Origin of the sequence: Enterobacter cloacae complex sp. 309I3 (genome assembly GCF_050031595.1) — a bacterium.
Lineage (GTDB): Bacteria > Pseudomonadota > Gammaproteobacteria > Enterobacterales > Enterobacteriaceae > Enterobacter > Enterobacter cloacae.
Window position 1 is genome coordinate 2,632,878 of the sequence record NZ_JBLGWI010000001.1, and the last position, 115,343, is coordinate 2,748,220.

Consider the following 115,343-nt stretch of genomic DNA (forward strand, 5'->3'; position numbering starts at 1 on the left):
TCTCACCGTACTGCATCACCTGCTCACGACGTGGATACTCTCGGGTGAGCGAAAACAGGAAATCCTGGCCGCGCATGCCGTGGCGCTCGCGCAGGATTTTCTCCGCAATCTGCGGGACGGACATGTCCTGGTAAATGGCGTTCTGGTGAGAGCGGTCAAGCAGTGCCAGACGCGGCTCAAGCGTTACCGCGTAGCGGGTTTCATCTTTTGAGGTGCCAAGACGCTCAAGCCCGCTCACCATCCCCTGTATCACCCGCACCGGCTGCTGCACCTTAATGCCGTAACCCTGGTCAACCGGAGCCTGCAGCGTCAGGGAAGCGGCCTTCATCAGCATCATCTCTTTGCTGATGGCATGGTCCGCACTGGTGAACTCAATACGGTAGCGGAAGGGTTTACTCAGGGCTTCATCGCCCTCAAACGCCAGCACATCAAGCCCTGCGTCACATCCCTTCACCGAAAGCAGGTGATGGTTGTGGCTGAATCTCAGCGGGGGATTACTGCTCATGCGTGCACTCCTTCTGTGCAGTCAAACTCCAGCACAATCCCTTCTTCATCATTCCATCCCAGCGTCAGAGACTGCGGCTTTTGCTTCGCCGCCATGTGGGTCAGCAGCTGCTGGCTCAGCACCGGTAAAATCTGCTGGTTCAGCAGGCTGTCAACGTTGCGCGCCCCGGTGTCCGGCAGCAGGCAGGCGACGGTCAGGGCGTCATACAGGCTCTCGTCAATTTTGGTGGTCAAACCGTAGTGTCGGCTCAGCCGCCTGCTCACCTGGGCGAGCTTCATTTCCACAATGGTGCGCATGGCGGCCTCCGCCAGAGGACGATAAATCACCGTCTGGAAACGCGCCAGCAGCGCAGGCTGGAAGTGGTCACGCAGGATCGGACGCAGCAGTTCATGCAGGTCACCTTCTGTGGCCTCCGGCTGTTCATCCAGCAGCTGCATGATGTGGTCGCTGCCGAGGTTCGAGGTCATCAGAATGACGGTGTTACGGAAGTCGATTTCACGCCCCTCGCCGTCGCGCATAAAGCCGCGGTCGAAGACCTGGTAGAACAGGTTCATCACGTCACGGTGCGCTTTCTCCACCTCGTCCAGCAGCACCACGCTGTACGGGCGCTTGCGCACTGCCTCGGTGAGAATACCGCCCTGACCGTAACCGACATACCCCGGCGGTGAGCCTTTCAGCTGGGAGACGGTGTGCGGCTCCTGGTATTCAGAGAGGTTGATGGTAATCAGCGACTTTTCGCCGCCATAAAGCGCATCGGCGAGTGTGAGCGCAGTTTCGGTTTTCCCTGTACCGCTCGGGCCGGTCAGCAGGAACACGCCCTGTGGGCCGTTTTCTGGCGTCAGCCCGGCTCTGGACGCGCGCAGACGCTGCGCGATGGCGTTCAGCGCCGCGTCCTGGCCCACCACGCGTTTACCGAGGTGCTCTTCGAGGCGTAACAGTTCCGTCTGCTCATCCTTCATTAATGAGGAGAGCGGCACACCGGTCCAGTCGGCAATCACGGTGGCGACGGTACGCGCATCCACATCCAGTCCCAGCAGCGGGTTACCCTGCTGAACGTCACTCAGTTGCTGTTGCAGGCCGGCAATCTCCGCCTGACGGGAAAGGTCCGCACGGCAGGCGAGCAGTTCTTCCGTGAGTTTCAGCTCCTGGCCGTACTGCGCTTCCCGTTCGTCGAGCTCCAGAATAATGCGGACTTCATCCTGTTCGATGGCCGCCAGACGTTCACCGTGGGTGATGTTACCCACCGCGATATCTTCCAGTAACGCCTGCTTTTCCATCGCCAGGGCCGTGAGCTGCGCCTTCATCCGGGTCAGCGGCTCCGGCACGGTGTCGAGGCTCATCCGCACGCGGGCCGAGGCGGTGTCCAGCAGGTCAACCGCCTTGTCCGGCAGCTGACGGCCGGTCAGGTAACGACGGGAAAGGGTCACCGCCGCCCTGACCGCCTCATCGGTAATGTGCACCCCGTGGTGCTGCGCGTAGCGGGATTTCAGCCCCCGCAGCATCAGGCAGGCGGTGTCGTCGTCCGGCTCATCCACCTTCACCATCTGGAAACGCCGCTCCAGTGCCGCGTCGCGCTCAAAATACTGCTTGTATTCGCTCCAGGTGGTGGCCGCGATGGTCCGCAGTTCGCCGCGGGCGAGCGCCGGTTTCAGCAGGTTGGCCGCATCCGCGCCCCCGGCCTGATTACCCGCACCGATAATGGTGTGCGCTTCGTCGATAAACAGCAGCACCGGGGACGGAGACTGCTGCACCGCATCAATGACGTTTTTCAGGCGCTGTTCAAACTCCCCCTTCACGCCTGCCCCCGCCTGTAACAGACCGAGGTCCAGCGTGCGCAGGCTCACCGTTTTCAGGGGTTCCGGTACATTCCCTTCGGCGATGCGCAGCGCCAGCCCTTCCACCAGGGCGGTTTTCCCCACGCCCGGCTCCCCGACCAGAATCGGGTTGTTCTTGCGACGCCGCGAGAGAATATCCACCATCTGGCGGATTTCATTGTCGCGGCCGAATACCGGGTCGATTTTTCCCTCACGCGCGTTAGCGGTGACGTCAAGGGTGAACTTGTCCAGCGCGTTCTGCAGGGCCGGATTCAGTTCGCCCTCTTTCACCTCACTGCCGGACAGCGGCACGCTGCAGCCCTGCGTCAGCTCCTCTTCCTGCTGTACCTCTTCGCGCTCGTCTGACTGCGCATCCAGCAGCGGTCGCAGACGCTCAAGCTGGCTCAGCCCCAGCGTCAGCAGCGGCCACAGACCGTCGCAGCGCACCAGGCTCTGCCGGTCCACCAGCGCCATCAGCAGGTGCTGGCTGCGGATCTGCGCTTCGCCTGCCAGCGAGGCGCGCAGCCACGCGTCCTGCATCAGGGTCTGAGTGCTGTCCGAAAGCTGCGGACGGCCGCGCACTGAACGGGGCAGCTTCTCCAGAAAATTCAGCAAATCCTGCCAGATGGCGTCCATATCCCACTCGTAGCGGCGTGCCAGCACCGTCAGATCACCTTCCCCCTGTTCGAGCAGCTTCAGCAGCCAGTGCTCGGGCAGGATTTCCGCATGGGCGCGGGTCTGGCACAGGGAGGCCGCGCCTTCCATCGCACGGGCGCAGTAGGGGTTCAGACGACGTAACAGGCTGGCTGGATTTTCCATGAGACTCTCTCTTTATCAGTTCCGGGCACGCTACCGCCCGTCGCTTTTCCTGTCATTCAGGAACCCAAAGCGCATAAGGTCGGGCAGGCAGATTGTGTTTTTCTTTGCTGAACGTCCGCGGTTACAGGCGTTCAGCAAAAACGGCGGACGGGAGAACCCGTCCGCACAAGACTCAGGCGGTGGCGCGTTCGTTCCAGGAATCGGAATGAATGATGTTGCCGTCCTTGTAGGTCCAGGTGATTTTTTCGTAGCGCAGCTCAATCTGCTCCAGATGGTTGTGCTTCTCGAAAGACGGATCCTTGATGTCATGCATCACCGGATTCACCTTCACCACCTTCACGTTTTCCAGTCTGGTGTTGAAGTACTCCACTTCCTGGCCGGCATCGTTGATTTTGTACCACTTGAATTCCGCAGACTTCAGGGTCTGACCGGTGGTCACCGCCTTGTACAGATACGGGCTGGAGGAGTCGATCTCCTTGGTGAACAGGAACGGCGTGTGGATACGGGTGCCGGTCAGCTTGCCGGTGTTGTTGTCGGTCGGGATGTACAGGTTGTGTTCCTGAGCAACAACTTCGATGCTGCCTTCACGATCCTGAACGTCCACGGAACCTTTGATGTCCGCGCCGCCATCGTCCTTCAGCCACAGATAAACAGGAATTGCCATGTTAATTACTCCATTTCATTTTTTGAGACGCCATCATCCTGCGATGGCGCGGGGGTATTGCCCGGCAGCTGACAGGCATTCGCCTGCGGCACCAGACTGATTTCGACACGGCGGTTCAGCGCCCGGCCTTCCGCCGTGTCGTTGGTGGCAACAGGACGGCTTTCGCCGTAGCCCTGCACCGCAAAGCAGCTCTCCGGCACGTCGCCGGTATCGCGCATCCAGTCGCGCACAGACTCCGCACGCTTAAGCGACAGCACCTGGTTGGACTGGTCATCGCCCGTGCTGTCGGTATGACCCGCTATCACAATCAGCCAGCCGGGCTTCGCCTTAATGCCCACCAGCGAATTCACCAGCAGCTTCGTGGTGCCGGGTTTCAGCGCCCATTTGCCGGTGTCGAACAGCGACATGCTGTCGAGGCGGATGATTTTCGGCGCGACCTTTTCTACAGGCTTCGGTGGAGGAGGTGGTGGTACATACGAACGGATCGCTTCCAGCACCGGTATTCGCAGACGTACTCCCCGATAAAGCCCCAGGCCCAGCCGGGCCGGTACACCATTGCGTGCATGCTCATCCAGCAGCGCCGCATCCTCGCGCAGCACCTGTACGGCGCTGGCTTTCGGACCGTAATCATCCATGGCGATGCTGTTGTAACGGACAATATCGAAGCTCACGCGTTGCAGCAGCTGGCGGTTGTTCCAGCCACTGCTGAGCAGTGCAGCAATGGCCGCCAGCGTGAAAATCCCGAGCGCACAACGCCAGGTTCGCTCACGCGGTGTCAGGCCCCGCCCTTCCGGCAGTAATGGCAGAATAAAATCCGGGAACAGGGAGATGACCGTACTGTCCGTTCCCACCGGCTGCCAGCCAGACACTTGCTGCATCGCGGTGTGACGGGAAAGCCACGTCGTCCAGGCCGATGTGGCCAGGCTTCCGGCCAGGATCGGCCCCATTCCCCACAGCACCGCAACAGGTGCAATGACCGGCACATCGGGGTTCTCATCCATAAAGACGGCCTGGACATGCTGACGGAACCAGTTCATCAGACTATTCATCAGCACCTGTTGCTGCACCGCAGGCGTTCCGCCGGAGGTAACCCATTCAGCAACAGACCCCGGGGCTGAAGATTCACGCCAGACCCTCACGCCTTCTCCCGGGAAAACCGCCTGCCAGAACATGTCATTCGTCATCGCGCTGCCGACCTGACCATTCAGCACCAGCGGCACAGAGTGACCGGTTGCTTTACGCAGCTGGCTGATATGCCAGCGCAGGGTCAGCAGTCGACTGGTCAGGGCTTCGCTGTCATGGTGCTGCTGCGGACAGACGCTGACCATCACCGAAAGCTGACGTCCCCAGTCAGGACGTAACCACAGTATCTGACGGGCGACCTGCGCCAGATCATGATGATCCTCCACGCGGATCCAGCATCCCTGCGTGACAGTGAGTACCGGTGACGAATGCGGCCAGGCCAGAGGCAGATCGCCACAAACCAGCACTACAGGCTGACGGTAAGTTGCGTCAGGCAGGTCCTCCAGGCGCAGGGTGACATCATGCTGTTCACGGCGACTGGCGACAGTCCAGAACGCCACGATAAGCCCCAGAACCACCAACAGAATGAGCACAGAAACCCACCTGGATACAGGCAGAAAACTCAGGCAGACCACGGCACTTAGCAGGACGGCCCACAACGCCAGCCCGCGCCGTTGTACAGGGCTCATTTCACGGCCCCCGGCAACAGGGTTAGCAGCAACTGATCCAGCCAGCGATCCAGTCCCCACCAGAGTGCAGCGACCACTATCACGCTCAGACCAATACGTACGGGCCATGACGCCAGCCAGCCGCCCATGATTCCCCGCCCGGTATGACTTTCCGCCAGTACGGGGTAGGACTGTGGATAGCTGAACGGCGTGACATATTCACTGAGTGCGTTGACAAGTTTCTGGCGCTCCGGGTCATTCAGTGAGCGGTAACTGCCGAGAAAACCCAGCATCATGACCCGCTGGAAGCAGGTCACGACAGCGTGGTCAGGCGCCGGTTCACGCAGCACATCGCGCATCCGATCGCACAGCGTGTCGCCGGCGTCCATAGTGCCGAGGAAGTGCCCCTGCAGGGGAATGTCATACCACTGCACACAGGCGTCATCTTCCACACCACGACCTTTCACCGCCTCATCGAGCAGGGCGCACTGTGCGGTAAGAATATGCTGACAGCTGGCTTCATCGAGTTCACTCGCTTTCAGCTCACGCTGCACACGTTCGACATCAGCAATACAGCGCTCCCACAGCGTGCGCCCTTCGCCCTCCTGAAACGTCGGACCGTGACGCAGGCTGATCACCTGAAGCCAGGTGTCCTGCAGCAGGGCATCAATATCAATGGCCGCGGCAGTGCCGCGTTTACGCTCACTCATGTTCTCAGCACCGCAAAGAGTTCAAGTTCAGGCTCGCCGAGCATGCCCGGAACGTAAAACATGCAGGTCCCACCCTGAAGCATTTCAGTGGCCTGAGGATGAGAGACATCAAGACTGAAATACTGATTTTCCAGACGTAACGGAATGGCTGCCGGTACATGGCGCAGCGGCGTCAGAGGCACGCCGACCCGCGATGAATTGACGATACTTCTGACATGATCGGGGCTGCCGACCTTGCACTGGCGCGGGAACTGCTCCTGCAGTTGTGCCACCGGTGCCGTTGAACGCACCGAGAGGTAGTAATCAGCCCCTTCACGCAGACGTGGGTCATGCAGACGGGCCTGCCAGAAGTGCAGCCGGGCATCGTGCTCAAGCTCAATCGCCACCACCCGCGACGGCAGGCTGGCTTCCAGCAGGTCGCCCAGTAAATCAAACAGCGGCGGGAAGACGTTATTCTGTTGCTCGTGCTGCCAGACCGGGATCGCACTCACCTGATGCTCCAGCGAGAAAGTCAGCAGACTGCCCGCCAGGCGTGCCAGTTCCGGATATAGACGCTCCGGCGGGCTTTGCGGGTGGCGCTGAAACTGTCCGAGCACGGGTTCTGCGCTGTTCAGGGCATTGAGCAGCCAGAACAGGGACACATCCGCCACGGCAAAATCGGCCATCCGCTCATTACTTTCCCGGCGCATGGCCATAAGCCGACTCAGGCGTACACGTAGCTGGCTCATCAGTTGTTCCAGCTGGGTCATCAGCCAGCGACTGCCCTGCAGAGCCAGCAGTGGCGGAAGAAACGTCTCATCCAGTAACCATGCCCCCTGCGAATCCTGCTGCAGGCGGGCAACCGGGCAGGTCAGATAATCGCTGTTGTCCTGACAGGCAAACCGTAGCGTCAACTCAGGTTTCATCACCGCAATCTGGCGGGTATCGTCCCCATAAGCGTTGCGGATATCCCGCCAGCGCTGGCGATAGCGAACAGGGCGTTCGGCCACCGCATCGGGTGTAAGACAGTTGCCGCCATTCGCCCGCAGCAGCGGGAGGGCCAGCACCACCACCGCATCCTGTGATCCACTCTCAAGCGCCAGCACCGGTGGCAGATCGTCAGCATTATCAGTGTCGATAAGCGTCCCGTCAGGGAAACGAATGTGCAGATGACGAGCCTGCAGGCGGCCCAGTTTCAGTGCATCCGGTTCGAAAGTGGCATCAATCACTCCCCAGGGATGGGAGAGACCTAACCGGGCGATGCATTCCGCAGACCAGGCCGCATACGCGGCCTGTTGCTGGAAGTGCTGGGGAGAGACCATCTGGCCCCTGCCCCATAACGGTTGTTCCGTTTTCATTGGCTTCCTGCCTTAACTTACGCTTTCGCCTTCGGCATCTGGCTCACCAGCGACAGGTTCACGTCCATGCCTTCCACCTGGAAGTGCGGCACCGCGAACAGCTTCACGCGGAAGAAGCCTGGGTTGTCCTCAATGTCTTCCACCACCACCTTCGCGTCGCGCAGCGGGTGTGAGGCCTGTAGTTCGTCGCCCGGATCGGTCATTTCGGTCACCAGACTGCGTACCCATGTATTGAGTTCCAGCTCCAGCAGACGGCGATCTTTCGTCGTACCGATATTTTCGCGCTGAATAAGTTTCAGGTAATGCGCAATGCGCGACAGCAGGAAGATATACGGCAGACGGGCATTGATGCGGCTGTTGGCAGTGGCGTCGGCGGTGTCGTACAGCGCCGGTTTCTGCGCCGAGTTCGCCGAGAAGAAGCAGGCGTAGTCGCGGTTCTTGTAGTACGACAGCGGAATAAAGCCCAGGTTAGCGAATTCAAACTCGCGGGTTTCCGGGATCATCACCTCTGACGGGATTTTCACCTGGTTGCCGGTACCCAGATCGTACAGGTGGATCGGCAGGTCTTTCACGGCCCCGCCTGCCTGTGGGCCACGAATTTGCACGCACCAGCCGTTGTTGATGAAGCTCTTCACCATGTTGGAGGCGAAGGAGAAAGATGCGCTCGTCCACAGGTATTTTTCGTGGTCCGGACCTTTCACCTGCTCAACGTAGTTGAAACTGCGAACCGGCACCGTGTCCGGACCGTAAGGCAGACGCCCCAGCACGCGCGGCATCACCAGGCCGATATAACGGGCATCGTCGGTGTCGCGGAAGGATTTCCATTTGATGTATTCGGCACGGTCGAAGTAGTTACCGATGTCCTTAATCGCGGCCACCTCTTCCATCGATTCCTTGAGGAAGAATTTCGGCCCGACGGCACCGATAAACGGCATATGCGCGGCGGCAGAGACTTTCGAGATATTGCGCAACAGCGCCACGTCCTGGGGACTTGCGTCAAATTCGTACGCTGAAATAACCGAGCCAATCGGCTCGCCGCCCGGGGTGTCGTATTCAGCGGTATAGGTGTGCCAGTACAGGCCGCTCTGGATAAGTTCCGGCGCGTCTTCAAAGTCCTGGCGCAGATCCTCTTTTGACACATCCAGAATTTCCGTTTTCACGTTCTGGCGGTAGTCGGTATTGTCCACCAGCTGCTTCAGACCGCGCCACAGGGATTCCACTTTCTGGAATTCTGCATGATGCATCACCGCATCCAGCTGGCGGCTGATTTGGAAATCCAGCTCCGCGATATGGTGGTCAATCAGGGTTTTATCGAGTTTTTCCACAGGCTGGCCGGATTTGCGGATGCAGTCCATAAATACCTGCATCGCGGCCGTCAGGCGCTCACCTGCCGGAGCATCAGACAGTGCGGCATCGTCCAGAAACGCATTGATATCGCCCAGGCTTGTGGCCGGGGTCAGGTTGATTTTGTCGAACAGGGAGGCGTAGACGCTCTCTTTTTCCAGCACAGTGGTCTGCCCCTGCGCGGAGCCATTTTCAGTATTAACAGACATCAGCATTCTCTCGTTTAATCCATTAAAAGACGCGCCCGTTTTTATTTCGGGGCCAGGGCATTCATTTCGTTACGTAATTCCTGAGACAGCGCCGGGTCCTTAAGAATTTTCTCGAGCTCTTTTCTGAAAGTGGCGTTATCCAGCAGATTGGACTTGAGGTCGCGTAATAAATTACGCATCGCCAGCATGGCACGAAGCTGGGGAATTTGTCGGGCCACCTGTTCGGGTTCAAAATCTTTCATATCTGAAAAGCGCAGCGTCACATTCTCTTCCGTACGCTCACCCGCCAGCGTATTCGGAACCGTCATGTTGACCTCCGGGTTAAATTCCGAAAGTACACTGTTGAGGTTATTTTTGTTGACGTTAATTTTCTTTCTTTCAGATAATGGCCGGCTCTCTTTGCCGTTACTGAAATCACCGACAGTGAGTAATTTAAGGGGTAACTCAACTTTCTTCTGCGCCCCTCCGGTATGCAATGCAAGTTTTAAATTAATGCGTGCCTTAGGCACTTCGTTCTGGAACGTATCAGCCATAGCAGTCCCTTTCCTTAAGGAATGTTTGTTGAAGTTAACGACGTTTCTGAATAAATCGATATTAGAACAAAACGCTACAATAGATCAACTACCTGGAATCAAAGGCCAAATTAAGACATTCCTTAAGAATTTTACTCTATATAAATAAAATATGGTTTTGCAGCATGCCTTTTCATAAAGAAATATCAACCACAACTCCGAAAATAGTCAGCATTAGTGGCTATTTCTGCGAAAAAATGAAGATCCATATCCAAACAAAGCAACGTTATTGATTTAAATCAATACAAGAGAAAATATCTACAGCGCTACCTAATAGTATGACCCGCATCAATGTTTACACGCTTCCGCAAGACGCGACACCCATTAAAAAGTCCAATAATGGACAGTTTTTTTAACGAAATGCAATATATTCAAAATATGAATATTTCGCTTAATTTAAAAAAACAGAGCAATACCCAGCGCTGTAAAACACAGTATCAATGCAGCGCCATCTTCACGATCTAGAATGAACAGAAAAGCGCTGGCACGTGATATCGGGCCAGCGCAGTATCAGGAGGGGAAATAAATTAGCAGACTCGCGTTTTTCAGTGCTTCACAATATACATCGTACGGCTGTACGCCACGTCTTCAGGATTATTGATCGGATATCCCTTCACCCAGGGTTTAATCAGACGTCCGTTGGTGTACTGGTAGATCGGCGCAATTGGCGCTTTTTCCGTGAGGATCTTCTCCGCACGATTGTAATCCGCATTACGGGCTTCCGCGGTGGTTTCAAGCGTCGCCTGATTGATGATCTTATCGTAAGCCGGGTCGTTAAAACGGGAGATATTGCCGCTGTGGGTTGAGGTCAGCAGCGACAGGAAGGTCGATGGCTCGTTGTAGTCCCCGACCCAGGACGCGCGGATCACATCAAAATTCCCGGTGTTTCGGCTATCGATATAGGTTTTCCACTCCTGGTTTTGCAGTTTGACGTCTACCCCCAGGTTCTTCTTCCACATCGAAGCCACCGCAATTGCGATTTTCTGATGATTCTCTGAAGTGTTATACAACAGGGTCAGCTTCAGTGGACGCTGAGGACCATACCCCGCCGCCTGCAGCAAGGTTTTGGCCTGCGCGTTTAGCTCCTGCTGCGACATCTGCTCAAACGGTGATGTCTCTGGCGTGAAACCTGCCGTCACATCAGGCGTGAAATGCCAGGCTGGTTTTTCTCCCGTACCTAACACTTTCTCCGCCATAATCCGGCGATCGATGGTCATACTCAGCGCCAGACGCACGCGGGAATCGGCGGTCGGCCCCTTTTGCGTGTTAAATGCATAGTAATACGTTCCCAGCTGCGGTGGCGTGTATACCTGTCCAGGAATATCCTTGAGCAATTTCTGATAAAGGTTTTTCGGGAACGACTCGGTGATATCAATATCACCTGCCAGGTAGCGTTTGGTGGCGGAAGACTCCTGGTTGATCGGAATAAACGTCACTTTTTGAAGAACAGTTTTCGCGTTATCCCAGTAGTGGGTATTCGGCACAACGACCAGCTTCTCATTCACCACACGATCTTTCAGCACATAGGCACCATTGCCCACCAGGGAGCCCGGACGCGTCCACTCTTTACCGCTTTCGACGTTCGCTTTCTGAACCGGATAGAACGCGAAGTTTGCCGTCAGGTTGCTGAACCACGGCAGCGGTTTATCGAGCTGAACGCGTAACGTTCTGGCATCCACCGCCGCTACCCCCAGCGTATCGGGCGCGGCTTTGCCATCAATAATCGCCTGAGCGTTGTTAATGCCTGCCAGAGCAGCAAACCAGGCAAACGGCGAGGTGGTTTTCGGGTCAACCAGACGCTGCCAGCTGTAAACAAAATCCTGCGCCGTGACCGGCGTGCCGTCAGACCATTTTGCATCATCACGCAGGGTAAATGTCCAGATGCGGTTATCGTTACTCTGCCAGCGCGTCGCCACGCCCGGCGTCAACTCCCCTTTCTCATTCTGATTAACCAGGCCTTCAAACAGATCGCGAATCACCTGAATCTCGGGTAGCCCCACGGCCTTGGCCGGGTCCAGTGACGCGGGTTCGTCTTTGATGTGTCTGACCAGCTCCTGTTTTTGCGCCAGCACCGTCCCCTTTGGCACATCAGCAGCGTAAGAAAATGACGATAGCCCGCAAAGGCACAGTGCAGAAAAAAGCAGCGAAACAGGATGCTTCATGAGATCCCCTTTAGAAATCGGTAATACGCGAATGCGTAATTATTTGTTTCGAAACGGCGAAATGCAAATACCTTAAGCCGGAAAGGTGATATCTGGCAATCTTCATCCTTCGATGAAACTATTTGATTAAACGTGGGTTTTGCACAACACTGCCAGTAAGCACTTCTTTATCAGGATTTCCTATGGCAGTTACCCGACCAAGAACGGAACGTGGCGCTTTCCCGCCAGGCACCGAACATTATGGCCAGTCTTTCTTAGGTGCACCGCTGATCTGGTTTCCCGCACCGGATGCCGATCGTCATAGCGGCCTGATTATTGCGGGAACGCACGGCGATGAGAACTCCTCGATCGTCACCCTCTCCTGCGCGTTACGCACCCTTGCACCGACACTACGCCGACATCATGTGATCCTGACCGTCAACCCGGATGGCTGTCAGCTTGGGCTGCGGGCGAATGCGAGAGGGATAGACTTAAACCGCAACTTCCCGGCGGCCAACTGGCGCGCCGGTGAAACGGTATACCGCTGGAACAGCTCGGCTGAAGAGCGTGACGTGGTGTTACTGACGGGAGAAAAACCCGGCTCAGAGCCAGAAACACAGGCACTCTGCCAGTTAATCCACAAGATCCACCCCGCGTGGGTTGTCTCATTTCACGATCCGCTGGCCTGTATTGAAGATCCCCGTCACTCCGCGCTGGGACAGTGGCTTGCCGATGCCTTTGCCCTGCCTCTGGTCAGCAGCGTCGGCTATGAAACACCGGGGTCATTTGGTAGCTGGTGCGCCGATCTGGATTTGCACTGCATCACCGCTGAATTCCCCCCCATTTCTTCCGACGAAGCCAGCGAAAAATACCTGAAAGCGATGGTAGATCTTCTGCGCTGGCAGCCTCAGAGATGAAGCACTCCGCTGGTGAAGGTGAGCGCAGGCGAAACGTCAACCGCCAGCCAGGTCGGGCCATCGAGATCGGCAAACCGGACCTGATTCACCAGCGGTAGCGCCGCATTAATCGCCCGGGAAGTACAGAGCATGCATCCCAGCATCAACGTAAACCCCTTCGCCTGTGCCTGCGACGCCAGCGCCAGCGCCTCGGTCAGCCCACCGGTTTTATCGAGTTTGATATTCACCATCTCATAGCAGCCCGCTAAACCGTCGAGACTGTCACGGGTATGGCAGCTTTCATCGGCGCAGATCGGCAATGGGTGGATAAAGTTCTTCAATGCCGCATCATCCTGTACCGGAAGCGGTTGCTCCAGCATAGCCACCCCCAGATCGGCCAGCAGCTGGCAGCGCGCGGCCAGCCCTTCCGGGTGCCATGATTCGTTGGCGTCGACAATCAACGTGGCGTCCGGCACCGCCGCGCGAATGGCGACCATGCGTTCACTGATCAAGCGATCGTCGAGTTTCACCTTAAGCAGCGTGGCGCCAGCCTCAAAGAGCGCGTTTGCGCTGGCAGCCATCTGCTCCGGCTCGCCAATCACCACGGTTTGCGCGGTCACCACTTTCTCCGGAAGCGTCACGCCGACCAGCGACGGTAAGGATATCTGCTGCTTCGCCGCCTCAAGACTCCACAGCGCACAGTCAATTGCATTACGGGCCGCCCCGGCAGGTAAACGCTGCTGTAACGCCTCACGCGTCAACCCGGTTTGCAGGTCAGGTACCAGGGTCATAATTTGCGCCATCACCGAGGCAAGGCTTTCTCCGTAGCGAGGATAAGGCGTGCATTCACCAACCCCTTTAACCCCTTCTTCTTCTATTTCGACCACCACCACGCAGGCTTCACTTCGGCTGCCACGGGAGATCACAAACGGGGTATGCAATGGCCAGGCTTCTTCATAGACCTTAACGCTTCTCATCACTGACTCCTTGCAGCCCGGTAAGGCGAAAAAATTGGTTTGCCGTGTTATCCGCTGATGGCATACACTAGCCTCGACGTTAACTATATGTAAACAGGAAGATATCTATGTCACAACTCGTTCATTTCCAGGGCAACCCGGTTGCTGTAGCAGGTTCCATTCCTCAGGCTGGCAGCAAAGCGCAGGCTTTTACTCTGGTGGCTAAAGATCTGTCTGACGTCACACTGAGCCAGTTTGCTGGCAAACGCAAAGTACTGAACATTTTCCCAAGCATTGATACCGGCGTCTGTGCCGCATCGGTGCGCAAATTCAACCAGCTGGCCACTGAAATGGACAACACCGTGGTGCTGTGCGTTTCAGCAGACCTGCCATTCGCGCAGTCCCGCTTTTGCGGTGCTGAAGGTCTGAGCAACGTCATCACCCTTTCAACTCTGCGCAGCCCGGATTTCCTGGAAAAATACGGCGTTGGCATTGCTGAAGGCCCACTGAAAGGCCTGGCGGCGCGTGCCGTGCTGGTAATCGATGAAAACGATAACGTCGTGTTCAGCGAACTGGTCAACGAGATCACCACCGAACCTGACTACACCGCTGCGCTGGAATCACTGAAAGCCTGATTATTTACAGGCATTTTATAAAGCTTAGCAATGTAATGAAATAAAAGGTTTATTTAAGAATAGACCTTGCGTTCCAAACCTCGCCGATGCGGGGTTTTTTATTGCCTCAATAGCTGAATCGTTAAAGCAAAAACGTTCTAAAATCACATATATCATGAAATAAAAACGTTCCATTCTCACCATAACGAGATCGCTAACACATGATAAAGGTTTAAAAACCGCAATTTCTCCGCCAGTGAAGCCCGTCACATTTCCCTTCTCCCCTAAACATTAGATTTGCTTACGTGATAAAAAATCGTTTCAGCAAAAGGGATTAAATATGAAGATTAAACTGGCTTTTACGGTCCTTGCGGTACTGATATCTGGACACGCCGCCGCTAAAACCTGGGTGCTGACAAGCGCTGAAAGCGGCGTGGAGAAAGGAAACTGGAAAATTTCCAGCGATGAGCTGAAGTTTAAGGGACAGCCTTTCAGCATCGAGCAAAAAGTCCTGCATGGTGGCAAGCAGGAAGGCAGCAAGGTAATCGTTATAAGCAGCAAAAATGGTCTGACAATTACCCTCAGCCCGACGCGTGGGATGAATCTGCTGCATGTCGAAGGCTTTGGTACTCGAATGGGGTGGGATTCGCCTGTCAAAGAGGTGGTGAATCCGGCCTATATCAATCTGGAAAGTCGAAACGGACTTGGCTGGCTGGAAGGTTTCAACGAAATGATGGTTCGTTGCGGCTATGAATGGACAGGCCACCCGGTCACGGCTGACGGTCAGATTTATACCCTGCACGGCAAGGCGGGAAATACGCCTGCGTCGCAGGTGGAAGTCGATGTTGCTGATGCCGCACCGCATGAAATTCGCATTCGCGGATTAATCAAAGAGAGCACGTTTAAAAAAGCAGATCTGCAGACGATGACCGAACTGCGTTACGTACCGGGCAGCAACCAGTTCAGCCTGCATGATGTTCTGACTAACCATGCTGATTATCCTCATGATTATCAGATTATCTATCACAGCAACTTTGGTACGCCAATCCTCGAAGAAGGTGCCCGCTTCCTTGCGCCGGCCGCCAGCATTGGTCCTTTCAATGACTATGCCAAAGCGGGTCTGGATAACTGGCAAACCTACGCTGGCCCCACTCAGGGCTTTGATGAAATGGTCTTCAATATCAAACCGCTCGCGGATAATAATCATGAAACCCTGGCGGCAGTGGTCAATAAAGCGGGAGACAAAGGTGCGTCAATTCAGTTCGACACGCGGCAGTTGCCTGTCCTGACCTTATGGAAAAATACCGATACGCTCAAACAGGGCTATGTCACGGGTATTGAGCCGGGAACCAGCTACGCCTATCCCGTCACCATTGAACGCGAGGAGAAACGCGTTAAGCAGCTACAACCTGGCGCCAGCACGCAGTTCGACCTGACCTATACCCTGCTTCACAGCAAGGAACAGGTGAAAGAGGTTGAACAGAAAATTGCGGGGATTCAGGGAGAGACAAAAGTCGAGGTAGATACCACGCCTCTGGCGAAAGAGTAAGTGTAAAAAAAGCCTCTTTACAGAGGCTTTTATCGTTATTCGTCACCCTTCTTGTGGTTGAGTCCATATTCACGAAGCTTATTCGCAATCGCGGTATGGGATACCCCCAGGCGTTTTGCAAGCTTACGCGTGCTTGGGTAGCTGCGATAAAGCTGTGTCAGCACGGAACGTTCGAAACGGCTGGTAATATCATCCAGCGAGCCTTCCATCGCCTCTTCGCCCACCGATACCGTTCCGGCATCGTAATCCGGCAACAGGATATCCTGAGGACGCAACTCGTACCCTTCCAGCTGCGTCAGCGCACGATAGACGGCGTTTTTCAGCTGACGAATATTTCCCGGCCAGCCGTAGCGCGTCAGCACCGTACCCAGATCGGCTGACAGTTTCGGACGCGGTACCCCCTGCTCGTCGGCGAAGCGTGCCACAAACAGCTCCGTCAGCGGAATGATATCTTGTGGACAATCGCGCAGCGGTGGAATGTTTAGCGTCAACACGTTCAGTCGATAGTAGAGATCTTCCCGGAACATCCCTTTCTGTACCAGCTCAACGAGGTTTTTCTGGGTGGCACAAATCACGCGCACATCCACGTGAACTTCGTGATCCTCCCCTACGCGACGGAAGGTCCCATCGTTCAGGAAGCGCAGCAGTTTGGCCTGCATGCGCGGCGACATTTCGCCAATTTCGTCCAGCAGCACGGAACCGCCATTCGCCTGCTCGAAGAAGCCTTTTTTGCCTTCCGGGGCGTGACCAAACAGCTCGCTTTCGACGGCATCCTCAGGAATAGAGGCACAGTTCAGCGCCAGATACGGTTTTGCCGCGCGTGGGCTGGCAAGATGCACGGCGTGGGCCAGCAGATCCTTCCCGGTCCCGGTATCGCCGGTAATCAGCAGCGGCGCGGTCAGGCTGGCGAGCTTACGGGCCTGATCGACCACATGACGCATTTTCGGGCTGACGGCAATGATCTGGCTGAACGCTCCCACATCCTGGCTGGAGAGATTTTGCAACTGACGGCCCATCCGCACGGTAGAGCGCAGCATGATAACGGCCCCGGTCAGAACGCGAGTGTCGTTCTCTCCTTTCAGGTACACCGGCGTAATCTCCATCAGGAAATTCTGCCCGTTGATCACCACATGCTCGCTATGCGTATTTTGCGGGTTGCTGTCCAGCCAGCGCTGGAAATTAAACCCCGGGATCAGCTGCGCGGCATGGTGATGAGTGAGCTTGTCCTGACTCTGGGCGAACAGCTGGCAACTCGCATGGTTTACCCGCTCAACTTTGCTTTTCAAATCCAGTGACAGGAAAGGCTCTGGCATGGCTTCAAGCAAGGCGCTCAGGGCGAGGTGCTCGCGCTCAGACGGCATCCAGGGAATGGTGCGTACATCCGTAACGCCAGCGATACGGCGGATTTCAGCCATCAGGCTGCTAAAAGTATTAAATTCAATTTCGGCAAAATTGAGGTAAATTCGCCCGACAGGATCAATCTCGATGCCACGTAAATCAATGCTACGTAAAACAAGGAGATCGAGTAACTCGCGGGTCAGACCGAGACGGTCTTCACAGAAGACTTCAAGACGCATGGGAAATTCACCGTTTTAAGCCAATAACCTTAAAATGATATGTCAGAACACGGTGATGCGGAAGATGGCTGTCAAGAAAGATTGACAGCCAGCACGATAAGTAAACAAACCGGTTACTGAACCGGTTTTTTATTGAGCGTCTCTTTGAGCTGCCCAATCAATTCACGACGAAAATCGCCCAGGCGCGGTTTATCTCCGTCGATCCACGGCAGTGGTCGGCAGACTTCCATCGCTTTAATGCCCAGACGTGCGGTTAACAACCCTGCCCCAATTCCCTGCGCGGCACGCGCTGAGAGACGGGCCGCCAGATCCTGCGACATCCAGTCCATGCCGACTTCGCGCACCAGCTCACTGGCACCTGCAAAGGCGATGTTCAGCAACACCAATTTAAAGAGCCGCAGCCGGCTGTAGTAGCCAAGCTCAATACCGTAAAGACTGGCGATACGGTTTATCAGGCGCAGGTTACGCCAGGCGATGAACGCCATATCCACCAGCGCCAGCGGACTGACCGCGATCATCAGCGTTGATTCCGCCGCAGAGCGGCTAATCTCGCGCCGCGCCTGAGCATCCAGCACAGGCTGCACCATATGCGAGTAGAGCGTCACCACCTCCCTGTCATTTTGCGTTTCGTGAATGGCGGCATACCAGCGCTGCAGTGCCGGGTGCGACTGGTCAATCCCCGCCTGCGCCGCCAGCTTTTCGCAGAATGCCCGACCCTTTCCGGTACCGTGGCTGTGCAGCAGATCGCGTGCTTCATCCCGTTCATGCGCACGCTGCCTCAGACGCCACAGTCGACGCCACTCGGTGACAACCGACCCTACGCCTGCCCCCACGATCAACGCCCCCGCAGCACAACCGCCCAGCGCCACCCAGTCCTGGGTTTGCCAGGCGTTGATACCCCATTGCACGCCTTGTCCCACCACGCTTACGCCGAAGAGCGCCAGCCCGGCCGTGACCATCTTACGCCACAGGCTACGTTTCGGACGTAAAGCAGCCTCAACGACCGCTTCCGCCTGGCCCTCCTCAACGGACGGCTCGTCAGTCAGGGCCGGCGCAAAATGTTCTGCCTGCTCGCCGCTGAACGTCTGCGCCGTTTTAAAGGCCTCCTGCTGCGCCTGCTCAAGCGTCCCGGTAAAGTCAATGCGGGGTTTTAACGGTTCCGTCATCGCAATTTATCTCCAATCAAAAACTCCAGCGCCGCATCCAGACGAATGTGCGGTAACGGCTGATCGACGGTCATGACCTGTGGGCGGAAGGCTTCAAACTGGAAGCCCTGGCTCTGCCAGAATGCCTGCCCCGGAAGGCGTGCAGGCACTTCGCCCGGATACACGGTCAGCGGTTCGCCGTCGCTGAGGCGATTCCCCCGCAGGGCCGGGATTTTCTCGCCGTTAAGATCAATCAGCCCACTTTGCGTCGCCTGTACGGAAGCCAGCCCAAGACAATCCATGCTGATCCCTTCGAACGCCGCATTTTGCCAGGCGTCCTGCACCAGTTGCTGTAACAGCGACACCATGTTGGCATGCTGATCAACCGTTACGTGATCGGCCTTGGTGGCCGCAAACAGCAGTTTGTCGATCACCGGGGAAAAGAGGCGGCGAAACAGCGTACGCTGTCCGTAGTGAAAACTTTGCATCAGTTGCGTCAGCGCCAGGCGCATATCGTTGAAAGCCTGCGGCCCGCTGTTGAGCGGTTGCAGGCAGTCCACCAGCACAATCTGACGATCGAAACGTAAAAAGTGGTTTTTATAAAAACCTTTCACCACTTTTTCACAGTAGTAGTTGTAGCGCTCGCGCAGCATCCCGGCGTTGGTGTGCTTGTCTGCCTGCGCCAGCTTTGCCTCTCCCACGCCATCCACGTCGGGCCACGGGAAGAACTGCAGCGCAGGCGCACCCGCCAGGTCGCCCGGCAAAACAAACCGTCCTGGCTGGATGAAGTGAAGCCCTTCCTGTTTGCACTGATGCAGATAATCCGTCCAGGCTTCGGCAATCGCCGCCAGGCGGTTCTCATCTGCGGGTGCCAGCGGATCTAATCCTGCGCATAACTGCCGCCATTTTGCCGACCACTCCGCGCGGTGACCCTGTAACAAACCGGTCATTTGTCGCGACCAGCTGAGATAATCCTGCGCCAGCATGGGTAAATCGAGCAGCCATTCGCCCGGGTAATCCACAATCTCCAGATAGAGCGTGGAGGTATCCTTGAAGTGGCGCATCAATGATTCATTGGAACGAAAACGCAGCGCGAGACGGATTTCACTCACCCCTCTCGTGGGTGTCGGCCACGCGGGTGGGTCACCGTAAAGCTGTGCCAGCCCTTCATCATAGGTAAAGCGAGGGATACCGAAATCGCGCTGGGGAACGCGCTTAACGCCCAGCAGACGCTCTTCCCGCACCGCACTGAGCAGCGGCAGGCGTGCCCCGGCGTGCAGGTTCAGCAGCTGGTTAACCATCGCCGTGATAAACGCCGTTTTGCCACTGCGGCTAAGCCCGGTGACCGCCAGACGCAAATGGCGATCGACGCCTCGGTTCACCAGAGAGTTGAGTTCGTTTTTAAGTCGCTTCATCGCCGTCCTTCGTCGCTGGAAGCCTGGAATGACTTGCTTCAGAATACAGTAAATGGGGGCAGATCGTTGATTATCAATTCATAATTATTGCTATTGCCGTTTTTTCTCCAGTAAGATGAACGACATTGCCGTCCCGGAGTGAGTAAGGTGTATGTCACCCACCATCTATGATATTGCGCGCGTTGCTGGTGTTTCTAAATCAACCGTGTCCAGAGTGTTGAATAAACAAACCAATATTTCTCCTGAAGCGCGAGAGAAAGTGCTGAAGGCGATTGAAGAGCTAAATTATCAACCAAATAAACTTGCCCGCGCTCTGACCTCATCTGGCTTTGACGCCATTATGGTGATTTCCACCCGCTCAACAAAAACCACTGCCGGTAATCCTTTTTTCTCCGACGTATTGCACGCCATAACCGCCAAGGCGGAACAGGAAGGGTTTGATGTTATTTTGCAAACGTCAAAGAGCAGTGAAGATGACCTGCTAAAATGCGAAAGCAAAATAAAGCAGAAAATGATCAAAGGGGTCATTATGCTGAGTTCGCCTGCCAATGAATCCTTTTTCTCACGGCTCGATATGTACGGTGTGCCGGTAGTCGTAATCGGTAAAGTTGAAGGCGACTTTCAGAATATTTACTCCGTCGATACCGACAATTTTCGTGACAGCGAGATGCTGACCGACACGTTTATTAAAAACGGGCGGAAAAAAATTGCCTGTCTGCATGCGCCACTCGATTATCACGTGTCTATTGATCGTCTGGCGGGTTATAAAGCCAGCCTGGAAAAGGCGAATATTGCTGTTAACCCGGACTGGATCATTGATGGCGGTTATACCCATGAGAGCGCACTTTCAGCGGCCATTACGTTGTTGTCTTCATCCACCCCACCGGATGCGGTATTCGCCACCGACAGCATGAAATTGCTGAGTCTTTATCGCGCTGCGGATGAGTTAAATTTGATGCTACCTGAGCAGGTTGCCGTGGCGGGTTACAGCGATCCGATGCTCTCCCTGATTCTGACGCCTGCGCCAGCTGGATTTGATATTCCTACGCGCAAGCTGGGCGAAGAGAGCTGCGACCTGCTTTTCAGGCGTATCTCCGGTAAACCCGCCCCGCATAAGGTGCTGATTGAGACCCACTTTTCGTTCGCTGATTCTCTTCGCTAAAACCAGGGGCTGATAGCCCCTGGTGAACAGCCGATCAGAAGGCGTAATTCACGCCCACGCCCGCATAGTGGAATCGATCGCTTTCGCCTTCATCGTGGTTTTCCCATTCATAGGCATACTCCAGCGTCATTGAAAGACCGTTATTGAAATCGTAGGCATAAAGCAGGCCCAGACGGTTGAAATCATGCCCTTCACGCTCAGGATCGTCTTGCCAGTCCCAGTTTGACCAGCGGTCGAGCCCCAGGCGGGTATACGGCGTCAGCGTGGTATTGCCTAATGAAATGGGTAAATAGGCGCGGATCTCCTGCGTTGAAAACTCACCGTTATTACGTGAACTGTCCATATTAAAACCGCGCTCTAAATAGTAATTCACTTTTGCAGCGAAGGTTTCATTAATGGTCCAGGTAAAGCCCGTTTCTGTTTCAACGCGACTGTCGGCATAACCCGTTTTTTCCAGGTCGTTGGCAAACTGATACATGGCAAACCAGCCGCCGAAACGCCAGTCATCGCTTAACTTAATATCCCAGTCTGGTTGTATTTTGTAGCGCTGCATATTCGCGCTACCGTCTTTCGCGCCGTGTTCATCTTTGAAATGATAACCGTAATTACGGAAGCCGCCGGTCAGGCCGAGGGTAAAATCATCGGTTCCAATAAAACGATAGCGCAGCTCGAATTCGGGACGATCAAAATAGGTCCCGCGGGTCATACTGCTGTAATCAACGGGGCCTTCCTGATACATGGCAAGGGAAATCGTCCACGCATCCCATGTGGCGTTAAACCACACGGAGGGTTCATATAATCCGTCTTTATCATCCCCCTGACCTTCGACGTTTTCAATTTCATACATGGCACCTATATTAAAATTCCAGTGTGGTGTCGGTTCTGAGGCGTGTGCGTAGCTAACCCCTGCGCATAGAATAAGCGCAGCACTTCTTAGTAGAGTACTCATTAAAATATTCCTTTATAATGGACAAACAAAAAAACCGGAAATTAATATTTCCGGCGAACATTTTTATTATCTGATTGCCGCTTCTGTTTCCGCGTCAAAAAAATGACACTTATTCATATCGAACTGAATGCCGATATTATCCCCTGCAGCATAATCAGTGGCAGCCCCTGCCCGGACGACCAGTTCGTGGCCCCCGACGGTGGCATACAGCATAAATTCAGCACCGGTCAGTTCGGCAACGCTGATTTTAACGGCAATCGCCTCACCGCTGGCTTGCGAGGTGAAAATATCCTCCGGTCTGATGCCAAAGACCACGGCTTTACGTTGATACCCCTGAGCGTTAAGTACCGAGAGCATATCTTCGGGGATCTCCAGGCGCAGCGTTTCCGTCACGAAGAAGCGTTCATTGATCGCCCCCCGAATAAAGTTCATTGCTGGCGAACCAATGAAACCTGCCACAAACATATTTGCCGGTTCGTTATAGACCTGCTTCGGCGCGCCCACCTGCTGAATGTATCCATCTTTCAGGATCACAATGCGGGTTGCCATCGTCATGGCTTCGGTCTGATCGTGCGTCACATAAATCATGGTGGTATTCAGCTTTTGATGCAGCTTGCTGATTTCGGCACGCATTTGAACACGCAGTTTAGCGTCAAGGTTTGAGAGCGGTTCATCCATCAGGAAGACGCCCGCTTCACGCACAATCGCCCTGCCTAATGCCACGCGCTGGCGTTGGCCACCCGACAACGCACCGGGCTTACGCTTGAGGTAATCGCGCAGCCCAAGAATCTGAGCGGCCCAGTTAACACGCTCTTCAATGACAGCGGGCGCGATCTTCTGCATCTTCAGCCCAAATGCCATGTTGTCGTACACCGTCATATGGGGATACAGCGCATAGTTCTGAAAGACCATCGCAATATCCCGGGACTTGGCCGGGACATCATTCATACGCACGCCGTCAATCACCAGTTCACCGGCGCTGATCTCCTCCAGCCCGGCAATCATGCGCAGCGTCGTCGATTTACCGCAGCCCGATGGCCCGACGAAAACGATGAATTCTTTATCCTCAATGTCGAGGTTGAAATCTTTGACCACATGGACCTGGTTGTCATAGATTTTCTGGATATGTTTTAGCGATAGTTGTGCCATTCTTAATTCCTTATCAGTACCGTCCGGGAAGCCCAGAAATCTGTCAGGCATTTCCAGGTCAGCTCCCGCGTTGAATGAAGTTGAAGTCCCGCATGGTTGAGGCCTGCCCCTATTCCCACCGACAACATCCCTGCGGCGTTGATCGCCTCAACGCCGGAGGCGGCATCCTCAATCCCGATGGCCTCCTCCGGGAGGACGTTAAGACCCGCGCAGGCAGCAAGGAAGATTTCCGGGTCCGGTTTGGAGCGGGCAATACGGGACGCATCGGCACAGAAATCAAACGCCCTGTGGATCCCCAGCGCCTGCAAAATGCCGGGAGCGTTGAGTGAAACAGACGCCAGCCCAATTTTGACGTTTGCCGCGCGTATGTCGGCCAGCACCTCACGAATGCCCGGGAGCAGTGACGCTTGCGTAAGCGATGCCAGCGACTGGACATAGAGCGCGTTTTTTTTACACGCAAGCGCCAGGCGCTGCTGTTCGTCGAACGCCTCTTCTTTGCCACCGTGACGCAGGATCCGCTGCAGGGAATCCATGCGGCTAATCCCTTTCAGCGTTTCATTAAAGGCTTCATCAATGGTGATCCCGACCTCCTTCGCGACAGCGCGCCAGGCCAGGAAGTGCAGATGAGCGGTGTCGGTGATCACCCCATCCAGATCGAATACAACGGCATTAAGGTTCATCTCTTCCCTCCGTGGTAGCGGTCCCAGTAACAGACGTAAGAAAATCCTTGCAGGACAAGACCTGCCGTCCCGAAAGCTGGAGGGTTTTACCCCAGAGCGTTAGCGTGACAGGAGCGGAGCTGGTCACCGTGAGTGTCTCTTTCGTCACGATGAAGTGCAGCTGCGCATTCTGCCAACGCAGCGGAAACGCCAGCCTTTGCCAGTGCGCAGGCATCCTGGGTGCCAGATGTAACTCCCCGTCCACGATCTGCAGCCCGGCAAATCCCTGAATAACACCTGACCAGATCGCACCTGTCGCGGCAGCATGAATACCGTCATCACTGCTGTGCGGATCGTCGCCCAGATCGATGGCAATGCCATCACGCCAGAAGGCGTAAGCCCCTTCTGTATCACCACAGCGCGCGTTCACAATCCCGTGGATGGCTTTGCTCAGAGACGAGTCATGAATTGTGCACGGCTCATAGAATGCCAGGTTGGCCGCGCACTGCTGCGGCGTAAAGCGTTCCGGCAACAGGTAATTAAGCATTACCACGTCGGCCTGTTTGAGGATCTGCATCTCGTTAACTTCAGCGCGCGAGTAATCCAGCAGAATGGTCTGCTTGCCCGCTTTGGCTTTATAGCGGCTCAGATCGATCGCTGGTTTGGACATGAAGGTGTCATCCTGCGGTATGACCCCGTCGGCGTTAGCCTCGGGCAGCCATAAGCGCGACAGGAACCGTTGCGCATTTTCCGTAAAACGCGCATCTTCACGCTCAAACATTGACATAAACCGGCAGGCACTGGCGACGTTGTGCCACGCCAGATAGTTGGTGTAGGCGTTGTTATTCACGTGCTCCGTGTATTCATCCGGCCCGATCACGTCATGGATCTCCAGACGGTCGCCAACTTCCGTCGCGCGTCCCATCCAGAACAAAGCGGTTTCCATGAGCAGCGTCAGGCCTTCATTGCGCATAAAGGCGTCATCGTGCGTTGCCTGCCAGTAGGCGACAACGGCCCACGCAATATCCGCCACGATATGATGTTCAGCCAGCGCGGAGGCCACTTTCTGACGTACGCCCGTGCGGATGTTGATCGCTGCGAATTCCGGCGTCTCTTCCTGACCGCTCGCGGCACTCTCCCAGGGGAACAAGGCGCCAGGCCAGCCGTTCCGGCGTGCTTTTTCCCGCGCCCCCGGCAGGTTAAGCCACCGGTAGCGCAGCAGACGACGGGCAACATCTGGTCGGGTAAAGAGATGGAAAGGCAGCAGGAAAATTTCGGTGTCCCAGAACACGTGGCCTTTATAGCCCTCCCCGGTCAGGCCCTTGGCCGCAATACTGCTCCGTTCATCATGGGCAGGCGTCATGGCCGTGAGGTGCCAGACCGCGTAATCCAGCGCCAGCTGATCCTGATGTTCGGTCGACGTGACGTCCACCCGGCAGTCATGCCAGACCTTTTTCCAGGCGCACGCCGCGCTTTCGAGTAACGCGGCATACCCTCTTGTCGCGCAGGTTTTGAGCTCAGCCAGAGCATTGCGGGCAAACGTGTCCTGTGAAAGCGCTTTATCGCTGCGATGCGTCACCCAGACCAGCTTCTCAAGCGTGACAGTGTCACCCTGAGCGACCTTTACGGCGTGATGAACCGTGATACGCCGGTTTTTCGCGGTAAAGCAGCTGTCGCTGGTGGTTGAGAGACGACAGCATGCCGATATCACCACATCCGCAGCGCGATCCTGCGTTTCATACACGCCCTGCATGTAGTATTGGTCAAAGACTCTGACCGAGATTTCATCCAGATGCTGACGGCCGCTGTTGGTTTGCGTCGCATCAATCCCGGTGCTCAGCATAACGTCTGATGAGGCATCCAGCGGAGTGATGGAGAGCTGCATTGCCACCAACGGCAGTTGATCCAGTGAGACAAAACGGCGGCTTTCCACACGGTAGCGCTTTCCGTCTGGCGAGCGCCACACCACGCGACGACGCAGTTCGCCATTGGCAAAATCCAGCTCCCGCTGCCAGTCAATAATCTCCCCTGACAGCAAGGTGAAATTGATGCCGTCCAGTTCGATATCCATGCCGATGATGTCAGGCACGTTGATCAGTTCGTTGGTCTCATTACGACCTGCACGATGATAAAGCCCGGCAAGATACATTCCCCGGGTCTGCTGCGTGTAGTTTTCCTCATGCGCCGCACGTATGCCCATATAGCCGTTGCCGCCGGCCATGATTGACGCGTATTTATTGAGGCTGTGAGGGCAAAAACCCGGATCGTTTAATACAGACAGGTTCAGCATAACGTTACGCTTTCCCCTTTTTCTGCCGCCTCGTACAGTGCGGCGACCAGTTGCTGGATCACCAGCCCTTGTTCGGCATCGGCAATCATAACCGGCTCTCCCATGACGTGACGGACAAACGCATCCATGCTGCGTAAATGCCGCTGATCGTCTGCCTCTTCGCGCAGGGACAGGGTCTGCAAAACTCCGCCTTCATCGGTGTAAATATGGGCCGGGAACAGCGTTGCCCCCGCTTTTTCACCGCAAAAGGCGACATTCATGATGGACTGCTCGCGGATATTGAGCGCAAAGGAGGTATCCAGACGCAGAATGCCGCCATTGCAAAATTCAATCGTCCCGAACAGGGCATCTTCAACGGTAAACTGTGCAGGATCCCATTCACCAAACTGGCCACTGTTTTTGCGGTTTCCCAGTTTTTGAAAGCTGTGGGCCGTCACGCGTTTTACCGCCGGGAAACCGAGTACATACATCGCGGCATCGAGCATATGGATGCCAATATCAATCAGCGGCCCGCCCCCCTGCAGTGCTTTATTGGTGAATACGCCCCAGCCGGGAACGCCGCAGCGGCGCAATGCCTGCGCCGTGGTGAAGTAGATTTCACCCAATGTCCCGTTCATTACCGCCTCACGCAGCAGTTGCGTATCACGTGCAAAGCGGTGGTGAAAATCATAGGCCAGCACTTTTCCCGCCGTTCGGGCCGCCACACGCATCCGGTCGGCTTCATGTGGCGTCATGGCCGGGGGTTTTTCGCACATTACATGGCACCCGGCTTCCAGGGCTGCCATCGCATGTTCAAAATGAAAACGGTTGGGCGAACAGACGCTCACCACATCCGGTTTGACCGCCTGCAGCATTTCATTCACGTCCTGCCATGCCGACGGAATGGCATGGCGTTCAGCAAACGCCTGAGCCTGTTCAGGATGGCTGTCCATGACAGCCACCATCTGAACATCACTGCGCGTGGAGTAATACGAGGCATGCACTTTGTCCGCGACCTGCCCGGCACCAATAATGGCGACACGCAGAGGCGAAGGTGTTAAAGCACTCATCACGCTGGTCATCCTTAGCATTCACGCAGATAAGTGAGAGAATCCTGATAGGCCTTCGCAGGATCGTCAGCGCGAACGCGGCACTCGTAAACAACGTAACCCTGATAACAATCGGCACGCAGCTGGTCGAACAGAGCGGCAAAATCAAGAGAGCCGCTTCCCGGCTGATAACGATGGTTATCGGCAATATGCACATGGCCCAGCAGGTCGCGGTTCTGGTGCAGCGCTTCCGTCAGCGAGTCTTCTTCAATATTCATATGATAGAAATCGCCGATAATCTGCACATGTTTCAACCCATTCTCTTCGATGTAGCGACGTGCATCCGCGAGGGTGTTGATCATGTGATCCTGATAGCGGTTCAGCGGCTCCAGGTAAACGGTGGTGCCGGTACGCGCCGCTACCTCATCCAGCCAGCGCAGCGAGGCGCTCACCGCCTTGCGGTCTCCTTCAAGGCTACGCGGCGACGTCATCGGCGGCAGGCGGAAGGTAAACATCCCCCAGGCGGCAGGAACAACGATTCCTTTTCCGCCCACCTCTGCTAACGCTTCAAGGATGCGTTCGATCTGCGTTAATCCGTTCAGGCGACGCTCTTCGATGAAGTCACCAATCCAGCCATCGTACCCGCCGCAGGCCGTGGTTACCGGCAGCCCTGTAGCCTTAATGGCCGCTTTAACCTCTTCAAGGTTCTCCACCAGCAGCTTGCCGTCTATCTCATACCCATCAAAGCCCATGGCTTTGATGTATTGAAATTTTTCCAGGATATTGGTCGGGAAAAAGGCCTGGTTTTGCGTTGCGATTTTCATTTTCATGCTCTCCTTAGCTCAGAACGTGACGCCCATTTTGATACTCAGTTCAGGATGCTGATCGACATACGTCATGTAGCTCTCAGCGCTGGTGGTAAACGTTACGACCGGGTCGATTAAATCTTCGCAATTGAGATAGCCGTTCATCAGCAATTCCCAGCAGGTCTCTTCAATACGCTTACGGTTCCAGCGTGGGTAATCAGGATTTGGCTCACTGCAGGCGCGGGAGAAGACAATTTTCGCATTATTGAAATGCGCTTCGCGGCCGAGGTTAAAGCCTTCCGCGAACGGTTTCGCAAAGGCCACGTATGAGATGGTGCCGCCGTAAGCGAGTCCGCGCAGCGCAGACTGCAGCGCATCAGCAAAGCCGCTGGTTTCGATAATCACATCCGCGCCCTGCTTGCCGGTCAGTTTTTTGATTTCCAGACCAACATCCGTGCCAATCGGATCCAGACAGTGATCCGCCCCATGGCGACGGGCGATGTCGCAGCGGTGCGCGATAGGATCGACACCGATAACGATTGACGCACCGGCTTTCTTTGCCAGCTGGATGGCAATCTGACCAATCGCGCCAAGCCCAACGACGACGACAAAATCCCCTACCCGCACATTGGCGTCACGTACGCCGCTCATTGCGAATTGTGCCGGGTCGTAGCAGACCGCATTTTTCCAGGAGGCGCCCTGAGGCATTTTGCGCAGTTTGTAGTTGTTGACGGCATTCACAATGACCGTTTCCTGTAGCGGTCCATAACAGCAAACGCGGTCTCCGACACGGTATTCCGTTACGTCAGCGCCACACTCAATGATGTCCCCGACAATCATGTTCCCGAGCTGGAATTTGCCAAACTCGATCCCGCGAGCCGCCCCCTCTTCACGCGGCGTAAAGAGCTGCCAGTCAGGGTTAAACTCTTCGTCGATAAACGGACTCGCCGCCCTGAAATCCACCACTTCGGTGCCGTGTTTCGGTGCGCCAAAGCGGGCGCGAATTTTCACTTCATGAACGGCAACAGGACGGTCTTCATATTCGACCAGCGCAGCCACACGCGGCGCTGTCGCAACTAACTTCTTCATTACTCACTCCTTGTTAAAATTGGCCGCCTCAGCCCTTAACGCCACCGGCGGTCAAACCACTTTTAATAAAACGTTCAGACAGCGCATACATGATGACCACCGGCAGTGCCGTCACCAGCGATGCCGCCATCATGCGGCCCCAGATGTAATCTGGCGTACTGAAAAGGGTGTTCAGCCCGACCGGCAAGGTGAAGTTGCTGGCGCTGGACAGGAAAATGGAGGCAAACAGATAGTCGTTCCACGCCACCATGAAGCAGTAGACAAAGACCGACACCAGACCCGAAATCGCCAACGGAACGGTAATGCGAAAGATGATTTGCAGGCGGTTAAGGCCATCCATCATCGCGGCTTCTTCTATTTCGTCCGGGATGGTGTCGAAATAGCTGCGCAGCATAAACACCGCCGTGGGTAACGTCTGAGTCACCATGGTGATAATCAGCGCCAGTTCGGTGTCATAGATGCCGAGCGCGGTGATGATTTTGAACAGCGGCACCACCAGCAGAATCCCTGAAAACATGTAGACGGTGTAGAAACTGGCGTTGATCGTCGTGCGCCCTTTAAAACGCAGTTTGGATAAGGCGTAAGCCCCCAGCGTGCCGAGAAACACGGCAACGATCGACGAAGTCAGTGACACCACCATGCTGTTACGGAAGTAATCCACAAACGGGAAAATCAGCGGGTTAAAGATGTCGATGTAATGCTGTAACGTCCACTCCTGCGGCAGAATAGTCGGATGCAGCGATATCGCCTCTCTGGCGCTTTTAAAGGATGTCATCAGCATCACGAAAAATGGGAACAGCGTGATAATCAGGAACGCCGAGAGCCCCAGATAAAAACCAATACGTCCCAGTACGCGTTTATTTGTTGCCATTGAGATTTACCCTTTTTCTGGTCAGCAGAATGACGGCGAAAATGATCACAAACAGCACCACTGAGATAGCCGCAGCTTTACCCAAATCGTTAAAGGCAAACGCCGTTTTGTAGAGATAGACGCCCAAAATATCGACTTTGGTAGTCAGCAGGTACACGTCCGCAAACATGTAAAACATCCAGATGGTTCGCAGCGTGATGACCGTGGCCAGCACCGGCATAATCGCGGGCAGCGTGACGATGCGAAAACGTTGCCAGCCATTCGCGCCATCCATTTCTGCGGCTTCGTATAACGATTTATCAATCGTTTGTAAGATCGCGAGAAACGAGATAAACGCATACGGGAAGTAGCGCCAGATGGCGAATAGCACCACCAGCACAAAGCTGCTGCCGGGGTTGTCGAACCACAGCGGTGCCTGGTCATACAGATGCAGCAGGTCTACCCCAAGGTAGTTCACGATGCCGTAGCCGTTGTTGAACATGTACTTCCAGGCAAACACCAGTGAAATAGACGGCGTGACGTAAGATAAAATCACCAGCGAACGCGCCGTTTTGCGTAGCCGAAACTCCCGGTTAAAGAAGATGGCGACAGCCAGCCCGAGCCCCGTGCTACCTATCACCACCAGGGCCGTATACCAGAAGGTCATCCACAGGGAGTGCCAGAACGCTGCATCACTCAAAATACGGATGTAGTTATCCAGCCCAACAAACACCGCGCTAATGCGCGGGTTTAGCGGCAAGCGTAAGAAACTGATTTCAATGTTGGAAATCATTGGCCAGGCCACAAGGCCCCCCAGCAAAATCAGGCTGGGGGCCAACAGCAGCATGGCGAAAGGCATATCTGAACGACCAGAAAACAACGTCTTCATAATTTCCTTCCGCAGAAGCGCTCCTATCGTTGTGAAACCAGGTCAGTCAGGCGTTTCTGGCTGTTGCTTAACGTGGTGTTGAGGTCTTGCTGACCTACCGTCACGTTATGCACCATCGAACTGATGATGCCGGAACCTGTCACGTCGCCCATGCGGGTAAAGTTTTTGTCGCCCACGGCCCCAAATACCTGCACATTCGGGAACTGTGCGATCAGCTCATACGGCAGTTGACCAAAGGCTTTGATGACCTCGTTGTTTTTCCAGCTCTCGGTATCCACCACCAGATTGTTCACCGGTAACGCCGCCCCCGGAGACATCATGACCCAGTCCGAGGCGTTCTGAGCCTGCTCCATCCATGTCACAAATTTCTCAGCGGCTTTGGTTTCTTCTTCAGTCTGGCCGGTCGTGATCGTCAGCGACGTCACCATGCCGTAAACCGCAGACGATTTTTCCGTTGGAACCACGAAGCCCAGGTTGGCAGGATCCCCTTCTTTAAACACGGCAGGCAGAATGTAGGTGGAGTAAACCGCCATTGGCGCGGAACCGTTCATGAACGCGTCTTTGATCTCCATGACGTCGTTCGAGCCTGGCATCGTGTTCTTCGCCAGTTCTTTATAAAACGCCAGCGCGTTTAACATTTCAGGCGTATCGATCTGGATGTTGCCCTGCGCGTCGAAGACGTTTGCCCCACCTGAAAGGGCAAACTGGGAGAAGGCCTGCTCGGTCATGACGCTTTCAGCGGTAGGAAGCGCGATACCGTAGTGTTTCTTAGCCGGGTCGTTGAGCATCTGACTGGCTTTCAGCAGCTGTTGCCAGTTATGCGGCTCTTTAATACCCGCCGCGGCGAGAACATCTTTGTGGTACCAGACGCCTGACAGCCAGGCGCTAATTGGCACCCCCGTCCACGCGGTGCCGTCTTCCGTGCGAACAACACGGAGAATGCCGTCATAAAATGTCTTCTCACCGACGGCTTTAATGGCTTCGCCAATTGCGTCACGGTCCAGCAACTGCTCTTTATCCATCACTTTTGCATAGTCATGGCTGACCTCAATCACCTCCGGCAGTGCGCCGGTCCGCGCGAGGGTAATGACCTTGGTGTTGTATGCATCCTCTTCCACCGGCACCTGTTTCACCGTAATGGAGGGATTCTCTTTCTCGAATTTCTCAATCAGTTTCGTGATGACGGCCTGACGTTCCTGTTCCACCGACGAATGCATAAACTCGATGGTCACAGAAGATTGTGTGTCGTCCTTGCAGCCTGCTAACAGGGCGCACGAAACCAGTGCTGAAATCAGCACAATTCTCGGCATTTTCATTGTTAAGGTCCTTTTTTAGTTTTCTTTAATCCACATAACCTGCCATGGATTTAGGGTCAACGTCGTATCGTTAATATTGTTCCCGGTTATTAAATCTTTTCCTGCCTGACTATTTGAAGTGAGGTGCTGAATATCATTACTGAAATTAAAGAGTGCTGTAATTCGCTCGCCGTTATCGGCAATGCGAACTATTTTCAAAACATGCTCCCCGGATGTTTCAAAGCGCGCCTGACTGTCCGGGTGGAACGCTTTTTCCTGACGGCGTAACGAAATTAACGCACTCAATCCCGAATAAACTTTATGACGAAGGCTATTAATATCGTCGAGTTTATGATCAATTTCACCGGCCTGATATTTCTTTCGGTTTATTGCTCTATTATACCCTAACCGCTCCACACCCTCATAATCATTACGGGAGCCAATAATACTCTGAATATAGATTGCAGGTACACCCGGGAAACTCAACAGAACGGCATGAGCCAGAATAAAACGGGCGATGCGCAGAGTATCTTCATCCTTCTTAGCACTTAATGCATCCAGATAGGTTACATTGATTTCATACGGGCTGCGCGTACCGTCAGGGTTATTTTTCCAGTTAACCATCGCACCTTCCTGCTGGAGTGTTTCTACCAGCGACAGAATTTCCGATTCCGGTAAAATTCCGCGTAACGGATTAAGTCCAATCCCGTCGTGCGAAGCCAAAAAGTTAAACCAGGTGGTTTGCTTTGACGGCAGTTCCAGCGATGAGGCCCACTGACAAAGTGCCCGTACATCCTGACGATGAACGGCATGCAGAACCAGTGGTGGCAAGGAGAACTGATACACCATCTGGGCTTCATTCTTGCCGTCACCAAAGTAAGAAACGTTGTCTTTATGCGGGACATTGGTCTCAGTGATGATCACCGTACCCGGTGCCACAGCGTCCGTAATGGCGCGGAAGAGCTGAATCAAACGGTGCGTTTGTTCAAGATGGATGCAGCTTGTTCCAGGGATCTTCCACATAAAACCGACCGCATCAAGGCGGATATAGCGCGCTCCTTCCATCAGGTAATGGAGAAGCACATCCACCATTGCAATCAACACCTCAGGAGAGGCGAAATTGAGGTCAATCTGATCATCGCTGAAGGTCGTCCACAGATGCCGAACGCTTCCGTCATCAAGTGTAAAAGGTGTCAGGAGAGGCAATGCGCGAGGCCGTGTCACAGCAGATAAATCAGTTTGCGGATCCACGGAAATAAAGAAATCTTCATAGCCCGGTTTTTGCGCAAGATAATGAGCGAACCATTGGCTTTTCGCTGACATATGGTTGCAAACAAAATCGAACATTAAACTGGCATATTGTTTTAATTCAGCAACGTCTTGCCATGTTCCCGTTTCAGGCGCAACGTCATGGTAATCGATAACGGAAAAACCATCATCAGAGGACCACGGGTAAAAAGGTAAAAGATGCACATGAGAAAATGAACGAGAAAGCCATTTGTTATAAAAGCGGGTAAAAACAGGCAGCGCTTTCTCCCCTTTATTGTAGAACTGTTCGGCATAGGTTATCAGGACGATATCTTTTTCATCCCAACCGGATTTACGCCTTTCGGTAATAACAGCAGCAGCTCTGGAGATTTTCCCTGACAGTGTTTCACGGTGCGCCTCTGAAAACGATTCACCGTAAACAAGATTGATTAAATTTTTAATTTTATCGTTCACTTTATTTTTCCATGGTAGCGGTCCCACGGAACGCAATCTACTCCCATGAAAAATATCTGTCAACGGACCTGAGCGGGTAAAAACGTCTTCTCAAGGCAACTCAGCGCAGTAATGTGAGCTGCCGCAAAGAAAGACAGAAAAGGGAAAAAACGAAGAGAAATGCCAGCAGCCCTCCTCTCATAAGAGAAAGACTGCGGTATACATGGGGATCAGGATAAGTATCGACGGGAAAAACGTTTGGCCAGTTTTTGCAGCAGCGGCTCCAGCGCCACGGCCAGCAACAGTCTTACCGGCTTACGGGCAACAGATTTTATTGCCCAGCCAGCCACGCCTGCCGGACCATAACGTAACGCCGTCAGCAGGACCAGTTTACCTGCGATTTTCAGGCCGGGTTTTACCTTCTGACCGGCCTGTTGCCAGTTTTTGTTCATCTATGTTCTCTCTTAAAGCTGACGAAAACGACTTCTCAGCGTAAAGGTATCAGACGTGACGTAACGTTCCATTTCGCGCAACCGCTTTTCACCTGCGGCCAGTTCAGCATCCACCTGGTTCAGAATGTCACTACTGCTCGGTGCGCCTTCTGCAGCCAGTTCACCTTCCGGCATGGGGTCGAGCACAAACGACAATACGATGTACGCCACCAGAGTGATAAACGCCAGACCGAAGAAAATCGATAACACCGTTACCACGCGCACCAGCTTAACCGGTACATCCAGATAGTGGGCAAGCCCCGCACAGACGCCGCGAACCATGCCCTGCTGTGGGATCCGCCACAGCTTTTTATTCAGATTCAGTCCTGACATTAACGCTCCCTCCAGTTCGGGTGTTCCGCATCCAGGATAGCTTCCAGCGCCTGAATACGTTCACGCATCTTACTCGCCTGATCGGACAGCTGTACCAGACGTTGTTGCTCGCTCTGGGAAAGGGCGTCCCGTGAAGAACGGTTGCTGTAGTGCAGCCATAACCAAATCGGCAGCACGAACAGCACGAAAATGGTCAGGGGAATAGCGAGAAAAAGCGCGCTCATGTGTACTCCTTGTCGTACGATGCGTGGCGGCACGCTCAGGTGCCGCATGAATTATTATTGATTGTCTTGCTTCATTTTGGCTTTCAGGGCCGCCAGCTGCTCGCTGATTTCATCGTCGGCTTTCAGATCGGCGAACTGCTGATCGAGCGATTTTTGCTTACCGATGCTGTGGCTTTCCGCTTCCGCTTCCATCTGATCGATACGACGTTCGAAGGACTCAAAACGCGCCATTGCTTCATCAAGCTTACCGCTGTCCAGCTGACGGCGTACATCGCGGGAAGAGTTTGCCGCCTGGTGACGCAGCGTAAGTGCCTGCTGACGCGCACGGGTTTCGCTCAGCTTGTTCTCAAGCTCGCCAATCTCTTTCTTCATACGGGTGAGCGTGTCGTCCACCAGCGTAACTTCATGTTCCAGCGCGGTAACCATATCCGCCAGTTTCTGTTTTTCAATCAATGCGGCACGGGCCAGATCTTCTTTATCTTTACGCAGCGCCAGTTCGGCTTTTTCCTGCCATTCATTAAGCTGGGCGGTAGCCTGCTCAATACGGCGGGTTAACTGCTTTTTCTCAGCCAGCGCACGGGCGGAGGTAGAACGCACTTCAACCAGTGTATCTTCCATTTCCTGAATCATCAGACGCACCAGCTTTTGCGGATCTTCCGCTTTCTCAAGCAGCGAGTTGATGTTGGCGTTCACGATGTCGGCAAAACGAGAAAAAATACCCATAATTCAATCCTCACATTTCTGTTATCGGGCGATGCCCTGCTGTACAGATAATACAATTCCCGTGCCAACTTTTTATCTTATTGATTTCACTGAATGTGATTGATTTTCGATCACGTTGGAACTAAGCTCACCTGGTGAATCTCGCTAAGGAGTGGTTAATTTCATCATGGCTGAATATAAAGACAATTTACTCGGTGAGGCTAACAGCTTTCTCGAAGTACTGGAGCAGGTTTCACGCCTCGCCCCTCTCAACAAACCGGTGCTGATTATCGGTGAGCGCGGCACGGGCAAGGAGCTGATCGCCAACCGACTCCACTATCTGTCCGGGCGCTGGGATGGTCCTTTTATTTCGCTTAACTGCGCCGCGCTGAATGAGAACCTGCTGGATACCGAGCTGTTCGGCCATGAAGCGGGAGCCTTTACCGGGGCGCAAAAGCGCCATCCTGGCCGTTTCGAGCGTGCCGACGGCGGCACCCTGTTCCTTGACGAGCTGGCCACCGCGCCAATGCTGGTACAGGAAAAATTGTTGCGCGTCATTGAATATGGCGAGCTGGAACGCGTCGGCGGCAGCCAGCCGCTACAGGTTAACGTGCGGCTGGTCTGTGCGACAAATGCCAACCTGCCGGAAATGGTGGCTGAGGATAAATTTCGCGCCGACCTGCTCGACCGCCTCGCTTTTGACGTCGTCCAGCTTCCACCGCTGCGTGAACGGCGCAGCGATATTATGCTGCTGGCGGAACAGTTTGCCATTCAGATGTGCCGTGAGCTGGGTCTGCCGCTCTTTCCGGGCTTTAGCGATAATGCCCGGGAGACGCTGCTTAACTACCCCTGGCCGGGGAATATTCGCGAGCTGAAGAACGTCGTCGAACGCTCTGTCTACCGTCACGGCAGCAGCGAAACGGAACTGGACAACATTATTCTCGATCCTTTTCAGCGTAACGCGCCATCTGTTACCGCCCCGGCGCGTTCGAACGATGGGCCCTCACTCCCGCTCGATCTGCGCCAGTTTCAGCATAAGCAGGAACAACAGCTACTGGAGCAGAGCCTGAGGATGGCGAAATATAACCAGAAAGGGGCGGCTGAACTGTTGGGGCTGACCTACCACCAGTTAAGAGCATTGCTCAAAAAGCACCAGATGCGCTGACGGGCAGAGCCATTATGACGGGATTTATCCCCGCGAGGATCCCGCGGGGATAAGAGTCATGCTACCGCAATATGCATCTGCGAAAGCATATCGGTATTCACACCGACCAGCGTGACGCTGCTGTCGCCGTAGGTGAGTAAGGCATTATCACCTTCAAACGACAGGTGGTTGAGATAGCTGTCATTATCGGCAATGTTCTGGTTAGCCATAAAGATCAGGCTGTCGCTGGCGGAGAGGTTATAGACCGTGTCATGACCAAAATCACCGTAGAAGAGAAGCGTGTTTTCGCTACCGTTAAGGTGGATGGCGTCATCGGCATACCCGGAAACCACATTGTTGTTGTTACCGTTTACGCTGATCTCACTGTCATTGGCTCCTGAATAGAACCAGCTGTCATTACTGGCGGTCGAGATAGTGAAGCTGTTCTCTGTATCGGCGTAATAGCTTTTCGCATACGCGATTGAGCCACTGTCACCTTCTAAGCCATAATCCGTGACCTGCCATGTCGCGTTCTGGTTGATGTTAATACCAAACAGGCTGAACAAGGTGTGGTCTGCGTTAACGTAATGGATATCTTCCGCCCGTGTAATATCGCCGGTGGAATATTTAAAGTACAGCGTCCCTTCTGCATCGTGGCTAAACGTAAAATCGGCAATATGACATTCCGTTACGTAGGTGTTAGTCCCTGTGCCACCATAAATAACGTTGTAGCCGCTGTGATCTTTAAAACTGTCATCTCCGCCACCACCGCAGAGATAATCGTTACCCTTCCCGCCTTGTAATAAATCATTTGTTTCGGTACCAATAATAAATGTCGACCCCACATGCGTTACGGATTTATTGAGATCCGAAACCCAGGTCGTGGAACGGTATGCTTCAGAAAGATTAGAAACAATGATATTGGAATTTTGATGGGTGAAATCATAGATTTCAGAATCCATAATTCGTAATGCACCGTCCGTATAGCCCTGACCGGAGTGCCCGGCCCAGGACGCCATATTCGCGATCGAAAAGATCTTACAATCGTTGGTCAGGCCGGCATAGTAATCATTAAAGGAGACGATGTTGTTGGTGCAGGTTTCAAGCGGCGTGTCGTGGTTAAATAAACTGTCCAGCGTCAAGCTATGACCCGTTAACACACGAAATACCGGATCGTTCTCATAACCAATATTAAGCACTTTGTCATCGGCCAGGTTTTGAGTCGGAGAGGCGAATGCGACGTAGCTTGCGTCTTCAAAGAAACCACCCCACTGGCCCTGTGCGGACAGGGTTGCCATGCTGTTAACAGCCAGTCCGCCAAGACTATGTCCGGTAATGATGATGTCATTACCGGTCAGGCCATTTGCCGTGGCAAACGCGGCCACCGAACTCATGAGGTTTTTATACGCGTTGAGAACATAGTTATCCGCATAGCCGTCGACCAGTGCAGATAATACGTCGCTGACGGTATCCATCGCGGTATTGATGGTATGCTGAAGTGAAGGCGCGCTGGCGTAAGTGCCCGTCCCCCAGAAGCTAATGCCTATATTGACCAGCTTGCCATTGGCGTCATATTTTCCCATAACGTTGCATTCGGCACTGGTTTCAAGAAGACTTTCGCCATAAAAAGCACCATAGGGATTAGTACAGCCGCTGTAGTTAAGCGTGGTCCCGTCTAATACTTTCCAGCCATTTTCTTCTGTATAGGTATAATCAGCATACGTGGCTGCACCAAAATTGATACTTTCAATGGTCAGTGCATCCTTAATAAGCTGCGTGTTTTTCTCGCCCTGATAATCGAATACAGGCATAGTCGTCCCTCTGTTTATTATCAACAATCATTGAGCAAAATACGAATCAAGTAACATAACGTTATCATTGTTTATTTCGCCCGTCTGCGCGAGCAAACTGACCCATGCCTTAATGACAGCATGTTTTTCTGCAGTAAGCTCAACTTTGGTTTTATAGAAAGATTGTTCTGCATTTAATAAATCGATATTCATGCGCTGACCAGCCTGAATGCTTTTTTTCGTCGCTTCAATCTGTCGCCTGGCGGCGTCCACCGCGGAAGCATAGGCAGCAAGGCGCTCTGACGCATGGAGGCATTTATTTAAGGATTTTTTAATTTCGCTGTAGGTCGCCAGCCGCTGTGCATCGTGAAGATATTTTGCCTGCTCATAGCGGGCCGCTGCCTGACGCAGGGACGCTGAAACGCCGCCCCCGGAAAAGAGATCCATGCTGACGCGCAGGCCTATGCTGTCGGTACGATATTTCTGATGAATGGTATTGTCGTTGCTTGAATCGTTCTCCGAATGCATCGCGTAAAGCTGTACCCGGGGAAGCGCGCCAGCGCGGCTGCGTTCAATTTCATAGCGTTTTTCTTCCACGTTATGTCCGGCAGAAAGGATATCGGGATTATGCGCGGCCGCCTTTTGTTCCCAGTATCGATAGTCTCCTGATGCCAGCGGCAGCTTAAGCGGCTTTTCACCGAGTATCGGCAGCGCTGCCGTCTGCGAGAGATCCACGCCCACGATCGCTGATAACGCAACGTTAGCCGTATCCAGCGTATCACGCGCCTCCACCTCATCCGCAATCGCCAGGCTGAGCGCAGAGGCGGTCTCGGTGACATCCGTTACTGCGCCCTCACCGGCCTCGAACTGTCGCTGAGCCTGCTTTTTCTGCTCTTCCAGCCCCTGACGATGCAGAGTCGCAAGCTGGAGCCGTTGATGCGCCTCGGTAAGATCCAGCCAGGCGGTAATGAAGCGGTTTTGCAGATCAATCAGACTGCTTCGGTAGCGTTCATCAGACTGCATTTTTTTGATAATGCCGATGCGATACCCCGCATAGGCATCGTAATCAAACAGCGGCTGAACAACGGTAACCGATCCCGAATAACTGTCATATTGTTGATGTTGCACCACCTCAGAACGCTCCCCCAACAAATTTGTCTGCTGGTACTGCTGCCGCTGCCAGTTACGCGGTGCGCGTTGATAGCTAACGCTGACTTTTGGCAGTAACCCGGCGCGACCGATGGGGATGTACTCTTCTCCGGCAAGCTGATCCTTCACGGCAGCGCGGTATTGCGGATCGTTGTCCAGCGCCATGAACCAGCCCTGAGTCAGTGTCAGCGCACCTGCTGAAAAGGACGTCATCAGCGCGAGCAGATACACAACAGGTATGAATTTTGCGGTAAGCATCTTTACTCCTCGATGAACGACCGCGATGCACGATCCACAATGGGTTTCAGCAGATAGCTCAACAGCGAGCGCTCTCCGGCTTTAATAAAGACCTCTACTGGCATACCCGGTTTAACCTCCTCGCTCTTCAGCTTTTTCATCCCCTCCGGCGTAACGGCGATCTGAATCTTGTAGTAGGGCTGCTGGGTGGTGGGATCGGTCTGGCGATCCGCTGACACCAGCAACACCTGGGCCGGGATTTTCGGCGTGCTTTGCTGGTTGAAGGCGGTAAACATCAGGGTAACGGGCATGCCCTTATGGACTTTATCGATCAGGGCGACGTCAATTTGTGAGTCGATAATCAGGGGGGAGGCCTGCGGGACAATTTCCAGTAGCTGCTCGCCCGCACTCACCACCGCGCTGTCGCTGGCAAGCGCGAGGTTCATTACCACGCCATCCTGCGGTGCGACGACGCGGGTCAGGGAGAGATCGACACCGGAGAGCGTCAGCTGTTTTTTGCTCTCGCTGACCTGCAGGCGAAGCTGGTCAATTTGCGTTTCAATATCTTTCCGGTTGTCAATCAACCGCTGCTGCATGCCGCGTTTGAGCTGGGCGATCTGATTCCCTAACTCTACGATTTTGCTGCGGGTTTCACCCACCTCGCCCGCCAGAGACGCCGATTGCACCTGGATATCGAGATAGCGGTTACGGGGGAAATAGCCCTCTTCCATTAGTGGTTTCAGGTCTTTGAGTTGACGATTTAACAGTGCGAGTCCTTGCGCTTTCGTCTCGCAGGTTCTGGCAAGCGAATCGCGCTGGCGAGCCAGCCCTGCAATGGCCTGAGCGTCATTTTCCTGAGCATTTTTCAGCGCCTCCTGCCGGGCATGCATAAGCTGGCGTTGCTGAGCCACTATGGGCTTGATCGCATCCCGCAGGGCTTCGTCTTCTGTCTCAGGGGGTAAGGTCAGCGTTTGCATGCCCGCCAGCTCAGACTGCAGGCGGCTTTCAGCAATGAGCGACGTCAGATAATGCTGGCGCGCAGCGGAGAGTTGGGCGAGCGACGATTGCTGGCTGAGCAGCACCAGCAGGTCGCCTTTATGTACCGTCTGCCCCTCTTTGACGGCGATGCTTGTCACCACACCGCCTGTGGGTGCCTGAACGGCCTTACGGTAGCCGTCCACCACCACGGTTCCGGTGGAAACAACACCTTTATCCAGCGGCGCCAGTGCCGCCCAGAGCAAGAAAGATCCCAGACCTGCCAGCAACACTACCCAGCCAAGGCGGACAAACGGAACGACGTCAACAAGGGGCGTCTTCTGCGCATCGCTATTATGCATGGACTCTTCCTTGTTCAGCAGGGACGCTGTTTGTCTTATTTACCGGGCGAGCTGATTGCTGTAAGAGTTGTGCCGTTGGGCCATAAAGCTTGGTTTTTCCGCCTTCGAGGACGAGCAGATGGCTGGTCAGCGGCAATATTCCCGGACGATGAGAAATGATGACGACGCTTTTTTTCTGCTGCCGGAGCTGCCGGATAACCTGCTGCAAAGCCTGCTCACCCGATTCATCGAGGTGAGCGTTGGGCTCATCAAGGATCACCAGTGCCGGATTACCGTACAGCGCCCGGGCCAGGCCAATGCGCTGTTTTTGCCCACCTGACAGGGCCATCCCCTGCTCGCCGGTCAGGGTGTTATACCCGTCAGGCATACGCAAAATCATGTCGTGGATCCCGGCCAGCTTTGCCGTGGCGATCAGTTGCGTTGAATCAATCTCCCCAAACTGGGCAATATTCTCAGCGAGGGTTCCCGTGAAAAGCGTAACGTCCTGCGGCAAGTAGCCGATTCCGGGACCAGGCTTCTGCTTCTGCCACTGGTAAATATCTGCCCCATCCAGCCTGACATCCCCCTCTCCGGCAGGCCAGACACCGCACAACACTCTGGCGAGACAGGATTTCCCCGATGCACTGGCTCCCACAATTCCCAGCACCTCACCCGGGTTTACCCGCAGAGTGATGTTTTGCAGTATGGGTTGCCGGGGGTTTCCCGGAGGAAAAACGGTGACATTCTCCACCGTGAGCACTCCCTGCGCAGCCGGCAGGCGTATGCTCTCCTGCGCCGGGGGAAAGTCTCCCGTCAGACGAACCACGCGTTCCCATGCCAGACGAGCTGACCGGTAGCCTTTCGCCACGCTGATGAGTTGTTCCACCGGTGACAGCGCTCTTCCGAGCAAAATTGAGCCCGCGATCATCATACCCGGCGAGATGTCTCCCAGAATCGCCAGCCAGCAGCCCAGCCCCAACATCAGGGACTGAAGCGCCATGCGTACGGTTTTGGTGACGGCAGACATCAATACAGCGCGTTCACTGGCCGCACTCTGGCAATAAAGGAACTGTTGATGTCCGCGCCACCAGCGCGCCTTCACGTTGTCAGTCATCCCCAGGGCATGCAGCGTCTCAGCAGATTGTAAGGAGCTGTTAGCCTGGTGATTTGAGATCAAGGCATACCCCCCCGCTTCATTCAAAAGCTGACGCGTCGTTTTTTCGTTAATAAACGCCAGGGCCAGCAGCAGACATGCGCCTGAAAGCGAGAACACCCCGAGCCAGGTGTTAAAAAGAAAAATAACGCCGAGGTAAACAGGAAACCAAATGGAATCAAAAACCGCAAATAACGCCGGGCCGGTAACAAACTGGCGTATAACGGTGAGGTCGCTGATAGCCTGCCCGGCATTCGGGCTGTGCTTAACAAGATTACTTTCACATGCAGCGGTATAGAGTGCAGGCGAAAGCGCATTATCAAATTGATTACCCAATCGGATGATGACGATGCCACGCGCGTAATCAAGGAGTGCCATGACGGCAAACATAAATAACACCAGCAGCGTCAACATAAAAAGCGTTGTGGTATTCCCGGATGACAGCGCGCGATCGTAAACCTGCAACATATAAATAGATGGTGCCAGCATCAGTATATTTATGACCGATGAGAAAAACGCAATCGTCACGAATATGCGCGTGCGAACGCGTGCAAAATTCTTAATTAGCCCCAAAGGTTCAATCATTCCCTAACTCTCTGATGTTTTGGTCACTTCTCATGCCATGAGAAAGACGCGAGACGTCCATGATGAAAAAGATTTAACATTAAATATAAAAAAAGCAGACAATCAGGTGCAGTGCCGTTCGGTATGCCCCAACAGAAAACTGTAATTTTCTTAGATGTTATGATGATTCATTTTATTCTTTTTTCTTTCGCCCTGCCAAATTGCAGGAACAGAGGGTCAGTATATAAATCAACATTACTCGTAACGCAACCATTAATTAAGCAAGTATACGTTTAGTGAATATTTCTTATTGTAATACATCGACTCAATAATAATTCAAGCCATCGCATCATGCTTGCACAGGATAAACCGCGCGCACTTTATTATAGGGGATTTATTGCCCACCCAATATCGCATCGCGAGGTAACGGGAAGATGTCTGCCGTGAGTTCCATCAGCCAATCACGCACACAGTTGCTAACCGCATACGGTCTGTCGGGGCGAATCCTTCGTTTATAGCGAGTCAGACAGGGCATGAAAATGCTAAGATGGTTTATGAGGTATATTCAAAGTGGAGAGTCGGTATGAATGCCGATCAGGTTGGTATGCTGAATGAGCGACTGCAAACGCTACTGCCCCCAGGATGCCCTCAGGGATAAACGACACTGGATAATTTCGTTTAATATTAGTAAGATAGCCACTTAACATATCATACCTTAAAAATTATGCGTCTGGTTTTATCGTCCTTTTTTGCACTCAGTCTGTTCAGTAGCCAGGCCTTTGCTGCCCCCGAGCCAACTGAGCAGCCTGATATTCGTGACAGTGGCTTCGTCTACTGCGTCAGCGGACAGGTTGATACCTTCAACCCACAAAAAGCGGGTAGCGGCCTGATTGTGGATACTCTCGCCGCTCAGCTTTACGACCGTCTGCTTGATGTTGATCCGTACACCTACCGTCTGGTGCCGGAGCTGGCGGAAAGCTGGGAGGTGCTGGACAACGGCGCAACTTACCGTTTCCGTCTGCGTGATGACGTTGCGTTTCAGCATACGCCGTGGTTTACCCCCACGCGCAAGCTGAATGCAGACGATGTGGTCTTTACGTTCCAGCGTATCTTCAACCGCCATCACCCCTGGCATAACGTCAACGGGGGGAACTTCCCCTATTTCGACAGCCTGCAGTTTGCCGACACCGTTAAAAGCGTGCGCAAACTGGATAACCGGACGGTTGAATTTTCCCTGACGCGCCCGGATGCCTCTTTCCTCTGGCATCTGGCGACCCACTATGCGTCCGTCATGTCCGCTGAGTACGCGGCAAAGCTGAACAAGCAGGATCGTCAGGAGCTGCTTGACCGCCAGCCGGTCGGCACCGGTCCGTTCCAGCTGGCCGAATACCGCGCCGGACAATATATTCGCCTGCAGCGCCACGAACACTTCTGGCGCGGCACGCCGCTGATGCCGCAGGTTGTGGTCGACCTCGGGTCTGGCGGTACAGGACGGCTCTCAAAGCTGCTGACCGGCGAATGTGACGTGCTGGCCTGGCCTGCCGCCAGCCAGCTCACTATTTTACGCGACGATCCGCGCCTGCGCCTGACGCTTCGCCCGGGTATGAACATTGCTTATCTTGCTTTTAACACCGATAAGCCACCGCTGAATAACCCGGCAGTTCGTCATGCACTGGCGCTGGCCATTAACAACCAGCGTTTGATGCAGTCCATTTATTACGGCACCGCGGAAACCGCCGCCTCTATTTTACCGCGCGCCTCGTGGGCGTATGACGGTGAAGCCAAAATCACGGAATACAATCCGGCAAAAGCACGCGAACAGCTTAAAGCGTTGGGCGCTGAAAACCTGACGCTGCAGCTCTGGGTACCGACCAGCTCTCAGGCATGGAACCCTAGCCCGCTGAAAACCGCCGAGCTGCTGCAGGCTGATATGGCGCAGGTCGGTGTAAAAGTGATCATCGTTCCGGTTGAAGGGCGTTTCCAGGAAGCGCGCCTGATGGATATGAACCATGACCTCACGCTGACGGGCTGGGCGACTGACAGTAACGACCCGGACAGTTTCTTCCGTCCGTTGTTAAGCTGCGCGGCAATAAACTCACAGACCAACTACGCTCACTGGTGCAACCGCGAGTTTGACGCCGTTCTGCAAAAAGCGCTGGCGTCACAACAGCTCTCGTCACGCATTGATGCCTATGATGAAGCGCAAAAGATCCTCGCTAAGGAACTGCCCGTGCTGCCGCTGGCCTCTTCCCTGCGTCTGCAGGCCTATCGTTACGATATTAAAGGCCTGGTATTGAGCCCGTTTGGCAACGCCTCCTTCGCCGGGGTCGACCGTGAAAAAGAACAAGAGGTGAAAAAACCATGATCATTTTTACCTTGCGTCGACTCCTGTTACTGCTGGTGACGCTCTTTTTACTGACCTTCGTGGGCTTCAGCCTGAGCTACTTTACGCCGCACGCCCCGCTTCAGGGATCGTCGCTGTGGGATGCCTGGCTGTTCTGGTTCAACGGCCTGCTGCACTGGGATTTTGGCGTCTCCAGTATCAACGGACAGCTTATCTCTGAGCAGTTGAAAGACGTGTTCCCGGCCACGATGGAACTCTGCATTCTGGCCTTCGGCTTTGCCCTGATGGTGGGCATTCCGGTGGGCATGCTGGCGGGGATTTATCGCAATAAATGGCAGGATAAATTTATCAGCGCCCTCGCCCTGCTCGGCTTTTCTATCCCGGTCTTCTGGCTGGCGCTGTTGCTGACGCTTTTCTTCTCTCTGACGATGGGCTGGCTGCCGGTTTCAGGCCGCTTTGACCTCCTCTACACGGTTAAATCGGTGACCGGTTTCGCCATTATTGATGCATGGCTATCTGATTCCGTCTGGCGTCACGAAATGATCGTCAGCGCCCTGCGTCATATGGTGTTGCCGGTGCTAACGCTTGCGGTGGCGCCAACAACCGAAGTGATCCGCCTGATGCGCCTGAGCACCATGGAAGTGTTTGATCAGAACTACGTTAAAGCTGCGGCCACGCGCGGGCTTTCACGCCTGACTATCTTGCGTCGTCACGTACTGCACAACGCGCTCCCGCCGGTTATTCCGCGCCTTGGGCTGCAGTTTTCGACCATGCTGACCCTGGCGATGATCACCGAGATGGTCTTTAGCTGGCCAGGTCTGGGCCGGTGGCTCATTAACGCCATTCGTCAGCAGGATTACGCCGCCATTTCAGCAGGCGTCATGGTGATTGGTTCGCTGGTGATTATTGTTAACGTGATTTCCGATATTTTGGGTGCAATGGCCAACCCGTTGAAGCATAAGGAATGGTATGCCTTACGATAGTGATTATCGGGTTGCATTTATTTCCATTTAAAATCAATGTGATAAGTACAGGCGCCGCTATTAATATTGAGTTTTAATACGCACATTTGTACACATTGTTTTTTTGCTCCAACAGTCTCAATCGAAACATGGGCTGTTGGAGCTATCTTATCTGGCCGATGAAGCCGACCTCGACATAGCTTAAGGCACGGTGCCTATTGGTCGTAAAACGACGTGCTCGGTACCATAGTTTTTCTTTCGTGCGAACAAAGGTCGGCTCCACCTCTATCTGATATTCTGCAGCGACGTTCCAGCATAGTATAACAGACCGCCATTGATCAACGCGCGTGTCGAAACTGCGGCTGCTAGCAGAATGCTTCAAGTTTTATGGTAACACGGTTGAGCACTCAGTTTCGCAAACGGATGGCTCGACTGGAATGATAAGACGAGAAAATCCTGGAAAGATACATGTCATATACGCATTTCGATTACTACTTGTTGATGGCGTTTGCGTCATTCGATACAGGATGAATGTGGTGCGTAAGAATACCTATCTTAGGCATATCAACAAGAACATCGCCTTCAATGAACAGATATGGTGGCATGGCGTAAAACAAAATTCAAAATCCTACCTTATTTGACTCCAACTTTAAGAGATTCGGAAGTTTAGTGGCATTTCCATCATGGGAAGACCATGCAATTACGCGCGTACGATGAAAATCGTCATTATTTACTTTACCCTCAGAGATAGTGTATTATGTTGTAATGTTAAAATAAAATTCAGTTGAAAAATGAAAGCCGACAATAAAATCTATTCATTACATTATATGAGGGGCATAGCTTGTGTTTTGGTTGTGCTATTCCATTTTAGAGGGGCAGTGAACGGCGTATATGCGCAAAATGATCTAGGTAATCTTTTATTCTTGCACGGAGCGATAGGTGTCGATTTATTTTTTATGATTAGCGGGTTTATAATTGCCTATGCTACTCAAAAAAAAGAGTCTCAATTGTCATTTCTTTCCAAGCGATTCTTTAGGATTTATCCTGTTTATATAACATGCCTTCTGTTATTATTTTTTAAGCACTTCCCAAACTTTTGATTTGAATTTTATTAAATCTATATTTTTTATACATTTAAATTATGACGATCATGCTCCAGTATATGGTTATACGGCCATATTTTCTGCGTGGACATTAACATATGAGATTGCGTTTTATGTGCTGTTTATGGTGGCCATGGCATTAAATCACAAACATCGAGTAATGTTATGTATTCTCATTATTTTAGTAATTAATTTAACTCTTCAGACATATTTCAATAATGGAGAGTATAATCTTACAGCTTCAACGTCAGCGAATTATGATGGTCCATTTATAGGGCTAATAAAAATATATTCCTCTCCAATGATGCTAGAGTTTGCTATAGGCTTAATTGTCTTTTCACTCCATAACTGCTTAGATTACCTAAAAAACATCAACAACAAATATATTTTTAATTTTTGCATTTCAGTAGGCTTTTCTTATGTTATATACTGCTACATGTCGGGATATGGTACATTTATTGGCCCTAAAGGATATGGCGTTATCTCTCTGATTTTATTTGTATGTGTTATTTCATGGGAGAAGGTTTATGGGATGAAGAAAAATAAGACGCTAGAGTTTTTAGGCAATATTTCATATAGTCTTTACCTAACTCATATAATTACACACTTCATATTTAAAGAATATCAGTCAACGATCCCTTTGCTATCAACTGGGGTTGGCTTTAGTAAACTTTTTATTATGATGTCAATATCAATTTTACTGGCCTCAGTTTTATATGTTACAATTGAGAAACCATTTATTTTAGCTGGAAGAAAATTACTAAACAAAAAACAGCATGAAAGATGTTACTCGTCTGCTCATGAAAAATAAGGTCTTTATAGAAATGGGAATTTTAGATTCCCCTCTAAAACTGAGGGCTGTAACTGATCTGTTTTTTTATACAACAACATGGCGGAATATAATTTTAATTCTGCCTGAGCATTTATGCGTACCATAGTATGCTTGGTTCTTGTCACAACTTAAATGACAGCAAGCCAAATAAAGCACAAATATGAGAGAATAACCCCATCATTGGGGTTATAGATAATTTGAAATACATGACGAAATTTGGGTAATTCTTACTATAACCCTACTCACATTGTAATGGTGTCTTCCTAAAGCATTCAGCTAAAAAACCTGAAATGGGAATGTTGACATTCTCTTCCATTCACCATAGTCGACAGCATTAATATTTCTTGACCATAAAATCAAATAGGGCATTTAATTGCTACATAGAGCAGTCACACAGAAATTTTGACGTGGCAACATCTCTTATCAATATATTATTACGCAGATATTCTTTATTATATTATTGCACATAAGACATCCATTCGAGTTCCTTTACGGTATAACCCCAAAACTAGGGCGTTTATTCTCATCATAAGTAAAGTCACGGAACGGAATAAGTAATACGCTATATCCTATTCAAATTAAATAATCAGATCCATCTTTTTACTTTGAGACCGCAACATTTGAGCAGTTCTTCAGCATTTTCGTCAACAAATATGAGAACTACAACTGAATCGCCGACATTGAGGCATCCGCAAAACTGCTGGGGCTTTGCATATTCCAGTATATGCTAAACCATACGCGCTTTACCTATTAATTTAAATACTGATGAGTAATCAGCGACGATCTTAATAACTTCACCTACTCCGCCTCAAAGCGACTGCGTAATTTGGCATAAGAGGAATGGCCACAGAAAACACCTATATAGTAATAGAGGAACATAAGGCACCAACTTCTTTTCCACCACTCACTCAATTTTCTGTGCAGGCTTTGTGAGCTAGTTGAAGGCTGCCGCCGGGATGATAGCTCAATCAGTCGCAACCTTGCCGCTCCAACTCGCAGGAAATCCTGCCGATAACATGACAATCGTCATGCAATATATTTAGTCTAAGCAGTGGTGCATGAACCCGTTCTCAGCGGTGCAAAAAAACACACCTAGCCAACAGCCTGCAAGGTTATGAAGAGTTGTTTGTTAATACTATAATTACCAGTTATTTCCACAGCACTGCATTAGAAAGGTTCTTCAATTCCCGGCCATTTACCTTGTATTTACCAAGCCCTGGGAAAGGGGTATTGCTTATCCCAATAATCAAACTATTACTTCTAAAGTAATCATATTATTTTTTCCTGTCTCACCAGTACGGTCTTTTGTCTTTGGTCCAACACTTTTGTAAGCCAGGCCCTGAGCAGCTGTCTACGCTCATATGCTTGCGACAGAGATATGGTCAGCTAATCACCAATTGTCAATTGATTCGCTTTTCCATTCCATCTTTAACGGTAAAAGAATGTTATACTATCGGATGTAGGCAATCTGACATTCATGCCATGAGCGTCTGGAATAATCTCGATTTTGTCTCTTTTGTTGCATAAAGCTTTTCGAAGTTTTGTATGAATAAGCAATGTGCACACTCAGGGAGAAGTCATACAGATGATGTACACATTCATCGGAAATTGATAACCTTCTAATTATTGTGTAATACCCAATATCAAAGCACTCAAAGCAGGCAAGTTATTGGCATATCAGCATTTTTCAAAAGACCTAAAGCATGACAAACAAACTTAAAACGGATTCATATGCCCTACGATAGCGTATACAGTGAAAAGCGCACGCCCGGTGCGCTACGTACCGTGTGGCGTAAATTCTATGGTGACACCACGGCAATGATCGGCCTGTACGGCTGTGCCGGTCTGGTCTTGCTGTGCGTATTTGGATCGTGGTTTGCGCCGTACGGTATCGACCAGCAGTTCCTCGGCTATCAACTGTTGCCCCCGTCGTGGTCACGCTATGGGGAAGTTTCCTTCTTCCTGGGCACCGACGATCTGGGCCGTGATGTGCTGAGCCGCCTGCTGAGCGGTGCCGCCCCAACGGTGGGTGGCGCGTTTGTGGTGACGCTTGCCGCCACAGTTTGCGGTCTGGCGCTGGGCATTTTTGCTGGCTCCACCCACGGTCTGCGCTCGGCGGTGCTGAATCACATTCTGGACACCCTGCTCTCTATCCCATCGCTGCTGCTGGCGATCATTGTGGTGGCCTTTGCCGGGCCGCACCTGACGCATGCCATGTTTGCCGTGTGGCTGGCAATCCTGCCCCGTATCGTTCGCTCTGTGTACAGCATGGTGCATGACGAACTGGAGAAAGAGTATGTTGTTGCTGCCCGTCTGGACGGTGCCACCACGCTGAATATTCTCTGGTTTGCCGTCCTGCCGAATATCGCAGCCGGGCTGGTCACCGAGATCACCCGCGCCCTGTCGATGGCGATACTGGATATCGCTGCGCTGGGTTTCCTCGATTTGGGTGCCCAACTGCCGTCACCGGAATGGGGTGCGATGCTGGGCGATGCGCTGGAGCTTATCTACGTCGCCCCGTGGACAGTTATGTTACCGGGTGCGGCCATTATGGTCAGCGTGTTGCTGATTAACCTGCTGGGCGACGGTATTCGCCGCGCAATTAATGCGGGGGTGCAATAATGCCGCTTCTTGATATCCGCAACCTCACCATCGAGTTTAAAACCGGTGAGGGCTGGGTTAAGGCTGTCGATCGAATCAGCATTACCCTTGCTGAAGGTGAAATTCGCGGTCTGGTGGGCGAATCCGGTTCCGGGAAAAGCCTCATCGCCAAAGCCATTTGTGGTGTAGCGAAGGACAACTGGCGCGTCACCGCCGACCGCATGCGGTTTGATGATATCGACCTGCTGCGCCTCTCCCCGCGCGAGCGTCGCAAGCTGGTGGGCCATAACGTCTCGATGATTTTCCAGGAGCCACAATCCTGCCTTGACCCGTCCGAGCGCGTAGGTAAGCAGCTGATGCAGAATATCCCCGGCTGGACCTATAAAGGCCGCTGGTGGCAGCGTTTCGGCTGGCGCAAACGCCGCGCCATTGAGCTGCTGCACCGCGTCGGGATCAAAGATCATAAAGACGCAATGCGCAGTTTCCCCTACGAACTCACCGACGGTGAATGCCAGAAAGTGATGATCGCCATCGCGCTGGCCAATCAGCCGCGCCTGTTGATTGCGGATGAACCAACAAACGCGATGGAGCCGACCACGCAGGCGCAGATATTCCGTCTGCTGACGCGGCTGAATCAGAATAACAACACCACCATTTTGCTAATCAGTCACGACCTGCAAATGCTCAGCAAATGGGCGGATAAAATTGATGTGATGTACTGTGGGCAAACGGTGGAAACCGCCCCCAGTGAAGATCTGATCACCACGCCGCACCACCCCTATACGCAGGCGCTGATTCGTGCGATCCCGGATTTTGGCAGCGCCATGCCGCACAAGAGCCGTCTGAACACGCTGCCGGGTGCGATCCCGCTTCTGGAATCATTGCCGATAGGCTGTCGTCTTGGGCCACGTTGCCCGTATGCTCAGCGTAAGTGTATTGAAACGCCGCGTCTGACGGGGGCGAAGAACCATCTTTACGCCTGTCATTTCCCGCTGAACATGGAGAGAGAGTGAAATGGTCGAAACCTTACTGGAAGTACGCAACCTGAGTAAGACCTTTCGCTACCGCACCGGGCTGTTCCATCGCCAGACCGTGGAAGCGGTGAAACCGCTGAGCTTTACGCTGCGCGAAAAGCAGACGCTGGCGATTATTGGCGAGAATGGTTCCGGCAAATCCACGCTGGCTAAGATGCTGGCGGGCATGGTTGAGCCAAGCGGCGGTGAAGTGCTGATTGACGATCATCCGCTGGCATTCGGCGATTACTCCTTCCGCAGCCAGCGCATCCGCATGATCTTCCAGGATCCCTCCACCTCGCTCAATCCGCGCCAGCGTATTTCACAGATCCTGGATTTCCCGCTGCGGCTGAATACCGATCTGGAGCCTGACGCTCGCCGTAAACGTATCTTTGAAACCCTGCGTATGGTCGGACTGCTGCCCGATCACGAAAGTTACTATCCGCATATGCTGGCTCCAGGACAGAAGCAGCGTCTGGGGCTGGCGCGCGCCCTGATTTTGCGCCCGAAGGTGATTATTGCAGACGAAGCCCTCGCCTCACTGGATATGTCGATGCGTTCGCAGTTAATTAACCTGATGCTGGAACTGCAGGAAAAACAGGGGATCTCTTATATCTACGTCACCCAACATCTTGGCATGATGAAACACATCAGCGACCAGGTGATGGTCATGCATCAGGGTGAAGTTGTCGAGCGCGGCAGCACAGCGGATGTGCTGGCCTCCCCACTCCACGATTTAACAAAACGCCTGATTGCCGGACATTTTGGTGAAGCGCTAACTGCTGATGCATGGAGAAAGGATCGTTAAAAATATCCCTTAGCTATTGCGTAACCCGCCAGCCAGAAGAGTGAATACCTCAATGGCATGGGGCAGCGTTTTCTGCGGGTCGTCACTCGCGGCAATGAGCAAGGCAGCATTCAGCGCAGCGCCATTCAGCAGATGGGCTGCGACTTTTGCATCAACCGGTTTAAGAACGTCGCATGCGATCATTTTTTCGATGGTGTGACGAGTCGACTCCAGGCAACTGTTCTGGCTAGGCCATTGCGCCGGATCGCCCAGAACAGCTGGACCATCAAGAAGAACGATACGCTGCACTTCCGGAACCAGCGCCATTTTGATATAAGCGACGCCTTCCGCCAGCAACCTCTCCCAGTCATTTTCCGCAGTGGAAGCAATGGCTTTCGCTTTTTCAGCCATTTCACTGTCTATCTGTGCGACTACAGCCGCCAGTAACCCTTTCTTATCGCTGAAATTATGGTACAGCGCACCGCGCGTTAAGCCCACGCTGGCAGTCAGTTCATCCATTGAGGCAGCGGCATATCCTTTTTCAGCAAACGCCTTACGGGCTGCCTGTATCATTTTTTCGCGATTTTCCTGTGCCGTCTCAGCACGACGTTTTGCAGCCATGGGGATTCCTTGGTTAAGCAGCGTTTTCCATTTGACATACACGGCGTATGTGGATTACATTTTTTCACATACATCGCGTATGTTACTTCTACTTTGTCATCACGACAATAACCTCGAATATAAAAGGAAATGCTATGCACCCACGTGAACCTGTATTCCCGGCCAACCGTCATGCCCTCTATCAAGAGCATGGCTATTCTGCTGCCATCCGCTCGGGCGATTTGTTATTTGTTTCTGGCCAGGTCGGCAGCCGCAGCGATGGCACACCTGAGCCCGATTTCGCCGCTCAGGTACAGCTCGCATTTGATAACCTCCAGGCTACCCTTGCGGCCGCGGGATGTACCTTTGACGATATTATCGATGTAACGACATTTCACACCGACCCTGAAAACCAGTTTCCCGTCATTATGCAGGCGAAAAAAATGGCGTTCCCGCGTCCTCCTTACCCAAACTGGACTGCCATAGGCGTTAACTGGCTCGCTGGTTTTGATTTTGAAATTAAAGTTATTGCCAGAATCCCTTCGCCAGTCAATTAACTTCCGGCATAATTTGCCCAGCATGAAACTCATTTACCGTTAAGTAATAACTGACACGCCAATGAAAGACAGCATCAGAAGGTATATTCTCTCCTGGGTGGAGGAAAATAACTTTACTATTTTACATATTGATGACCTGGTTGCGGATATCGGATACAGCAGACGAACCATTGAAACCTGGTTTAAGGAGCACTATCAGCTCTCGTTAGGAGAATATATTCTCAGAAGAAGGCTGAGCCGTGCTGCTATTATGCTAAGGATGACTTCGATTCCGGTGACGGATATTGCTTATCTTTTCCATTACCAGAGTAGCCAGGGTTTTTCCAGAGCCTTTAAAAAAATGACCGGGCTGACACCCTCTGAGTACAGACGTGCCAGAGTGTGGAATTTTGATGTTTTACAGCCCTCTTTTTTATTAAGCGACCATCAAACTCCAGAACTCGAAATTTGTGAACTGAATGAAACATTTCTCTATACCCATCAAATTATCGAACATGATCATCTTTTTGATACCTCGGTCCATGATATTACTAAAAAAATCAAGAAACTGCTTATCGAAAATCGTCATGAGATTGATCGCATCACCCTTGTGCCTCGCCCACCCGAACGCTTAGGCAAAAGCCGATCTTATCTTGTTGAGGTCTTAATCTCGTATTCCTTACAAAGCGACACGACTGCAAAAAGAGGGACGTGCGTAGTAAAAGGAAAATACGCAAAAATGACCTTCAGCGGTAGCTGGGAGGGCTACAGCGCCTTTAACAAAATTGCCTTCGTTAAAGCAATGGTTAAAAAGCGTCTGGCGTTGCGCGAGGGCATTTATTTAATGCAGTTTAATTCTTACAGCGATGAGCATGTTAATTTTGACGTTTTTATCCCCATTTTATAAGCTCACCCACATTCTGCGTGTCTGCTTACGATTCTGTTTTTACCGTTGTGCTTGGCCTCATAGAGCGCCTCATCCACGTTACGAATAATATCGGTGCTGTTAAGGTTGCTCTGAATGGCTGAGCACACGCCGATACTCAGCGTCACCTCTGCAGGAAGCGCGTAAAGGTTACCCTGTCCGGTCCGGTGCTGGACATTATGGCGAATACGCTCGGCAACGGATACCGCCAGGCTCTCGTCAGTATTCGGTAGCAGAAGACCAAACTCCTCACCGCCCAGTCTGGCAAAAATATCCTTATCCCGGATACTGTCTTTGATAATATCCACCACCGCCAGAAGGACGCGATCCCCTACCGGATGACCCCAGGTATCATTAATAGACTTAAAGTTGTCGATATCCAGCATCATTATGCTCGTGCCTTTTTCTGTCCTGAGCATGCGGTTCCGTTGAAGCGCCTCATAAAAATACTTACGGTTAAAGATCTGCGTAAGCGGGTCGCGATTAATTCGATCGCCAAAAATCTTTAACGTGCTGAATACGTGAAATAACAAGGTGAAAATAACAAATAATTTACTAAATACCTCTACTGTACGGCTAATATACCAGAGTGACATATTATATGTATCGAGCAGCAACAGGAAAAAGTTGTAAATGATGGCGGAGAGACACACCACAATAATACTGTTCCACATGCCTGAAGACAGTCGCGTCACATAGGTCATATAGCAGAGTAAAAACGACCAGAGCGTGATCAGAACGTTAACGTACCGGACATCCCAGACGGGAGCATGCTGGTCACGACCATCTGCCGCTATCGTTAATGATAATGCAGGATGATAGCTGCTCATATAATGGGCCAGAACCGGGAACACAACCAGCGGAATAAATAATGTTAACGCCAGGCTGAACTTATTAATCCGTCCTGACGACGAACGTGTTGTGATTTTTTCCACCCGAACGGCGAGCGCCAGTAAAAAGATAAAGCTTAGTTGCCTGAAAAAATAGAATACAGCCGTGTCGTTTGTTTTTACCGCATTAGAAAAACCAGCGTGTTCAGGATATTGAATAATAACGATCGTTTCAATGAAATAAACCAGTCCACTTAAAAACGCCATACTCAGAATCAATGAGGACAGGTGTGTTCTGTCAGACGCATACTGCATCTGGATGAAAATAAAGATGATGGTATCCAGAAAGAACAGCGCAATCATGACGATTAAATATGTGGTCATGGGTACTCTGAAGCCTGGATTATCATTCACGCAAAAAGAGTTTACCGCGATCATCAGTGCAAATAGAAATGCACCGGAAAGCATGATCATTTTCTCGGCCAACGTAATGTTATTCATCATCCTTCTTACCGCATAACTATAAAGACGCAAACCGCCCCCTGACCGGCACGGTCAGGGGGATCGTACTACTACTCTGAGGTGACATTTACCACGTCACCATGGTTGTCAAAATCAACGTATAACTTTTTATTAGCCTGGAACTGCTGATAAACCGGCTGGGAAAGTGAAAAGCTCATCGCCAGTTCCGCCTCACTCGCCACACGGGCAGGAGGAACCGCAATTCTCTGATGCTTATAGCGGTTGTAGATCGCCCAGAGCACCAGTACCAGCGCGTTAAGTATCGCCAGGATGAAATAGAAGAACAGCCGCAAAAAAGCGTCATTCCCCTGCGTAAACCCCTTCAGGAATAAAGCGATAAACCCCGAGGCAAAGTACACAAACATAGCCCACAAAAGACAGGTTACGATCAGTTCCAGACACTCCCGGAAGACGCTTTTTTGCGAATTGATAATCCAGTGTTTCATGTTACCCCCTTGCAATCCCGCGATCCGGACTGACCCAACGCGCACGGGTGCTACGGGGATTCAGCATCACAACAGTGAACGCGACAAGCGTGGTGAATAAACTGATAAGCCAGAAGATGATCGGATACCAGATGATCCAGAACAGCGTGGCAACGACGTTATGCTCATAGCGGTACTCAATCAGGATACTCACCAGGAATTGCACCAGACACAGGCTGCAAAGCAGCACTCCGGCATTTTCTGACACCGATGAAATGGAGAGCCCTCCCGTTGATCCGTTCTGGATTACCTCCGCCAGGATGACCAACCCACTGACCAGGCAGGTGAATGCCCATGCCGTCGTCGCGCAATATTCCATAAAAAGGGGCCACATATGCCTGTGTTTCCAGCGCCAGAGGGAGCTCATGTTTTTCAGGAAAACCTCCGCGCCCCCCTTCGCCCAACGTAAACGCTGTTTCCACAGCCCGCGCAGCGTTTCCGGCATTAAAATCCAGCACAGCGCCCGCGGTTCATAGAACACAGACCAGCGACGAAGCTGTAGTTTCCAGCTGATATCAATATCCTCCGTGATCATGTCATCGCTCCAGTAACCCACATCCGCCAGCGCGCTCCGGCGGAACGCCGCAATTACCCCTGAAACGGTAAACACCTGGCCATAGACCCGTTGCGTACGTTTGATAAGACCAATGATCGATGAAAATTCACCGACCTGGACTTTGCCGATTAACGTTGAGCGAGTGCGGATCCGCGGATTGCCGGTCACAGCCCCCACACGCGGGTTATCAATCATCGGCGCGACAAGCCAGGCTGCGGCGTCACGATCCAGACAGGCGTCGCCGTCAATGCAAACCAGAAACTCCCCTTTTGCAGCGGCGGCACCACTTTTCAACGCAATCGCTTTTCCCTGGTTCTCCATCAAATGCACAACACGCAGGCGGGGATAACGCTCGGCCAACATATTTAGCTGAAAGCCCGTGTCGTCCGACGATCCGTCATTCACTGCAATAACTTCAAAATTGTCATACCGCTGTGACATAGCCGCCGCGATGGTCTCCTGAATATTTTTCGATTCATTAAAACAAGGGATAACAATCGAAATTAAGGGGTTATCTTTAATCATCGGTACCGACGCATCTTTACCCCACTCCCAGTGCCGCTCGCGATAGAACCAGAAAAAGACGCTGCCTGCTATCCAGAATATCGACATAAAGAACGGCCAGAAAAAGACATATCTCAGCATCACCTCTGCGGAAAACAGCAGGGTTAACCCGACAGGGATACACAACACCAGAATTAAAATAACGATTGAGAAATAGCGATTATTCATCTTCAGGGTACCAGTTCGTTGAGAATTCCGGCCGAATAACATTTATTTTCGGCTGATTATTCAAAAAGTCATCAGGGTAATAGCCATAATGTTTCATTCCAGAGAGCTGCATAATACGCATCCACTCCGCAATCTTGCGGGATTCAATACGCTGGTGTTGCCCGTCCGGTCGCCAGTCCCGAGCCTGAAGCTCGATAATCATCTTATTTTTCCCGTCAGATAAAGCCGCTGCGCGCGCAATAAGTGCCTTAAACCACTTGTCGCTCTCCCGATCCTTCACACCCTCCATGTAGGGCATCGCCATGACGGCCGTCCAGTCATAGTGCGTAAGAAAGTCATTGGGGTTCTGTGCAAACCACGCTTCGCTTTTCGGTTCAATCAGCGGCAACGCATACAGGTTACGCGCCGTTTTGATTTGCGGGCCACGGATAGCTTTTACTTTATCCGCCAGTTCAAGGGTGAAACGTGTGAGTGTTTCGGTTTTGAACCGGGTCCATGCCTCAAATTGCTGCGCGTCATCGCGAATTGCCCTGATATCACGGCTAAAACCCGCTTTTTCATAAGCGGCCAGTGCTACAGAGCTGGCGTCCTCCGTATCGGTCAGCACGGCGTCGTCATGAAAAAGAATGCCGTCAAACGAGGCATGCGCCGCCAGATCTTGATACATGTCACCAATACGCTGCCTCGCCTCAGCATCAAATGGTGACAGACGCCGATACTGTGATGGACTGACCTGAGGACGTTCGTCATCGTCTGCCGCCAGGCTATGCACGCGGGTTAAGTTTGCCGACATATCCCAGCTCAGGACCGGCATCCAGGCATAAACGGCCGCGTTTGCCCGGGTGCGAAGCTGCCACGCAATGCGACTGAAAATGTCAGCCTTCACCGGCAGCCAACGGTTTGGGAAGTAGACCGCCTTCACCAGACCATCACCCGCCGGATCGGCAAACGCCTGCAGGTAAACGGTGGTGATCCCCATATCTTTAACCCTCTGAATGAGGGCATCGATATTTTTTTCCATCTGCCTGGCATCGGGATCAAACACATAGTCCAGATCGACATGCATCACGCGCTGGAACGCTTGTTCCTGCACCCCCGTCACCTGAAGCGCAAACTCTTCAAGGGTAGGGTTGCCATTTATCAAGATCCTCGGAATTGAATCCAGCTCCGTGGCCGTTGAAAGCCCATCCTCCAGCGTGAAAAACATGTCAAAGCCGAGAGCCTTAAGCTCCTGAATTGCCGTCCCGTTCGCCGCGCCATATGGCCACACCCAGGCCGTAGGGGCTTTACCGGTATGCGTCTTAAAGTGGCTTATCAGCATCTTTGCGTCTTGCCGTATGCGCGTCCGATACTCCTTTTCGGTTTCGTAGCGCTGATCGCTCTTGAGAAACCGACGATTCGCAAATGCAGGCAGCATGCTGCCGCTCGGATTCGCCAGGGTGCCAAAATGGCTGTTCCAGGTATGCGCACCTATCTCCACCAGCGGAGAACGGGAAAGCTCCTGTACCTGCTGCCAGGTTGCAAAGCGTTCACGCGCGATCTTTTCATCGCCGTACTGCACCGGTTGCCCGGCGGGGGTGTCAATCCAGCTGCCAACCGGTGCCCATAAAGCAGGCCACTGAAAGGCAACAAGCAGCGGGAAGACACGCGTATAAAAGCTACTGAAGCCGTCGTCGAAGGACAATAAAACCGCTTTTTCCGGTAAGGGCTTACCCCCGCGGTGTGCCTCACGGATCTGCGCCAGGCTGACCGGCTTGTAGCCATTTTCACGTAGCCAGGCAAACTGCTCTTTTAGCGCGGAGGTGCGCACGGACATAAAACGCTGATCCGTTTCGCCATCTTCCACTTCATGATACGCAATCGTCACGAAGCCATTCGCCGGCCATGGCATTTCGGCACGTAACTTTTCGCGCAGGGCCGGGCTGGTATAGGCAGGCCCGCGCCCGTCGACGCACGCTGCTACGAGCATGATGCCAAGCAGCATGAGTAATGTTTGAAATCCTTTCCGTAACATACGTTGCCTCAGAATCGAAGGGTCACATTAAAATCAACAGATAGATTGTGTTCCTGCTTTCCGTCGTAGGGGCGTTTATCCCAGCGTATCGTCGCACTCGCTTCTCCCCCGTCGCGCCAGGACACGCGCTGTCCATAGCCCAGTTGGGTGATGAGCCCGCTGCCATAGCCCTTCTGCCACGCATTTCCTGCACCGGCGCTGAATCTCTGCGTCCAGCTGTTTTCGTACCGGCGCCACAGCCGATGATCCAGTGTCATCCCGGCCATCACGTCCATACGTTTTTCCGGACTGAAGTAAGGCACGTCTGACTGGCTGTTAATGCCGTAATAAACGCCCGGCTGGAGGTTCAGGCTCACATCAGGCGAAGCCCAGACCTGTTCCTGACCGTTGAGGAAATATTCATTCCGGTGGTTTCCGTCAGAGAAATCGGTCTTCAGATAGCCCGCGCTGTATTGTCGACTTTCATGCTGATACCAGCGTATCTCCACCCCACCGCTGTTCGCGGTAATGCCGTTTTTCATGGCACGCATCGGCGCATTACGCGACACACGTTCACCTTCCAGCCCCAACTGCCAGCTATCGTTAAAATCGATACGGGTCGAAAGCCGGGCCCCGATTTTTTGATCGCCACTGAAACGTCGGCCCGAGACTTCAGCCTCCGCCCAAAGGTCTCGCGAACGCCATTCCAGCCCCATGAGTCCGTCATGCACTACGCCTTTTCCCTCCTGGAAACGGCCGTCAAAAAAGCCGTAGCCAACGAATCCGCGCCAGTTATAGTTCAGCGGAGCGCTATAAAGGGTGCTGTTGAAGCTAACATCGTGACGTCCTGCGTCAGGAGAGTCAGAATCAATACCAACCGTTCCTGCCACCCGTAATTCTGCACGCTGGTGGGTAGCAAGCGCCCTACTGAGCTGCTTTACCGCCGCATTGTCAGGAGCGCGTTGCACCACATCCTTTGTCAGCTCCTCAGCCTGTTGCCACTCCTGAAGATCCAGCGCGGCATAGGCCTGTTCGGTTTCCAGGGCAATGCTGGACGGTTCAAGCAATTCGGCCTGCTTTAGGCTCTCTTCTGCGGCTCGTGGCAGTCCGCGTGCAAGAAGAACGCGCGCATGATCAATACGCAATCCCTGGTTACCCGGCGCCGCCTGCGCAAGGTTGCGCGTCAGTGATTCCGCTCGGGCCAGGTCCTGTTCGTACATCGCCAGCGAGGAACGGAACTGTTGCCCTTCAAGCCACTTATCATTCGGCACGGGCACTGACGATCCGCGTGGATAAACGGTGGCTGGCGTGGTATCAACGACGCGTTTCGTCAGCAGCATCGCAGGGCGGTAGTTTTCACTTTCCAGGTGGCTATAAAACAGATCGGCACGCTCCTCCTCCGAAATGTCATCGACCTTCTGGGGTGTCTGATAAAACAGCCTTGAGAGCATTGCCTGCGCCCGATCGGGCTGACCCGTTTTGAGATACGCCGACGCCACCCAGTACTGGGCATACTCCGGCAGCACGAAGTCATCCTGTTGCATCTGCTGATATTGCGCGATGACCTCTTCGTGGCGATTGCGTGAAAGCAAGGCCCCGAGTCTGTCGACGTAAATCCGGCGGTATACCGCGTCATACTCCGGCTTATTTTTCCACTCGGCGATCATCCCGTCATAAAGGGATAAAGCCCGATCGGCGATAACGTAGCGCTCTTTTTCGCTGCGGGTCGGCATGAACGCCAGCCTGACTAACTCAGCCGCCGCGTCCGCGCGCTCGCTGGCCTGTGGCTGTTTCCCCTGCGCCTGCACATGCTTGAGTTCGGCTGCCGGCAACTGATTGTTTGCCAGCGCCTCACGCCAGGCATCAAACAACGTTTCCGGGTGTGCTGACTGGCGCATCGCCTGTGTGATGGCCAGTAATTCTTCGGGGTAATGGCCGGCAAGCCTGTGTACATACGCTTCCGCCAGAGAATTTTTGCTGTCTGGCGCTCTTTTTTGCAGCAGGCGTATTTCGCGCAGCGCCCCGTCATACTCACCGCTGTCGGCGAGGGTCAATACTCTTCCCCGGCAAAACTCCGCCGTGTACGGGCTTTCATCACAGATACGGTCCCAGACTTGTAGCGCTTTTTTCCACTCCTGCTTATTGCGCCAGGCAACCGCCAGTGCGGCCAAGGCTCTCGCCGGCAGCGTGTAATTCTGGTGACGGGAATAGACCTCGATGACCTCGTCATTTTTGCCTGCCCAGAGGGCGATCTGCATCCAGTCGGCAACCTGAGATTCATCAAGCTGGTGATGACCCGAAAACCAGGTTAATGCAGGTTGTGTATTGCCTTTTCTCGCCTCGATAATCATGGCGTCGTACTGATTATTATCCGCGGGCATCATGGCCGACACCGTCACGTATGGGAGAGAAAACGTTCCGGCAATTAACGTTTTTGCTAATAACTGTGCAATCCTCATGCATATAATCCATATATCCGTATAAAATAAACTTAGCGCTGCATTTTATTTTGTATTAGATAACGTGAAAAATATTCTTCTCCTGACGCGTATTGAAAAAAATGGCGAAATTCAGCTAACTTACTTTCATATTTTTCCCTGTCCTTCTCTGAGATCCTTTTCAGAACACAATCCTGTAATGAGTCCATTCCCAGCCACTCGCTAAATGCGACGGACCAGGCAATCGAGTCGATATCATCGTCATCGTATTGATACATTTCCTCTTTCATCAATTACAACTCCCTTTGTAAGATATTTATTTCTAAGCGGATGCACGAAATATTTCCTGTTTTCAAATTTTTACTTTACGCGTAAATATAAGAATGAAATTTCTGATGTGCTTCGACCCGCGATAAATTTTAGTCAGTTGAAACGGCTGAACGGATCATTTTGCGCAAAAGGTCCGGGCGTATCGACGTGGCGGCGTCGTTCTCCCTTCTCTGGTTGGATGAGGCGAACCTGACGCGCAGTGGTATACTGCTGAGAACCCTGTGAAACAGAGTAGTAAAGCGTCAGCTCAATACTTCCCGGGCGCCCCGTCGCGGCAGAAGAGCAAGAAATAGCGTGACACAAGGGGCAGTGAGTGGGCTATAATTTCGAGCTGATTTCGAATAATTTTGAAATACTGCCTGTAACGCTATGAATTACAAGGCAAAATAAGCAATGAATATAAGGATTAAAGCTATGGGTTTTCTTTCCGGTAAGCGCATTCTGGTAACCGGCGTTGCCAGCAAACTGTCCATCGCATACGGCATCGCACAGGCAATGCATCGCGAAGGCGCTGAGCTGGCGTTCACCTACCAGAACGACAAGCTGAAAGGCCGTGTTGAAGAATTTGCCGCGCAGCTGGGTTCCAGCATTGTTCTGGAATGTGACGTTGCACAAGATGAAAGCATCGATGGCATGTTTGCTGAACTGGCAAAATCGTGGGACAAATTCGACGGTTTCGTTCACTCCATCGGCTTCGCACCTGGCGACCAGCTGGACGGTGACTACGTGAACGCGGTAACCCGCGATGGCTTTAAAATCGCTCACGACATCAGCTCTTACAGCTTTGTTGCGATGGCGAAATCTTGCCGTGCCATGCTGAACCCGGGCTCCGCCCTGCTGACCCTGTCCTACCTGGGCGCAGAGCGCGCAATCCCTAACTACAACGTGATGGGTCTGGCTAAAGCGTCTCTGGAAGCAAACGTCCGCTACATGGCGAACGCAATGGGCCCTGAAGGCGTGCGCGTTAACGCCATCTCTGCAGGTCCAATCCGCACCCTGGCGGCTTCCGGTATCAAAGATTTCCGTAAAATGCTGGCACACTGCGAAGCGGTTACCCCGATTCGTCGTACCGTTACCATTGAAGATGTGGGTAACTCTGCAGCATTCCTGTGCTCTGACCTTTCCGCGGGTATCTCCGGCGAAGTGGTTCACGTTGACGGCGGCTTCAACATCGCTGCAATGAACGAGCTGGAAATTAAATAAGTTTGTGACTCTCTTCCCGCCAGGGAAGAGAGTTTTTCCCGGCCCGCCCTCTCTCGTTATTCCGTTCTGCTATTTGTTATCACCTAACAATATTTTTCCCCTCATCCGCCTTACGCCAGGATATTGATCGCCATTTTGAGATCAAGGAACGCCCATGGAACAACGCCGTTTTTCCGGCAAAGGCCACTGGTACCACGAAACCCAGTCAAACCACGCGCAGACGGATGTCCTGCCTCTGGTGCCCGAAGCCGCTAACGTCGACGATCGTTTTTTGCTCGATTTAGCCTTACCGGATGAGATTGTTACTGCCTGTGCTGGCTGGCTTACTCCTGCCCGGGCGTTATGTCACCGGCTGTTTCCACTCGATATCGCTGTCAACCGTCTGCATACGCTGAGTGCCTACGACAGGCTGAGCACCGCGCTGACGGTGGCGCAGGCCTGCGGGGTTCAAAGGCTCTGTAACCATTACGCCGCCCTTCTCGCCCCCCTTCCCGGCCCGGACTCGTCTCGCGAAAGTAACCGCCGTCTGGCCCAGATCACGCAGTATGCCCGCCAGCTTGCCAGCTCACCGGATGTCATCGATGATAAAGCGCAGAACCAGCTTGATGAGGTGGGCCTGACAACGTATGACATTGTGCTCATCAGCCAGATTATTGGCTTCATCGGTTTTCAGGCCCGCGCGGTAGCAGTATTTCAGGCTCTACTGGGTTACCCCGTACGCTGGCTGCCGGGACACCATATTCAACCGCACACGCTGCCCGCCAGGCCCGGTGCCTGGATCGCTCTACTGCCTGTCGTGGAACTGCGCTATGCCAGTGCGCATCAACTTGAGTCGCTTTCACGCTGGCAAGCCGAGCCCGCCCTTCAGGCGCTGACGCCTGTGCTCTGCCACGAACCCACGTTGCTCGATCTGACAGGAGAAATCCTGAACCATTGCCGCAATGAAGACCGAGCCGCGTCGCCAGCGCTCTCAGCGGCCGTGGAGTTGTTGACACGTTCACCGGACCGTTTCAGTGCAGCACAGTTTAACCCGCTCACGGAGGAAGGTCTTCCCGCTGGCCGGGCGATTGCACTGCTTACGCGAAGCGCGTTAGACGGCTGGCTGGAGCGTTTGAAAGTTGCGCTTGGCAAAGCGGAATAACCATACTATTTACCCAAAGAGCGCTTGCTGTGGCAGTGAGAATCGCGTAAAACTGTCAGCCGCTCAATGGCTACGAAAATAGAACATTATGTTTCAGGACAACCCGCTGCTAGCGCAGCTTAAACAGCAACTGCATTCCCAGACGCCGCGTGCAGAAGGGGTCGTAAAAGCCACGGAAAAAGGCTTTGGTTTCCTTGAAGTCGACGCGCAGAAAAGCTACTTCATTCCGCCACCGCAGATGAAGAAAGTGATGCACGGCGACCGCGTCATGGCGGTTATTCATACCGAAAAAGAGCGTGAATCTGCCGAGCCGGAAGAACTGATCGAGCCGTTTCTGACCCGTTTTGTGGGCAAGGTGCAGAGAAAAGACGATCGTCTCTCCATCGTGCCGGATCATCCTCTGCTGAAAGACGCCATCCCCTGCCGTGCCGCTCGCGGCGTTGAGCATGATTTTAAAGAAGGTGACTGGGCCGTTGCCGAAATGCGCCGTCATCCACTGAAAGGCGATCGCGGTTTCTATGCGGAACTGACCCAGTTCATCACGTTCGGTGATGACCATTTTGTACCGTGGTGGGTTACGCTTGCGCGCCATAATCTTGAGAAAGAAGCCCCGAACGGCGTCGCCACCGAGATGCAGGACGAAGGTCTTGAGCGTCGCGATCTGACTGCCCTGGAGTTTGTTACTATCGACAGCGCCAGTACGCAAGATATGGATGATGCGCTGTACGCTGAAGAACTTGCCGACGGCAAACTGCTGTTAACCGTGGCCATTGCCGATCCTACCGCCTGGATTGCTGAAGGCAGCAAGCTGGACGATATCGCGAAAATCCGTGCGTTCACCAACTATCTGCCGGGCTTTAACATCCCGATGCTGCCTCGTGAACTCTCCGACGATCTCTGTTCGCTGCGGCCGAACGAAGTGCGTCCGGTGCTCGCCTGCCGCATGACCATTGCTGCGGACGGCACAATTGAAGACGATATCGAATTCTTCGCGGCCACCATTGAATCTAAAGCCAAGCTGGCTTACGACGACGTCTCTGACTGGCTGGAGAACACGGGCAGCTGGGAACCAGCCTCTGAGGCCATTGCCGCACAGATTCGTCTGCTGCACCGCATCTGTCTGAGCCGCAGCGAGTGGCGTCAAACCCATGCGCTGGTGTTTAAGGATCGTCCGGACTATCGCTTTGTTCTGGGCGAAAAAGGTGAAGTGCTGGATATCGTGGCCGAACCACGACGTATTGCGAACCGCATCGTCGAAGAAGCGATGATTTCCGCCAATATTTGTGCCGCACGTGTGCTGCGCGACAAGCTTGGCTTCGGCATTTATAACGTTCATACCGGGTTTGATCCGGCGAACACCGAAGCGCTGGCTGCCTTACTGAAGAATCATGATGTGCATGTTGACCCGGAAGAAGTGCTAACCTTGCAGGGCTTCTGCAAGCTGCGCCGCGAGCTGGACGCACAGCCTTCTGGTTTCCTCGACAGCCGTATTCGTCGCTTCCAGTCCTTTGCCGAGATCAGCACTGAGCCTGGCCCACACTTCGGCCTCGGTCTTGAAGCCTACGCCACCTGGACATCTCCAATTCGTAAGTATGGCGATATGGTTAACCATCGCCTGCTGAAAGCGATCATTAAGGGCGAATCAATTGCGCGTCCTCAGGATGACACTACCCTGCAGATGGCAGATCGTCGGCGCCTGAACCGCATGGCGGAACGTGACGTAGGTGACTGGCTGTACGCCCGCTTCCTGCAGGACAAAGCCGGCACAGACACTCGCTTCGCTGCAGAAATCATTGATATCAGCCGTGGGGGGATGCGCGTACGTCTGGTGGATAATGGGGCGGTGGCCTTTATTCCTGCGCCGTTCCTGCATACCGTTCGCGATGAACTGGTCTGTAGCCAGGAAAACGGGACTGTGCAAATCAAAGGTGAAACGGTTTACAAGGTCACCGACGTGATTGACGTAACTATCGCCGAAGTCCGCATGGAAACCCGCAGCATCATCGCGCGCCCTGCCGCCTGATAAGCTGTTCAATTGTCGGCCCTTTCCTTGCCGGACGGGCCGACAATTTTTTCTTTTACGCCACGCTGCAAACTCTTCATTTTTTCTTACTATTTTCAGACTTCCCCCGCCCAAATTCGCCAGAATTATCTACAGTAAAAGAGTGCCGTTATATTCGGTTACGTGAATTTTTATTTGCTAAGTATCCTTTTTTACCTGACTCGTTTTATTATAAGAAACCCGGGAAAAAACAATAAGTTCACATCGGTCTGGCCGTGGTCTCACCTCGAAAAAGCCGATTGCAACGGAATAAATTGTGCGCTAACAGGTAGCTGCAGGAGAAAACATGATGGACGATCTGGAGCAGAATTTGCTGTTTCGTTACATGGGAACTCACAGCCCCTGGTGGCGACTGACAGCAGACAGCAATGCTCTGCACCTTTCTACCAGCGAAAATGCCGATGTCACTCAGGTGGTGGCGCTGGATGATGAACAGGCCGAACTTATTCGCCAGTTAACCGTTATTACGTCCAGTATCTCTATGACGCTCTCGTTGTACGGCGAAGATGTTCCTGTTCACCTTGTCGGACGCAAAATAACCCGTAATGAGTGGGCCGGAACAGCTTCTGCGTGGAACGATACGCCTTCCGTAGCCCGGGACCTTGCTCAGGGGCTGTCCTTTGCGGAACAAGTGGTTTCGGAAGCCAACTCCGTTATCGTAATCCTCGATCAGAACGGCAATATTCAGCGGTTTAACCGCCTGAGCGAGGAGTACACCGGCCTGAAAGAACAAGAAGTTATCGGCCAGAACGTGTTTAAGTTGTTTATGAGCCGCAGTGAAGCGGCAGCCTCTAAGCGCAACATCACCGGCTTCTTTCGCAACGGCAGCTCTTACGAAGTCGAGCGCTGGATCAAAACGCGAAAAGGACAACGGTTGTTTCTGTTCAGAAACAAATTTGTCCACAGCGGTAGCGGTAAAAATGAAATTTTTCTTATCTGTTCCGGCACCGATATTACGGAGGAGCGCCGCGCCCAGGAGCGCCTGCGGGTGCTGGCCAATACCGACACCATCACCGGGTTGCCGAACCGCAACGCGATCCACGAACTGATTTCAGATGCCATCGACAGCCGCGGTGAGACGCAGGTTGGCGTGGTATATCTCGATCTCGATAACTTCAAAAAGGTGAACGACGCCTACGGGCACATGTTTGGCGATCAGTTATTACAGGCGGTCGCGCTGGCCATTCTGAGCTGTCTGGAAGAAGGCCAGGTGCTGGCGCGACTCGGCGGCGATGAATTTATTGTCATGGCCACCAATACCTCTCAGGGTTCTCTGGAAGCGATGGCATCACGCATTCTGACCCGTCTGCGCCAGCCGTTCAGAATTGGTTTGATTGAAATTTATACCGGTTGCTCGTTAGGTATCGCCCTCGCCCCGCAGCACGGTAACGATCGGGAAAGCGTCATCCGCAATGCCGATACCGCCATGTACACGGCGAAAGAGAACGGCCGGGGTAAGTTCTGCGTCTTCTCGCCGGAAATGAACCAGCGCGTGTTTGAGTATCTCTGGCTGGATACCAACCTGCGCAAAGCGCTGGATAACGATCAGTTGCTGATCCACTACCAGCCTAAAGTCACCTGGCGTGGTGAAGTCAGAAGCCTTGAAGCGCTGGTGCGCTGGCAATCACCAGAACGCGGGTTGATTCCTCCGCTGGAGTTTATCTCGTATGCTGAGGAGTCAGGGCTGATTGTGCCGCTTGGCCGCTGGGTCATGCTTGATGTGGTTCGCCAGGTGGCGAAATGGCGCGACAAAGGCATTAACCTGCGCGTGGCGGTGAACGTCTCGGCCCGTCAGCTGGCAGATCAAACCATTTTCAGCGACTTAAAACAGGCCCTGAAGGATCTGGATTTTGAATACTGCCCTATCGACGTTGAGTTAACGGAAAGCTGCCTCATTGAAAACGAAGAGCTGGCGCTGTCGGTGATCCAGCAGTTCAGCCAGCTTGGTGCGCAAATCCATCTGGACGATTTTGGTACCGGCTACTCGTCTTTGTCGCAGCTGGCACGCTTCCCCATCGATGCGATTAAACTCGATCAGTCATTTGTCCGGGATATTCATAAACAGTCTATTTCCCAGTCGCTGGTGCGGGCCATCGTCGCGGTGGCACAGGCGCTTAATTTGCAGGTCATTGCCGAAGGTGTGGAGAACGCAAAAGAAGACGCCTTTCTGACTAAGAACGGCGTCAACGAACGGCAGGGTTTTCTCTTTGCTAAGCCCATGCCCGCTGCCGCATTCGAGCGATGGCTAAAGCGATATCAGGCGCGTAAACAGCACTAACTGGCTTTGCGTAAACCCGCCGCCTGGTGGCGGTTTTGCAGCATGACCAGACGCTCCATATAGGCGATATCTTTTGGTTCAAGGCAGAACGCAGCGTCAACCCAATCTTCCGTGATATCCATCAGCTCGCTGCGAGGCAGCTGCAGCACGCGGGTACGGGCGCGTAACATCGCCTTTACGCCGTTCATCTTCGGCCGCAGCGTGTCAATGAACGTTCTGACGGAGACGTAACTTTGCCCGGGTTCGAACAGGACATCCACTAACCCATGCTGTTCATACCATTCTGCCGTATGAGACTCCCCTTTGTAGATGAGCTCCTCCGCCAGCTTCATGCCTGAGCGGCGAGCAACCAGCGAGTACCCCCCCATGCCGGGGAAAAGGTTGAAGGCGATCTCAGGGAAGCCTAAGCGGGCATCGCGCTGGGACAGCACAAAGTGGTGCGCCAGCGCGGCTTCGAATCCGCCCCCTAACGCACTGCCTTCGACCATCGCCAGGGTAATAGCCCCCGTATCAAACCCCCGTGACGCCGCATGAACGCAGTCCACGCAGGCACGGGCATAGGCTCTTAACGCTTCGCGGCGTCCGTTTTGGATACATTCGACAAAGAACTGTAAATCACCTCCCGCATTGTACATCTCGGGCACCAGCGAACCGGTAACCCAAAAATCGACCGCAAACCCGGACTGGCGAACGAGCCAGGAGAGGTTCATGATCTCTTCGATTAACGCATGGTTGAAGCAAGGTCGTGGCTGCGCCCGTAACATCATCCAGACTGTGCGGCGCTCCTCCTCATAATACCCGGACAACTGAGTGAAACGTTCAGTATCGGTAAACAGTGTGCAGGTAGCCTGATTGATAACTGTCATAGTCTAATTCCTCATATAAAAAAGCGCCTTGCGCGCAGTTTTAGACTAATCCACTCATTCATCACGCTGCATGCGGGGGAATAAATTTATTACTTTCATTTATGTAATTTAGTTATTGCATTTTTTCCCTTCTCTTTTGAATCCATTTTCTGCATCATTGAAAATATTAACTTTTCGTACCCGGGATGAGATTATGTCTAACATTGATGCGCAGGCCGTAGCCCAACGAATTGATACCGTGCTGGATATACTGGTTGCGGGCGATTATCACTCTGCGATCCGTAACCTTGAGATCCTGAAGTCTGAACTTCTGGCTCAGACTGGCGCCGAAACCGCGTCAGAAAACAGACAGCCAAAAGCCCCGTGGGAAGTTTAACCACGCCCTATCCGCCCTCGTTTCGCTTTATTAAATGGATGCTATGAATTCCCGACAACAAATCATTTTGCAGATGGTCATCGATCAGGGGCGCGTGAGCGTCGTCGATCTCGCTAAAACGACAGGCGTTTCTGAAGTCACCATCCGTCAGGATCTGAATCTACTCGAAAAACAGAGCTACCTGCGTCGTGCGCATGGGTATGCGGTCCCGCTGGACAGCGAGGACGTAGAAACCCGCATGATGAATAACTATGCCCTCAAACGTGAGCTGGCTGAGTTTGCCGCGTCCTTAGTGAACAATGGCGAAACGGTCTTTATTGAGAACGGCAGTAGCAACGCCCTGCTGGCCCGCACCCTGGCCGAGCAAAAAGACATCACCATCATTACCGTCAGTAGCTATATCGCTCACTTGTTGAAGGAGACACGCTGCGAGGTCATCCTGCTGGGCGGTATCTATCAGAAAAAAAGTGAGAGCATGGTCGGCCCGCTGACGCGTCAGTACGTGCAGCAGGTGCATTTCAGCAAGGCCTTCATCGGTATTGACGGCTGGCAGCCCGAAACCGGCTTTACCGGTCGGGATATGATGCGTTCAGACGTTGTGAACGCGGTACTGGAAAAAGAGTGTGAGGCAATCGTGCTGACCGACAGTTCAAAATTTGGCGCAGTCCATCCCTATATGATGGGGCCAATATCCCGGTTCAGCCGCGTAATTACCGATGACCGTCTGAGCGAAGCGCATCGGAATAAACTCCAGGAAGACGGACTTATCGTCGACATTATTAAAAAACCCGCCTGATACCGCGAGCGCCTGAATTTCAGGCGCCTCTTAACCTCTCTCTGAGAGGAATCCTAACCCCCCTTTAAGAGTTTTTACCTGTTTAACTGACCCTGAAGACGTAAAATTAATGTTAGCGATATAACAGGAAGTGACTATCACCTGCGTGATGACGTAACACCTGCGCGACCAGCTTTCACGGAGAACAGAATTTAAGTATTCGTTTAGTCTATACTTAAAGCGTGCATCTTTCCGTGAATCGATAATTCAGGAGAAAGTATTATGACCTTAACCAGCAAAAAATTAGCCGCCGCTGTTCTGGCAATCACTGTAGCAATGTCCCTGAGCGCATGCTCTAACTGGTCTAAACGTGACCGTAACACCGCTATTGGTGCCGGTGCTGGTGCACTGGGTGGTGCAGTATTAACAGACGGTAGTACGCTGGGTACATTAGGTGGTGCTGCTGTTGGTGGTATTATCGGTCACCAGGTCGGCAAATAATTATTATACGCCCTGATGGGCATCGCGATATTTATCGCATTTCAGGTCTGACTTACGCACGTATAAAACAAGAGCCACGGTAAATACCGTGGCTCATTTATTTTAGCCGCCCGCCAGTTTTACTTTCATCCCTTTGGCTTCGAGATGCGATTTAATGACATCGCGTTTATCACCCTGGATTTCGATTATCCCGTCTTTGACGGCACCGCCGCAGCCACATTTCTTTTTCAGTTCAGCCGCCAGTTTCGCCAGTTCTGCATCATCCAGATCGATACCCGTGATAAGGCAAACACCCTTACCTTTACGCCCGCTGGTCTGGCGCTGGATACGGACAATACCGTCGCCTTTCGGGCGCTCTGCTTTCGCTTTCGGTTCATCAATGCGCCCGGTTTCGGTTGAATAGACCAGACGGCTGTTTGAATCGGTCATTACGCCCCCTTTTTCAGTGATGCGTTGATAGCCTTAAGCGTCTCTGCCGGATTAGCAGATTGTGTCACCGGACGGCCGATGACCATGTAATCCACGCCTGCCGCCAGCGCCTGCTCAGGGGTCATAATACGGCGTTGATCGCCAGCCTCGCTACCCGCTGGGCGAATACCCGGCGTGACCAGTTTGAAATTCTGGCCCAGCTCCGTTTTGAAACGCACCGCTTCCTGCGCGGAACAGACAACACCGTCCAGGCCGCAATTCTGCGTCAGTCGCGCAAGACGCTCTGCATGTTCAGCCGGTGACAACGTCACACCGAGGTCACGCAGGTCATTTTCGTCCATGCTGGTCAGCACCGTTACCGCAATCAACAAGGGGGCGTCGCTGCCAAACGGCAGAAGCGCTTCACGCGCGGCTGTCATCATTCTCGCCCCACCCGATGCATGCACGTTAACCATCCATACACCCAATTCGGCAGCCGCGGCAACGGCATGCGCCGTGGTGTTTGGAATATCATGGAATTTGAGGTCGAGGAAAACGTCAAAACCGCGCTGTTGCAGATCGCGTACGATTTGTGGTCCAAATAACGTAAACATCTCTTTGCCCACTTTAAGGCGACAGTCGCGAGGATCAATACCGTCGACAAAAGCCAGAGCAGCGTCACGTTTATTGTAATCAAGAGCAACAACAACAGGAGAATCAGTAACTACGCGGTAAGTGGAGGAAGTAACAGACGTCATGACCAGCCCTTTTCGTCTATGGGCGCGCAGCGGCGCGGAACAGATAAACGGCGTGCATTCTACCTGCCAGCGCCACAAATTGACAGGATCGTTTTATTCCCTGTCAGGCTGGCAAACCGCACGATGCTGAACGGGATTATAAAAGTGATAAGTATGTTGTAACTAAAGTGAGGTGTTTTAAAAAAATTACTGTCCATCGAGACCGCGAATGGGCTTGATGGTTGACCAGGCCCGGCACGAAGGACAGTGCCAGTACAGCGTATACGCGGTAAAACCACACTTCTGACAGCGGTAGCGCGGCTTGCTACGCACCTGTTCGCCCACCATGTCACGCAGCACCATCAGGCTCTCTTTAGCACGCCCTTCTTCTGCATCGTTCAGGTGGTAATCCATCAGCTTATGGAAAACCCGCATGGTAGGATGACGCTGCAGCTGACGCGTAATATAAACCTGCGCCGTGTCGCTGCCCTCATGCTGCTCCACTACGTCGGAAAGCATCAGCTCCGCAGTGGCTCCGGTGTTCTCTTCCACGCAGCGGCGCAGGAACGCTACCCACTCATCCTGTTTACCCAGCTGTTGATAACAGGTCTGCAGCATTTCAAGGGTTTCACTGACCAGCTCTTTGTCCTGATCAATGACGCGCAGCAGGCTTTCAACGGCTTTGGCATAGTCGCCACTCGCCATAAACACGCGCCCCATCATGATGGAAATACGCGCGCTGTTGCGGTCTGCGGCGGCCCCTTTTTTCAGCAACGCCATGGCTTTGTCCATGTCGTCGTTCCCCATCTGCTGCAGGGCCAGTTCGCAGTAAAAATGGGCTATCTCGACGCGCTGTTTGTCTTTACCCAGCTTGACCAGACGTTCAGCGGTATCAATGGCTTTCTGCCAGTCGCTGGTGGCCTGGTAAATCTGCAGCAGCTGCTGCAGCGCGCCTATGCGGAAATCTGTTTCATCCACCAGTTGCGAGAACATGTCTTCCGCACGGTCATACAACCCCGCCGCCATGTAATCGCGGCCCAGCTGTTGTACTGCCAGCAGACGCTGATCGTAAGTTAACGAGGCGCTTTCCATGAGGGTCTGGTGAATACGAATGGCACGGTCAACCTCGCCACGCGAGCGGAACAGGTTGCCCAGGGTCAGGTGTGCTTCAACGGTCCCTGTGTCCTCTTTTAACATGTCGAGGAACAGGTCGACCGCTTTGTCCTGTTGATTGCTCAGGAGGAAGTTCACCCCTGCAACGTAGTCGCGGGAGAGTCGGTTCGCCTCATCCTGTTTTGTTTGTTGCGCACTTCTGCGGCCCATATACCAGCCATAGGCAGCGGCTACAGGCAAAAGCAGAAACAACAACTCCAGCATATTCGATTATTCCTTGACGACCGGCACACCAGAGCTTTCCGGGATGTCGGACGCAGGCGCAATTTGATGTTCGAGGCGTTTAATTTTACGTTCAGCGCGCGCAAGCGAAACACGTACTTTTAACCAGAACAGACCGCAAACCAGCCAGCCGATGGCGAAACCCGCTGCGAACAAGACCGCCAGCAGGCTCGAAACCCGATACTCGCCCTGCGCCAGCAGATAGTTAAACGTCACCTGTTGATCGTTTTGTGCACCCAATGTGACTGAAATGACAAAAATCGCCAATACCAGTAAGAAAATGAGTAAATATTTCACATTACTTCCCGTTATGTGGTTCAAGCGAATAAAGTGTGTTCAACTTACCGCAATCAGCCTTATAAACTACCATTTTAGCGACGGGCGCGAAACGGAAAAAGTGACGCGCCCGTCATGGATTTATGGGCTGAATGCGCAAAATCAACCTTCAGACGCCACTGTGCTCCCTTTCGGCGATCTCTTCTTTCTCTTCCGGCGGCGGCGTTAACGGACCGCAGAGCCGTTCAGCCAGCCAGGTGGCAAGGGTAACAAGCAGCCATGAAATGAGCGTCGCCACCACTAAATCGCGTGGCCAGTGCATGCCCAGCAGTAGACGGCTCCCCATCACCCCCGTCGCCCAGACCAGTAAAATGGCGATAGTGACAGTCCGACGCCGCGGCCATAAAAGGCCGACGGCAAGAAGTGCCCAACTGGCGGCGAACATGGTGTGCCCGGATGGAAACGCAAAGCCGGTCTCTTTTTGCCAGTGTTTACGTAAAAACGTCGGGATATCCTGCTGTTCCGCAAGCTGTTCTTTCACCAGCGCACCGCGATCTTTACGTTTTAAATTGTAGAACTCATTCACCGGAACATGATGCGTTTTTTCCAGCCAGACCACAAAAGGCCGCGGCTCCTGCACATGGCCTTTCACCCAGGATTTTACCCCCTGGCCAACAAGAATCGCCCCACCGAGGATAGCAAAGAGCACCAGCGCTGCGCGGAGACGAAAGCGCAAGCACCACAAAAACCAGGCGCAAAGCACTACATGAGTAATGATGCCCCATGGCTGGGTGACCGTCTCTGTTATCCAGTATAACGTTTTCAGCCACAGGGTATTGTGCCCGGGCTGCCACATCCAGCCTGATACCCAAACGGCTAATGGCATTATCAACAATATGGCCGCACCTGCTGCCGTTCGTCTGGCGATTGAAAGCATGTCTTCTCCTTTTTCGCTAAGCGTCACAATCATAACTGAAATTCATCCGACGGGTGGATATGTCGGATCGTGCGTTTAACGTTCGTATAGCATGGCAGCCATTAGGCGAACCTGCTGAGCTTGTGGCAAAATGAACGGATACAGAAAGCAAAAACAGGCGGAAGACACGAAACGTGTCAGCCTACTCTGGAGAATCACATGCAGCTTAAACGTGTGGCAGAAGCCAAACTGCCAACCCCATGGGGCGATTTCCTGATGGTGGGATTTGAAGAACTGGCGACCGGACAGGATCACGTCGCGCTGGTGTACGGCGACATTTCAGGACAAACCCCGGTACTTTCTCGCGTTCATTCGGAGTGTCTGACCGGCGATGCGTTGTTCAGCCTGCGCTGTGATTGCGGTTTCCAGCTGGAGGCAGCGCTCTCTCATATTGCCGAAGAGGGTCGCGGTGTGCTGCTTTATCACCGCCAGGAAGGGCGCAATATTGGCTTGCTGAATAAAATCCGCGCCTACGCGCTGCAGGACCAGGGGTACGACACGGTAGAAGCAAACCACCAGCTCGGCTTCGCTGCCGATGAGCGCGATTTCACGCTGTGTGCGGATATGTTTAAGCTGCTGGGCGTGGATGAAGTACGCCTGCTGACTAACAACCCGAAAAAAGTCGAAATTCTGACCGAAGCGGGGATCAATATCGTTGAGCGTGTACCGCTCATTGTGGGACGTAACCCAAAAAACGCGCACTACCTCGATACCAAAGCCGCCAAAATGGGGCATCTGCTGAGCGAGTGATCGCAAAGTGCCCGGCAACGCCCTCGCGTGCCGGGCTGGCTCCATCAGTCCAGCATCTTACGAATCACGTAATGTAGAATGCCGTCGTTCTGGTAATAGGTGAGTTCTGTTGCCGTATCGATACGACACCGGCAGTCGAGCACCTCTGTTTTACCGTCTGCGCGCGTTAATTTCACCGGCACCGTTTTACCCGGCTGCAGATTTTGCAGGCCGCTGATGTCAATCAGCTCTTCCCCGGTGAGGCCCAGCGTTTTACGGGTGACGCCCTGCGGGAATTCGAGTGGCAGGATCCCCATCCCTATCAGGTTTGAACGGTGGATACGTTCAAACGATTCGGCAATCACCACCCGAACCCCAAGCAGACGCGGGCCTTTGGCCGCCCAGTCACGGCTGGAGCCAGAGCCGTACTCTTTCCCGGCGATAACCGCCAGCGGCGTGCCTTCCTGCTGGTATTTGACGGCGGCGTCATAAATTGAGATCACGTCGCTCCCCGGCAAATGTCGCGTCATGCCCCCTTCCACGCCCGGCACCATTTCATTGCGGATACGGATATTGGCAAACGTGCCGCGCATCATCACTTCATGGTTACCACGACGTGAGCCATAGGAGTTGAAATCCCGGCGCTCCACACCCCGGCTCTGCAGGTAACGGCCTGCTGGACTGTCGGCTTTGATGCTTCCCGCCGGCGATATGTGGTCCGTGGTGACGGAGTCTCCCAGCATCGCCAGAATGCGCGCGCCGTGGATATCCTGCAGCGGTGCAGGTTCAGCCAGCATCTCATCGAAGAACGGCGACAGGCGGATATAGGTCGAATCGTCCTGCCAGTCATAGGTATCTGAACCCACGACGTCGATGGCCTTCCATTCCGGCGTACCTTCGAACACCTCCGCATACTCTTTGCGGAACATTTCGGTAGAAACTTTCTCTACGGCCAATGCAATTTCCCGGGCAGATGGCCAGATATCCTTCAGATAGACCGGATCATTCTTGCGATCGTGGCCAATCGGATCGGTGACCAGGTTGATATTCATATTCCCGGCCAGAGCGTATGCCACAACCAGCGGTGGAGACGCCAGCCAGTTGGTCTTGACCAGCGGATGAATACGGCCTTCAAAGTTTCGGTTACCGGAGAGAACGGCCCCGACGGTGAGATCGCCCTGCTTGATCGCCATCTCAATCGGTTCAGGTAACGGACCCGAGTTCCCGATACAGGTGGTGCAACCGTACCCCACCAGGTTAAAGCCCAGCTCATCCAGATACGGCGTTAATCTGGCCTGTGCAAGGTAATCTGAAACCACTTTGGAGCCCGGTGCCAGAGAGGCTTTTACCCACGGCTGAGGCTTAAGCCCCAGCTCTACCGCTTTCTTCGCCAGCAGACCGGCGGCCATCAGCACGCTGGGGTTCGACGTATTTGTACAGGAGGTTATGGCTGCAATGACAACCGCACCATCCGGAAGCTGATACTGATGTCCGTTCAGGACATAGTCGATTGGGCGGTGGTCTTTTTTCGCCGTGTTAACTTCCAGTTCATTACTGGCGGCAAAGGCTTTCGGTACGTCACTCAACGCCACCCGATCCTGTGGACGTTTTGGCCCCGCCAGGCTCGCCTCGACGGTTCCCATATCCAGTTCAAGTGTGCTGGTAAATACCGGTTCATCGCCCGGGTTACGCCACATCCCCTGCGCTTTGGTATACGCTTCAACCAGCGCCACCTGCTCTTCGCTACGGCCACTCAGGCGCATATATTCCAGCGTGACAGTATCGATGGGGAAAAAGCCGCAGGTTGCGCCATACTCCGGCGCCATGTTGGCGATGGTGGCACGGTCGGCAAGCGGTAATGAATCCAGCCCGTCACCGTAGAATTCGACAAATTTACCCACCACACCATGCTTACGCAGCATCTGCGTAACGGTAAGTACCAGGTCGGTGGCGGTAATGCCTTCCGACAGTTTGCCGGTAAGCTTAAAGCCCACCACATCAGGGATCAGCATCGATACCGGCTGGCCAAGCATGGCCGCTTCGGCTTCAATTCCGCCAACGCCCCAGCCCAGAACGCCCAGGCCGTTAATCATGGTGGTGTGCGAATCGGTGCCCACCAGAGTATCCGGATAGGCCACCCACTCTTTATCCTGCAATTCACTCCAGACCGCTTTGCCCAGGTATTCAAGATTCACCTGGTGGCAGATACCCGTACCGGGCGGAACGACGCTAAAGCGGCTAAAGGCCTGCTGCCCCCACTTCAGAAAGACGTAACGTTCGTGGTTACGCTCCATTTCCAGACGTACGTTTTCGCCAAAGGCATCGTCGTCACCAAAGTGGTCCACGGTGACAGAGTGGTCGATAACGAGATCAACGGGAGAGAGCGGATTTACTTTAGCGGTATCGCCGCCAAGGCGCTTCACCGCTTCGCGCATTGCCGCTAGGTCAACCACAGCAGGGACCCCGGTAAAGTCCTGCATCAGGACCCTTGCCGGTCGATAGGCAATTTCTCTGTCAGCATGGGCATGCTTAAGCCACCCTGCCAGTGCCTGGATATCTTCAAGGGTGACGGAATCACCATCCTGCCAGCGTAAGAGGTTTTCCAGTAAAACTTTCAAGGACTTGGGTAAACGCGAAATGTCCCCAAGCGTCCTGGCTGCCAGCGGCAGGCTGTAGTAGTGCCAGGTTTTATTTTCTGCCTGTAATGTGTCCTTACTGGCTTCGCGTAGGGTTACCGACATAAGCTCCTCCTTAATTACAGAGATGTCCTGACAATCATCAGGGCTGTAATTAAAGATAACACAAAGATGTCGTAACGTTTTGATAACAACCCAAAATGATAAATCCAGGAATGTTCCAGTGCGGGGGAGAAAACAAAAAACCCCGCCGTAGCGAGGTTTTACGATTTAGTGGAGGGCCAGCCAGATAAGCTGTGACCAGAACAGAATCGACGCGGAAAAAACGCCGAGCCATGACCAGTATTTCATAGACATCATGTTATTCATCATAGGGACACCAGGCATTATTTATTAAAGGTTCCGAGGTCTGCCCTCAGTTCAATATTGCTGATGTGTATTTATTAAAGAGTACAAATGCATTGAGCCTTTATTCAGACTATTTGCATCATTACGCAATTAAGTAAATTATTGTTTTTTGGGTTCGTCTTCTGCGAACACATCAATAAACGCTTGCTGTTGCGGCGTCAGTTTCCAGGACGCGGGTACGGCAGTGGCAGGTGCTTTGCGCACTTTGTGGCCCCTGTCACGAAGCTGACACATCTGTTTAACTGTTTCTGTACGTACCGTCACTGCCATATTCAACCCCAATAGTTCCAGGCCAGGAAAGCAACCACCACCCAAAACAAGGCGGAGACGAGAAAGACCGCCAGCCAGGCTTTACGCTTGAGCGCAGGATCCCTTTGCGGTTCTTCACTTCCTGAAGGCATTGCTAACCTCATACAATCGATATCGCTTATCATTTAGAGACCAAACAATTGGTACAATTAATCATCTGTTGAGATAAATCCTAAAGAAACTTTAGCCGAAAAGCCAGTGAATTTACGTATCTATTGATGGGAAATATTCATTCTTTTGACCAAAAATAAATATTTGAAAGGAAATATTTGCGAAGCCAAAAATTAGTTCTACTTTTGTCGCCAATTCACGACATTATAACCACACTAAATAAATGGTTAATGACATTATACGGCAGTTAAGTGCAGATGATGATAATTCTAATTTAGCTTTGAGAGGTTATTTCGGTATCTTTCCTGGGCGGAAAGATACCGGAAGTGATTATTTTGCCGGAAGTTTGATGTCTTTAAACATCTCTTCGATATCTTCATTTGAACGTAATGCCACGGCCGTATCGACCACGTCGCGCGTTAAATGTGGGGCAAAGCGCTGAATAAAATCATACATATAGCTACGCAGGAAGGTACTGCGACGGAAACCAATCTTAGTGGTGCTATGGCTGAAAATATCATGCGCATCAAGACGCACGAGGTCAGGGTCAGATACGGGATCAACCGCCATGCTGGCAATCACCCCTACCCCCAGTCCAAGCCGCACGTAGGTCTTAATTACGTCAGCATCGGTTGCGGTGAAGACGATACGCGGCGTTAATCCTGCACGATTGAATGCAGTATCAAGCTCGGAGCGCCCGGTAAAGCCGAAGGTATACGTCACTAAGGGGTATTGCGCCAGCTCTTCAATAGTGACCGACCCTTTACCGGCTAACGGGTGATCGGGCGTGACGACAATAGAACGGTTCCAGTGATAGCACGGCAGCATAACCAGATCGTCATACAGATGCAGCGCTTCGGTTGCGATAGCAAAGTCCGCATTACCCTTCGAAACCGCCTCAGCGATTTGCGTCGGCGAGCCCTGATGCATATGGAGAGAGACGCGTGGATAGCGCTCAATAAAGCCCTTAATAACGCCCGGCAGCGCATAGCGTGCCTGGGTATGGGTGGTGGCAATATACAGCGACCCTTTATCCGGCCAGGTATGCTCACCCGCCACCGATTTAATGGCGTCGACTTTAGAGAGGACCTCCCGCGCGATGCGGATAATCTCCTGCCCTGCTGGCGTCACCTGGGTGAGGTGTTTACCGCTACGAGCAAAAATCTGAATACCTAACTCATCTTCCAGCATGCGGACCTGCTTGCTGATACCCGGCTGGGAAGTATATAGCCCCTCAGCGGTAGAAGAGACGTTAAGGTTGTGGTTTACCACCTCAACAATATAACGAAGCTGCTGTAATTTCATGCCAGACCATCCGATTTAGCGCATGCGGTCAATCGCTTAAGACGATTTGATAATAAGAAAAGGGTTAACTATAACCACTATATCATTTATAGCCTGACTGTATAGTACGGAACAAAAAATAATAACAAGGTAATAAAAAAGGGCCGGAAGTCCGGCCCTTTTACAGGTAAGTTACGGTAAGGAAAGATTATTTCTTACCTTCAACCCATTTGCCATCCACAAAGAATGCTGACCAGCCGGTTGCCTTGCCGTCTTTCTCCGCCGCAACATACTGCTGCTTCGTTTTACGGCTAAAACGCACAACGGTTTTATTGCCTTCCGGATCCTGCTGTGGCGCATCGGCCAGGTAGCGCAGTTTCTCAGGCAGGCGGTCGCGGAAACGGTACAACTCTTCCACCAGTGGCGCGCGGGTTTCGCGCGATTTAGGGAAGGTGTTTGCCGCAAGGAACACGCCGGCAGCACCATCACGCAGCACGAAGTAAGCGTCGGACTTCTCGCACGGCAATTCTGGCAGCGGAACCGGATCTTCCTTCGGCGGCGCGACTTCACCGTTACGCAGGATTTTACGCGTGTTCTTACACTCGTCGTTGGTGCACGCCATGTACTTGCCGAAGCGCCCCATTTTCAGGTGCATCTCAGAACCACACTTCTCACACTCAACGATAGGACCGTCGTAACCTTTAATGCGGAACTCACCCTCTTCGATCTCATATCCATCGCAGGTCGGGTTATTACCGCAGACGTGCAATTTACGTTTTGGATCGATGAGGTAGCTGTCCATCGCGGTGCCGCATTTCTTGCAGCGACGTTTTGCACGCAGAGCGTTGGTTTCCGCATCATCACCTTCCAGCACGTTGAGCACTTCGTTCTCAGGTACCAGGTTAATGGTGGTTTTGCAGCGTTCTTTCGGCGGCAGCGCGTAGCCAGAACAGCCGAGGAATACGCCAGTGGTGGCAGTACGGATCCCCATTTTACGACCACAGGTTGGGCAGTCGATGCTGGTCAGGACCATCTGATTTGGCAGCATGCCGCCCTCTTCAGGATCTTTTTCCGCTTTTTCAAGCTGGTTGGTAAAGTCGCTGAAGAATCTGTCGAGAACCTTTTTCCACTCGGCCTGATGGCTGGCCACCTGATCGAGACTGTCTTCCATTTGCGCGGTGAAGTCGTAGTTCATCAGTTCGCGGAAGTTGGCTTCCAGGCGGTCAGTGACGATCTCACCCATTTTTTCCGCATAGAAACGACGGTTTTCAACACGCACGTAACCGCGGTCCTGAATGGTCGAAATAATCGATGCATAGGTGGATGGACGGCCAATACCGCGTTTTTCCAGCTCTTTAACCAGAGACGCTTCGCTGAAACGCGCTGGCGGCTTGGTGAAGTGCTGGGCAGGCACGAGATCAACCAGAGAGAGCTCATCCCCTTTGTTTACCGCAGGCAGGGTTCTGTCTTCATCACCCTTACGTAGCGCAGGCATCACTTTAGTCCAGCCATCGAAGCGCAGGATACGGCCACGCGCTTTCAGGCGGAAATCACCTGCACCAACGGTCAGCGTGGTGGAGTCATACTGTGCTGGTGTCATCTGGCACGCCACGAACTGACGCCAGATAAGCTGATACAGCTTCTGGGCATCGGCTTCCATATCTTTCAGCGATTCGGCTAACACGGAGACGTCAGAAGGACGAATGGCTTCGTGCGCTTCCTGTGAGTTCTCCTTGCTGGCGTACTGGTTTTCACTCGCTGGCAGGTATTTCTTACCGAAGTTGTCACTGATGTAACCGCGCACCATGTTGACGGCATCCTGGCTCAGGTTTGTCGAGTCAGTACGCATATAGGTGATATAACCCGCTTCATACAGACGCTGGGCCATCATCATGGTTTTCTTCACGCCATAACCCAGGCGCGTGCTCGCAGCCTGTTGCAGCGTAGACGTAATAAACGGTGCGCCAGGTTTGCTGCTGGTCGGTTTGTCTTCACGCTCCAGAACCTGGTAGCGCGCTTTTTCCAGCAGCGCCACGGCAGCCATGGTCTGCTCACGGTTTTCAGGACGGAACGGTTTGTCATTCTGATGACTCACCTGCAGCGGCAGCGCATCTCCACCCGGCGTGGTGACATTGGCATCCACTTCCCAGAACTCTTCCGGGACGAAGGCTTTGATCTCACGCTCGCGCTCAACAACCAGACGCACAGCAACGGACTGCACACGCCCTGCGGACAGACCGCGGGCAATCTTTTTCCACAGCAGTGGAGAGACCATGTAACCCACGACACGGTCCATAAAACGGCGTGCCTGCTGCGCGTTTACGCGGTCGATGTTCAGTTCACCCGGCTTCTCAAACGCCTGGCGAATCGCATTCTTCGTAATTTCGTTAAACACTACACGGCTGTAGCGTTTGTCGTCACCCCCGATCACTTCCCGCAGGTGCCAGGCAATGGCTTCCCCTTCGCGGTCAAGGTCGGTTGCGAGATAAATGTGGTCTGCTTTTTCAGCAAGCTGCTTCAGCTCGTTAACGACTTTTTCTTTGCCGGGCAGCACTTCATAGTGTGCATCCCAGTTATGCCATGGGTTAACACCCATACGGTTGACAAGCGCGCTACGTTCATCCTTTTTAGGCTTTTTAGCCCCTTTGGTGGAGGTAGAGTCTGCGCTCTTTTTGCTGGCTGAGCCACTGGTCGGCAAATCGCGGATGTGACCGACGCTGGACTTAACCACGTAGTCATTACCCAGATACTTATTGATCGTTTTGGCTTTTGCCGGGGACTCAACGATGACGAGAGCTTTACCCATATTCACCTTTACCTAATTTAATTCTTCCAGGAATACGCCGCATGTTGATTTCCCTTCCACTGACGACGAGCCATTGATATTGCGACTGCGTCAGGGGATATCAACCCCTTTGTCTTACTGAACGTCAAAGCGTTAACGCCCAGGTGATTGAGTTATCGGGTATTTTTCTCACATCGGATGTAATTCGTGACGAATTCCCGGTCGAATGTCAAGCAATTCTGTTGCCAGAATGACGAAAGCGCACACTCTACCTGATAAAATTCGTTACGCAACTTTATTAGCATGCAAAAGCAAATCCTGCCAGCCAGGTCACGGCACCTTACCCCCTCACATTACAGGGAAAATTTGCCCCCAAAGCGCCCCCGGCGTAGACTATTGTCACTGTTTAAGGAGTGGATTATGCAGAATACAACCCAACCCATTGATCGAGCCTCTCTGCTTATCGAAGCAAATAAGCTGATTCGTGACCATGAAGACACCCTGGCGGGCATTGAAGCGACCGGCGTGGAACAACGTAACGGCGTGCTGGTATTCAGCGGCGAATACTTCCTTGACGAACAAGGGTTACCCACCCCGAAAAGCACCGCCGTATTCAATATGTTTAAATACCTGGCGCACACGCTTTCAGAGAAATATCACCTGGTCGATTAACGCAAAACGCGAGGCTCTGGCCTCGCGTTTTTGTTTACAGCAGCGGTTTTTGTCCGCGTTGCAACCAGCGGAGCAGTAGGCGATCCGCGCTTTCGGCCGCGCTGTTCGTAAAGCGGTCAAGCAGTCGCTTACGCTGGGTAAAGCGCACGCCAACCAGTTCGCGCCCTTCCATCAGATTCAACAGCAGGTCGTCACTGGTGCCCACTTCATCCACCAGCCCTTTTTCCAGCGCCTGCGTACCGTACCAGTGCTCCCCTGTTGCCACCTGGTCAATATCAAGCGCCGGGCGCATACGGTGCACAAAGTCTTTAAAGAGGTGATGGGTTTCATTGAGATCTTCACGGAATTTCTGCCGTCCTTCTTCCGTGTTCTCCCCCAGCAGCGTCAGGGTACGTTTGTACTGACCCGCCGTGTGCAATTCAATGTCGATCTCTTTGCTTTTCAGGAAGCGGTTAAAGTTCGGGATTTGCGCAACCACCCCGATGGAGCCAATAATAGAAAACGGCGCCGCAACAATTTTATCCGCCACGCAGGCCATCATATAGCCACCGCTCGCCGCGACTTTATCCACCGCAACCGTCAGCGGGATCTGTTTTTCACGCAGACGCTGTAGCTGCGAAGCCGCCAGCCCATAACCATGAACGACCCCACCCGGACTCTCAAGACGGACAACCACCTGATCCTGCGGTTTAGCCACGGCAAGCACGGCGGTGACTTCTTCACGCAGGGAAGAGACTTCATGGGCATCCATGCTGCCTTTAAAATCGAGCACATAGACACGCGGGGTTGAGGTTTCCTCCGGCACGTTAAGCTTCGCTTTGGCTTTTGCCGCTTTGGCGTCCTGCTTATGCTTTTTCTTCTGAGCTTTGTGCCACAGTTTCTGTTGATGGCTGTCAAGCAGGGCCAGCGACATCTCTTCTTGCATCTCTTTATACTGCTCGCTCAGGCGGGTAATGCGTAACTCACCACGCTGACGTTTGCGCTGCGTCAGGTTAACAATCAGAACGGCCACTACCGCAATGGCAATCACCACCGTCGCGATCTTTGCCAAAAACAACCCATATTGAGAAAGTAATTCCACGCGTTCCACCTTGATTTAACCACGAATCTTTCACGGCAGTGTACAACAGCCCTGCCCATGCGTCTCGCTCGTGACATTACCTCTGCGAGCCGTCTTCAGGAATCCCCCGATTCTGGTTTAAATATTTGCAAATTGTTAATTTTACAGCGATGCGTCCTGTAGACTGATTGAATTCTCATGCTAATTCGGGCATAAAGCCGAAAAGTCACACAATAAGGCGTCTTTGCATCACTGTGCGCCGAGGAGTCACCGTGCATTATCAACCGCAAAAAAATCTGCTGCAGAACCGCATCATTCTGGTCACTGGTGCCAGCGATGGCATTGGCCGCGAAGCGGCACTGACCTACGCTGACTATGGTGCGAGCGTAATTCTCATTGGCCGTAACGAAGAAAAACTCAAAGGAGTGGCTCAGGAGATTGACGCCGCCGGTGGCATTCCTGCCCGCTGGTACACGCTGGATCTGCTCACCTGTACCCCTGAAACGTGCCAGGAGCTTGCCCACCGCATCAGCACCCACTACCCACGGCTGGATGGCGTACTGCACAATGCCGGCTTGCTTGGGGAGGTTCGCCCGATGGATGAACAGGATCCTGAGATCTGGCAGCAGGTCATGCAGGTCAATATCAACGGCACCTTTTTCCTGACCCAGGCACTGCTTCCTTTATTACTCAAATCTGATTCCGGTTCGCTGGTATTCACCTCCTCCAGCGTAGGGCGCGAAGGCCGCGCAAACTGGGGGGCGTATGCGGTCTCAAAATTCGCGACCGAAGGGATGATGCAGGTGCTGGCGGAGGAATATCAGAGCCGTCATCTGCGCGTGAACTGCATTAACCCAGGCGGAACGCGCACCAAAATGCGCGCCAGCGCCTTCCCGACGGAAGATCCGCAGAAGCTTAAAACCCCGGCAGATATTATGCCGCTCTATCTCTGGCTGATGGGCGATGACAGCCGCCGTAAAACAGGGATGACCTTTGATGCCCAGCCAGGCCGTAAACCCGGGATTTCGCAATGAGTGAAGAACGTCACCAGCAACGTCAGCAGCGCCTGAAAGAACAGGTTGATGCCCGTGTCGCCGCTGCGCAGGATGAACGCGGGATCATCATCGTGTTTACCGGCAACGGCAAAGGCAAAACCACCGCTGCCTTTGGTACCGCCACGCGCGCCGTTGGCCACGGGCAGAAAGTGGGTGTCATTCAGTTTATTAAAGGGGAATGGCCCAACGGTGAACGTAATTTACTTGAGCCGCACGGGGTTGAGTTCCAGGTGATGGCGACAGGCTTTACGTGGGATACTCAAAACCGGGAAACCGACACCGCGGCCTGCCTCGCGGTCTGGGAGCATGCAAAACGAATGCTGGCGGATCCGGCCCTGAACATGGTGTTACTGGATGAGATCACCTACATGGTCGCCTACGACTATCTGCCGCTGGACGCCGTACTGGAGGCACTCAGGAATCGCCCGGCACATCAGACGGTGATCGTCACAGGCCGCGGCTGTCATCGGGATATTCTGGAATTAGCGGATACCGTCAGCGAATTGCGTCCGGTTAAACATGCTTTTGATGCCGGTATCAAAGCGCAAATCGGCATTGATTACTGATAAAAAAGCCCGGTGATGTTAACCGGGCTTCTATTTTTAACCGTTGTTATTACGGCTGCCAGCGCGGCGATTATTGTTCACCTGGCTGTGGCGTTTCACCGCACGACGGATCTGGTTCGCCTTCATGCGACGACGATCTTTCTCCACCGCCACTTTGGAAGTGGTTTCTGGCGCCAGGCCCACCAGTTCACGCAGGTAGTTGGTCTGCGTCAGGTCCAGTTCGGTATAGCCACCACGTGGCAGACCTTTTGGCAGCAGAATATCGCCGTAACGGACACGGATCAGGCGGCTAACCTGCACGCCCACCGCTTCCCACAGACGACGAACCTCACGGTTACGGCCTTCGGTCAGGGTAACGTTGTACCACTGGTTGATCCCTTCACCACCGGTAAATTTGATGGTTTTGAACGCTGCAGGACCGTCTTCCAGCTGAACGCCACGCGACAGATCGCGCAGTTTGTTCTCATCAACCTGGCCGAACACGCGTACGGCGTATTCGCGTTCCACTTCACGGCTTGGGTGCATCAGACGGTTTGCCAGTTCACCATCCGTTGTGAACAGCAGCAGACCGCAGGTGTTCACATCCAGACGCCCCACGGCAATCCAGCGTGCGCCACGCAGTTTAGGCAGACGGTCAAATACCGTCGGGCGACCTTCCGGGTCGTTGCGCGTACACAGTTCGCCTTCCGGCTTGTAGTACGCCAGCACGCGGCAGATCTGCTCAGCAGATTCTTTAACCGAGATAAGATGACCGTCGATACGGATTTTAAGCCCCGGCACGATTTCTACGCGGTCACCGAGCGTGGCGATTTTACCGTCCACACTCACGCGTCCGGCTTCAATAATGGCTTCGATTTCACGGCGTGAGCCGTGGCCGGCACGCGCCAGCACTTTCTGTAACTTCTCGCTCATTGAGCTTCCTCAGGTGTCGCCTTCACAGGCGTCGAATCAGGTCAAACCAGGGCTATGCCCTGATTTGATGGCCGCGTAGTATAGCTGCTTACACCTTTACAAGAAAGGCTTAACATCACCCACGCCTTCGCGAATCACTTCCGGTGCATCTTCCGTTAAATCGACAACCGTGGTCGGCTGCTGACCGAGGTAACCGCCATGAATAATCAACTCAACCACCTTTTCCAGACGGTCTTTGATCTCTTCAGGATCGGACTCGGTGAATTCACTGCCGGGCAGCATCAGCGAGGTTGAGAGCATCGGCTCACCTAACGTTTCCAGCAAGGCCTGGGCAATCGGGTTAGACGGCACGCGCATCCCGATGGTTTTGCGCTTTTCCTGTAACAGACGGCGCGGAACCTCTTTCGTCCCTTTCAGGATGAAGGTGTAGTTGCCCGGCGTGTTATTTTTAATCAGACGAAATGCCACGTTATCGACATAAGCATAGGTCGATAGCTCAGAGAGATCCCGGCACATCAGGGTAAAGTTGTGACCGTCCGGCAACTGGCGAATACGGCAAATACGCTCCATCGCCGCTTTATCTTCAATCTTACAGCCCAGCGCATAACCCGAATCGGTCGGGTAGACGATAACGCCCCCTTTACGCACGATCTCCACGGCCTGATTAATCAGGCGCGGCTGCGGATTATCCGGATGAATATAGAAAAACTGACTCATACTTCCCTCTCTTCAAGTTGCTGTGGCTGTTCCCAGAGCTGCCAGACAGGCTCAACGCCTGCGGGTAACCAAAGCTTGCGTCCCAGTTCTATCCACGCACAGGGCTGATGAAAATCTGAGCCTTGCGACGCCAGCAAACCAAACTGGCGGGCGTAGGTCGCAAGCTGCGAACGCTCGTTGGGCGCCTGCTGACACTGGGCGACTTCCATCGCCTCGCCACCGCATTCGGCAAAATGCGCCAGCAGTCTTTTCAGCCATTTAGCAGAAAGATTATACCGCCCCGGATGGGCCAGCACGGCCTTACCGCCAGAATGATGAATCACATCAATAGCTTGTTTTATTGTACACCACTGTGGCGGAACATATCCGGTTTTCCCGCGAGCCAGATAGCGTTTAAAGACATCCGCTATCGTTGTGGCCTTGCCCGCCTCAACCAGAAAACGGGCAAAATGACCGCGCGTTACCGCGCCCCCGTTTGCCAGCCTTTGTGCCCCCTCCAGTGCGCCCGGAATATGCGCCTTTTCCAGACGTTCAGCGATCATTTCTGCGCGCTGGTTGCGGCGCGTTTTTTGTTCTTGCAAAAACGCACACATTACCGGATGGTCTATATCGATGTTCAGGCCAACAATATGGATTTCGTGATTCTCCCAGACGGTCGATATCTCGACGCCAGGAACCAGTTTGAGTGCCAGACCACTGCGGGCAATCTCGGCGCGCGCGGCTGGAATGGCATCGGTTGTATCGTGATCGGTTATGGCCAGCGTGCCAACCCGCATTTCAACGGCACGATGCACCAACGCTTCGGGCGTCAGCAGACCATCGGAGGCCTGGGTATGGCTGTGTAAATCATAAATTACGGCGTAGGTGGTATCGCTCAAAGCACTTCCCGTCACAAGTTAGAGACATCTTAAAAGCCCATGATACCGACTTGCCACGAAATTCTGAAATCAAGGGTTGACAACACGCCATCGAACTAGTTAACTAGTACGCAAGTTCACACGAGAAAGGTATCTGAAAATGACTGCACATTTCACTCTGCACGGTTGGTGGCGCACTTCCTGATTTCCGGGCAGTGTCACACGTCTGCGTACAGCAAACAGATACCCGCCCGCTCATCAGCGGGCTTTTTTTTGAACAGAATAAATGAGAACAACATAATGCAAACAGCCAAACCACACCTCGAATTGCTGACCAGCGAGGCGGCCTATCGCCACAACCCAACCGCACTGTTTCATCAGGTCTGCGGTGCGCGTCCAGCCACGTTGTTACTGGAATCCGCCGATATTGACAGCAAAGACGATCTCAAGAGCCTGCTGTTGGTGGACAGCGCGCTGCGCATTACGGCGCTAGGTGACACTGTCACTATCAAAGCGTTATCGGATAACGGTGCGGCTCTGCTGCCGTTACTGGATGCGAGCCTGCCTGCTGGTATCGAAAATGAACACCATCCTGAAATGCGCGTTCTGCACTTCCCGCCGGTGAGCCAGTTGCTGGACGAAGACGCGCGCCTGTGTTCTCTTTCCGTTTTTGATGCCTTCCGTCTGCTGCAAAATCTGGTCACCGTGCCGGAAGATGAACGCGAAGCAATGTTCTTTGGCGGGCTGTTTGCTTACGACCTGGTGGCCGGGTTCGAAGATTTACCGGACATTGAACAGGGTAACCGTTGCCCCGACTACTGCTTCTACCTGGCCGAAACCTTACTGGTGATCGACCACCAGAAAAAAAACACCCGTATTCAGGCAAGCCTCTTCACGCCATCCGCGACAGAGAAAAAACGCCTTGAGCAGCGTATTGAGCAGTTGCAGCAACAAATGACCGAAGCGCCGCCTGCGCTGCCTGTACATCGTGTCGAGAAAATGACCTGTGAGGTTAATCAGAGCGACGATCAGTACGGTGCCGTGGTTCGCCAGATGCAAAAAGCGATTCGCGCCGGAGAAATTTTCCAGGTTGTTCCTTCCCGTCGTTTCTCTCTGCCCTGCCCGTCGCCGCTCGCGGCCTATGACGTGCTGAAAAAGAGCAACCCAAGCCCGTACATGTTCTTTATGCAGGACAATGATTTCACCCTGTTTGGCGCATCCCCTGAAAGTTCACTGAAATATGACGCCACCAGCCGCCAGATTGAGATCTACCCGATTGCCGGAACCCGTCCACGCGGCCGTCGAGCCGATGGCTCGCTGGATCGCGATCTCGACAGCCGCATTGAGCTGGAAATGCGTACCGACCATAAAGAGCTCTCCGAGCATCTGATGCTGGTTGATCTGGCCCGTAACGACCTGGCGCGCATTTGTACCCCTGGCAGCCGCTACGTGGCGGACTTAACCAAGGTCGACCGCTACTCGTTTGTTATGCATCTGGTATCCCGCGTGGTGGGCGAACTGCGCAGTGACCTCGACGTGCTTCACGCCTACCGCGCCTGTATGAACATGGGCACGCTGAGCGGCGCGCCGAAAGTTCGCGCCATGCAGCTGATCGCGGCGGCTGAAGGGCGCCGTCGCGGCAGTTACGGTGGTGCAGTGGGCTACTTCACCGCCCATGGCGATCTGGATACCTGCATTGTGATCCGCTCCGCCTACGTTGAGGACGGTATCGCTACCGTGCAGGCAGGCGCAGGGATTGTTCTGGATTCTGTTCCGCAGTCTGAAGCTGACGAAACCCGCAGTAAAGCCCGCGCGGTATTGCGCGCCATTGCTACCGCACATCACGCACAGGAGATTTTCTGATGGCTGACATTCTGCTGCTCGATAACATCGACTCTTTTACCTATAACCTGGCAGATCAGCTGCGTGCGAATGGTCACAACGTCGTTATCTATCGTAACCATGTTCCGGCACAGACGCTGATAGACCGTCTGGCAACCATGCAAAACCCGGTGCTGATGCTCTCTCCTGGCCCTGGTGCCCCCAGTGAAGCGGGCTGTATGCCGGAGCTGCTGACCCGTATGCGCGGTAAACTGCCGATTATCGGTATCTGTCTGGGTCACCAGGCGATTGTGGAAGCCTATGGCGGCTACGTGGGTCAGGCAGGTGAAATCCTGCATGGCAAGGCCTCCAGCATTGAACATGACGGCCAGGCGATGTTTGCCGGCCTGCCAAATCCTCTGCCGGTTGCGCGCTATCACTCCCTGGTGGGCAGCAACATCCCGGCCGGGCTGACCATTAACGCGTCGTTTGAAGGGATGGTAATGGCCGTGCGTCACGATGCGGATCGCGTCTGCGGCATGCAGTTCCATCCGGAGTCGATTCTCACGACCCATGGCGCGCGACTGCTGGAGCAGACGCTGGACTGGGCGTTGCAGAAACTGGAGCAGACCAACACGCTGCAACCGATTCTGGAAAAGCTGTATCAGGCGCAGACCCTGAGCCAGCAGGAGAGCCACCAGCTCTTTTCTGCCGTGGTTCGCGGTGAGCTGAAACCTGAACAGCTGGCGGCCGCACTGGTAAGCATGAAAGTGCGCGGCGAAAGCCCGCAAGAAATCGCCGGTGCCGCCACGGCCCTGCTGGAAAATGCCGCCCCCTTCCCGCGCCCGGATTATCAGTTTGCGGATATCGTCGGCACCGGGGGTGATGGCAGCAATAGCATCAATATCTCCACCGCCAGTGCCTTCGTGGCCGCGGCGTGTGGCCTGAAAGTGGCGAAACACGGTAACCGCAGCGTCTCCAGCCGCTCGGGCTCGTCCGATTTGCTGGCTGCCTTCGGCATTAACCTGGATATGAACGCCGAACGCTCCCGTGAAGCGCTGGACGATCTGGGCGTCTGCTTCCTGTTTGCGCCGAAGTATCACACCGGTTTCCGCCATGCGATGCCGGTTCGTCAGCAACTCAAAACACGCACGCTGTTTAACGTACTGGGGCCGCTGATCAACCCGGCGCACCCGCCGCTGGCGCTGATTGGTGTTTACAGCCCGGAACTGGTTCTGCCAATTGCCGAAACCCTGCGCGTGCTCGGTTATCAGCGCGCGGCAGTAGTTCACAGCGGGGGAATGGATGAAGTGTCCCTTCACGCGCCAACTCTCGTCGCGGAACTGCGCAATGGCGAAATCCTGAGCTACCAGCTGGAAGCCGCCGACTTTGGTTTAACGCCGTATCATCAGGAGGCGCTGGCAGGCGGCACGCCGGAAGAAAACCGTGACATTCTCACGCGCTTATTACAAGGTAAGGGAGAGGTCGCCCATGAGGCAGCCGTGGCAGCCAACGTGGCCATGCTGATGCGATTGCACGGCGAAGAGGATCTCAAAGCCAACGCACAAAAAGTTCTGGACGTACTGCGCTCTGGTGCAGCTTACGATCGCGTTACCGCACTTGCGGCAAGAGGGTAAAGAATGCAGACCGTTTTAGCGAAAATCGTTGCCGATAAGGCCATCTGGGTGGAAGCCCGCAAAGCGCAGCAGCCGCTTGCCAGTTTTCAGAACGACGTCGTCCCAAGCAGCCGTCGTTTCTATGATGCCCTGCAGGGCGCGCGCACCGCATTTATTCTTGAGTGCAAAAAAGCCTCCCCGTCGAAAGGCGTTATCCGTGAGGATTTCGATCCGGCGCGTATTGCCGGCATTTATAAGCATCATGCGTCGGCGATCTCCGTGCTGACGGATGAGAAATATTTCCAGGGCAGCTTCGATTTTCTGCCTGTTGTCAGCAGCATCGCGCCGCAACCGATTCTGTGCAAAGACTTTATTATCGACCCGTATCAGATCTGGCTGGCGCGTTTTTACCAGGCTGACGCCTGCCTGCTGATGCTCTCGGTACTCGACGACGAGCAGTATCGCCAGCTGGCTGCGGTGGCGCACAGCCTCAACATGGGCGTGCTGACCGAGGTGAGCAACGAAGAAGAGCTGGAGCGTGCCATTGCACTGCAGGCGAAAGTGGTCGGGATTAACAACCGCGATCTGCGCGATCTGTCAATTGACCTGAATCGTACGCGTCAGCTGGCACCGCGTCTGGGCTCTGGGGTGACTGTTATCAGTGAATCCGGGATCAACAGCTACGCCCAGGTGCGTGAGCTGAGCCACTTTGCCAACGGTTTCCTGATTGGCTCCGCGATGATGGCACATGACGATCTCAATGCCGCAGTGCGTCGGGTGCTGTTGGGTGAAAACAAAGTGTGCGGCTTAACCCGCGAACAGGATGCCCAGGCCGCCTATGAGGCGGGGGCTATTTACGGCGGGTTGATCTTTGTGGGCTCCTCACCGCGTGCGGTGAGCGATGAACAGGCACGCAAGGTGATAGCGGCAGCCCCACTCAGCTATGTGGGCGTCTTCCGTAACGCTGATATTGCGGACGTTACGGCAAAAGCCGAAGCGTTATCCCTTAGTGCAGTACAACTGCACGGTGATGAAGATCAGGCATACATCGATGCCCTGCGTGCCGGGCTGGCTCCTCAGGTTCAGATCTGGAAAGCGCAGAGCGTGGGCAGCACCCTGCCAGCACGTAACCTGAATCATGTTGATAAATATGTGCTCGATAACGGCCAGGGCGGTACAGGCCAGCGTTTTGACTGGTCACTGCTGAACGGCGAAGTGCTGGACAATGTCCTGCTGGCGGGTGGACTTAGCCCGGACAACTGTGTGGAAGCAGCCAAAACCGGCTGCGCGGGCCTCGATTTCAATTCAGGCGTAGAGTCGCAACCGGGCATCAAAGATGCCAGTAAGCTGGCCTCGGTATTTAAAACTCTGCGTGCATATTAAGGAAGAAAAAATGACGACATTACTTAACCCGTATTTTGGTGAGTTCGGCGGGATGTACGTTCCGCAGATCCTGATGCCCGCACTGCGCCAGCTGGAAGAAGCGTTTGTGAGCGCACAGAAAGATCCTGCTTTTCAGGCTGAATTTACCGACCTGCTGAAAAACTACGCGGGCCGTCCAACAGCGCTGACCAAATGCCGTAACCTGACTGCCGGCACCAAAACCACGCTGTACCTCAAGCGTGAAGACCTGCTGCACGGCGGCGCGCATAAAACCAACCAGGTGTTAGGACAGGCGCTGCTGGCAAAACGGATGGGCAAAACCGAGATCATCGCCGAAACCGGCGCGGGTCAGCACGGCGTGGCATCAGCACTGGCAAGCGCCCTGCTTGGCCTGAAATGCCGTATCTATATGGGGGCGAAAGACGTTGAGCGTCAGTCTCCGAACGTATTCCGTATGCGTCTGATGGGCGCAGAAGTGATCCCGGTTCACAGTGGTTCTGCCACGCTGAAAGATGCCTGTAACGAAGCGCTGCGCGACTGGTCTGGTAGCTATGAAACCGCGCACTACATGCTCGGCACAGCCGCTGGCCCGCACCCGTTCCCGACTATCGTGCGTGAATTCCAGCGCATGATTGGCGAAGAGACCAAAGCGCAGATCCTTGAAAAAGAAGGCCGTCTGCCGGACGCGGTGATTGCCTGCGTGGGCGGGGGATCAAACGCCATCGGGATGTTCGCTGATTTTATCGACGAAACCCGTGTTGGCCTGATCGGCGTGGAGCCAGCGGGTCACGGGATTGAAACCGGTGAGCACGGCGCTCCGCTGAAACATGGCCGCGTGGGGATCTACTTCGGCATGAAAGCGCCGATGATGCAGACCGATGAAGGTCAGATTGAAGAGTCGTACTCCATCTCTGCCGGTCTGGATTTCCCGTCCGTCGGGCCACAGCATGCGTTCCTGAACAGCACCGGACGCGCGGACTACGTCTCCATCACCGATGACGAAGCGCTGGAAGCGTTTAAGACGCTGTGCCGCAGCGAAGGGATCATCCCGGCACTGGAGTCCTCGCATGCTCTGGCGCATGCGCTGAAAATGATGAAAGAAAACCCGGAAAAAGAGCAACTGCTGGTCGTTAACCTTTCCGGTCGCGGTGATAAAGATATCTTCACCGTTCACGATATTCTGAAAGCACGAGGGGAAATCTGATGGAACGCTACGATAACGCATTTGCACAACTGAAATCCCGCCAGGAAGGCGCGTTCGTTCCCTTCGTAACCCTGGGCGATCCGGGCCCGGAACAGTCGCTAAAAATTATCGACGCCCTGATTGAAGCCGGTGCCGATGCGCTGGAGCTGGGGATCCCGTTCTCTGACCCGCTGGCGGATGGCCCGACCATTCAGAACGCCACCCTGCGTGCCTTTGCCGCGGGCGTCACCCCAACGCAGTGTTTTGAGATGCTGGCCGCGATCCGTCAGAAGCACCCGACCATTCCGATTGGCCTGCTGATGTATGCCAACCTGGTCTTTAACCGCGGAATCGACGAATTTTATGCCGAGTGCGCGCGGGTCGGCGTTGACTCCGTGCTGGTGGCCGACGTCCCGGTTGAAGAATCTGCACCGTTCCGCCAGGCGGCTATGCGTCATAACGTGGCGCCGATTTTCATCTGCCCGCCAAACGCCGATGACGAACTGCTGCGCCAGATTGCCTCTTACGGCCGTGGTTACACCTACCTGCTCTCCCGCGCGGGCGTGACGGGTGCTGAAAACAAAGCCGCGCTGCCGCTGCATCATCTGGTAGAAAAACTGGCTGAATACCACGCAGCACCTCCGCTGCAGGGATTCGGCATTTCATCCCCGGATCAGGTTACGGCGGCAATTGACGCAAAAGCGGCAGGCGCGATCTCCGGCTCTGCTATCGTCAAAATCATTGAGAAGAACGTGGACAAACCCGAGCAGATGCTGGCTGAACTCAAAGCATTTGTTACGGCGATGAAAGCCGCAACGCGTAAAGCCTGATCCTTCCACCGTCTGGCGACTCAGCCAGACGGTCTTCCTCTTATATTCCCGCTATCACTTAAGCGTTACGCCAAAATTGATCCCATCGATATTTTCGGCGTGAATGGCTTTTCAAACCTTGCCGTAAGCGTATGATTTGGTCTCTTTTCGGCTTTAAACCTTCTGAGTTCAAAGATAAATCAAAAGTGTAATTTCTCCTTTAATTACAATCGGATACGCTTCTTTTTGAAGCGTTTTTTATTTGCATCTTACATTCTGTAAACACTATTATATTCATAGAGTTATTAGAAGGTTTTGGAGAACGCTTTTCACTTGATTTTATACTTTGCGAAGCTTCTTCCAGTTTCGTAACGTACCGCTTTACGCCTGTTTTTTCATTAGCATAATCTCCACCGCTCCGTTTGTAAGACTTAACCAGCGCGCGCTACTTTTTCTCCCTGCCCTATACTTTCAGTCTGACATCCGACTGGAGGTTTCTATGTGTGGACGTTTTGCACAAGCACAAACCCGCGAAGAATATCTGGCATATCTTGCCGACCAAGCCGATTGCGACATCGCATACGACCCGGAACCTATTGGCCGTTACAACGTCGCGCCCGGTACCAAAGTCCTGTTGCTGAGCGAACGCGACGAGCATCTCCATCTTGATCCTGTACTGTGGTCTTACGCGCCCGGGTGGTGGGATAAAGCACCATTGATAAACGCGCGCGTCGAGACGGCTGCCACCAGCAGGATGTTCAAACCTCTCTGGCAGCATGGCCGGGCAATCTGCTTTGCGGATGGATGGTTCGAGTGGAAGAAGGAAGGCAACAAGAAACAGCCCTACTTCATTCACCGGGCAGACGGTCAGCCTATTTTCATGGCTGCAATCGGCAGCACACCATTTGAGCGCGGCGATGATGCGGAGGGATTTCTGATAGTGACGTCTGCTGCTGACAAAGGTCTGGTCGATATTCACGACCGTCGGCCACTGGTTCTGTCACCTGAAGCTGCAAGGGAATGGATGCGCCAGAACGTAGGCGGGAAGGAAGCCGAAGAGATAGCAGCCTACGGAGCAGTGCCCGCAGACAAGTTTATCTGGCATGCCGTTACACACCATGTAGGCAATGTAAAAAATCAGGGTTCATGGCTAATCGAAATGATCTATGAATAAAATAAAGAGATCTACAACGGTAGCATTGAACGAAAAGTAGTAGAATTCTTTACACCGAGAAGAAAATTAACGAAAATGACTATTCCCTGTTGAGCGGGGCATTTCTAATAAATTTGACTTATGGTTTAATTAAGTTCCGGAGAGGGAAATGATTGATTTTATAACTACTAATACAGGGGTGGTATTTAAATATGATCCAGAGTCGGCGGATAGGTCTTGGGTTTGGAATGAATTACAAACTCATTCAGTTATAAAAATTTCTAAAGTTTTTTATTTTGATATTAATGACTTACTAAACCCTCCTTCTGACAATCAAGATTTTGATATTTATACTTATGAATTTCAGTTTGGTACTTTCATTGATGAATATGTTTTCATACCTGGTATTTTTCTAAATATTAAAAATGATGTATATATAAGCAAAGATATTAATCTTAGTAGAAGTATCTTTGCCGCCGAACGTAATGTTTCTATTTTTGGCCGAATATCACGCATATTAAAAAACAACAATCCAATTTTTATTGGCGGAAAAGAAAGGAGGCAATACCTTCTGTAATTTTTAGTGAGTTATTAAGAAAATTTCCTAATACCTACGAAGTGGATAGATATGCTGATGCAAGAGTCCATATAATTCTTGAGCAATATTTAGAAGACATGAAAGATTCCAAGGGAATCTACGAGACATATCTCAATAAAGTAGCATCAAATGAAACAAGTAAACTTGATTTGAGCGTTATCAAAGAGTTAGAAATTGCAAAATATATTTTGATGAGAGACACAATTGAGAACGCCTTGAAAACGAAACAACATTGGTCCGAAAAAGATTGGCAGGACCTGATGGTACAATCTGGGTTTTTGTTCCCAAAATATATACATGTTATTGAAAATATTACCATTCATGACTACTACAGCATCCCTGGCAAGAAAAAAGATCGATTCATAGATATAGGTTTAATTGATTCCAGCGGAAACCTAGATATTATTGAGGTAAAAAAACCATTTGATAATAAGATTTTGCGCAGAACTGAGTATCGAGGTAACAGCATACCAACATCAGAGCTAAGTGGGGGTATCATGCAGGCTGAAAAATATCTATTTCATTTATCGAAATGGGGGACAAAAGGTGAGGAAAGCCTTACCAAAAAATATGCTTCCCAACTTCCCTCCGGGATGAGCATTCATATTTCCTACCCTAAAGCCATCATCATTGTTGGACGTGACCAGATTGATAATGGAAATATGACAGAAAATCAAAAACTCGACTTTGAAATTATCAAAAGAAAATATTCCAACATGATGGACATTATTACGTACGATGACCTATTAAGACGACTTAACCGTACGATAACTGCACTTAAAAACTAAGGGGCTATTTTAAATGAATGTCCTAGCTTCAGTTTGCTAATAAAATTATACGACGGTCCGCTATTGGTACGTAGCGGACCAAAACGTCCGATACATTTTATCTTACCATTAGAAGATCTGAATACCTGGTAGTGTATCGCGGCGAAAGCATTTCGCGCTTCATTTGCCACTGCTGCTGTATGCCTTGCCCGGCAAAGAAGAGCGTGCCTTTTCCATCTTTAGCGTTCAAGTGATCGAGTACCTCCATCAACTTATCGCTTCCGGCCCGCGGCGCGTTCTCATCGAACAGGTTGAGCTGGGCCACACCTTGGCTGAAAAAATCCCCAAGCATTATTCCGGCTTTCTGGTATCGGTGTCCATCCTTCCAGATTTTGTCCAGGCACTTTACCGCGGCGTGGATGATGTCGCGGGACTGGAGTAGGGGTGAGAAGCTTCATTGACGCACTATTGCCGTAGTATGGCTCGTTAAGCGCAAAGGGAGAGGTTTTCACGAATGCAGAGATAAAGCGGCAATACTGATGCTCGCCGCGAAGCTTTTCGGCGCCACGCGCCGCATAGCTGCAAATAGCCTGGCGCATCTGTTCATAATCGGTAACCCTTTCGCCAAAGGAACGACTGCATACGATTTCTTGCTTTGCCGGCGCGAACTCCTCAAGGTCCAGACAGGGTTCACCGCGCAGCTCCCGGACAGTTCGCTCGAGTACAACGTTAAAGTGCTTCCTGATTATCCACGTGCTCTGCTCCGAAAGGTCGAGAGCAGTTTTAATGCCCATAGCGTTGAGTTTTTTGCTCATGCGCCCGCCGACACCCCAAACGTCCTCAACAGGAACAAGGGCAAGCAGTCGCCGCTGGCGGTCAATGTTCGACAAATCCACTACCCCGCCCGTCTGCCGCTGCCATTTCTTTGCGGCGTGGTTGGCGAGTTTAGCGAGAAGTTTTGTCAGCAATGCCAACGCCAACGGTAAGGTGCGTACGCTTCAGAACCGTAGCGCGGATCTCTTTGCCAAAGTCAGTCAGGTCCCGGCAGTTCCTAACGCCCGTCAGGTCACAAAAAGCTTCATCGATACTGTAAATTTCGACGCGAGGGCTCATTTCTTCCAGAGTCGTCATTACCCGGTTCGACATATCAGCGTAAAGCTCGTAATTGCTGCTGAAGCAAACAACGCCAGCGCGCCGGAAAAGCTCTTTTTGCTTGAAGAACGGCTCTCCCATAGTAATTCCAGCGGCTTTGGCCTCGGCGCTGCGTGCTATTACACAGCCGTCATTGTTCGAGAGAACGACTACTGGCCGCCCTCTCAGATCAGGTCTAAACACCGTCTCGCATGATGCGTAGAACGAATTCACATCACAGAGCGCAAACATGTTCAGCTCGCCGATTTAACGATAAAAGTCACGACGCCGAAGACGTTCAGGGTGTCCTCGCTGCCGACAAATATAGGACTGTAGGCGCTATTCATAGGGTTGAGTTGAACGGTGGGGCGTAACTGCAAACGCTTAACAGTGAATTCCCCTTCTACTGCCGCGATGACAATATCACCATGTTCAGCGGTACGTGAGCTATCGACCACCAATAGATCCCCGTCGCTTATTCCCCCTTCAATCATCGAATCACCAGCGGCTTTAACGAAATACGTTGAGCTCGGATGAGCCACAAAGAACGCATTGAGATCGATGCGCTGTTCAACGTAATCCGCTGCGGGGCTTGGGAAGCCACACTGAACTAAGTCACTGAAAAGCGGGATAGCGATAATTTCTCGCAGTTCTGTTGGTCTGATAAACTCCATAATGCATACCTCGAACACTGTTTTTATATGGGTCTTCCCCATCATGGTGGAAAGGCTCAGAACGCCATATTCAGCTTTCCGTAGTGGCAAAATAACATCACCCCCAGTTTAAAGCGCTCCCGGTTTCGGTATCCCCTGGCTTTTATCCTCAGCAGCCTGATCTTGCTGTTAAGTGCCTCCGCATTTCCGTTTGAGACACTGTGTCGCATCGCATTCAGGATCCCGTACAGCCTTTTTCCTATCGTTTTCGCGGCATTTTTCATCATGGGAACGTCACTGTTAGCCGCCAGCGCCAACCATCTCTGCCAGTCACTCCGTCTTTCCTCGCTCCATGGCCTGTTCCAGATATCCTTTGCCAGCTCTTTCAGCGCCCAGCACTGGCTCGTCAGCTTCATCTGTGCACGCAGCCACATCAGCTTTTCCTGCCTGGATTCGGTCATCCACTTATCGCTGTACTGCCACAGGAAGCGGGTTCCTTTTGCCTGGTGTCGGCTTTCAACAGGGAGGTGCGGATGTTCATTCTGACGGGTTTTATCAACTACCTCGCCCAGTTGCTTCGCCACATGGAAGCGGTCAAAGGCGATTTTCTCAACCGCACTGGGTAAGTGGATACGCGCTGCTCTTATATAGCCCGCGTTCATGTCCATTGAGAGCGTTTTGATAGCCAGCAACTGCCCATCAGTGAGCGTGCGAAGATAGCCGGCAAGACTCTCTGTGCCGCGATCATCCGTTAAGGCCAGCGCCCGACCATCGCGATCGGAGATCACCGTTATGTAACGATGTCCTTTTTTAAAGGCGACCTCATCCACATTCATATGACGGGCGGATAATGGCTTTTTCATCCGGGCAAGACCTCGCTTAACTGCCCGGGTCATAATGCCGTCAACCGCATTCCAACTGAGCTTAAGTTGCTTCCTGACAGCATCAACGGTGCTGATTTTCAGCCATGAGAGAACGAACGATTCGAATAGCAACGTATACCGGCTTCCGGGGCCAGCCCACGGAACAGGCAACGTCAGGCAGCCATGCTCCGGACACATAATTCGTGGAACATCGGCTTCAACAATAGTGGTGAACTGGCAGGTATCAAGATGGCGCCATTTACGATGACGGTGATCGTGAACAGAACAGGATTTACCGCAGGTCGGACAGGCTAGCCGGTGTTTTCAGCGATCTCAATAGTGACAGTAACAGAACCGGCATTTTCATCGAGAGAAAGGGACTTTACCTGCCACGGATCGGACAGGTTGAGAATATGAGCGTAGAGGGACTTTTCGTCCATGGCGGTGACCTCTGGCGATTAAATACACCATTATCATGCCTTCAGCCACCACAACAAGGGAAGACCCTTTTATATACAGTAGTTTCATTTACCAAGGTACGCAAGACACCGGATACGCTGTGAATGTTTAAAGCTTCGCCGTTTCGTTTGTAAGTTTCTCTCTCACTTCAGATTATGGTTATTGTAAATTTTCCGTCTGAACGTTCATGTGCACAAAATTAAGCCTGTTTAGAAGCAGGAAACTTTTTGTACAGCGTGCAGACAGCCACATCGTAAATGATCGCCACCTGCTTCCTTTCAACCCCATTAGCAATGAGCCTCCCGGCCTGCGCCCATTGTTCGGCTGTTAACTTCGGACGCCTGCCGCCGACCCGTCCTTTTTCCCTCGCAGCCGCCAAACCTGCCCGGGTGCGTTCCACTATCAACTCCCTCTCCATTTCTGCGAGAGCTGACATGATATGAAAAATAAAGCGTCCCATTGGGCTGGAAGTGTCGATGCTATCCGTAAGACTTTTGAAGTGGATCCCGCGCTGCCGTAATTCGTCGACCAGCAGTACAAGGTTCCGCATGCTTCGCCCAAGGCGATCGAGCTTCCACACTACCAGCGTATCTCCCTCTTTCAGCGTCTTAAGAAGCTTTTTCAGCGCTGGCCGGTTAGCCACTGTTCCGCTCATTTTTTCTTCGAAAATTTGTTCACATCCTGCGCGTTCGAGCGCTTGCCGCTGAAGATCCGTATTTTGGTCATTTGTTGACACCCTTACATAGCCAATTTGCATATTTTTCACCCAATTATTTCTGCAAAAAAATCAGGTGAAGTTATCGGCCAGGCCGCTCAAGAGCAATCTATAAAACGTCGGTTTAGGAACATCGGCCACGAAGGATACTGGCACCTCAAATGGCAATGTTATTCAGGTCGGTGGTTTTGGCATCGGCGCTGATTCGTCTTTGGCTTCTCAACTGGCAAGCCTGACCGATGGTTATCGTGCCGGGCTTTATCGTATGCGCGGTGATGGAGCTCCGCCGTCAACCATCGGTGCACCAGTTGGAAGTGGAAACTCTATTATCGGTTTGGTCTCTGTTCCTGTTTATTCCACGGCCGGTTTTGGTCTCGCCTTTAACCGGGATAATTTATGGACAGGTGTATTTGATCCAGCAAATCCCAGCGGGGCGACGTGGAAAAAATGGTGGGGTGAGTCAAACACCACCGTTGACACGAACGGCTTTATCAAACGGGCCTCTCCTGTAATTAAGCTGTTCGGAACAGGTGAGATTGAGTGTAACGATGAAGCTGAAGGGGTTGCTGCGTCGAGAGAGGCGGCTGGCGTGTATCGAATCACCGGAAGCTGTGGACTGAATTCTGAAGGATGGACAGTTGAGATCCCACAAGATATCAATGGCAACTTTCTGTGCTTCGTTGATATCAAAAGCGCCGATGATGGAGAACTGACTGTTTCCGTTTTCCGTCGCCGTTTTGATGTGGAAACAGCAATGATTATTGCAGGCGATCCGATGGATATTCCGGAGGGCCGTTGGATAGATCTTCGACTCGAAATGCCTGCTGATTCTTTATACAACCAAAAAAGCAGAGCTGCAGAGCTGGCCGAGACGGCCGATGAAGGTGAATAAAGGTCGGTTTGGGAAGTAGCGCGACAAAGGACGTTGGGACGAGCGAAGGAAGCGTTCAGGTTGTGGGTGGGCTCGGTGGACCGGTGGATGCTTACAGGTACTTCCTGATTGACTCGTCACTTCCTTCAAACACCATCAATTTGAACGATGCGCGAAACCCCGGCGTGTTTCCAAACCTCATCAACTTTACGACTGCCGTGAACCCTCCTGCGGCCAGCGGATACGGGTACATTCAGAACTATGTCCGCATTGCTGGCAGCAGCGGGGCATCGACTCAATTTATGTTGCCTTATGCCACTCAAACGGATGCAGGGCGGTTCTTTTACCGAGGGTTTAATACCAATGCCTGGGCACCATGGAAGGAGATCATGACTTCAGCCGTGTCTGATAAGAGAATGAAAAACATCGGTGATGACCTCGATCCAGAAGAGGCGTTGATGAATATTTGCCGGATGGAGTTCAAGCACTTCACTTTTAAGGATGATGAAACGCAGACCCCACGGCGCGGAGTGATATCTCAGCAGATTGAAACGATTGATCCCGAATACGTTAAAGAAATAGGCGGCCTGCTGCACCTCGATCAGACTCCAATGTTGCTCGATGCGCTGGCTGCAATTAAAGCCTTGGCAATCCGCGTCAGCGCATTAGAGGTAGACGCTAATCCTCCGGCTCCTGGCTCATTCGCTGGTTAAACAGAGAGTCTGACGGCATATCCAGGCGAACATCGATCCAGCTGTTCGCCGGGACATCCATCAGTTCTCCTTTCGTTTTGATGATCTCTCCGTCTTCACTCAGCATGTATTTGCGCTTAAAGAGGCGGATTATCAGGTCGCCATTGTCGGTTTGCTCTGCCTCAACCACGCCCATCTCTCCCATGCCGCCAGGGTCCATCGGCGGCAGTAACTGCCACCCCTCAGACGCCAGACCTGCCGAACCGGTGAGTACGTAAAAACCTACGTCGCGGCGGGAAAGGGTAATTCCCTCGGCCTCAGCGTTCGCTGTGCCGCAGCCGCACCATGTGAAGCCATCCTCTGCCACATCAGTACGTTCAGTTTCTTCCCTGCTTTTGACAATACGGGCTACTGGCGATGCCGCCTTAAGCGTGCCATCACTGGCCTTTGTGGTGTTATACGTCGTGTAAAATTCCTGCCACCCCGGAGTGGCCACATTTTCTGCCTGCGTTCGGTACCAGATACGCCCACCTTTAGCCACCCCAAGATTTGTCGCGTATATCTGCGTAACCGAATTCTTGCTGCCACGCATTCTGAAAAACTGGCCATATTTCGATGTGTCGGCCGGAAAATCCCCCGTTGTATCAGCTGTTGTCTGCCACAGTCCTGTGGGCTCAGAAAAATAGTTAATTCCGCCTGAAACAGGTGTTCCTGAAGCTGTATTTCCCTCCCCGATCCCGAACCCACCTACAACCAGCAATCGTCCTGCAGTAGCATCGGTAACTGATGTCTGAAACGTCGCCGTTGCACCACTTCCTAAACCGAGGTTTGTGCGACTGCCTTCTGCCGTGGTTGCCCCGGTCCCGCCCTGCGCAATAGAAAGCGCAGTAGTGAGCCCTTTCAGCTCCGTGATATCGCTGTTTACCCCCTTTCTGGCAAGTGCGCCAATACCTGGAATATTCACGGAGGCCCCGTTGATGGTAACGGTGATGGTCTGGTTTGCGGAGGTGGTGGCGAACGTCTCCCACGCGCCAATATTCTCGTCATACTCTTTGATGAGCTGCGACATTGCCTGGGCCAGGCCGTCGACCGAGATATTGTCCGAGACAAGAATTCCATACTTCTGGCCGCTCAGCGCCGGGGAAGCCGCAGGCGTAACCGTCATTGACGTGGCGCTGTTCACGGATGAAATCTGGAAAAGCTGCACCGGGTTAGACATCACGATAATCGTCTGGCCGGCGCGGACCTGGCTGGCGGGTGCCGTCCAGTTCGTGCCTGTGCCGGTTGCGGTATTTCCGTTAATGGCTATGGTGCCAGTGTTATAAAGCATATTTTCTCCAGGCAATAAAAAACCCCGCCGGAGCGAGGTTTATTTTGAAACAGAATGAGTTAATTGCAGGTCGTGCTGGTGAACGTGTTGGCGCTAACCCAGGTCCAGTTAAAGGGGTAACCGGCGCGGTACTGGGTCTGATTGTTTTGTTTACGCACCCCGTAAATCTGGACGCTGTTTTCCTGCCCGCCGATAAGGGCAGTACCGGAACACACAGGCTGCTGTTTCTCAATAACGCCAGCGCAACCGGAGAGCAAAACCGCCACCGCCAGGCAAAGAATTATGTTTTTCATAGTGGTTATATCCCAGGGCATTAACAAGGTTACACAATAGCAATATGAATCAACGGGATATAATTGATTTGGTAGATCAATTATTCACAATCGATCGTTGAAAACGATCAATCATAGTTGGCGCAGTTAATGGCCATGATTACGTTTCTCATGTTTGAGTACGCAACGTTTTGCAGGCTGCCACTGGGCGTTGTTTGCGGTCTGGCGTAAATGCGGGTGTTACTTCCCTCAAGTTTCGCCATGCTTTTGTAAATTGCCACATATGGCTGTGGTTGCCCGCCCGCTGAAACAACCCCTGTGATCAGACCGAGCATAACAGGCATGCAGGCCCACTTCCCCGCCCGGGTTGTGTTGATGTTGTAGCCTGAGCTGGCATCCACCCCGGCAGTGCCGATAGTGACCACATCGCTCAGCGTGCGCGTTTCGTGGGTTAAAATCAGGGTCCCCGATGCATCCCACACGGCCATCCCATAATCTGGCTTTGTCTGGGGGAAAATTGTGAAAAAATAAACATACGCTGTGCCGGTTGCATTCGGTCTGAGAAAATCAATCGTGATGGTGTTTCCGCTTACCGTCTGAGTGATTTCCACCTCAACCGTGCAATGAACGAAAGCCACAACGGGCTGACCTGAGGGAAAGGTGTGCGTCACCTTGGTATTGAAACCCGATGTTCCCTGCAGTGCCGCTGTCTTTCGCGCCTGCAATGCAATTGGCGAGCTGTTAGCGGTAACCCACACCTCACCGCTCGTCGTCGTCAGTAAACCGCCGTACTGCGCCATTTATGCCCTCTCGATCTGGAAAATGAGAAAAGCTGCAACAGCGGGTTCAGTCCCTGCCGAGTAGTCGGTATCCCCCACTGAGGAAACCGTTGCAGTGCCACCTGAGATGGTTATCTTCCTTCTTCCCGTTCCCCACTTATCATCGTTCATGACCTGAAAGTAGGTCAGTTTGCAACCCGGTGGAAGGGCAACGGAATAAGAGCCTGTTTTCTGGTTAACGGCCAGTTGCAGATAGCCGCAAACGCTGACTGGCTTAATTCCATAGTTGTTAACCTTCCCTGATGCGTCCCATGTTTGAACACCGTATTCCGCCATCGTATCTCCTGAAAAAAAGAGGCCCCACAAGAGGCCTCCCGTCACCATGTACCAGTGATTCTCCCGATCTGCACCCTCAACACATTGTTGGAGTCCCGTACACTGATTGTCTGGTTGGTCTGTTTCATGGCCCCCTCGCCAGCTGTCGAACCGTAGTTCTCAAACGTACCGGCCTTATCCAGCCTCCACCCGACTGAGCCAGCCACATAGTTATTCGACTGGATATAGTTGCCGATTTTGGCGTTCTCAATGGTGCCGTCCTGGATGAAGCTGGCCCGAATGAATGTCTGTCCATTCTGGATCACGAACGGCAAAGCCACGCTGTTACCGGCTGCCGTGGTGACGGCGAAGCGGTCAGCCAGGAAGATTACCTGCGACTGCATGCCGGATGGCGTATTCTCCACGCCGATACCCATCCCCGCGGCGTAATACTGTCCGTTGCTGGAGACACCAACCTTGATGTTGTACATCGCGCTGAGGTCGCCATTAACGTTGGCTATCGCCTGCGCGTTGGTGGTGATGGCTGAGGTATGCCCGTTCACCGTTGCCGTAATGCCGTTTATCTGCGTGGCCGTGGCCTGCTGATAATCGGAGAACGTCTGGTTGAGGCTGTTGATGGATGCCTTGTTGCCGTTAACATCCGTCTGCAGGCTTAGCAACGAACGCGCCGTTGCCTCCTTCTCGTTGACGATCACTTCATCAAGTCGGTCCAGTTGAGCGCTGTTACCTGCGACCGATGCCGACAGGGTTTTACGCGCAGCCACCTGCGCCAGCCCGTTCTGGATAATGGCGATAGCCGAGTTTTTTACGCCTCCTGCCATACCATCCATGGACACGCTGATGTTATCGATACGCTGGCCAAGAGCGGTATCTGCCGTTGCGACGGTCTGCTCAAGCTGAGACAGAGATGACGACACATCCCCAACGTTACTTGTCAGTTCCTTCACATCGGTCTGAACCTGCCCAATGTCCTGGGCGTTTTGGGCTATCTTCAGCGCCTGCTGTTCAAGCTCATTATTCGCCTGAAGGATATCGTCAGCCATACCAACAATTTTTTCGTTGGTATCAACTGCATTCTCGATCAGGTCCTTGAACGTCTCAGACCCTTTGATGTCCTCCAGGATCACGTCGGTGATATCAGAAACATCGATACTGGCCTGCCCACGAACCCAGCCGGTATAACCGGACTCGTTACCGGTTCGGTCCACCAGCTGCGCGCGGTACCAGAATATCTGCCCCGCTTTAAGGCCCATCTGCTGATATTTACGCTGCGGGTATGGCACATCGGCCAGCAACATCGCATCGTCCTCAGTACCGGTCAGGCTGTACTGAATTTCCGTCTTCAGAGTATCGTCCGTATTGGCCGGGAACCCCCAGTTCAGCTCGATACCAAACACCACGTTTTCAGACGCGATAAAACCCACCGGCTTCGGCGGATTCCCGTCCTTGCCCGTCAGCGTTTTCTCTTCTGAATACCCCCATCCGGATGAAATTTCAGCGGCGTTGATGGCACGCACGCGCACCAGGTATCGTCCCGCATAAATGCCCGGAACATCGAACGATGTGGTAGAGCTTCGCGGCACATTGACCCAGTTCCCGTCATTGCGGCGCCACTGTGCTTCATAGGCGATGGCGTTCTTCGCCTGGTCCCAGCTGACTCGCATGGTCTGAACGTTCACATTCTGCTGAACCACAGAGAATGAATTGATGACGATGTTGGCTGGCGGGGACTGATTACCTGGAGGTATGACACTTATTGGCCGCTGGTCGATAATGGCACCGGTATCGATACGCGGATATTTATCCGGATCGTGAAAAGCTCCAGAAATCGAATACGTTCCGTCATTATTGTCCGTGACGCTGATAACGCGATATTGCTGCGCGTAAAGCTCCTCGGACTCGACAATCCACACCGATTCCACTGCAGGTGTTTCGCTGTATGCCGTAGTCACGGTGACGGCCCGACCGTTTACGCTCTGTATCGTTCTGCTCTGCGATGCGCCGGATGGAAGGTTAACCATCAGACGGCTTCCGGGAGCGGCTGCAGACTCACGATCAAGCGTGATAACGCGACCGTTAACCGCGCTGATGCGCCCTCCCATCACTTTTCCGGAAAGCAGCTCATCGGCAACCGCGATGATATAACCAGGCTGTGGGATCTTGCCGTCAAGACCCACATCGAACGACACGATGCGATCCTTGTTATTGGTCAGGATACCCCAGCGCCCCTTACGGTTTGCCTCTGACTGCCGGGTACAACCAATGGCTGTCATTTCGAGCTGGTTTGTGCCGAAGCGAGCAACGAGCTCCTGTTCAAAAACCGGCTCCATCGCATCCGCGTAGGCATTACCCGGATCGGACCAGGAAACCAGTGCCGTGGTATAGCGGGTTTTGGTGGTGCTGCCCGAATAGGTAAAGCGGCCATCAACCACGTTTGCACGCGTGTAGCTGTAATCCACATCGCGGGGCATATCCGCCAGCGCAACAATTTGATCTCCACCCCAGTACGTCATGCCCCGGAATATCGCCGCAAAATCACGTAACACGGTATAAGCGTCATTCCTCTCCTGCACGTACACGTTACAGGTATAGCGAGGCTCAGTGCCGCTACCGCCTTTACCATCAGGAACCGGCTGATCACAATATTGCGCGACCTGGTAAAGCGTCCATTTATCAATATTGGCCGCCGTCAGGCGATTGCCCAGCCCAAAGCGGTCGCTCACCACCAGATCGTAAAAAATCCATGCCGGATTATCCGTCCACGCCCATTTAAACGCCCCCGTCCATGTGCCGCTATAGGTGCGGCTCTCCGGGTCATACGTATCCGGAACGCGGATTACACGCCCTCGCGGTTCGCAGGATATTTGCGGGATAGAGCCGTTAAACTGGCTTGAGTCGAATTCGATGTACAGCAGCGCGGTATTTGGATAACGCAATTTGGCGTCAATGACCTCTGTATAGCTCTGCACCGTCATCGTATCGCCAATTTTCGCGCTGTTGGCATCCGCCGTGAGCTTACGCAGGCGCACCGTCCATGTGCTGCCTGCCTGCGGTAGGTCGACGCGATGGCTGCGTTCGTAGCCGGAAGTTGTCTTGCCGGTTACGCTGGTATTAAGTACCGTCTGCCAGGTGCCGCCATCGGTCTGCAGATCAATAGCGTAGTTAATTGAATAGCCAACCAGATCGCCATCGTCCTCCTGTTTAAAAAGCGATGGCCACTTGAGGCGCAGGCGAACGGCTGACAGTTGCGTGTTAGTAAAGGTATGCGTCCAGGCAGTGGTGCTCGACACTTCGGTGCCCACGCTGATTTCATTTTCGGTGCCGGGGATACCCTGAATGTATTTTTGTGCCTGAGTCCCCGGGCGAAATTCCCACGCCACGCCGCTGAAGTTTTGCGATCCGTCTGCATTCTCCAGTGGCGTGCCATCGAGATAGATATCCTTCGCCGTCAACTGCCCTGCAAATTCGCCCTCTCCCAGTGCAACAAGAATTTTGGCCTTCGCTACGGACTGGAGATCGTCTGGTTGTTCAGTCGGGGTGCGGGAACTGGAGCTGCCGCCCTTGCGGCCTCTAATCGGAGTAGATGTAGCCATATTGCGCCCATAAAAAAGGCCACCCTGAGGTGGCCTGAAAGGAGGTTTTTATTTATTGCTGATCTTCGACATAAATCCCGGCTGAAATAATCGCACCGCCGATTCGCCGACGACCATAAAGAAGCGGTACCGGATAGCCCTGCGCGGCGGTGTTGGTGACTCCACCGAACGCGTATGAGGCGCGGTTATCTGAGCTCTGTTTGCTGGCCAGCCCAGCTGGTTGAGGGGAAAGCATCTGGACAACCCCGCCAATCATCATTGCGGCACCGAATTTGTATAAGAATGGTGATGCCGCAGCCCAGGGTGTGAAATTAAGCACCGCCCCAACGGCAACCAGAACTGCACCAAGTATTGTCTGGAGCAATCCGGCCTTTTTGCTCCCGATAATCACCGGGACAATGCGAATGACATCGCCGGTGACCGGGTAACCCAGGTCATCAACACCAATATTCTTTTTCCCTTTGAATACTGAATAAGTGAGACCACGGCGTTGGCTGGAAATCATAAACTGCTCAAAGCCCGGTATAGTCTTTGCCAGCGCAACACTCGCTTCGTTCACGCGTGAAATCAGGCGATGGTGAACTTTACCGAATGTTTTCCCGAGCACGCCGCCAAGCTCAATGCGGGTCATTACTTCCTGCATGTTTCACCTGCCATTACATCTTTATAGCGAACGATCTTCATTGTGCGCTCCTGCCAGTATCCGCCATAAGGAACACGTTGACTCAGATGCCCGTAAAGATGGTGCAGCAGCATGTTACCCTCCAGTAAAATCCCGGCATGATTCCACTTATCGGCCTGCACCTGCATGATGACGAGGTCCCCTTCCTGAGGCGGACCATCAAACTCCCTGAATCCGCACTCGTACCAGCACTCCTGATAGAAATTGTCCGGGTAGTCGTTTTCCCACCAGGGATAATCCACCCGGTAATCGTGGAGCTCGATACAGTGGGTCTGCCGGAAATAGCTCATTACCAGACCCCAGCAATCGAAGTGGCCAAGCACGAACGGACGCTCCAGTAATGGCAGCTCCCCGCGTGGCTGAATGGTACGTAAATCCCCCTCTGGCCAGCTCACAATATGCCAGGGCAACAACGTTGCATCACACTGCGCCTTATCCAGCTCGCTGGCCTGCGTCGTCGCGTCAGGGTGGCTGTGAACAATGGCCACCACCGTCCCCCAGTCTTCTGCCGCTGCATAATCTTCAGGTGAAAGGTGAAAATGTTCGGTCGGCTCTGCTGCGAGGTTACGACAGGGAAAATAGCGCTCAACCCGGCTTTTCTGTGCCACCACGCCGCAGCACTCGCGCGGATATTCCGCTGCAGCGTGTGCCATGATGGCATCAATGGTTTTCTGGCGCATATCAGCTCCTGATAAGAGATGTACCCGGGAAACCGCCGAACGGCAGCTCGTTGTTGTATCCGTGCCGGAGCTTACAGGCCGTCAGTGTGCCGTTGCAGACATCCAGCGAGGGATCGTCAACCGGGTTATTGTTTTTGTCGAAATAGCGCGTTCCGGCATAGTCGCAGCCGTCGCCGGTCCGGTACTTGTTCCGGATGCACCAGCTGCATAACGAATGCAGCTGCCGCGTAGGTATCATCTGCCCCTGTAAATCCATCGGACTGGAAAGCGTAAATTCAACTGTTTCATCCGTCTCGGTACTTCTGGCGTCAATATAAAAGACCTTCAGCTTTTCCTGTGACGGGTCTGCGGTGGGATTGCCCTGCGGAAAATTTCTGGCGTCCAGATACTGTGCCAGCGTGTCGTGGATACTCACTTTCGCCTGCAGCAGATCGTCATACGCCAGACAGAGCGCTGAGATCGAGCTGTCCAGGTTCGCCACACTCAGTTTTGGCTGTGGGCTGGTACCGTCCGTGGTCGCTTCAATACCCTCAACCTGACACGGCCAGGCTTTATACTCCTCCCCCTGCCACCAGATGGATTTCGCCGGAAGTTTATTCTCATCCCCGCCTGCAGCCTCAATCTCTTCCGGGGTATGCGCGATGTTATGTGCGTGAAAGCGGAGTACATCTGACATACCGAACGCTGTGCCATCGACAGAAAAAAGCCGGACTTCATTGCCCGGCTCGAGTTTTTGATAATCAGCATTAAGACTCATGGTGCAAATGCCTGTTCAAACGTTGCGGTTACGGTTATCACTTTTACGTTTTTAACCACCTTTTTGAGCGTGTCAGCCTCGACACGCCACAGCGCGGTATCGCCGAACGGCGGAGTGAAAATAAACGACTTCACTTTATGCCGCCGAAGGAAGGCATGAATTTCATTCGCAGTAGTCGGATCACCGGAAAAGGAAAACTCATAGGTGCGAATCTCATCATTCAGGCCGGAGCCGCTCACCTGTGCGTACCCGTCGCCGAACTGGACCTTCCTGACGGTGTCTTTGCTTCCTTCGGTGGGCTGGCTGGAGACCTTAATCCCCCAGGAGAATGTTTCTATCGTCATAACTGTTACCTGCGATTGGTCGCATTCCAGATAAGCCCACCGGGCTGGATTGCCCTGGCGATACCATCGTTGACAGATTTATTAATCACCTGCTGATACGCCTTACCCAGCCTGTCTCCGTCGTTTTGCTGCTGTGCGTTACCGGAAGCATTCTCGACCGTCACCGGGGCATATACACTGACACCGAAAGGTGCTGCAGCTGGACCTGTACCACCGCCCCCGACATACCCGCCCGTGGCATACCCTTTCATCATCCGGTAAAGGTTTCCTACGCCGATCCGGCTGGTAGCCTCTTTGGTGAAGACGAACTCACCACGGTGAACAACACCTGCAGGCTCATATTTACCGCCTGAACCGGTATAACCGCCACCTGCAAATCCCAGCGCGGTTGATGCTGAATCCACCAGGCCGACCATCGCCTGCTTGAGCAGGATCTGTGTCAGCATGGAGAGCGTGGAGCGGGTGAAGTCAGCCCAGTCAGCCTTTCCGCGCGTCAGCATGTCAGCCATATTTTGCCCGATGCCATCAAACGTACTGGTGGCAGCCGACTTCATCTGGCCATAAGCATCTGAAGCAGAATCAACATAATCTGCCCATGCGGATTTGGCCCCGGACTGCCAGTCATCCCGAAGCTTATCCTGCTCGGCGTAATACGCCTGCAGCGCCTGCAGCTCATTCTGATAACCGGCATCGTTCTCAGACCCGCCACCATTTTTCCAGCCCTGAAGAAGCTGGGCCTCTTCATTGCGACGTTGTGCTGCACGACTGCTCATACCAGCACTTTCCGCCAGGGCACGGGTTTTCTCGCCGATCTGCGTGACGTATTTTTGGGACGTATCCTGCAGGCGATTAAGCCGCTCCTGCGCCACTATCTGATCGCCAAGCTTCGCATTCAGCTCCGCCCGGGAAAGCACCTCGCTTTTACTGGCCAGCAGGGATTTTTCCTCAGCAGAAAGCGTCCGGGTCTTCGCGGCCTCTTCCAGAACCGTAAAGCGGGACTGCTGACGCCACAGCTCCTGACGCTGCTGGCTGATGGTGTCATTGATGCTCTTATGCTCCTGCAGGGTGCGCAGCTGTGCCTGCAACTCCAGCGTCTGGGCGCTGGCCGTATCGGTGGCACGGGCACCTGCGGGGGTTCTGATTGCCGGGGTCTTCTTCGGCTTTTTAAGGGTGTCTTCGTACTCTTTTTTCGCGGCAGCCAGGTTGATGTTGTAGTCTGCCTGGAGGATCCGCCCCTCTTTCAGCGCCTTGTTGAGCTCGCTCTGCCTGGCCGTGTATTTCTCCAGGGCCGTCTGCGTTTTGACATAGTTTGCCTGTGCCTGCGCAGCATACTTCTGGCGATCCGATTCCGCAGCCGCTTCGCGCGATGCATTCTCTTCGTTCGCCCTGGCAATTCCCGCCTGCTGCTGCGCCATATCCAGCGCAAGCCTGGCCGTTTCGCGGTCATTCCAGAATCGGGCGCGGGCCTCATCATTGACATATCGGTCACCTTTACGCAGGTTCCAGATTTCATCGGCTTTTTTGAACGCGGCTTCGGCTTTTGCCACCATCTCCTGCGCGGTGTCAGGTCGGCCAATATCGAGGGCTGCATCCCACATCGACTTGAAGGCGCGCTTCAGGGAGTCCGCTGAAGATTCAATCGTCCCCATATTGTCGCGGATGGCTTTGGTCTGATCGTTGAATCCGGCTGTAGCAGCCTCGTTAGCCGCCTGCAGTGCGCCAGCCTCATCACCGGCACGCTGCAGCTGCGCCACATGGGCAATCTGTTCAGCGGTAACGTTATGGAACTGCTGGGCCATCGCGATCAGGCCCGATGTCGGGTCAGTTGCGAGCTTGCCATAGGCTGCTGCGACCTTTTCCACCGGCACGCCGGAGGCATCGGTAAACCGCGCCACCGCCTGGCTCATGTCATCAAAGCGCGAGCCAGCACGCACACCCGCGTTGATAAGTTCGGTCAGCGCTTCACTGGTCTGGTTGAAGGTCAGCCCCGCTGCCTGTCCGTTACGCGCCAGTGCCAGCATGCGGTCAGCGGTCAGTCCGGCTGTGTTCCCCGACAGTACCAGCGTTTTGTTGAAATCAGACAGAGTGGAAGAGCCCTGGTACCAGGCATAGAACAACGCGCCAGTTGCAACGGACAATGCACCAATGCCGACCATCAACGGGGAAATCGTCCCCAGCAACGCCCGGAATGTCGGAATGATCCCGCCAAAGGAGTCCTTAACCTGACCGCCCTGCTGAAGCAGA

At 53.1% G+C, this 115,343-nt stretch carries 102 protein-coding genes, 3 pseudogenes and 1 other annotated feature (2 of these 106 cut by a window edge); of the genes and pseudogenes, 36 read left to right on the forward strand and 69 right to left on the reverse strand.

The features are described from left to right. From ACQG22_RS12410 to ACQG22_RS12450, 9 genes are all read right to left on the reverse strand, one after another. Nucleotides 1-505, reverse strand: partial view of a type VI secretion system Vgr family protein gene (locus tag ACQG22_RS12410; RefSeq protein ID WP_369706959.1) — the 5' portion only. 1,937 nt of this gene lie to the left of the window's left edge; only the first 505 of its 2,442 coding nucleotides appear in the window; it begins with the start codon at nucleotides 503-505; the stop codon falls past the left edge of the window. After that, complete coding sequence (gene tssH / locus ACQG22_RS12415; RefSeq protein WP_369706960.1) at nucleotides 502-3,138, reverse strand: type VI secretion system ATPase TssH; 2,637 nt, start codon at nucleotides 3,136-3,138, stop codon at nucleotides 502-504. Before tssH ends, ACQG22_RS12410 begins: the two co-directional genes overlap by 4 nt. Nucleotides 3,139-3,310: 172 nt before the next feature. Next, a complete protein-coding gene (gene hcp / locus ACQG22_RS12420; protein WP_038985100.1) occupies nucleotides 3,311-3,802 on the reverse strand; it encodes a type VI secretion system effector Hcp in 492 nt (163 codons plus the stop codon). A gap of 5 nt (nucleotides 3,803-3,807) precedes the next feature. Then, nucleotides 3,808-5,514 carry an OmpA family protein gene (locus ACQG22_RS12425; RefSeq protein WP_369706961.1) on the reverse strand — a complete coding sequence of 569 codons (1,707 nt, stop codon included), beginning with the start codon at nucleotides 5,512-5,514 and terminating at the stop codon, nucleotides 3,808-3,810. Next, complete coding sequence (gene tssL / locus ACQG22_RS12430; protein ID WP_013096431.1) at nucleotides 5,511-6,203, reverse strand: type VI secretion system protein TssL, short form; 693 nt, start codon at nucleotides 6,201-6,203, stop codon at nucleotides 5,511-5,513. Before tssL ends, ACQG22_RS12425 begins: the two co-directional genes overlap by 4 nt. After that, entirely contained in the window at nucleotides 6,200-7,540 is a 1,341-nt protein-coding gene (gene tssK, locus ACQG22_RS12435) for a type VI secretion system baseplate subunit TssK (protein ID WP_369706962.1), read from the reverse strand. Before tssK ends, tssL begins: the two co-directional genes overlap by 4 nt. Before the next feature lie 17 nt (nucleotides 7,541-7,557). Then, the gene (tssC, locus tag ACQG22_RS12440; protein ID WP_045903418.1) at nucleotides 7,558-9,093 is read right to left on the reverse strand and encodes a type VI secretion system contractile sheath large subunit; all 1,536 of its coding nucleotides are present in this window, start codon (nucleotides 9,091-9,093) and stop codon (nucleotides 7,558-7,560) included. A gap of 41 nt (nucleotides 9,094-9,134) precedes the next feature. Next, nucleotides 9,135-9,626 carry a type VI secretion system contractile sheath small subunit gene (gene tssB / locus ACQG22_RS12445; protein WP_369706963.1) on the reverse strand — a complete coding sequence of 164 codons (492 nt, stop codon included), beginning with the start codon at nucleotides 9,624-9,626 and terminating at the stop codon, nucleotides 9,135-9,137. A 584-nt stretch (nucleotides 9,627-10,210) separates the two neighbouring features. Beyond that, nucleotides 10,211-11,827, reverse strand: coding sequence for a peptide ABC transporter substrate-binding protein (locus tag ACQG22_RS12450; protein WP_095454494.1), 1,617 nt, complete (start codon nucleotides 11,825-11,827; stop codon nucleotides 10,211-10,213). Nucleotides 11,828-12,009: 182 nt separating this feature from the next. On the opposite strand from ACQG22_RS12450, the gene mpaA reads away from it, so the two are divergent. After that, nucleotides 12,010-12,723, forward strand: coding sequence for a murein tripeptide amidase MpaA (mpaA, locus tag ACQG22_RS12455; protein ID WP_013096425.1), 714 nt, complete (start codon nucleotides 12,010-12,012; stop codon nucleotides 12,721-12,723). Here mpaA and ycjG read toward each other — a convergent pair. Then, nucleotides 12,714-13,679: an L-Ala-D/L-Glu epimerase gene (ycjG, locus tag ACQG22_RS12460; protein WP_013096424.1), complete on the reverse strand. Its 966-nt coding sequence runs from the start codon at nucleotides 13,677-13,679 to the stop codon at nucleotides 12,714-12,716. The genes mpaA and ycjG overlap by 10 nt on opposite strands. 107 nt (nucleotides 13,680-13,786) lie before the next feature. On the opposite strand from ycjG, the gene tpx reads away from it, so the two are divergent. Next, the gene (tpx, locus tag ACQG22_RS12465; protein WP_013096423.1) at nucleotides 13,787-14,293 is read left to right on the forward strand and encodes a thiol peroxidase; all 507 of its coding nucleotides are present in this window, start codon (nucleotides 13,787-13,789) and stop codon (nucleotides 14,291-14,293) included. Nucleotides 14,294-14,612: 319 nt separating this feature from the next. After that, nucleotides 14,613-15,821, forward strand: a complete 1,209-nt coding sequence (locus tag ACQG22_RS12470) for an aldose 1-epimerase family protein (RefSeq protein WP_038986166.1) — start codon at nucleotides 14,613-14,615, stop codon at nucleotides 15,819-15,821. 35 nt (nucleotides 15,822-15,856) lie between these two features. On the opposite strand, the gene tyrR is transcribed toward ACQG22_RS12470, so the two are convergent. From tyrR to ACQG22_RS12485, 3 genes are all read right to left on the reverse strand, one after another. Further along, nucleotides 15,857-17,398: a transcriptional regulator TyrR gene (gene tyrR / locus ACQG22_RS12475; RefSeq protein ID WP_013096421.1), complete on the reverse strand. Its 1,542-nt coding sequence runs from the start codon at nucleotides 17,396-17,398 to the stop codon at nucleotides 15,857-15,859. Between the two features lie 113 nt (nucleotides 17,399-17,511). After that, nucleotides 17,512-18,564, reverse strand: coding sequence for a YcjF family protein (locus ACQG22_RS12480; protein WP_020689208.1), 1,053 nt, complete (start codon nucleotides 18,562-18,564; stop codon nucleotides 17,512-17,514). Then, nucleotides 18,561-19,958 carry a YcjX family protein gene (locus ACQG22_RS12485; RefSeq protein ID WP_013096419.1) on the reverse strand — a complete coding sequence of 466 codons (1,398 nt, stop codon included), beginning with the start codon at nucleotides 19,956-19,958 and terminating at the stop codon, nucleotides 18,561-18,563. Before ACQG22_RS12485 ends, ACQG22_RS12480 begins: the two co-directional genes overlap by 4 nt. A gap of 151 nt (nucleotides 19,959-20,109) precedes the next feature. On the opposite strand from ACQG22_RS12485, the gene ACQG22_RS12490 reads away from it, so the two are divergent. Further along, a complete protein-coding gene (locus ACQG22_RS12490) occupies nucleotides 20,110-21,120 on the forward strand; it encodes a LacI family DNA-binding transcriptional regulator (RefSeq protein ID WP_013096418.1) in 1,011 nt (336 codons plus the stop codon). A gap of 34 nt (nucleotides 21,121-21,154) precedes the next feature. Here ACQG22_RS12490 and ACQG22_RS12495 read toward each other — a convergent pair whose 3' ends face one another. The 15 genes from ACQG22_RS12495 to pspA form a co-directional block, all read right to left on the reverse strand. Continuing rightward, the gene (locus ACQG22_RS12495; protein WP_038986168.1) at nucleotides 21,155-22,069 is read right to left on the reverse strand and encodes an OmpG family monomeric porin; all 915 of its coding nucleotides are present in this window, start codon (nucleotides 22,067-22,069) and stop codon (nucleotides 21,155-21,157) included. 66 nt (nucleotides 22,070-22,135) lie between these two features. Then, nucleotides 22,136-23,218: an ABC transporter ATP-binding protein gene (locus tag ACQG22_RS12500; protein WP_369706964.1), complete on the reverse strand. Its 1,083-nt coding sequence runs from the start codon at nucleotides 23,216-23,218 to the stop codon at nucleotides 22,136-22,138. A 2-nt stretch (nucleotides 23,219-23,220) separates the two neighbouring features. Beyond that, nucleotides 23,221-23,898 (reverse strand): beta-phosphoglucomutase, encoded by a 678-nt coding sequence (gene pgmB, locus ACQG22_RS12505; RefSeq protein ID WP_038986172.1) that lies wholly within the window; start codon nucleotides 23,896-23,898, stop codon nucleotides 23,221-23,223. Further along, on the reverse strand, nucleotides 23,888-26,167 hold the full coding sequence (locus ACQG22_RS12510; protein ID WP_369706965.1) for a glycoside hydrolase family 65 protein: 2,280 nt from the start codon (nucleotides 26,165-26,167) through the stop codon (nucleotides 23,888-23,890). Before ACQG22_RS12510 ends, pgmB begins: the two co-directional genes overlap by 11 nt. After that, nucleotides 26,161-27,219, reverse strand: coding sequence for a Gfo/Idh/MocA family protein (locus tag ACQG22_RS12515; protein ID WP_205919281.1), 1,059 nt, complete (start codon nucleotides 27,217-27,219; stop codon nucleotides 26,161-26,163). The genes ACQG22_RS12510 and ACQG22_RS12515 overlap by 7 nt, the downstream gene beginning before the upstream one ends. Nucleotides 27,220-27,230: 11 nt before the next feature. After that, nucleotides 27,231-28,019 (reverse strand): sugar phosphate isomerase/epimerase family protein, encoded by a 789-nt coding sequence (locus ACQG22_RS12520; protein ID WP_038420918.1) that lies wholly within the window; start codon nucleotides 28,017-28,019, stop codon nucleotides 27,231-27,233. Nucleotides 28,020-28,037: 18 nt separating this feature from the next. Continuing rightward, nucleotides 28,038-29,090 (reverse strand): zinc-dependent alcohol dehydrogenase, encoded by a 1,053-nt coding sequence (locus ACQG22_RS12525; protein ID WP_013096411.1) that lies wholly within the window; start codon nucleotides 29,088-29,090, stop codon nucleotides 28,038-28,040. A gap of 28 nt (nucleotides 29,091-29,118) precedes the next feature. Continuing rightward, on the reverse strand, nucleotides 29,119-29,961 hold the full coding sequence (locus ACQG22_RS12530; protein WP_058684618.1) for a carbohydrate ABC transporter permease: 843 nt from the start codon (nucleotides 29,959-29,961) through the stop codon (nucleotides 29,119-29,121). Next, complete coding sequence (locus tag ACQG22_RS12535; RefSeq protein ID WP_013096409.1) at nucleotides 29,948-30,829, reverse strand: carbohydrate ABC transporter permease; 882 nt, start codon at nucleotides 30,827-30,829, stop codon at nucleotides 29,948-29,950. Before ACQG22_RS12535 ends, ACQG22_RS12530 begins: the two co-directional genes overlap by 14 nt. Before the next feature lie 23 nt (nucleotides 30,830-30,852). Then, nucleotides 30,853-32,145: an ABC transporter substrate-binding protein gene (locus ACQG22_RS12540; protein WP_369706966.1), complete on the reverse strand. Its 1,293-nt coding sequence runs from the start codon at nucleotides 32,143-32,145 to the stop codon at nucleotides 30,853-30,855. A 15-nt stretch (nucleotides 32,146-32,160) separates the two neighbouring features. Continuing rightward, nucleotides 32,161-33,846: a sugar phosphorylase gene (locus ACQG22_RS12545; protein WP_369706967.1), complete on the reverse strand. Its 1,686-nt coding sequence runs from the start codon at nucleotides 33,844-33,846 to the stop codon at nucleotides 32,161-32,163. Between the two features lie 209 nt (nucleotides 33,847-34,055). Continuing rightward, nucleotides 34,056-34,277, reverse strand: a complete 222-nt coding sequence (gene pspD / locus ACQG22_RS12550; RefSeq protein ID WP_013096406.1) for a phage shock protein PspD — start codon at nucleotides 34,275-34,277, stop codon at nucleotides 34,056-34,058. 12 nt (nucleotides 34,278-34,289) lie between these two features. Further along, nucleotides 34,290-34,649: an envelope stress response membrane protein PspC gene (gene pspC, locus ACQG22_RS12555; RefSeq protein WP_013096405.1), complete on the reverse strand. Its 360-nt coding sequence runs from the start codon at nucleotides 34,647-34,649 to the stop codon at nucleotides 34,290-34,292. Further along, nucleotides 34,649-34,873 carry an envelope stress response membrane protein PspB gene (gene pspB / locus ACQG22_RS12560; protein ID WP_062729464.1) on the reverse strand — a complete coding sequence of 75 codons (225 nt, stop codon included), beginning with the start codon at nucleotides 34,871-34,873 and terminating at the stop codon, nucleotides 34,649-34,651. The genes pspC and pspB overlap by 1 nt, the downstream gene beginning before the upstream one ends. A gap of 54 nt (nucleotides 34,874-34,927) precedes the next feature. Next, nucleotides 34,928-35,596, reverse strand: a complete 669-nt coding sequence (gene pspA, locus ACQG22_RS12565) for a phage shock protein PspA (protein ID WP_013096403.1) — start codon at nucleotides 35,594-35,596, stop codon at nucleotides 34,928-34,930. Nucleotides 35,597-35,762: 166 nt separating this feature from the next. Between pspA and pspF the strand changes: the two genes are divergently transcribed. After that, on the forward strand, nucleotides 35,763-36,740 hold the full coding sequence (pspF, locus tag ACQG22_RS12570) for a phage shock protein operon transcriptional activator (RefSeq protein ID WP_047023082.1): 978 nt from the start codon (nucleotides 35,763-35,765) through the stop codon (nucleotides 36,738-36,740). A gap of 56 nt (nucleotides 36,741-36,796) precedes the next feature. On the opposite strand, the gene ACQG22_RS12575 is transcribed toward pspF, so the two are convergent. From ACQG22_RS12575 to ACQG22_RS12590, 4 genes are read right to left on the reverse strand one after another with little or no spacing between them, the layout of a single operon-like run. Beyond that, nucleotides 36,797-38,530 (reverse strand): polyurethane esterase, encoded by a 1,734-nt coding sequence (locus ACQG22_RS12575; protein WP_063252143.1) that lies wholly within the window; start codon nucleotides 38,528-38,530, stop codon nucleotides 36,797-36,799. A gap of 27 nt (nucleotides 38,531-38,557) precedes the next feature. Continuing rightward, nucleotides 38,558-39,916, reverse strand: a complete 1,359-nt coding sequence (locus tag ACQG22_RS12580; protein ID WP_139937466.1) for a TolC family outer membrane protein — start codon at nucleotides 39,914-39,916, stop codon at nucleotides 38,558-38,560. Between the two features lie 2 nt (nucleotides 39,917-39,918). Next, nucleotides 39,919-41,232: an HlyD family type I secretion periplasmic adaptor subunit gene (locus ACQG22_RS12585; protein WP_369706968.1), complete on the reverse strand. Its 1,314-nt coding sequence runs from the start codon at nucleotides 41,230-41,232 to the stop codon at nucleotides 39,919-39,921. Continuing rightward, nucleotides 41,225-42,949 carry a type I secretion system permease/ATPase gene (locus tag ACQG22_RS12590; RefSeq protein WP_201749300.1) on the reverse strand — a complete coding sequence of 575 codons (1,725 nt, stop codon included), beginning with the start codon at nucleotides 42,947-42,949 and terminating at the stop codon, nucleotides 41,225-41,227. Before ACQG22_RS12590 ends, ACQG22_RS12585 begins: the two co-directional genes overlap by 8 nt. Nucleotides 42,950-43,652: 703 nt before the next feature. Between ACQG22_RS12590 and sapA the strand changes: the two genes are divergently transcribed. The 4 genes from sapA to ACQG22_RS12610 all read left to right on the forward strand — a co-directional run bounded on the left by sapA (nucleotide 43,653) and on the right by ACQG22_RS12610 (nucleotide 48,148). After that, nucleotides 43,653-45,293 carry an ABC transporter substrate-binding protein SapA gene (sapA, locus tag ACQG22_RS12595; protein ID WP_038419595.1) on the forward strand — a complete coding sequence of 547 codons (1,641 nt, stop codon included), beginning with the start codon at nucleotides 43,653-43,655 and terminating at the stop codon, nucleotides 45,291-45,293. After that, complete coding sequence (sapB, locus tag ACQG22_RS12600; protein WP_013096396.1) at nucleotides 45,290-46,255, forward strand: putrescine export ABC transporter permease SapB; 966 nt, start codon at nucleotides 45,290-45,292, stop codon at nucleotides 46,253-46,255. The genes sapA and sapB overlap by 4 nt, the downstream gene beginning before the upstream one ends. Before the next feature lie 770 nt (nucleotides 46,256-47,025). After that, nucleotides 47,026-47,334 carry an acyltransferase family protein gene (locus ACQG22_RS12605; RefSeq protein WP_426711545.1) on the forward strand — a complete coding sequence of 103 codons (309 nt, stop codon included), beginning with the start codon at nucleotides 47,026-47,028 and terminating at the stop codon, nucleotides 47,332-47,334. Nucleotide 47,335: 1 nt separating this feature from the next. After that, nucleotides 47,336-48,148: an acyltransferase family protein gene (locus ACQG22_RS12610; RefSeq protein WP_426711546.1), complete on the forward strand. Its 813-nt coding sequence runs from the start codon at nucleotides 47,336-47,338 to the stop codon at nucleotides 48,146-48,148. 1,196 nt (nucleotides 48,149-49,344) lie between these two features. On the opposite strand, the pseudogene ACQG22_RS12615 reads toward ACQG22_RS12610, so the two are convergent. Next, nucleotides 49,345-49,726: pseudogene (locus tag ACQG22_RS12615) on the reverse strand (Arm DNA-binding domain-containing protein); the annotation flags it as partial. A gap of 174 nt (nucleotides 49,727-49,900) precedes the next feature. On the opposite strand from ACQG22_RS12615, the gene sapC reads away from it, so the two are divergent. The 3 genes from sapC to sapF are packed head-to-tail and all read left to right on the forward strand — an operon-like array spanning nucleotide 49,901 to nucleotide 52,591. Then, a complete protein-coding gene (gene sapC / locus ACQG22_RS12620) occupies nucleotides 49,901-50,791 on the forward strand; it encodes a putrescine export ABC transporter permease SapC (protein ID WP_020690956.1) in 891 nt (296 codons plus the stop codon). Then, complete coding sequence (sapD, locus tag ACQG22_RS12625) at nucleotides 50,791-51,783, forward strand: peptide ABC transporter ATP-binding protein SapD (protein WP_013096394.1); 993 nt, start codon at nucleotides 50,791-50,793, stop codon at nucleotides 51,781-51,783. The genes sapC and sapD overlap by 1 nt, the downstream gene beginning before the upstream one ends. Before the next feature lies 1 nt (nucleotide 51,784). After that, complete coding sequence (gene sapF, locus ACQG22_RS12630; protein ID WP_013096393.1) at nucleotides 51,785-52,591, forward strand: putrescine export ABC transporter ATP-binding protein SapF; 807 nt, start codon at nucleotides 51,785-51,787, stop codon at nucleotides 52,589-52,591. A gap of 9 nt (nucleotides 52,592-52,600) precedes the next feature. On the opposite strand, the gene ACQG22_RS12635 is transcribed toward sapF, so the two are convergent. Then, nucleotides 52,601-53,191, reverse strand: a complete 591-nt coding sequence (locus tag ACQG22_RS12635) for a TetR/AcrR family transcriptional regulator (RefSeq protein ID WP_095907902.1) — start codon at nucleotides 53,189-53,191, stop codon at nucleotides 52,601-52,603. A 134-nt stretch (nucleotides 53,192-53,325) separates the two neighbouring features. Between ACQG22_RS12635 and ACQG22_RS12640 the strand changes: the two genes are divergently transcribed. Further along, nucleotides 53,326-53,727 (forward strand): RidA family protein, encoded by a 402-nt coding sequence (locus tag ACQG22_RS12640; RefSeq protein WP_058681309.1) that lies wholly within the window; start codon nucleotides 53,326-53,328, stop codon nucleotides 53,725-53,727. A gap of 61 nt (nucleotides 53,728-53,788) precedes the next feature. Then, a complete protein-coding gene (locus tag ACQG22_RS12645; RefSeq protein WP_058681310.1) occupies nucleotides 53,789-54,613 on the forward strand; it encodes a helix-turn-helix transcriptional regulator in 825 nt (274 codons plus the stop codon). 2 nt (nucleotides 54,614-54,615) lie between these two features. Here ACQG22_RS12645 and ACQG22_RS12650 read toward each other — a convergent pair whose 3' ends face one another. The 6 genes from ACQG22_RS12650 to ACQG22_RS12675 form a co-directional block, all read right to left on the reverse strand. Beyond that, complete coding sequence (locus ACQG22_RS12650; protein WP_228486034.1) at nucleotides 54,616-55,965, reverse strand: sensor domain-containing diguanylate cyclase; 1,350 nt, start codon at nucleotides 55,963-55,965, stop codon at nucleotides 54,616-54,618. A gap of 68 nt (nucleotides 55,966-56,033) precedes the next feature. Continuing rightward, the gene (gene pgaD, locus ACQG22_RS12655) at nucleotides 56,034-56,429 is read right to left on the reverse strand and encodes a poly-beta-1,6-N-acetyl-D-glucosamine biosynthesis protein PgaD (protein ID WP_102752864.1); all 396 of its coding nucleotides are present in this window, start codon (nucleotides 56,427-56,429) and stop codon (nucleotides 56,034-56,036) included. 1 nt (nucleotide 56,430) lies between these two features. Beyond that, nucleotides 56,431-57,756 (reverse strand): poly-beta-1,6-N-acetyl-D-glucosamine synthase, encoded by a 1,326-nt coding sequence (gene pgaC / locus ACQG22_RS12660; protein WP_130626193.1) that lies wholly within the window; start codon nucleotides 57,754-57,756, stop codon nucleotides 56,431-56,433. Continuing rightward, nucleotides 57,749-59,770, reverse strand: coding sequence for a poly-beta-1,6-N-acetyl-D-glucosamine N-deacetylase PgaB (gene pgaB / locus ACQG22_RS12665; protein WP_102752862.1), 2,022 nt, complete (start codon nucleotides 59,768-59,770; stop codon nucleotides 57,749-57,751). Before pgaB ends, pgaC begins: the two co-directional genes overlap by 8 nt. 8 nt (nucleotides 59,771-59,778) lie before the next feature. Continuing rightward, a complete protein-coding gene (gene pgaA, locus ACQG22_RS12670) occupies nucleotides 59,779-62,208 on the reverse strand; it encodes a poly-beta-1,6 N-acetyl-D-glucosamine export porin PgaA (protein WP_102752861.1) in 2,430 nt (809 codons plus the stop codon). A gap of 32 nt (nucleotides 62,209-62,240) precedes the next feature. After that, complete coding sequence (locus ACQG22_RS12675; RefSeq protein WP_058681314.1) at nucleotides 62,241-62,477, reverse strand: hypothetical protein; 237 nt, start codon at nucleotides 62,475-62,477, stop codon at nucleotides 62,241-62,243. Nucleotides 62,478-62,931: 454 nt separating this feature from the next. Between ACQG22_RS12675 and fabI the strand changes: the two genes are divergently transcribed. The 4 genes from fabI to pdeR all read left to right on the forward strand — a co-directional run bounded on the left by fabI (nucleotide 62,932) and on the right by pdeR (nucleotide 69,201). After that, a complete protein-coding gene (gene fabI, locus ACQG22_RS12680; RefSeq protein WP_013096384.1) occupies nucleotides 62,932-63,720 on the forward strand; it encodes an enoyl-ACP reductase FabI in 789 nt (262 codons plus the stop codon). Nucleotides 63,721-63,874: 154 nt separating this feature from the next. Beyond that, nucleotides 63,875-64,861 (forward strand): CMD domain-containing protein, encoded by a 987-nt coding sequence (locus ACQG22_RS12685; protein WP_308926150.1) that lies wholly within the window; start codon nucleotides 63,875-63,877, stop codon nucleotides 64,859-64,861. An 88-nt stretch (nucleotides 64,862-64,949) separates the two neighbouring features. After that, entirely contained in the window at nucleotides 64,950-66,884 is a 1,935-nt protein-coding gene (locus ACQG22_RS12690) for an exoribonuclease II (protein ID WP_336340110.1), read from the forward strand. A 325-nt stretch (nucleotides 66,885-67,209) separates the two neighbouring features. Beyond that, nucleotides 67,210-69,201 carry a cyclic di-GMP phosphodiesterase gene (gene pdeR, locus ACQG22_RS12695; protein WP_013096381.1) on the forward strand — a complete coding sequence of 664 codons (1,992 nt, stop codon included), beginning with the start codon at nucleotides 67,210-67,212 and terminating at the stop codon, nucleotides 69,199-69,201. On the opposite strand, the gene ACQG22_RS12700 is transcribed toward pdeR, so the two are convergent. After that, entirely contained in the window at nucleotides 69,198-70,067 is an 870-nt protein-coding gene (locus ACQG22_RS12700; protein ID WP_013096380.1) for a crotonase/enoyl-CoA hydratase family protein, read from the reverse strand. The two genes, pdeR and ACQG22_RS12700, sit on opposite strands and share 4 nt — an antisense overlap. A gap of 193 nt (nucleotides 70,068-70,260) precedes the next feature. Between ACQG22_RS12700 and ACQG22_RS12705 the strand changes: the two genes are divergently transcribed. The 3 genes from ACQG22_RS12705 to osmB all read left to right on the forward strand — a co-directional run bounded on the left by ACQG22_RS12705 (nucleotide 70,261) and on the right by osmB (nucleotide 71,719). Next, complete coding sequence (locus ACQG22_RS12705) at nucleotides 70,261-70,443, forward strand: hypothetical protein (protein ID WP_013096379.1); 183 nt, start codon at nucleotides 70,261-70,263, stop codon at nucleotides 70,441-70,443. 43 nt (nucleotides 70,444-70,486) lie between these two features. After that, nucleotides 70,487-71,239: a DNA-binding transcriptional regulator YciT gene (locus ACQG22_RS12710; RefSeq protein ID WP_048970518.1), complete on the forward strand. Its 753-nt coding sequence runs from the start codon at nucleotides 70,487-70,489 to the stop codon at nucleotides 71,237-71,239. A 261-nt stretch (nucleotides 71,240-71,500) separates the two neighbouring features. Beyond that, entirely contained in the window at nucleotides 71,501-71,719 is a 219-nt protein-coding gene (gene osmB, locus ACQG22_RS12715) for an osmotically-inducible lipoprotein OsmB (RefSeq protein WP_008501216.1), read from the forward strand. Between the two features lie 102 nt (nucleotides 71,720-71,821). On the opposite strand, the gene yciH is transcribed toward osmB, so the two are convergent. From yciH to pgpB, 5 genes are all read right to left on the reverse strand, one after another. Further along, nucleotides 71,822-72,148, reverse strand: a complete 327-nt coding sequence (yciH, locus tag ACQG22_RS12720; RefSeq protein WP_013096377.1) for a stress response translation initiation inhibitor YciH — start codon at nucleotides 72,146-72,148, stop codon at nucleotides 71,822-71,824. Further along, complete coding sequence (gene pyrF, locus ACQG22_RS12725; protein WP_058651313.1) at nucleotides 72,148-72,885, reverse strand: orotidine-5'-phosphate decarboxylase; 738 nt, start codon at nucleotides 72,883-72,885, stop codon at nucleotides 72,148-72,150. The genes yciH and pyrF overlap by 1 nt, the downstream gene beginning before the upstream one ends. Before the next feature lie 186 nt (nucleotides 72,886-73,071). After that, complete coding sequence (gene lapB / locus ACQG22_RS12730; RefSeq protein WP_013096375.1) at nucleotides 73,072-74,241, reverse strand: lipopolysaccharide assembly protein LapB; 1,170 nt, start codon at nucleotides 74,239-74,241, stop codon at nucleotides 73,072-73,074. A gap of 6 nt (nucleotides 74,242-74,247) precedes the next feature. After that, nucleotides 74,248-74,556, reverse strand: a complete 309-nt coding sequence (locus ACQG22_RS12735) for a LapA family protein (RefSeq protein WP_013096374.1) — start codon at nucleotides 74,554-74,556, stop codon at nucleotides 74,248-74,250. 148 nt (nucleotides 74,557-74,704) lie between these two features. After that, the gene (pgpB, locus tag ACQG22_RS12740; protein ID WP_028027956.1) at nucleotides 74,705-75,472 is read right to left on the reverse strand and encodes a phosphatidylglycerophosphatase B; all 768 of its coding nucleotides are present in this window, start codon (nucleotides 75,470-75,472) and stop codon (nucleotides 74,705-74,707) included. 198 nt (nucleotides 75,473-75,670) lie between these two features. On the opposite strand from pgpB, the gene ribA reads away from it, so the two are divergent. Continuing rightward, on the forward strand, nucleotides 75,671-76,261 hold the full coding sequence (gene ribA, locus ACQG22_RS12745) for a GTP cyclohydrolase II (RefSeq protein WP_013096372.1): 591 nt from the start codon (nucleotides 75,671-75,673) through the stop codon (nucleotides 76,259-76,261). Nucleotides 76,262-76,305: 44 nt separating this feature from the next. Here the strand turns inward: ribA and acnA are convergent, their stop codons facing one another. The 5 genes from acnA to topA form a co-directional block, all read right to left on the reverse strand. Further along, entirely contained in the window at nucleotides 76,306-78,981 is a 2,676-nt protein-coding gene (gene acnA / locus ACQG22_RS12750; protein ID WP_020690941.1) for an aconitate hydratase AcnA, read from the reverse strand. 165 nt (nucleotides 78,982-79,146) lie between these two features. Then, nucleotides 79,147-79,245 (reverse strand): small membrane protein YmiC, encoded by a 99-nt coding sequence (gene ymiC, locus ACQG22_RS12755; RefSeq protein ID WP_044159376.1) that lies wholly within the window; start codon nucleotides 79,243-79,245, stop codon nucleotides 79,147-79,149. A gap of 311 nt (nucleotides 79,246-79,556) precedes the next feature. Next, a complete protein-coding gene (locus tag ACQG22_RS12760) occupies nucleotides 79,557-79,697 on the reverse strand; it encodes a YmiA family putative membrane protein (RefSeq protein ID WP_213382645.1) in 141 nt (46 codons plus the stop codon). 337 nt (nucleotides 79,698-80,034) lie between these two features. Further along, nucleotides 80,035-81,009 carry an HTH-type transcriptional regulator CysB gene (gene cysB / locus ACQG22_RS12765; RefSeq protein WP_006175683.1) on the reverse strand — a complete coding sequence of 325 codons (975 nt, stop codon included), beginning with the start codon at nucleotides 81,007-81,009 and terminating at the stop codon, nucleotides 80,035-80,037. 187 nt (nucleotides 81,010-81,196) lie between these two features. Continuing rightward, on the reverse strand, nucleotides 81,197-83,794 hold the full coding sequence (topA, locus tag ACQG22_RS12770; protein WP_369706971.1) for a type I DNA topoisomerase: 2,598 nt from the start codon (nucleotides 83,792-83,794) through the stop codon (nucleotides 81,197-81,199). Between the two features lie 399 nt (nucleotides 83,795-84,193). Here topA and ACQG22_RS12775 point away from each other — a divergent pair, with 399 nt between their 5' ends. Next, entirely contained in the window at nucleotides 84,194-84,445 is a 252-nt protein-coding gene (locus tag ACQG22_RS12775; protein ID WP_003856804.1) for a YciN family protein, read from the forward strand. 34 nt (nucleotides 84,446-84,479) lie between these two features. Here the strand turns inward: ACQG22_RS12775 and sohB are convergent, their stop codons facing one another. After that, nucleotides 84,480-85,526 carry a protease SohB gene (sohB, locus tag ACQG22_RS12780; protein ID WP_040022203.1) on the reverse strand — a complete coding sequence of 349 codons (1,047 nt, stop codon included), beginning with the start codon at nucleotides 85,524-85,526 and terminating at the stop codon, nucleotides 84,480-84,482. A 251-nt stretch (nucleotides 85,527-85,777) separates the two neighbouring features. Between sohB and ACQG22_RS12785 the strand changes: the two genes are divergently transcribed. Continuing rightward, nucleotides 85,778-86,539 carry a YciK family oxidoreductase gene (locus ACQG22_RS12785; protein ID WP_023620279.1) on the forward strand — a complete coding sequence of 254 codons (762 nt, stop codon included), beginning with the start codon at nucleotides 85,778-85,780 and terminating at the stop codon, nucleotides 86,537-86,539. Further along, nucleotides 86,536-87,126 carry a cob(I)yrinic acid a,c-diamide adenosyltransferase gene (gene cobO / locus ACQG22_RS12790; protein ID WP_013096364.1) on the forward strand — a complete coding sequence of 197 codons (591 nt, stop codon included), beginning with the start codon at nucleotides 86,536-86,538 and terminating at the stop codon, nucleotides 87,124-87,126. Before ACQG22_RS12785 ends, cobO begins: the two co-directional genes overlap by 4 nt. A gap of 36 nt (nucleotides 87,127-87,162) precedes the next feature. Here the strand turns inward: cobO and rluB are convergent, their stop codons facing one another. The 3 genes from rluB to rnm form a co-directional block, all read right to left on the reverse strand. Continuing rightward, nucleotides 87,163-88,038, reverse strand: a complete 876-nt coding sequence (rluB, locus tag ACQG22_RS12795) for a 23S rRNA pseudouridine(2605) synthase RluB (protein WP_013096363.1) — start codon at nucleotides 88,036-88,038, stop codon at nucleotides 87,163-87,165. Between the two features lie 96 nt (nucleotides 88,039-88,134). Further along, on the reverse strand, nucleotides 88,135-88,755 hold the full coding sequence (locus ACQG22_RS12800) for an L-threonylcarbamoyladenylate synthase (protein ID WP_013096362.1): 621 nt from the start codon (nucleotides 88,753-88,755) through the stop codon (nucleotides 88,135-88,137). Further along, nucleotides 88,752-89,633, reverse strand: a complete 882-nt coding sequence (gene rnm, locus ACQG22_RS12805) for an RNase RNM (RefSeq protein ID WP_013096361.1) — start codon at nucleotides 89,631-89,633, stop codon at nucleotides 88,752-88,754. Before rnm ends, ACQG22_RS12800 begins: the two co-directional genes overlap by 4 nt. 139 nt (nucleotides 89,634-89,772) lie before the next feature. Between rnm and trpL the strand changes: the two genes are divergently transcribed. The 9 genes from trpL (at nucleotide 89,773) to ACQG22_RS12850 (ending at nucleotide 98,963) form a co-directional block, all read left to right on the forward strand. After that, nucleotides 89,773-89,817, forward strand: coding sequence for a trp operon leader peptide (gene trpL, locus ACQG22_RS12810; protein WP_106993556.1), 45 nt, complete (start codon nucleotides 89,773-89,775; stop codon nucleotides 89,815-89,817). Then, nucleotides 89,794-89,887 (forward strand) — a sequence feature (Trp leader region). (Overlaps the previous gene by 24 nt.) Before the next feature lie 25 nt (nucleotides 89,888-89,912). Then, nucleotides 89,913-91,475, forward strand: a complete 1,563-nt coding sequence (locus tag ACQG22_RS12815; protein ID WP_029883574.1) for an anthranilate synthase component 1 — start codon at nucleotides 89,913-89,915, stop codon at nucleotides 91,473-91,475. After that, nucleotides 91,475-93,070 (forward strand): bifunctional anthranilate synthase glutamate amidotransferase component TrpG/anthranilate phosphoribosyltransferase TrpD, encoded by a 1,596-nt coding sequence (gene trpD / locus ACQG22_RS12820; RefSeq protein WP_020690934.1) that lies wholly within the window; start codon nucleotides 91,475-91,477, stop codon nucleotides 93,068-93,070. Before ACQG22_RS12815 ends, trpD begins: the two co-directional genes overlap by 1 nt. Before the next feature lie 3 nt (nucleotides 93,071-93,073). Beyond that, nucleotides 93,074-94,432 (forward strand): bifunctional indole-3-glycerol-phosphate synthase TrpC/phosphoribosylanthranilate isomerase TrpF, encoded by a 1,359-nt coding sequence (gene trpCF, locus ACQG22_RS12825; protein ID WP_045294302.1) that lies wholly within the window; start codon nucleotides 93,074-93,076, stop codon nucleotides 94,430-94,432. 10 nt (nucleotides 94,433-94,442) lie between these two features. Continuing rightward, the gene (trpB, locus tag ACQG22_RS12830; RefSeq protein WP_013096356.1) at nucleotides 94,443-95,636 is read left to right on the forward strand and encodes a tryptophan synthase subunit beta; all 1,194 of its coding nucleotides are present in this window, start codon (nucleotides 94,443-94,445) and stop codon (nucleotides 95,634-95,636) included. Next, on the forward strand, nucleotides 95,636-96,445 hold the full coding sequence (trpA, locus tag ACQG22_RS12835) for a tryptophan synthase subunit alpha (protein WP_020690931.1): 810 nt from the start codon (nucleotides 95,636-95,638) through the stop codon (nucleotides 96,443-96,445). The genes trpB and trpA overlap by 1 nt, the downstream gene beginning before the upstream one ends. A 478-nt stretch (nucleotides 96,446-96,923) precedes the next feature. Next, nucleotides 96,924-97,598 carry an SOS response-associated peptidase gene (locus ACQG22_RS12840; protein WP_369706972.1) on the forward strand — a complete coding sequence of 225 codons (675 nt, stop codon included), beginning with the start codon at nucleotides 96,924-96,926 and terminating at the stop codon, nucleotides 97,596-97,598. A 148-nt stretch (nucleotides 97,599-97,746) separates the two neighbouring features. Beyond that, the gene (locus tag ACQG22_RS12845) at nucleotides 97,747-98,154 is read left to right on the forward strand and encodes a hypothetical protein (RefSeq protein ID WP_426711547.1); all 408 of its coding nucleotides are present in this window, start codon (nucleotides 97,747-97,749) and stop codon (nucleotides 98,152-98,154) included. Between the two features lie 98 nt (nucleotides 98,155-98,252). Beyond that, nucleotides 98,253-98,963, forward strand: coding sequence for a Shedu immune nuclease family protein (locus tag ACQG22_RS12850; protein ID WP_426711548.1), 711 nt, complete (start codon nucleotides 98,253-98,255; stop codon nucleotides 98,961-98,963). Nucleotides 98,964-99,060: 97 nt separating this feature from the next. Here the strand turns inward: ACQG22_RS12850 and ACQG22_RS12855 are convergent. The 4 genes and pseudogenes from ACQG22_RS12855 to ACQG22_RS12870 form a co-directional block, all read right to left on the reverse strand. Beyond that, nucleotides 99,061-100,325, reverse strand: a pseudogene (locus tag ACQG22_RS12855) (Y-family DNA polymerase). Nucleotides 100,326-100,327: 2 nt separating this feature from the next. After that, a complete protein-coding gene (locus ACQG22_RS12860; protein ID WP_426711549.1) occupies nucleotides 100,328-100,747 on the reverse strand; it encodes a translesion error-prone DNA polymerase V autoproteolytic subunit in 420 nt (139 codons plus the stop codon). A gap of 56 nt (nucleotides 100,748-100,803) precedes the next feature. Further along, nucleotides 100,804-102,029, reverse strand: a pseudogene (locus ACQG22_RS12865) (ISL3-like element ISKox3 family transposase). A gap of 218 nt (nucleotides 102,030-102,247) precedes the next feature. Next, on the reverse strand, nucleotides 102,248-102,805 hold the full coding sequence (locus ACQG22_RS12870) for a recombinase family protein (RefSeq protein ID WP_163363185.1): 558 nt from the start codon (nucleotides 102,803-102,805) through the stop codon (nucleotides 102,248-102,250). Nucleotides 102,806-102,974: 169 nt separating this feature from the next. On the opposite strand from ACQG22_RS12870, the gene ACQG22_RS12875 reads away from it, so the two are divergent. Beyond that, nucleotides 102,975-103,655 (forward strand): hypothetical protein, encoded by a 681-nt coding sequence (locus ACQG22_RS12875; RefSeq protein WP_369706956.1) that lies wholly within the window; start codon nucleotides 102,975-102,977, stop codon nucleotides 103,653-103,655. Nucleotides 103,656-103,717: 62 nt separating this feature from the next. Further along, nucleotides 103,718-104,347 carry a pyocin knob domain-containing S74 family peptidase gene (locus ACQG22_RS12880; protein ID WP_369706955.1) on the forward strand — a complete coding sequence of 210 codons (630 nt, stop codon included), beginning with the start codon at nucleotides 103,718-103,720 and terminating at the stop codon, nucleotides 104,345-104,347. Here ACQG22_RS12880 and ACQG22_RS12885 read toward each other — a convergent pair. The 10 genes from ACQG22_RS12885 to ACQG22_RS12930 all read right to left on the reverse strand — a co-directional run. Then, the gene (locus ACQG22_RS12885) at nucleotides 104,313-105,656 is read right to left on the reverse strand and encodes a phage tail protein (protein WP_369706954.1); all 1,344 of its coding nucleotides are present in this window, start codon (nucleotides 105,654-105,656) and stop codon (nucleotides 104,313-104,315) included. The two genes, ACQG22_RS12880 and ACQG22_RS12885, sit on opposite strands and share 35 nt — an antisense overlap. A gap of 59 nt (nucleotides 105,657-105,715) precedes the next feature. Next, nucleotides 105,716-105,949, reverse strand: coding sequence for a phage exclusion lipoprotein Cor (gene cor / locus ACQG22_RS12890; protein ID WP_369706953.1), 234 nt, complete (start codon nucleotides 105,947-105,949; stop codon nucleotides 105,716-105,718). A gap of 107 nt (nucleotides 105,950-106,056) precedes the next feature. Then, nucleotides 106,057-106,728: a hypothetical protein gene (locus ACQG22_RS12895; protein WP_163280218.1), complete on the reverse strand. Its 672-nt coding sequence runs from the start codon at nucleotides 106,726-106,728 to the stop codon at nucleotides 106,057-106,059. Further along, on the reverse strand, nucleotides 106,729-107,043 hold the full coding sequence (locus tag ACQG22_RS12900; RefSeq protein ID WP_010429919.1) for a hypothetical protein: 315 nt from the start codon (nucleotides 107,041-107,043) through the stop codon (nucleotides 106,729-106,731). A 41-nt stretch (nucleotides 107,044-107,084) separates the two neighbouring features. Next, nucleotides 107,085-110,636 carry a host specificity protein J gene (locus tag ACQG22_RS12905; protein WP_369706952.1) on the reverse strand — a complete coding sequence of 1,184 codons (3,552 nt, stop codon included), beginning with the start codon at nucleotides 110,634-110,636 and terminating at the stop codon, nucleotides 107,085-107,087. Nucleotides 110,637-110,688: 52 nt separating this feature from the next. Further along, nucleotides 110,689-111,279 carry a tail assembly protein gene (locus tag ACQG22_RS12910; RefSeq protein ID WP_112021842.1) on the reverse strand — a complete coding sequence of 197 codons (591 nt, stop codon included), beginning with the start codon at nucleotides 111,277-111,279 and terminating at the stop codon, nucleotides 110,689-110,691. Continuing rightward, on the reverse strand, nucleotides 111,267-111,998 hold the full coding sequence (locus ACQG22_RS12915; protein ID WP_001249260.1) for a C40 family peptidase: 732 nt from the start codon (nucleotides 111,996-111,998) through the stop codon (nucleotides 111,267-111,269). Before ACQG22_RS12915 ends, ACQG22_RS12910 begins: the two co-directional genes overlap by 13 nt. Nucleotide 111,999: 1 nt before the next feature. After that, nucleotides 112,000-112,755 carry a phage minor tail protein L gene (locus ACQG22_RS12920; RefSeq protein WP_369706951.1) on the reverse strand — a complete coding sequence of 252 codons (756 nt, stop codon included), beginning with the start codon at nucleotides 112,753-112,755 and terminating at the stop codon, nucleotides 112,000-112,002. Next, nucleotides 112,752-113,099 (reverse strand): phage tail protein, encoded by a 348-nt coding sequence (locus ACQG22_RS12925; protein ID WP_025759358.1) that lies wholly within the window; start codon nucleotides 113,097-113,099, stop codon nucleotides 112,752-112,754. The genes ACQG22_RS12920 and ACQG22_RS12925 overlap by 4 nt, the downstream gene beginning before the upstream one ends. A gap of 5 nt (nucleotides 113,100-113,104) precedes the next feature. Continuing rightward, on the reverse strand, nucleotides 113,105-115,343 hold the 3' portion of the coding sequence (locus ACQG22_RS12930; RefSeq protein ID WP_369706950.1) for a phage tail tape measure protein. Its footprint extends 278 nt past the window's final position; 2,239 of the gene's 2,517 nt are visible here — the last part of the coding sequence; its start codon lies off the right edge, out of view — the gene reads right to left on this strand; the stop codon is at nucleotides 113,105-113,107.

Coding starts and splice junctions, on each gene's coding strand:
- ACQG22_RS12650 (WP_228486034.1), bottom strand. CDS start 55,965: ATGATGAATAACATTACGTTGGCCGAGAAAATGATCATGCTTTCCGGT.
- ACQG22_RS12885 (WP_369706954.1), bottom strand. CDS start 105,656: ATGCTTTATAACACTGGCACCATAGCCATTAACGGAAATACCGCAACC.
- ACQG22_RS12910 (WP_112021842.1), bottom strand. CDS start 111,279: ATGCAGGAAGTAATGACCCGCATTGAGCTTGGCGGCGTGCTCGGGAAA.
- sapB (WP_013096396.1), top strand. CDS start 45,290: ATGATCATTTTTACCTTGCGTCGACTCCTGTTACTGCTGGTGACGCTC.
- trpB (WP_013096356.1), top strand. CDS start 94,443: ATGACGACATTACTTAACCCGTATTTTGGTGAGTTCGGCGGGATGTAC.
- trpCF (WP_045294302.1), top strand. CDS start 93,074: ATGCAGACCGTTTTAGCGAAAATCGTTGCCGATAAGGCCATCTGGGTG.
- cor (WP_369706953.1), bottom strand. CDS start 105,949: ATGAAAAACATAATTCTTTGCCTGGCGGTGGCGGTTTTGCTCTCCGGT.
- hcp (WP_038985100.1), bottom strand. CDS start 3,802: ATGGCAATTCCTGTTTATCTGTGGCTGAAGGACGATGGCGGCGCGGAC.
- ACQG22_RS12470 (WP_038986166.1), top strand. CDS start 14,613: ATGAAGATTAAACTGGCTTTTACGGTCCTTGCGGTACTGATATCTGGA.
- pgpB (WP_028027956.1), bottom strand. CDS start 75,472: ATGCTTTCAATCGCCAGACGAACGGCAGCAGGTGCGGCCATATTGTTG.
- ACQG22_RS12915 (WP_001249260.1), bottom strand. CDS start 111,998: ATGCGCCAGAAAACCATTGATGCCATCATGGCACACGCTGCAGCGGAA.
- ACQG22_RS12540 (WP_369706966.1), bottom strand. CDS start 32,145: ATGAAAATGCCGAGAATTGTGCTGATTTCAGCACTGGTTTCGTGCGCC.
- ACQG22_RS12700 (WP_013096380.1), bottom strand. CDS start 70,067: ATGACAGTTATCAATCAGGCTACCTGCACACTGTTTACCGATACTGAA.
- ACQG22_RS12635 (WP_095907902.1), bottom strand. CDS start 53,191: ATGGCTGCAAAACGTCGTGCTGAGACGGCACAGGAAAATCGCGAAAAA.
- ACQG22_RS12530 (WP_058684618.1), bottom strand. CDS start 29,961: ATGGCAACAAATAAACGCGTACTGGGACGTATTGGTTTTTATCTGGGG.
- tssK (WP_369706962.1), bottom strand. CDS start 7,540: ATGAAAACGGAACAACCGTTATGGGGCAGGGGCCAGATGGTCTCTCCC.
- cysB (WP_006175683.1), bottom strand. CDS start 81,009: ATGAAATTACAGCAGCTTCGTTATATTGTTGAGGTGGTAAACCACAAC.
- ACQG22_RS12675 (WP_058681314.1), bottom strand. CDS start 62,477: ATGAAAGAGGAAATGTATCAATACGATGACGATGATATCGACTCGATT.
- ACQG22_RS12575 (WP_063252143.1), bottom strand. CDS start 38,530: ATGCCTGTATTCGATTATCAGGGCGAGAAAAACACGCAGCTTATTAAG.
- ACQG22_RS12645 (WP_058681310.1), top strand. CDS start 53,789: ATGAAAGACAGCATCAGAAGGTATATTCTCTCCTGGGTGGAGGAAAAT.
- mpaA (WP_013096425.1), top strand. CDS start 12,010: ATGGCAGTTACCCGACCAAGAACGGAACGTGGCGCTTTCCCGCCAGGC.
- pspB (WP_062729464.1), bottom strand. CDS start 34,873: ATGAGCGCGCTTTTTCTCGCTATTCCCCTGACCATTTTCGTGCTGTTC.
- ACQG22_RS12895 (WP_163280218.1), bottom strand. CDS start 106,728: ATGGCGCAGTACGGCGGTTTACTGACGACGACGAGCGGTGAGGTGTGG.
- pgaC (WP_130626193.1), bottom strand. CDS start 57,756: ATGAATAATCGCTATTTCTCAATCGTTATTTTAATTCTGGTGTTGTGT.
- cobO (WP_013096364.1), top strand. CDS start 86,536: ATGAGTGAAGAACGTCACCAGCAACGTCAGCAGCGCCTGAAAGAACAG.
- ACQG22_RS12485 (WP_013096419.1), bottom strand. CDS start 19,958: ATGAAGCGACTTAAAAACGAACTCAACTCTCTGGTGAACCGAGGCGTC.
- ACQG22_RS12860 (WP_426711549.1), bottom strand. CDS start 100,747: ATGGAGTTTATCAGACCAACAGAACTGCGAGAAATTATCGCTATCCCG.
- ACQG22_RS12905 (WP_369706952.1), bottom strand. CDS start 110,636: ATGGCTACATCTACTCCGATTAGAGGCCGCAAGGGCGGCAGCTCCAGT.
- rluB (WP_013096363.1), bottom strand. CDS start 88,038: ATGAGCGAGAAGTTACAGAAAGTGCTGGCGCGTGCCGGCCACGGCTCA.
- ACQG22_RS12535 (WP_013096409.1), bottom strand. CDS start 30,829: ATGAAGACGTTGTTTTCTGGTCGTTCAGATATGCCTTTCGCCATGCTG.
- tssH (WP_369706960.1), bottom strand. CDS start 3,138: ATGGAAAATCCAGCCAGCCTGTTACGTCGTCTGAACCCCTACTGCGCC.
- pdeR (WP_013096381.1), top strand. CDS start 67,210: ATGATGGACGATCTGGAGCAGAATTTGCTGTTTCGTTACATGGGAACT.
- tssC (WP_045903418.1), bottom strand. CDS start 9,093: ATGTCTGTTAATACTGAAAATGGCTCCGCGCAGGGGCAGACCACTGTG.
- ACQG22_RS12760 (WP_213382645.1), bottom strand. CDS start 79,697: ATGAGGTTAGCAATGCCTTCAGGAAGTGAAGAACCGCAAAGGGATCCT.
- ACQG22_RS12685 (WP_308926150.1), top strand. CDS start 63,875: ATGGAACAACGCCGTTTTTCCGGCAAAGGCCACTGGTACCACGAAACC.
- pgaD (WP_102752864.1), bottom strand. CDS start 56,429: ATGAAACACTGGATTATCAATTCGCAAAAAAGCGTCTTCCGGGAGTGT.
- ACQG22_RS12425 (WP_369706961.1), bottom strand. CDS start 5,514: ATGAGCCCTGTACAACGGCGCGGGCTGGCGTTGTGGGCCGTCCTGCTA.
- ACQG22_RS12590 (WP_201749300.1), bottom strand. CDS start 42,949: ATGATTGAACCTTTGGGGCTAATTAAGAATTTTGCACGCGTTCGCACG.
- pgaB (WP_102752862.1), bottom strand. CDS start 59,770: ATGTTACGGAAAGGATTTCAAACATTACTCATGCTGCTTGGCATCATG.
- pgmB (WP_038986172.1), bottom strand. CDS start 23,898: ATGAACCTTAATGCCGTTGTATTCGATCTGGATGGGGTGATCACCGAC.
- trpA (WP_020690931.1), top strand. CDS start 95,636: ATGGAACGCTACGATAACGCATTTGCACAACTGAAATCCCGCCAGGAA.
- ACQG22_RS12920 (WP_369706951.1), bottom strand. CDS start 112,755: ATGAGTCTTAATGCTGATTATCAAAAACTCGAGCCGGGCAATGAAGTC.
- ribA (WP_013096372.1), top strand. CDS start 75,671: ATGCAGCTTAAACGTGTGGCAGAAGCCAAACTGCCAACCCCATGGGGC.
- fabI (WP_013096384.1), top strand. CDS start 62,932: ATGGGTTTTCTTTCCGGTAAGCGCATTCTGGTAACCGGCGTTGCCAGC.
- ACQG22_RS12580 (WP_139937466.1), bottom strand. CDS start 39,916: ATGCTTACCGCAAAATTCATACCTGTTGTGTATCTGCTCGCGCTGATG.
- ACQG22_RS12690 (WP_336340110.1), top strand. CDS start 64,950: ATGTTTCAGGACAACCCGCTGCTAGCGCAGCTTAAACAGCAACTGCAT.
- ACQG22_RS12605 (WP_426711545.1), top strand. CDS start 47,026: ATGAAAGCCGACAATAAAATCTATTCATTACATTATATGAGGGGCATA.
- pgaA (WP_102752861.1), bottom strand. CDS start 62,208: ATGAGGATTGCACAGTTATTAGCAAAAACGTTAATTGCCGGAACGTTT.
- ACQG22_RS12490 (WP_013096418.1), top strand. CDS start 20,110: ATGTCACCCACCATCTATGATATTGCGCGCGTTGCTGGTGTTTCTAAA.
- ACQG22_RS12870 (WP_163363185.1), bottom strand. CDS start 102,805: ATGCAAATTGGCTATGTAAGGGTGTCAACAAATGACCAAAATACGGAT.
- ACQG22_RS12520 (WP_038420918.1), bottom strand. CDS start 28,019: ATGAAAATCGCAACGCAAAACCAGGCCTTTTTCCCGACCAATATCCTG.
- ACQG22_RS12495 (WP_038986168.1), bottom strand. CDS start 22,069: ATGAGTACTCTACTAAGAAGTGCTGCGCTTATTCTATGCGCAGGGGTT.
- ACQG22_RS12500 (WP_369706964.1), bottom strand. CDS start 23,218: ATGGCACAACTATCGCTAAAACATATCCAGAAAATCTATGACAACCAG.
- tssB (WP_369706963.1), bottom strand. CDS start 9,626: ATGGCTGATACGTTCCAGAACGAAGTGCCTAAGGCACGCATTAATTTA.
- ACQG22_RS12815 (WP_029883574.1), top strand. CDS start 89,913: ATGCAAACAGCCAAACCACACCTCGAATTGCTGACCAGCGAGGCGGCC.
- ACQG22_RS12925 (WP_025759358.1), bottom strand. CDS start 113,099: ATGACGATAGAAACATTCTCCTGGGGGATTAAGGTCTCCAGCCAGCCC.
- tyrR (WP_013096421.1), bottom strand. CDS start 17,398: ATGCGTCTTGAAGTCTTCTGTGAAGACCGTCTCGGTCTGACCCGCGAG.
- pspF (WP_047023082.1), top strand. CDS start 35,763: ATGGCTGAATATAAAGACAATTTACTCGGTGAGGCTAACAGCTTTCTC.
- ycjG (WP_013096424.1), bottom strand. CDS start 13,679: ATGAGAAGCGTTAAGGTCTATGAAGAAGCCTGGCCATTGCATACCCCG.
- sapC (WP_020690956.1), top strand. CDS start 49,901: ATGCCCTACGATAGCGTATACAGTGAAAAGCGCACGCCCGGTGCGCTA.
- ACQG22_RS12840 (WP_369706972.1), top strand. CDS start 96,924: ATGTGTGGACGTTTTGCACAAGCACAAACCCGCGAAGAATATCTGGCA.
- lapB (WP_013096375.1), bottom strand. CDS start 74,241: ATGCTGGAGTTGTTGTTTCTGCTTTTGCCTGTAGCCGCTGCCTATGGC.
- topA (WP_369706971.1), bottom strand. CDS start 83,794: ATGGGTAAAGCTCTCGTCATCGTTGAGTCCCCGGCAAAAGCCAAAACG.
- ACQG22_RS12510 (WP_369706965.1), bottom strand. CDS start 26,167: ATGCTGAACCTGTCTGTATTAAACGATCCGGGTTTTTGCCCTCACAGC.
- osmB (WP_008501216.1), top strand. CDS start 71,501: ATGACCTTAACCAGCAAAAAATTAGCCGCCGCTGTTCTGGCAATCACT.
- sapA (WP_038419595.1), top strand. CDS start 43,653: ATGCGTCTGGTTTTATCGTCCTTTTTTGCACTCAGTCTGTTCAGTAGC.
- pyrF (WP_058651313.1), bottom strand. CDS start 72,885: ATGACGTCTGTTACTTCCTCCACTTACCGCGTAGTTACTGATTCTCCT.
- ACQG22_RS12450 (WP_095454494.1), bottom strand. CDS start 11,827: ATGAAGCATCCTGTTTCGCTGCTTTTTTCTGCACTGTGCCTTTGCGGG.
- acnA (WP_020690941.1), bottom strand. CDS start 78,981: ATGTCGGTAACCCTACGCGAAGCCAGTAAGGACACATTACAGGCAGAA.
- pspC (WP_013096405.1), bottom strand. CDS start 34,649: ATGTCAGGACTGAATCTGAATAAAAAGCTGTGGCGGATCCCACAGCAG.
- pspD (WP_013096406.1), bottom strand. CDS start 34,277: ATGAACAAAAACTGGCAACAGGCCGGTCAGAAGGTAAAACCCGGCCTG.
- ACQG22_RS12585 (WP_369706968.1), bottom strand. CDS start 41,232: ATGCATAATAGCGATGCGCAGAAGACGCCCCTTGTTGACGTCGTTCCG.
- yciH (WP_013096377.1), bottom strand. CDS start 72,148: ATGACCGATTCAAACAGCCGTCTGGTCTATTCAACCGAAACCGGGCGC.
- ACQG22_RS12845 (WP_426711547.1), top strand. CDS start 97,747: ATGATTGATTTTATAACTACTAATACAGGGGTGGTATTTAAATATGAT.
- ACQG22_RS12800 (WP_013096362.1), bottom strand. CDS start 88,755: ATGAGTCAGTTTTTCTATATTCATCCGGATAATCCGCAGCCGCGCCTG.
- trpD (WP_020690934.1), top strand. CDS start 91,475: ATGGCTGACATTCTGCTGCTCGATAACATCGACTCTTTTACCTATAAC.
- ACQG22_RS12900 (WP_010429919.1), bottom strand. CDS start 107,043: ATGGCGGAATACGGTGTTCAAACATGGGACGCATCAGGGAAGGTTAAC.
- ACQG22_RS12705 (WP_013096379.1), top strand. CDS start 70,261: ATGTCTAACATTGATGCGCAGGCCGTAGCCCAACGAATTGATACCGTG.
- ACQG22_RS12710 (WP_048970518.1), top strand. CDS start 70,487: ATGAATTCCCGACAACAAATCATTTTGCAGATGGTCATCGATCAGGGG.
- tssL (WP_013096431.1), bottom strand. CDS start 6,203: ATGAGTGAGCGTAAACGCGGCACTGCCGCGGCCATTGATATTGATGCC.
- ACQG22_RS12525 (WP_013096411.1), bottom strand. CDS start 29,090: ATGAAGAAGTTAGTTGCGACAGCGCCGCGTGTGGCTGCGCTGGTCGAA.
- sapF (WP_013096393.1), top strand. CDS start 51,785: ATGGTCGAAACCTTACTGGAAGTACGCAACCTGAGTAAGACCTTTCGC.
- sapD (WP_013096394.1), top strand. CDS start 50,791: ATGCCGCTTCTTGATATCCGCAACCTCACCATCGAGTTTAAAACCGGT.
- ACQG22_RS12850 (WP_426711548.1), top strand. CDS start 98,253: ATGAAAGATTCCAAGGGAATCTACGAGACATATCTCAATAAAGTAGCA.
- ACQG22_RS12480 (WP_020689208.1), bottom strand. CDS start 18,564: ATGACGGAACCGTTAAAACCCCGCATTGACTTTACCGGGACGCTTGAG.
- pspA (WP_013096403.1), bottom strand. CDS start 35,596: ATGGGTATTTTTTCTCGTTTTGCCGACATCGTGAACGCCAACATCAAC.
- ACQG22_RS12640 (WP_058681309.1), top strand. CDS start 53,326: ATGCACCCACGTGAACCTGTATTCCCGGCCAACCGTCATGCCCTCTAT.
- tpx (WP_013096423.1), top strand. CDS start 13,787: ATGTCACAACTCGTTCATTTCCAGGGCAACCCGGTTGCTGTAGCAGGT.
- ACQG22_RS12775 (WP_003856804.1), top strand. CDS start 84,194: ATGCAGAATACAACCCAACCCATTGATCGAGCCTCTCTGCTTATCGAA.
- ymiC (WP_044159376.1), bottom strand. CDS start 79,245: ATGAATAACATGATGTCTATGAAATACTGGTCATGGCTCGGCGTTTTT.